The organism is Kitasatospora gansuensis (genome assembly GCF_014203705.1).
In the GTDB taxonomy this organism is placed as follows: Bacteria; Actinomycetota; Actinomycetes; order Streptomycetales; family Streptomycetaceae; genus Kitasatospora; species Kitasatospora gansuensis.
Map to the genome: position 1 here is coordinate 7,071,296 of NZ_JACHJR010000001.1, position 114,601 is coordinate 7,185,896.

Sequence of the window (114,601 nt, forward strand, 5' to 3'; positions counted from 1 at the left end):
CGGCAGGTCCGCTGGGCCGCCGATGTTGGCGAGCAGCGGCACCTTGTGCCCGTCCGAGGTCTGCCCCGGACCGGAGGAGGACGAGAGCGCGGCCCGCCGCTCGGCGGCGACCCGGCGCAGCTCGGCCTGCTTCTCCTCGGACGGATCGATCAGCACCTCGCCGGTGGAGCCGTCGACCGCGACCACGACACCCTCGGGCAGATCGGTGGCACCGGGCATGGCGACCACGGCGGGCACGCCCATCGCCCGGGCCAGGATGGCGCTGTGGCTGGTCGGCCCGCCCTCCTCGGTCACGAAGCCGAGCACCAGGGTCGGGTCCAGCAGCGCGGTGTCGGCGGGCGCCAGGTCCCGGGCGAACAGCACGTACGGCTCGTCGCTGTCCGGCACACCCGGCATCGGCACACCGAGCAGCCGCGCCACGATCCGGTTCCGCACGTCGTCCAGGTCGGCGACCCGGCCGGCCAGGTAGTCCCCGGCAGCGGCGAGCAGCGCCCGGTACGCGGCGAAGGCGTCGTACACGCCCCGCTCGGCGCTGCTGCCGACGGTGATCCGACGGTTCACGTCGGCGATCAGCTCCGGGTCCTGCGCCATCAGCGCCTGGGCCTCCAGCACGGCCTGCGCCTCGCCACCCGCCAGGTTGCCACGGGCGATCAGGTCCGCCGCGACGGCGTCCACGGCCGCTTGGGCCCGAGCCTGCTCACGAGGCGCGTCCGCAGTGGGGATCTGGGTGGCCGGCGGCTCCAGCACGGCCGTGCCCATGTGCCGGACCTGGCCGATCGCGACACCGTGGCTGACACCTACGCCTCGCAGCGCCTGTTCCATTGTGGGTTCCTTTCACCCGGGTACTGGCCGAGCCGTCCCACCCCGGATCGCGGGGCGGGACGGCGCGTTACGTCTTCTCGGTCCGTCAGTTCCAGATGAACAGGTCGCCGTCGACGGCGATGTCACCGGCCTCGACCACCCCGGACAGCGCGTCCGGCGAAGCCTCCAGCGCGACGATCGGGGAGATCGGCGACTTGCCGGCCTTCTCGACCTCGGCAGGGTTCCAGCGGATGACCGCCTGGCCACGGGTGACCGTGTCGCCCTTCGCCACCAGCAGCTCGAAGCCCTCGCCGTTGAGCTGAACGGTGTCGATGCCCAGGTGCGTCAGCACCCCGTGGCCATCGGCGTCCACCACCACGAAGGCGTGCGGGTGCATGGAGACGACGACGCCGTCCACCGGAGCGACCGCCTCGGTCGGCTCCCGCACCGGATCGATGGCGGTGCCGGGGCCCACCATCGCACCGGCGAAGACGGGGTCGGGCACCGCGGCGAGCCCGACGGCGCGACCAGCCAGCGGCGAGGTCACAGTGGTCATGGTGGAGCCTCCCAGGTACGGAGCACAGCGTGCCGCCGCGGACAGCGGCGGAGTGATCGTGCTGAAGCCTAAATCATGTCAACTACGGACATTTCGTAATCGGCCGCTGGGACGGGTCCCGACCGGCGGTCCGACGCCCGTGCTGCACGTTTGCCGCTGCGTACCGTCATCGTCCCTGCTGGCAGGGGCTTGTTGGGGTACGAGTGGTCTAGTCCTCTTGGTCAACGCGCCGCACTCTACGCCATGCGGGTGAGCCACGACGATCGCGCCGATCGGGCGGCATAGAGGGGTGTGAGCGCAGCGTGCTGGGCCGATCGGGTGAGGGGCAGGCGAGGTCCGGCGCGGCTCGATTAGGCACTCCGCTGCGGAAGGGCTATGGTTTGTCGAGTCGCCGCAAGACGGTGATGAACACCAGATGACGGACTCGCAAAACTTCGGCTAAAACGAAGCAAACGGATCTGCTAAGCTGGGAAACACGAACGAAGCGCCCGGAGGGTCCGCCTGATAAGCGACTCGAAGGAAGTGTCCGTTCCTTGAGAACTCAACAGCGTGCCAAAAGTCAACGCCAGATATGTTGACATCCCCGGCCTCACCGTTTGGTGGGGTTGGAGATTCCTTTATGAAGTAAAACACTAGCGAGGACGCAGTGCGCGGGGCCGCCTATTCCGGTGGTTGCCGTGCCGCTCTTCCGAAGTGGTTACCCGATTACGGGTAGACATTCACGGAGAGTTTGATCCTGGCTCAGGACGAACGCTGGCGGCGTGCTTAACACATGCAAGTCGAACGATGAAGCTCTTCGGAGTGGATTAGTGGCGAACGGGTGAGTAACACGTGGGAAATCTGCCCTGCACTCTGGGACAAGCCTTGGAAACGAGGTCTAATACCGGATATGACCTTCCTCTGCATGGGGGTTGGTGGAAAGCTCCGGCGGTGCAGGATGATCCCGCGGCCTATCAGCTTGTTGGTGGGGTAATGGCCTACCAAGGCGACGACGGGTAGCCGGCCTGAGAGGGCGACCGGCCACACTGGGACTGAGACACGGCCCAGACTCCTACGGGAGGCAGCAGTGGGGAATATTGCACAATGGGCGAAAGCCTGATGCAGCGACGCCGCGTGAGGGATGACGGCCTTCGGGTTGTAAACCTCTTTCAGCAGGGAAGAAGCGCAAGTGACGGTACCTGCAGAAGAAGCACCGGCTAACTACGTGCCAGCAGCCGCGGTAATACGTAGGGTGCGAGCGTTGTCCGGAATTATTGGGCGTAAAGAGCTCGTAGGCGGCTTGTCGCGTCGGTTGTGAAAGCCCGGGGCTTAACCCCGGGTCTGCATTCGATACGGGCAGGCTTGAGTGTGGTAGGGGAGATCGGAATTCCTGGTGTAGCGGTGAAATGCGCAGATATCAGGAGGAACACCGGTGGCGAAGGCGGATCTCTGGGCCATTACTGACGCTGAGGAGCGAAAGCGTGGGGAGCGAACAGGATTAGATACCCTGGTAGTCCACGCCGTAAACGTTGGGAACTAGGTGTTGGCGACATTCCACGTCGTCGGTGCCGCAGCTAACGCATTAAGTTCCCCGCCTGGGGAGTACGGCCGCAAGGCTAAAACTCAAAGGAATTGACGGGGGCCCGCACAAGCAGCGGAGCATGTGGCTTAATTCGACGCAACGCGAAGAACCTTACCAAGGCTTGACATATACCGGAAACGGCTAGAGATAGTCGCCCCCTTGTGGTCGGTATACAGGTGGTGCATGGTTGTCGTCAGCTCGTGTCGTGAGATGTTGGGTTAAGTCCCGCAACGAGCGCAACCCTTGTTCTGTGTTGCCAGCATGCCTTTCGGGGTGATGGGGACTCACAGGAGACTGCCGGGGTCAACTCGGAGGAAGGTGGGGACGACGTCAAATCATCATGCCCCTTATGTCTTGGGCTGCACACGTGCTACAATGGTCGGTACAAAGGGCTGCGATGCCGCGAGGCGGAGCGAATCCCAAAAAGCCGGCCTCAGTTCGGATTGGGGTCTGCAACTCGACCCCATGAAGTTGGAGTTGCTAGTAATCGCAGATCAGCATGCTGCGGTGAATACGTTCCCGGGCCTTGTACACACCGCCCGTCACGTCACGAAAGTCGGTAACACCCGAAGCCGGTGGCCTAACCCGTAAGGGGAGGAGCCGTCGAAGGTGGGACCAGCGATTGGGACGAAGTCGTAACAAGGTAGCCGTACCGGAAGGTGCGGCTGGATCACCTCCTTTCTAAGGAGCACATAGCCGGATGTGAGCGAATGTCTCACACGGTTGCTCATGGGTGGAACGTTGACTATTCGGCACACACGGTCTGTTGGCCTCACTAGTACTGCACTTCGGTGCGTGGAAAGTAAAGCTGACGAGGTTGGGTGTGTCGGGCACGTTGTTGGGTCCTGAGGGAACGGCCGGAAGGCTGTTGCTTCAGTGCCGGTCCTACTTGAGGACATTCCGATAAGGGGTGCCGAGGGTGGGTGTCTGGTCGTTGTTTGAGAACTGCACAGTGGACGCGAGCATCTGTGGCCAAGTTTTTAAGGGCGCACGGTGGATGCCTTGGCACTAGGAACCGATGAAGGACGTGGGAGGCCACGATAGTCCCCGGGGAGCCGTCAACCAGGCTTTGATCCGGGGGTTTCCGAATGGGGAAACCCGGCAGTCGTCATGGGCTGTCACCCGCACCTGAACACATAGGGTGTGTGGAGGGAACGAGGGGAAGTGAAACATCTCAGTACCCTCAGGAAGAGAAAACAACCGTGATTCCGGGAGTAGTGGCGAGCGAAACCGGATGAGGCTAAACCGTTTTGGTGTGAGACCCGGCAGGGGTTGCCAGAGCGGGGTCGTGGGAAAGTTCTTGATCGGTCTGCCGGCCGGTCGGTGAGTCAGAAACCGTATGGATAGTCGAAGGACATGCGAAAGGTCCGGCGTAGAGGGTAAGACCCCCGTAGACGAAATCTGTGCGGCTCACTTGAGCTTCTCCCAAGTAGCACGGAGCCCGAGAAATTCCGTGTGAATCTGGCGGGACCACCCGCTAAGCCTAAATATTCCCTAGTGACCGATAGCGGATAGTACCGTGAGGGAATGGTGAAAAGTACCGCGGGAGCGGAGTGAAATAGTACCTGAAACCGTGTGCCTACAAGCCGTGGGAGCGTCGGACATGCAGCTTGCTGTGTGTCTCGTGACTGCGTGCCTTTTGAAGAATGAGCCTGCGAGTTTGCGGTGTGTAGCGAGGTTAACCCGTGTGGGGTAGCCGTAGCGAAAGCGAGTCCGAATAGGGCGTCTGAGTTGCATGCCCAAGACCCGAAGCGGAGTGATCTAGCCATGGGCAGGTTGAAGCGGAGGTAAGACTTCGTGGAGGACCGAACCCACCAGGGTTGAAAACCTGGGGGATGACCTGTGGTTAGGGGTGAAAGGCCAATCAAACTCCGTGATAGCTGGTTCTCCCCGAAATGCATTTAGGTGCAGCGTCACGTGTTTCTTGCCGGAGGTAGAGCACTGGATAGGCGATGGGCCTCACCGGGTTACTGACCTTAGCCAAACTCCGAATGCCGGTAAGTGAGAGCGTGGCAGTGAGACTGTGGGGGATAAGCTCCATGGTCGAGAGGGAAACAGCCCAGAACACCGACTAAGGTCCCTAAGCGTGTGCTAAGTGGGAAAGGATGTGGAGTCGCAGAGACAACCAGGAGGTTGGCTTAGAAGCAGCCACCCTTGAAAGAGTGCGTAATAGCTCACTGGTCAAGTGATTCCGCGCCGACAATGTAGCGGGGCTCAAGTACACCACCGAAGTCGTGTCATTGCAGCTATAGGGCCAACGCCCGCTGTGATGGGTAGGGGAGCGTCGTGTGCCGGGTGAAGCAGCGGAGGAATCCAGTTGTGGACGGTTCACGAGTGAGAATGCAGGCATGAGTAGCGATACAAGAGTGGGAAACTCTTGCGCCGATTGACCAAGGGTTCCTGGGTCAAGCTGATCTGCCCAGGGTAAGTCGGGACCTAAGGCGAGGCCGACAGGCGTAGTCGATGGACAACGGGTTGATATTCCCGTACCCGCTTTGAAGCGCCAACGTCGAACCAGGTAATGCTAAAGCCGCGAAGCCGGCCCGGAGTCTTCGGACAAAGGGACGTGGTGGAGCCGCTGAACCAAGTCTGTAGTAGGTGAGCGATGGGGTGACGCAGGAAGGTAGTCCAGCCCGGGCGGTGGTTGTCCCGGGGTAAGGGTGTAGGCCGAGTGATAGGCAAATCCGTCACTCATTAAGGCTGAGACCTGATGCCGAGCCGATTGTGGTGAAGTGGATGATCCTATGCTGTCGAGAAAAGCCTCTAGCGAGTTTCATGGCGGCCCGTACCCCAAACCGACTCAGGTGGTCAGGTAGAGAATACCGAGGCGTTCGGGTGAACTATGGTTAAGGAACTCGGCAAAATGCCCCCGTAACTTCGGGAGAAGGGGGGCCGGAACTGGTGATGAGTCTTGCACTCTGAGCTGGGGCCGGCCGCAGAGACCAGCGAGAAGCGACTGTTTACTAAAAACACAGGTCCGTGCGAAGCCGTAAGGCGATGTATACGGACTGACGCCTGCCCGGTGCTGGAACGTTAAGGGGACCGGTTAGTCAATCTTCGGGTTGGCGAAGCTGAGAACTTAAGCGCCAGTAAACGGCGGTGGTAACTATAACCATCCTAAGGTAGCGAAATTCCTTGTCGGGTAAGTTCCGACCTGCACGAATGGCGTAACGACTTCTCGACTGTCTCAACCATAGGCCCGGTGAAATTGCATTACGAGTAAAGATGCTCGTTTCGCGCAGCAGGACGGAAAGACCCCGGGACCTTTACTATAGCTTGATATTGGTGTTCGGTTCGGCTTGTGTAGGATAGGTGGGAGACTTTGAAGCAGCAACGCCAGTTGTTGTGGAGTCGTCGTTGAAATACCACTCTGGTCGTGCTGGATGTCTAACCTGGGTCCGTGATCCGGATCAGGGACAGTGTCTGGTGGGTAGTTTAACTGGGGCGGTTGCCTCCTAAAGAGTAACGGAGGCGCCCAAAGGTTCCCTCAGCCTGGTTGGCAATCAGGTGTTGAGTGTAAGTGCACAAGGGAGCTTGACTGTGAGACCGACGGGTCGAGCAGGGACGAAAGTCGGGACTAGTGATCCGGCGGTGGCTTGTGGAAGCGCCGTCGCTCAACGGATAAAAGGTACCCCGGGGATAACAGGCTGATCTTCCCCAAGAGTCCATATCGACGGGATGGTTTGGCACCTCGATGTCGGCTCGTCGCATCCTGGGGCTGGAGTAGGTCCCAAGGGTTGGGCTGTTCGCCCATTAAAGCGGTACGCGAGCTGGGTTTAGAACGTCGTGAGACAGTTCGGTCCCTATCCGCTGTGCGCGTAGGAATATTGAGAAGGGCTGTCCCTAGTACGAGAGGACCGGGACGGACGAACCTCTGGTGTGCCAGTTGTTCTGCCAAGGGCATGGCTGGTTGGCTACGTTCGGGAGGGATAACCGCTGAAAGCATCTAAGCGGGAAGCCTGCTTCGAGATGAATATTCCCACCTCCTTGAGAGGGTAAGGCTCCCAGTAGACGACTGGGTTGATAGGCCGGATGTGGAAGCCCTGTAAGGGGTGGAGCTGACCGGTACTAATAGGCCGAGGGCTTGTCCTCAGTTGCTCGCGTCCACTGTGTTGTTCTGAAACAACGACCCCACACCGTTTGGTCACGGGTGTGGTGCGGTCATACAGTTTCATAGTGTTTCGGTGGTCATAGCGTGAGGGAAACGCCCGGTTACATTCCGAACCCGGAAGCTAAGCCTCATAGCGCCGATGGTACTGCAGGGGGGACCCTGTGGGAGAGTAGGACGCCGCCGAACAATCATTCAGAGAAGCCCCTCATCCTCACCGGATGGGGGGCTTTTCTGTTGTAGGGTCAGTGCCGCAACGTTTTACGTACCGTACAGGGAGGCCCCCGAGTGGAGGTCCAGGAGACGCGCGTCCAGACCGACCGCGTCCTCACCATCCCCAACCTGCTGAGCATGGGCCGGCTGGTGGGCGTTCCGATCTTCCTGTGGCTGATTCTCTGGCCGGTGTTCGACGGGCCCAACAACGACGGTTGGGCGATCGCCATCCTGATGCTGAGCGGGATCAGTGACTATCTGGACGGGAAGCTGGCCCGGCGGTGGGGGCAGATCAGCCGGCTCGGTCAGATCCTGGATCCGGCGGCGGACCGGCTGTTTGTGCTGTCGACGCTGGTCGGGCTGACCTGGCGGGGGATTCTGCCGTGGTGGGTCACCGCGTTGCTGCTGGCGCGGGAGGTTTTTATCGGTGCGTTGTTGCCGATTCTGAGCAAGCACCGGTACGGGCCGTTGCAGGTGAGTTTTCTCGGCAAGGCGGCGACCTTCAATCTGATGTACGGCTTTCCGCTTCTGCTGCTGGGTGACGGCTCGGGCTGGCTGGCCGACACGGCCGGCGTGGTGAGTTGGGCGTTCATCTGGTGGGGAACGGTGCTCTACTGGTGGGCGGGCATCCTCTACGCGGTGCAGGCCAGACAACTGGTGAAGGCGGACGCCGCGGCGGCCGCGGGCTGAGCCTGCCGGTACCCGTAGGGCACCCTTTGCGTGCCCTTAGCGCGCAGCACACACCCCCTGATGGGGCGTGGGACGAGACGAGTCCCACGCCCCATCGGTGCGTCGGGAGGGGGTTACCGGGTAGAGATGCCTTCGGAACGGTTTGATGGAACCCCGTGCAGGGGCATTCCAGAGCCGCGAAGGAGGACGCACCCGATATGAAAGCCGTTGTGATGGCAGGGGGCGAGGGAACTCGCCTTCGCCCGATGACCTCGAGCATGCCCAAACCACTGCTACCGGTGGCGAACCGCCCGATCATGGAGCATGTGCTGAGGCTGCTGAAGCGTCACGGCCTCACCGACACCGTGGTCACCGTCCAGTTCCTCGCCTCGCTGGTGAAGAACTACTTCGGTGACGGCGAAGAGCTGGGCATGCACCTCACCTATGCGAACGAGGAGACCCCGCTCGGTACGGCGGGCAGCGTCAAGAACGCGGAGGACGCGCTCCGGGACGACTCCTTTCTGGTGATCTCCGGTGACGCGCTGACCGACTTCGACCTCACCGACCTGATCGCGTTCCACCGGCGCAAGGGTGCGCTGGTGACGGTCTGTCTGACCCGGGTGCCCAATCCGCTGGAGTTCGGGATCACCATCACCGACGACGAGGGCCGGGTGGAGCGGTTCCTGGAGAAGCCGACCTGGGGTCAGGTCTTCTCGGACACCGTGAACACCGGTATCTACGTGATGGAGCCGGAGGTCTTCGACTACGTCGCCGCGGGCGAGTCGGTGGACTGGTCGAGCGATGTGTTCCCGCAGTTGCTCAAGGAGGGCAAGCCGGTCTTCGGGTACGTCGCCGAGGGCTACTGGGAGGACGTGGGCACCCACGAGAGCTACGGCAAGGCGCAGGCCGACGTCCTGGAGGGCAAGGTCGACGTCGAGCTGGACGGCTTCGAGATCTCCCCGGGGGTCTGGATCGCCGAGGGCGCGGAGGTGGACCCCGAGGCGATCCTGCGCGGGCCGCTGTACATCGGGGACTACGCCAAGGTCGAGGCCGGGGTGGAGCTGCGCGAGCACACCGTGCTGGGCAGCAACGTGGTCGTCAAGCGCGGTGCGTTCCTGCACAAGGCGGTGATCCACGACAACGTGTACATCGGGCCGCAGTGCAACCTGCGCGGCTGCGTGGTCGGCAAGAACACCGATGTGATGCGGGCCGCCCGGATCGAGGACGGGGCGGTGATCGGTGACGAGTGCCTGATCGGCGAGGAGTCGATCATCTCGGGCAACGTCCGGGTCTACCCGTTCAAGACGATCGAGGCCGGGGCCTTCGTCAACACCTCGGTGATCTGGGAGTCGCGGGGCCAGGAGCACCTGTTCGGGGTGCGCGGCGTCTCCGGCATCCTGAACGTCGAGATCACCCCTGAGCTCGCGGTCAAGCTGGCCGGTGCGTACGCCACCACGTTGAAGAAGGGGGCCACCGTCACCATCGCGCGTGACCACTCGCGTGGTGCGCGGGCGCTCAAGCGGGCGATGATCTCGGCGCTGCAGACCAGTGCGATCGACGTCCGCGACCTGGAGAACGTGCCGCTGCCGGTGGCGCGTCAGCACACCGCCAGGGGCAGTGCGGGCGGGATCTTCCTGCGCACCTCGCCGGGGGTGCCGGATTCGCTGGACATCCTGTTCTTCGATGAGCGCGGTGCCGACCTGTCGCAGGCCGGGCAGCGCAAGCTGGACCGGGTCTACGCCCGGCAGGAGTACCGGCGGGCGTTCCCCGGGGAGATCGGGGACCTGTCGCACCCGGGCAGCGTCTTCGACTCGTACGCGGGTAATCTGCTGCGGGCGGTCGACACCACGGGGGTCCGGGAGGCCGGGCTCAAGGTGGTGGTGGACGCCGCGCACGGCAGTGCCGGGCTGGTGCTGCCGAGCATCCTGGGCCGGCTCGGGGTCGAGGCGCTGACCGTCAGCGGCGGCCTGGACGAGGCGCGGCCGACCGAGGACGCCGAGTCGCGGCGGGCCGGGCTGGCCCGGCTGGGCGAGCTGGTGGCTTCCTCGCGGGCGGCGTTCGGGGTGCGGTTCGACCCGGTCGGGGAGCGGGTCTCCTTCGTGGACGAGCTGGGGCGGGTGATCGGGGACGACCGGGCGCTGCTGGTGCTGCTGGACCTGGTCGCGGCCGAGCGCCGGAGCGGGCAGGTGGCGCTGCCGGTGACGACGACGCGGATCGCCGAGCAGGTCGCGGCGTACCACGGCACCCAGGTCACCTGGACCAGCACCTCGCCGGACGACCTGGCCAAGGCGGCCTCGGCGGAGGGCACGGTGTTCGGCGGTGACGGGCGCGGCGGCTTCATCGTGCCGGAGTTCAGCGGGGTGCTGGACGGCGCGGCGGCCTTCGTCCGGCTGGTCGGCCTGGTGGCCAGGACGCAGCTGACGCTCAGCCAGATCGACGCCCGGATCCCGCAGGCGCACATCCAGCGCCGGGACATCGCGACGCCGTGGGCGGCCAAGGGCATGGTGATGCGTTCGGTGGTCGAGGCGGCGGGCAGCCGGCGGCTGGACACCACCGACGGCGTCCGGGTGGTCGAGCCGGACGGGCGGTGGACGCTGGTGCTCCCCGACCCGGCCGAGGCGGTCACCCACCTGTGGGCCGAGGGCCCGGACGACGAGGCCACCCAGCTGTTGCTGGACGAGTGGGCGGCCGTGGTGGACGGCGCCGGCCGGTAGCGGAAAGCTCGGGGCGGGTGGCTGCGGCCACCCGCCCCGTTCGCGTTCCCGGGACCGGACGATCACGATCGGGTGGTCATTCGGCGCGTGTACGGCGGGGGGAGTGCATGGCCGTCCCCCGCGACATGGGACGATGTTCCGCATGCCAGCATCGCCGACGCCGAGTGACCGGGACGGACGCTACTCCCGCCCGGACGCCTCGATGTCCCTGCTGACCAGCGTGATGGATCACGGACTGGACGAGGGCTACGCCGAGGCGGCCAAGGCCCGCGCGGGCGAGGGCCCGCGCCGGATGCCGACCGCGCTCAAGGGAAAGGCCGTGCTCGCGCTCGGCCTGGCGCTCGCCACCACGGTGGTGACGGTCGGTGCGGTCACCTCGCGCCAGGCGGCGCCGACCCTGGCCAAGGAGCGGGACGCCCTGGTGCAGCGGGTCAAGGACGCGAACGGCAACACCGACCACCTCCAGCAGCAGATCCAGGACCTGCGTGGCAAGGTCGACCGGGCGCAGAGCCAGGCGCTGCAGGCCGACGGCAACGACGCGCTGGCGCAGCTCGCTGGCCGGGCGGGCACCGCCGCGGTCAGCGGCCCGGGGGTGAAGCTGCTGCTGGAGGACGCGTCCGGTACGGGCGCGGGCGGCTCGGTCTCCAACCCCCGCGAGGCGGACGGCTTCTCGAACACCGGGCGGCTGAAGGACCGTGACATCCAACTGGTCGTCAACGGCCTGTGGCGGGCCGGGGCCGAGGCGGTCTCGGTGAACGGGCAGCGATTGACCGAGCTCTCCGCGATCCGGGCGGCCGGTGACGCGGTGCTGGTGGACAACCGGCCGCTGGTTCCGCCGTACACCGTGCTGGCGATCGGCAACGGCGCGAAGTTCGCCCAGACCTTCCAGGACGGCGAGGCGGGGCGCTATCTCAAGCTGATCCAGGACGGGTACGGCATCAAGTCGACCCTGACCGTCCAGAAGAAGCTGACCGTGCCGGGCGCGCTCGGCATCACGCTGCGGTACGCGCAGCCCGACACCTCAGGAGCAGCTACACCGTGATTGCCGTTCTGGGTCTCGTGATCGGCGTGGTCGTCGGTCTGATCGTCCAGCCCGAGGTGCCGGACGCCGTGGTGCCGTACCTGCCGATCGCGGTGGTGGCGGCGCTGGACGCGGTCTTCGGTGGTGTCCGGGCGATGCTGGACGGCATCTTCGACGACAAGGTGTTCGTGGTCTCGTTCCTCTCCAACGTGGTGGTGGCGGCGCTGATCGTCTACCTGGGCGACCAGCTGGGCGTCGGGTCGCAGCTGTCCACCGGCGTGGTGGTGGTGCTCGGCATCCGGATCTTCTCCAACGCGGCGGCCATTCGCCGGCACGTGTTCCGGGCCTGAGGAGGAACGATGGCGGCGGAAGAACAGCCGGAGCAGGAAGAACAGCCGGAGCAGGACGAAACAGCCAAGCCGGTGGAGCCCACCGGCAACCCGCGTCGTCGGCTGGCCGTGGCGCTCTGGCCGCCCCGGCTGTCCCGGGGGCAGGTCGTGGTGGCGACGCTGCTGATGGTGCTCGGCTTCGCGCTGGCGGTGCAGGTGCGGTCGACCAACGACCACAACCAGCTGCGCGGTGCGCGGCAGGAGGACTTGGTCCGGATCCTCGACGAACTGGACAGCCGTCAGCAGCGTCTCCTTCAGGAGAAGACGCAACTGGAACAGTCCCTGGCGCAGTTGGAGAACAGCTCCAACCAGGCCAAGGAGGCCCAGGAGCAGACCAGGAAGAAGGCGACGGAGCTCGGGGTGCTGGCCGGTACGGTCCGGGCCACCGGCCCGGGGATCGTACTGACGATCGACGATCCCCAACGGCAGGTGAAGGCGGATATGCTGCTGGACACCCTGCAGGAACTCCGAGCCGCGGGGGCGGAGGCGATTCAGATCAACGACGTGCGAGTGGTGGCGGGCACCTACTTCACCGACACGGACGCGGGCGTGCAGGTCGACGGCAAGAACGTGTCGGCGCCGTTCCGGTTCACGGTGGTGGGGAATCCGCAGGACCTGACACCCGCGCTGAACATCCCGGGCGGCGTGGTGCGCAGCCTGGAGAAGCAGCAGGCACGCGCCACCATCACCCAGGAGCAGAAGGTCGTCGTGGACGCCCTGGCCGCTCCGACGGTGCCTCAGTACGCCAAGCCGGCGGCGAAGTGACGGCCCGACCTCCGTACGGTCCGTCAGTTTCCGGCCGCCCCCGGTGCGATCGTTCGCTCCGGCGTCGGGGACACTGGGACGTACCGCTCGTCCGATCACGGCCGCCAGTCCGGCCGACCGCCTGTCCGAGCCTCACACCCTGCCCCGCGGGCGGGTCTGTCACACGCAAGGGGATTCGCCCGTGAGTCTGTTCTCGAAGCTGTTCGGCCGTTCCAACCGCCGCACCGCGGCGGTCGAGGAGCCGACCGCGCGACACCGCCGCGCGGACGAGTCCGCCGTGCCCGGCATGCGGCCCGCGCCCGACCAGGCGCAGTACGCCGAGCGTCCGCTGTACCGCGAGGGTGGCCAGGCGCCGGCGAATCCGGCGGGCTACGGCGCGTCGGCCGACGCTTCCGGCGCTCCGCGCATAGGTTTCCAGTCGGGACCCTCAACCTCTGGTGGAGGGTTCGCCCAGGAGAACCCCTATGCCGATCACACCCTGCCGGGTGTGCCGCACCAGGAGGCAGCGCAGATGGCCGGTGGTTTGACTCCGTGCCTCCGGTGCGGGAACCAGAACCCGGCCACGGCACGCTTCTGTTCGAACTGCGGCACGGCGCTGCGCGGCGGGCAGCTGCCCGAGGGCGCGGCCGAGACCACCTCGACCATCTCGATCTCCGGCCTGGAGTCGTACGACCCCAACACCACCACCGGCACGGGCACCACTCCGGCGCTGTCGGCCGAGGTGCTGTCGGCGATCGACGCGCTGCCGCCGGGCTCGGCCCTGCTGATCGTGCAGCGCGGCCCGAACTCGGGCAGCCGCTTCCTGCTGGACGCGGACGTGACCACGGCCGGGCGTCACCCCGAGGGTGACATCTTCCTGGACGACGTCACGGTCTCCCGTCGGCACGTGGAGTTCCGGCGCCGTCCGGGTGGCTTCTCGGTGGCCGATGTGGGCAGCCTGAACGGCACCTACGTCAACCGGGAGCGGATCGACGAGGTGCAGCTCAACAACGGCGACGAGGTGCAGATCGGCAAGTACCGGCTGGTCTTCTTCGCCAGCCACCAGCGGGGGTACTGAACCCAACGTCGGCAGGAGCCCGAGTGACCGCGCACACCCCCAGCACCGTCGAGCACTCGCCCGTCCCCGGCTCGCGCCGGGCGGGTGAGGTGCGGCGGCGTGGTGACGAACTGCTCAGCATCGGTGCGGTGCTGACGTTCCTCCGGGACGACTTCCCCGAGGTCACCATCTCGAAGATCCGCTTCCTGGAGGCGGAGGGCTTGGTGGAGCCGCAGCGGACCCCCTCGGGCTACCGCAAGTTCAGCTCCGCCGACCTGGACCGGCTGGCGTACGTGCTGCGGATGCAGCGGGACCACTACCTGCCGCTGCGGGTGATCCGGGAGCACCTGGACGCGATCGAGCGCGGTGAGGCGCCGCCGGCGCTGCCCGCGCCCGACAACCGGCCCGGGCCGCTGGAGGAGGCGGACCGCGAGCTGGTGGCCAATCCGGGCGGCGGGGTGCGGCTGGGCCGCTCCGAGCTGCTGGCGGCGGCCGAGGCCGGCGAGGCCGAGCTGGTCGAGTGGGAGTCGTACGGGCTGGTCTCGGCCGGTCCGGACGGCGGGTACGACGGCGAGGCGCTGCAGGTCGCCCGGTTGGTGGCGGAGCTGGGCCGGTTCGGCCTGGAGCCGCGGCACCTGCGGGCGATGAAGGCCGGGGCCGAGCGCGAGGTGGCCCTGATCGACCAGGTGGTGGCCCCGCTGCGGCGGCACCGCAACCCGCAGACCCGGGCCCACGCCGAGGCCACCGCGCGCGAGCTGGCGACCCTTTCGGTCCGCCTGCACGCGGCTATGGTGCAGGCTGGACTGCGTTCGCGGGCGTAGGGTCTGACCGGCTGCGCTTTCATATCCGAGGCAGGGGTCATAGGGTTGCGATGTGAATGAGCTCGACGTCGTGGGTGTCAGGGTGGAGATGCCTTCCAATCAGCCGATCGTGCTGCTTCGGGAGGTAGGGGGCGATCGGTACCTGCCGATCTGGATCGGTCCTGGTGAGGCGACGGCGATCGCCTTCGCCCAGCAGGGCATGACGCCGGTACGGCCGCTGACCCACGACCTGTTCAAGGACGTGCTGGAGGCGCTCGGCCAGCAGCTCACCGAGGTGCGGATCAGCGATCTGCGGGACGGGGTCTTCTACGCCGAGCTGGTCTTCTCCGGCGGGGTCGAGGTGAGTGCCCGGCCGTCCGATGCGATAGCGCTGGCGCTGCGCACCGGTACGCCGATCTTCGGGGCCGAGGAGGTGCTCGCCGAGGCGGGCATCGCGATCCCGGACGAGCAGGAGGACGAGGTGGAGAAGTTCCGCGAGTTCCTCGACCAGATCTCGCCGGAGGACTTCGGCGGCCAGCAGTAGTCGGGGGTGGCAGTAGTCCGCCACGCCGTCCGTTCGCAAATCCAGTTTTGCCAAAGGGCGTTCGCATACCCACACTAGGGGCACGAAAAACCACTCGGCCGGGTGACATTGTCACCGGAGCCCGGCGTGGCGATCGTTGACGGGTCCGGGGCGACTGCTTACCGTCAGGAGTGGCTCCGGTCGGTTACGCCTTCCGGGGGCCGAACGGGGCATCAGGACGAGCGGACGGAGGTAGGCATGAGCGGCATGGGCGACGAAGCAGCCGTCGGAGGCCAGTGCTCCGTGCACGTCCCGCGCTCCGCGCGCAGTGTGCTGGAGCGGACCCGCGAGGGTGTCGGGGCCGAGTCGGAGCTGCCGAGGGTCGGCCGCTTCCCGGCCGTGCAGGCGGGCCAGCCCGCGATCGAGCGGCTCCCGCCGACCTCGGCACTGGTCGGCTACCGGGGCCCGACGGCCTGTGCGGCGGCCGGCATCACCTACCGTCAGCTGGACTACTGGGCCCGGACGGGCCTGCTGGAGCCGAGCGTGCGGACGGCCTACCCGGCCAACTCGCAGCGGCTGTACAGCTTCCGCGACATCCTGCTGCTGAAGATCGTCAAGAAGCTGCTGGACACCGGGGTGTCGCTGCAGAACATCCGGGTGGCGGTCGGCCACCTGCGCGGCACCGAGGCCGAGGACCTGACCGGGCTGACCCTGATGTCCGATGGCGCCACCGTCTACGAGTGCACCTCGCCGCAGCAGGTGGTCGATCTGCTGAAGGGTGGTCAGGGTGTCTTCGGGATCGCGGTGGGCGCGGTCTGGCGGGAGCTGGAGACGGCGCTGAGCCGGCTGCACGCCGAGCGCACCGACACCGGTGAGACCCTGGTCGGCCAGGACCCGGCCGACGAGCTGGCCCAGCGGCGCAACCGCGCGGGCTGACCGCGCGTCGCTCTCCCCGGAAGAAGGATCAAGGGGAGGCACGATGCGTCGAGTGGTCCAGCGGCGGCTGTTCCAGGCCGCGGTGGCGGCGAGCGCGGTGGCACTGGCGCCGATGACCTGGCTGTGGCTCGGCGCGGGCGACCGGGTCGGCACGGTGGCACAGGCGCCCAGTGCCCCGGTGGCGGTGGTCTTCGGGGCCGGGCTGTTCGACGGCAAGCCCTCGCCCTACCTGGCGCACCGGCTGGACGCCGCGGTGACGCTCTATCAGGACCACCGGGTGCAGGCCGTCCTGGTGACCGGCGACAACAGCCGGACCGAGTACGACGAGACCGACGCGATGCACGACTACCTGGTCGAGCACGGGGTGCCCGCGGTGCGGGTGGTGGAGGACTACGCCGGCTTCGACACCTGGGACTCCTGCACCCGGGCGCAGAAGGTCTTCGGGGTGGAGCGGGCGGTGCTGATCAGTCAGACCTTCCACGTCCGCCGGGCGCTGGCGCTCTGTCAGGCGGCGGGCATCGACTCGTACGCGGTCGGGGTGGACGAACCCACGGACAGTACCTGGTACTACGGCGGCCTGCGGGAGATACCCGGTGCGGGCAAGGCGGCGCTGGACGCGCTGTTCGAGCCGGACCCGACCTTCCTCGGGGAGAAGGAGCACGGCCTCGGCCGGGCGCTGGCGGACGCCGCGCACTGAGGCGGCACCTGACACGCGGTACCTGACACAGCGGGACCGGATCACCCGGAAACTGTCGTACCCCTGCGGGATGATCGGCAGGTGCGGTCAGTGCCGAGCATCCTCCACCTCGACATGGACGCCTTCTTCGCGGCGGTGGAGCAGGCGGCCAAGCCGAGCCTGCGCGGGAAGCCGGTGATCGTCGGCGGGCTGGGCGGCCGGGGCGTGGTCTCCACCGCCTCGTACGAGGCCAGGAAGTTCGGCGTCCACTCGGCGATGCCGATGGCCCAGGCCCGGCGGCTCTGTCCGAACGCGGCCTTCCTGACCGGCCGGTTCGAGGCCTACCGGCAGGTCAGCGAGCTGGTGATGGGGCTGCTGCGGGAGCTCTCCCCGCTGGTCGAGCCGCTCAGCCTGGACGAGGCTTTCGTGGACTTGGAGGAGGGCCCGTACGGTCCGTCGCTGGCGGCGGCCGGGCCGGTGGCGGCGCCGGAGCTGATCGTGGCGATCGCGGCCGACCTGCGGGCGGACATCACCGAGCGGACGGGCCTGACCGCCTCGGTCGGTCTGGCCACCTCCAAGCTGATGGCGAAGATCGCCTCCGAGCAGGCCAAGCCGGACGGGCTGGTGCTGGTCGAGGCCGGGCAGGAGCGGGCGGTGCTGGCCACCATGCCGGTCCGGGCGCTGCCCGGGGTCGGCCCGGCCACCGAGCAGGTGCTGCGCCGGGTCGGCCTGGAGAAGGTGGCGGACCTGACGGCGGCGGGGGAGGCGGAGCTGGTCCAGCTGCTCGGGCGCTCGCACGGCCTCGGCGTGTTCCAGATGTCGACCGGTCAGGACGACCGCCCCGTGGTGCCGGACCGGGACGCCAAGTCGGTCTCGGTCGAGGACACCTTCGAGGTGGACCTGCTGGACCGGGGGCGGGTGCTGCAGGAGATCGACGTGCTGACGGCCCGTTGTGTCCGCCGCCTGCACGCCAGCGGCCGCTCGGGGCGGACGGTGGTGCTCAAGGTGCGGCGCTTCGACTTCTCCACCCTGACCCGCTCGGAGACGCTGCGGGCGCCCACCGACGACGAGACGGTGATCGCCGAGACGGCCCGGCGGCTGGCGCTGCAGGTGGACATCACCGGTGGCGTCCGACTGCTCGGGGTCGGGGTGTCGCAGCTGGCCGACTTCACCCAGGAGGACCTGTTCGCCCAGGCGGAGCAGGCCGAGCGGGCCGAACGGGCCGCCGCGCAGGAGGTGCTGGAGGAGGTCATGGCCGAGCCGGCGCCGGTGGTGGAGGAGATCCGGCACTGGCGCCCCGGCCAGGATGTGACGCACGCTCAGCTCGGCCCCGGGTGGGTGCAGGGCAGCGGGGTCGGCCGGGTCACGGTGCGGTTCGAGACCCCGCAGAGCGAGATCGGCCGGGTCCGCACCTTCGCGGTGGACGACCCGGAGCTGACGCCGTCCCGGCCGCAGCCGCTCCGGCCGGGGATGGTGCTCCCGGACGAGGAGGACGAGGACTGAGAAACGGGAGCGGCCCCCGCACCGTGTCCAGCGGTGCGGGGGCCGATCTTCCGGCCGGGCCCGGTGTGCGGTCGTGATGCCCTCACGTACCGCCGTGGGCCCGGCGGCCGCGCGACCCGTCCCTGAGCGCGCGGCCGGACGCCGTCAGGCGTCGGTCTTCACCAGCTCCGGGGCGGCGGCAGCAGCCTCGACCGGGGCGGGAGCGGTCTTGATCCGGCGGATCGCGAACGGCACCACGGCGGCCACCAGGCACATCACGCCGGCCACCCAGAAGGCGTGCTGGTAGGCGTCCAGGGTGGGCAGCGGGACCGGCAGGTTCGGGATCAGGTCACCGGTCAGGATGGCGCCCATCACGGCGGTGCCGATGGCGCCACCGACGGTGCGCAGCACGGCGTTCATGCCGTTGGCGATGCCGGACTGCTCGACCGGGACGGCGCCGTTGATGTAGGCCGGCATCGCGGCGTAGGCCAGGCCGACGCCGAGACCGAAGATGGCCGAGGAGAGGTAGATGTCACCCTCGGCGCCGTGCCGGAGCGCCAGGTAGACCATGCCGGTGGCGCCGAGCAGGCCGCCGAGCACCAGCGGCAGCCGGGGCCCGCGACGGGCGATCAGCAGCGCGCCGACCGGGGCGGCGACCATCGAGCCGATGGCGGAGGGCAGCAGCATCACACCGGCGTGCAGCACGCTGGCGGTGAAGCCGTAGTGCGCGATCTTCTCGGGGGTCTGGGCGAAGTTGCTGATCACCATGAACGAGCCGTACATGCCGAAGCCGATCAGCAGCCCGGAGAGGTTGGTGAAGGCGACGGCCGGACGGGCCATCATCTTCATGTCGACCAGCGGGTGGGCGACCTTGACCTCGATGATGCCCCAGATCAGCGCGACCACCGCGGCGACGGCGAACAGGCCGAGGGTGCGGGTGGAGGTCCAGCCCCAGGTGTTGCCCTGGCTGACCGCGACCAGCAGGGCGCAGAGCCAGCCGGCCAGGGTGAGCGCGCCGAGCGGGTCGGCGCCGCCGTTCTTGTCGGTCACCGGGTCGGTCGGGACCCGGAAGATCACCAGGACGACGGCCAGCAGGCCGAAGGCCAGGCCCATCCAGAAGATCGACTTGTAGTTCCAGTGCTCCAGCAGCAGGCCGGTGGCGACCAGGCCGAGGCCGCTGCCGACGCCCATCGAGGCGCTGATCAGCGCCACGCCGCCGGTGACCTTCTCCTTGGGGAGCTCGTCCCGGACGATGCTGATCGCCAGCGGGAGCACCCCGCCGCCCGCGCCCTGCAGGACGCGGGCGACCACCAGCCAGGTGAACGAGTGGGTGCCGACCGCCAGGGCGGACCCGGCGACCAGGCCGCCGAGCGAGACCAGCAGCATCGGCTTGCGGCCGCGCAGGTCGCCGAAGCGGCCGAGCAGCGGGGTCAGTACGGCGGCGGACAGCAGGTTCGCTGTCATCAGCCAGGTGATGTTCGAACCGGAGACGTCCAGTTCCTTGGCCAGGGAAGGCAGGATCGGGACGACCGCGGTCTGCACCACGCTGAACGCCAGCATCGCCAACACCAGGGCGGGGAGCACGCGCGCGCTGCTCGGCCTCACGGAATTTCCTCCAGTTCGGGCCACCCGTGCGAAGAGCTTCAGGTGGACGAAAGTAAACGAACTGAAGTAACGATGGCGGCAGATACTTCACTCTGTCAAATATTGCTTGGTGAAGCTTTGGCAAAGTGGCGGGGCGTCAGGACGGACGGAGCGGCTCCGGGCGCAGCTGGGTGCCGTTCGAGGACGCCGGAGCCGGTGTCGCGGCGGGTGCGGGGGCCGGGTTGGTGGTGTCGTCGTGGATCTCCACCTGCTCGCGGCGCAGCTCCTCGCGGATCACCGCCTCCTCGGTGAACCGCTCGACCACCAGGCGGACCCGCTCGACCGGTGCCAGGTACTTGCGCACCACCGGGCGCTCCTCCCGGAGCGTCACCTCCTCGACCGCCTCGGCGATCTCCTGCTCGCTGAGTGCGGCCCGCTCGGACTCGGTGACCGGCACCCGCTCCACCCGGACCCGCTCCTTCACCACCGGCACCTTCCGCTCGACCGCCTCGGAGGTGACGTACTTGCGCAGCTTCGCCGTCCCCAGCACGTGCCACTCGGTGGTGACGTCCAGCCGCTCCTCGCGGCAGGTGATCTCCACCGGCCCGGCCGGCGCGTTGCCGGGCACGGTCGGGTCGTCGGTGGCGGTGGTGGCCGGCGGCGCGACGGTGGTCGGCTGCGGCTTGGCGGCCGGGGCCGCGGGGGCGGCGGTGAAGGCCATCGGGGCGGCCGCCACGGTCGGGGCGGCGGGTGAAGCGTTCATGCTGGTTTCCTTGCTGAGGGTGCCGAAATCGAGGTCCTTGCCGGACCCCGAGCCATTGCCGACCGCGGCCGGGGGAACGGCACCGCCCGCGTCCAGGCCGTAGTAGCGGTAGAGCTGGAGCTCCTGGGCGGGGGAGAGGTGCTGGCCGACCCCGAAGTCGGGGGAGTCCTTGATCAGCGACTTGTCGTACGGCACCTTGAGCTCGTCCCCGGAGAACTCGCTGGTGGTGAGCGGGACGAAGGCGTCCCGGCCGAAGATCCCGGTGCGGACGGCGGCCCACTCGGGCTCGCCGGTCGCGTCGTCCAGGTAGACCTCGTCGACCGTGCCGATCTTGTCGCCGTTCCGGTCGACCGCCTTGTGGCCGATCAGGTCTCGCGGGTCGATGTCGGTCTGCACGCTGTCCTCCAGCAGGTACGAAAGCCCCGTTGACACACCGTCAGGGGACGGCCGAAGGAGCTGGACGGCCGCACTTCACACGAAAAGCCATCAAACGGGCGATCGCGAGCCGGACGCACCCGTCCGGGGCAGTGGGGTGACCCAGGGCACCCGTGATCAACCGGCGCTCCGCTGGTACCCTGGGCCCCGACTGCCGAGCCCGCTCGGGAGAGTCCCCGCACCGCTCACGTGGTGTCACGGGGACGCCGAAGGAGCAAACCCTCCCCGGAATCTCTCAGGCATCCGTACCGTGCGGGGTAGGTCACTCTGGAAAGCAGGGCAGGACCGACGGCGAGGGAGCCGACGGACCCCACCCTCACCGACGGTGCAAGCCGGCGTGCGACCCTCGGGCCGCCGCGTGCGGGCGAAGCTCTCAGGTATCGATGACAGAGGGGGAGGCCTGACGGGCTCGTTCGTCCCCGGCTCCGCTGTCCCACAGTGGTGTTGCCGTCCGGCGTGCGTGCCCCCGCCGGTCCGTGACCAGGAGGCCTCGACCCCATGAATGCCCAGCCGACCCTCACCGAGCTTGAGCAGTCAAGCCCCTTCGAGAACCGTCACATCGGCCCCGACGCCGCCGCCCAGGAGAAGATGCTGGCGCAGGTCGGGTACGGCTCGCTGGACGAGCTGTCCGACGCCGCCGTGCCGGACGCGATCAAGAGCCTGACCGCGCTCGGCCTCCCGGCCGGCCGCAGCGAGGCGCAGGTGCTCGCCGAGCTGCGCGAGCTGGCGGACCACAACCAGGTGCTCCAGCCGATGATCGGCCTGGGCTACTACGGCACCTTCACCCCGCCGGTGATCCTGCGCAACGTGCTGGAGAACCCGGCCTGGTACACCGCCTACACGCCGTACCAGCCGGAGATCTCGCAGGGCCGGCTGGAGGCCCTGATCAACTTCCAGACCGTGGTCGCCGACCTGACCGGCCTGGACACCTCCGGCTCCTCGCTGCTCGACGAGGGCACGGCCGCCGCCGAGGCGATGGCGCTGGCCCGCCGGGTCGGCAAGGTCAAGGGCGGGGTCTTCCTGGTCGACGCCGACACCCTGCCGCAGACCATCGCGGTGATCCAGACCCGGGCCGAGCCGACCGGGGTCGAGGTGGTCGTCGCCGACCTGTCCGAGGGCATCCCGGCCGAGGTGGCCGAGCGCGGCGTCTTCGGTGTGCTGCTCCAGTACCCCGGAGCCTCCGGCGCGGTCCGCGACCTGGCCCCGGTGATCGAGCAGGCGCACGGCCTGGGCGCGATCGTCGCGGTCGCCGCCGACCTGCTGGCGCTCACCCTGCTCAAGTCGCCGGGCTCGCTCGGCGCCGACATCGCCTGCGGCACCTCGCAGCGCTTCGGTGTCCCGATGGGCTTCGGCGGCCCGCACGCCGGCTACCTGGCGGTCCGCGCCGCGTACGCCCGCAGCCTGCCCGGCCGCCTGGTCGGTGTCTCGGTGGACGCCGACGGCAACCGCGCGTACCGGCTGGCGCTGCAGACCCGTGAGCAGCACATCCGCCGCGAGAAGGCCACCTCCAACATCTGCACCGCCCAGGTGCTGCTGGCCGTGATGGCCTCGATGTACGCGGTCTACCACGGCCCGGACGGCCTGGCCGACATCGCCCGCCGGACCCACCGCTACGCCGCCGCGCTGGCCGAGGGCCTGCGCGCGGGCGGCGTCGAGCTGACCACCGGTCAGTTCTTCGACACCGTCACCGCCAAGGTGCCGGGCCGGGCCGCCGCAGTGGTCGCCGCCGCCCGCGAGAACGGCGTGAACGTCTTCCAGGCGTCCGAGGACCTGGTCTCGATCTCCTGTGACGAGACCACCACCCGGGAGCACCTGGCCGCCGTCTGGGCCGCCTTCGGCGTCACCGCCGAGGTCGCCGAGGCCGCCGACGCGCTGCCCGCCGCCCTGCTGCGCGAGGACGAGTACCTGACCCACCCGGTCTTCCACAGCCACCGCTCGGAGACCGCGATGCTGCGCTACCTGCGCCGCCTCGCCGACCGGGACTACGCGCTGGACCGCGGCATGATCCCGCTGGGCTCCTGCACCATGAAGCTCAACGCGACCACCGAGATGGAGCCGGTGACCTGGCCCGAGTTCGGCCAGCTGCACCCGTTCGCCCCGGTGGACCAGGCCGCGGGCTTCCTGACCCTGATCCGGCAGCTGGAGCAGCAGCTGGTCGAGGTGACCGGCTACGACGCGGTCAGCATCCAGCCGAACGCCGGTTCGCAGGGCGAGCTGGCCGGTCTGCTGGCGGTCCGCGCCTACCACCGGGCCAACGGTGACACCCAGCGCGACGTCTGCCTGATCCCGGCCTCCGCGCACGGCACCAACGCGGCCTCCGCCGTGATGGCCGGCATGCGGGTGGTCGTGGTGAAGACCCTGACCGACGGTGACGTGGACGTCGAGGACCTCAAGGCCAAGATCGAGCAGCACCGCGACCAGCTCTCGGTGCTGATGGTCACCTACCCGTCCACCCACGGCGTGTTCGAGACCGAGATCACCACCATCTGCGCCCTCGTGCACGAGGCCGGCGGCCAGGTGTACGTGGACGGCGCCAACCTGAACGCCCTGGTCGGCCTGGCCAAGCCGGGCAAGTTCGGCGCGGACGTCTCGCACCTGAACCTGCACAAGACCTTCTGCATCCCGCACGGCGGCGGCGGCCCGGGCGTCGGCCCGGTCGCGGTGCGCTCGCACCTGGCGCCGTACCTGCCGAACCACCCGCTGCAGTCCGAGGCGGGCCCGGCCACCGGTGTCGGCCCGATCTCGGCCGCCCCGTGGGGCTCGGCCGCGATCCTGCCGATCTCCTGGGCGTACGTCCGGCTGATGGGCGGCGAGGGCCTCAAGCGCGCCACCCAGGTCGCGGTGCTGAACGCCAACTACATCGCCAAGCGGCTCGCCCCGCACTTCCCGGTGCTCTACACCGGCCCCGGCGGGCTGGTCGCGCACGAGTGCATCATCGACCTGCGTCCGCTCACCAAGGAGACGGGGGTGACCGTGGACGACATCGCCAAGCGCCTGATCGACTACGGCTTCCACGCCCCGACCATGTCCTTCCCGGTGGCCGGCACCCTGATGATCGAGCCGACCGAGTCCGAGGACCTGGGCGAGATCGACCGGTTCTGCGAGACCATGATCGAGATCCGCGCGGAGATCGAGAAGGTCGGCAACGGCGAGTGGGCGGCGGACGACAACCCGCTGCGCAACGCCCCGCACACCGCCGCCACGATGGCCGGTGAGTGGACCCACGGCTACTCGCGCCAGGAGGCCGTCTTCCCGGCCGGCGTGAACCCGGCGGACAAGTACTGGCCGCCGGTGAGCCGGATCGACGGCGCGTACGGCGACCGCAACCTGGTCTGCTCCTGCCCGCCGCTGGACGAGTACGGCTCCTGAGCCGTCGCCGGGGCCCCCGACAGCAGCCGCTGTCGGGGGCCTTGGTGTTTTGCTTTGTCAGGAGGCGATCGCCAGCGGGCGGCGCGGGGCCACCACCCGGCCGTCGGGCAGCAGCTCGCCGGTGTCGTCGAACAGCAGGACGCCGTTGCAGAGCAGGCTCCACCCCTGGTCGGGGTGGCAGGCGACGGTGACGGCCGCCTCGTGGTCGGTGGACTCCGCTGACGGACACTCAGGACGGTGCTGGCACATCTTCGTACCCTCGCTTCGCTGCTTACGACCCGGCCGACCTGGTCCGAGCAGCCCCTGGGTTGCCCCGCCCCGTCGATCCGATCCCCTGCCCGGCCCAGGTGTGAACCGGCGCTCCGACGGGTAGGACAGGTCGCCCCCCGCGTCGGTTCCCAGTGTCGTCATACCGAGGGCATCCCGCAGCGATTTCGTGACATGCGCCACAACTGGATCTCAGGGATCACCCGTTCAGATGGCACCGGGTGCCGGGCAGCACTGAACGGGCCATCGGCGACCGGCCCGTTCGGCACGGCGGCGATGGCCCGTTCGGGTGGTGCTCAGGCGCGGTCGAGGGCCAGTGGGCGGGCCAGCAGGGCGAGCAGCTCGCCGGCCGGGTAGACCCGGTGCGCGGTGATGCCGAGCGGTGCCGGGGCGAGCGGGATCAGCAGGTCGACCGAGGGGCCCGGCTCGGGATGGTGCAGCCAGAGCGCGGTGGCGTAGTGCCCCGGCATGGAGAGCAGCCGGGGCTGGTGCCTGGCCCGGGAGGCGAGGGCGAGCTGCCCGGCCTGGCGCAGCGCGCGCAGGGTGGAGTCCAGGTAGGGGCCGGCGGTGAAGTGCGAGAAGGTGTGGCCTTCCGCCGACTCCAGCACCTCGGCCGCGGCGGCGGTCTCGTTGCCGGATCGGATCAGGAACCGCCAGCCCGTTCGGCGGGCGGTGGCCAGCTCGGCACCGGGCTCGTCGAGCACGTGCACCGCGAGCGGGTGCGCGGGTAGCAGCCGCTCGGCGCCGCGCAGGGCGGCGGCCGAGGGCGGGCTGAGCGCGGCTTCGGAATCCAGTGCGCCGAGGACGGCGCGCAGGGCGCTCAACGGGGGCTGGGGCGTCTGCAAGGTCATGGCGGGTCGCCTCTCCGTGCTAGATCGGCGTGCGAATGCGGCATACCGGCGTGGCGCTGACGGAACCTGGCCGTGTCCGGTTGGGCATGATCGCGGCGTGGGTGCGGGCCCGTCGCGAGGGTTCGGGAGCGACGGGCGCCGGGCAGGAGCTGTGCGAATTCTACTCGAACAGGTGCACAGGGTGACCTTCTTATCACGTTCGGTGCGCGATGGCAAGCCGGGAATTCGCTGACGTGCCGTCAGCAACCTTGTTCGGCCGCTCTGTTCGGGCCTGCGGTAGGGATCTTCCGGCGGGGCATGATGCAGGGACGGTCGACCTAGGTGAAGGGGCACCCATGGGCGAGAAGGTCGTGGCGACGCGCGCGGAACTGTCCGATCGGCAGCTGTACCGCCGGAAGCTCCAGTCCTGCCTGGACGCGCTGGAGCGGATGCTGCGCGAGGGGCGTTTCGACCGGCCGAAGGCCATGGTCGGCCTGGAGATCGAGCTCAACCTGGCCGACGACCTCGGCCGCCCGGTGATGCGCAACGAGCAGGTGCTGGCCTCGATCGCCTCCGGTGACTTCCAGACCGAGCTGGGCCAGTTCAACATCGAGCTGAACATCGCCGCCCGCCGGCTCACCGGCCACGTGCTGGACGAGCTGCGCGAGGAGATCGACACCGGGCTGCGCTACGCCGACCGGAAGGCCGAGGAGGTGGGCGCCCGGATCGCGATGGTGGGCATCCTGCCGACCCTGGACCTGGACCACACCGGCCTGGACGCGATGTCCCACAACGACCGGTACACCCTGCTGAGCGACCAGATACTGGCCGCCCGCGGCGAGGACATCGCGCTGGACATCGAGGGTGTGGAGCGGCTCCAGGTGGAGTCGGTCACGATGGTCGCCGAGGCCGCCGCCACCTCGCTGCAGCTGCACCTGCAGGTCACCCCGGAGCGCTTCGCCCCGGTCTGGAACGCGGCGCAGGCGATCGCCTCGGTGCAGCTGGCCCTGGGCGCCAACTCGCCGTTCCTGTTCGGCCGCGAGCTCTGGCGGGAGACCAGGCCGGTGCTGTTCCAGCAGGCCTGCGACACCCGTTCGGCGGAGCTCAAGGCACAGGGCGTGCGCCCGATCACCTGGTTCGGCGAGCGCTGGGTGGACTCCGCGCTCGACCTCTTCGCGGAGAACCAGCGCTACTTCCCGCCGCTGCTGCCGATCTGCGACGACGAGGACCCGGCCAAGGTGCTGGCCTCCGGCGGCGTCCCGAAACTGGCCGAGATGCGCCTGCACAACGGCACCATCTACCGCTGGAACCGCCCGGTGTACGACGTCGCCGACGGCGTCCCGCACCTGCGGGTGGAGAACCGCTGCCTGCCCGCCGGGCCGACCGTGGTGGACACCCTGGCCAACGCCGCCTTCTACTACGGCCTGGTCCGGGTACTGGCCGAACAGCCCCGGCCGATCTGGACCAGGATGCCGTTCGCCCAGGCGGACGAGAACTTCCACACCGCCGCCCGGTACGGCATCGATGCGGTGCTGCAGTGGCCGAAGTCCGGCCGGGGTGCCCGGGGCTCCGTCCCGGTGGCGGCCACCGAACTGGTGCTGAACGAGCTGCTGCCGATGGCCAGGCAGGGTCTGGACGAGTGGGGCATCGAGCCGGGTGACCGGGACCGCTACCTCGGCATCATCGAGCAGCGCTGCCTGCGCCGCACCAACGGCGCCGCCTGGCAGGCGGCCACGGTGCACCTGCTGCGCGAGCGGTACGGGATGGACCGCTCCTCGGCGATCGCCGCGATGACCCGGCGCTACCTGGAGCACATGCGCGGCGGCGAGCCCGTGCACACCTGGCCGGTGGGGTGAACGGACCGTCAGGTTGTTCAGACAACTTGGCCATCGCCTCGTCATGTGATCACCGGGATGCGTACACCTCGGGCCCTTAGACATGGGTGGTCCGGGCCGAACCCCAGGCCCGGTGCCGTGAACGAGGAGCACCCCGATGAGTCCCGAAGTCTCGCGCCGCACCCTGCTCGGCGGAGTCGCCGCGGCCGCCGTGCTGTCCGCCCTGCCGCTCAGCGTCCGGGAGGCGCTGGCCGCCCCCGGGAAGCCGGGCCGGCTGACGGACATTCAGCACGTGGTGGTGCTGATGCAGGAGAACCGCGCGTTCGACCACTACTTCGGCACCCTGCCCGGTGTGCGCGGCTTCGGTGACCGCGCCGCCGTGCGCGGGGTGAACGGGCGCTCGGTGTTCCACCAGCCGGACCCGTCCCGCAAGGAGGGCCACCTGCTGCCGTTCCCGATGAACGCCGCGCACACCAGCGCGTACCGGCAGGGCGCCCCGGCCTTCGGCTTCGTCGACTCGATGAAGGTCTGGAACGACGGCCTGGCCGACGGCGCGGTCTCCCGCCGCTCCGGCGGCTGGCTCGGGCAGGGCTACTACGAGCCCGCCGACATGCCGTTCTACAACGCGATCGCCTCGGCCTTCACCACCTGCGACGCGTACCACGCCTCGGTGCAGTGCAACACCAACACCAACCGCGACCACTTCATGACCGGCACCAGCGGCGGCACCGTCCGGGACCTCCCGGTGACCGACAACAGCTACGTCCCCGGCGGGTACGAGTGGACCACCTACGCCGAGCGGCTGGAGCGGGCCGGGATCAGCTGGAAGACCTACCAGGCGCTGGACAACTACGACGACAACGCGCTCGCCTGGTTCGCCCCCTTCCAGCAGGCCAAGCCCGGTGAGCCGCTGTACGAGCGCGGCATGCGGATGGCCGGCGACCCGGCCAAGGAGAAGGACCCGTTCGCGATGGGCGACGCGCTGGTCGAGGCGTTCACCGCCGACGTGCGGGCCGACCGGCTGCCGCAGGTCTCCTGGCTGGTCGCCCCGGCCGCGCTCTCCGAGCACGCCGACTACGCGCCGCCGAACGGCGAGCACCTGACCGCCCGGCTGCTCTCCGCGCTGGCCGCCGAGCCCGAGGTGTGGGCCAAGACCGTCTTCATCCTGAACTACGACGAGCACGGCGGCTTCTTCGACCACCTGCTGCCCCCGGTGCCGCCGCTGGCCGTCGGGCGCGGCAAGTCCACCGTCCCGGTGGACGGCGAGGTGGTGGTCCGGGTGAGCAAGGGCAGCTCGACCTACCACCGGGTGGTCGGCCAGGACGGCCGGTACCGGGTGAAGGCCGCCGACGGCTCGCTCACCTGGTCCGACACCCTGCCCGCCGGGGAGAGCGTGGTCTCGGGCCCGTACCCGATGGGCCTGGGCGTGCGAGTGCCGATGGTGGTGGTCTCGCCGTGGACCCGGGGCGGCGTGGTGGACTCCACCGTCTACGACCACACCTCGGTGATCCGCTTCCTGGAGCAGCGCTTCGGGGTGGCCGAGCCCAACATCAGCCCCTGGCGGCGCGCCGTCACCGGTGACCTGACCTCGGTCTTCGACTTCTCCGGCCGCGACCCGGTCTGGCCGCAGCTGCCCGACACCAGCGGCAACCGCCAGAAGGTCACCGACACCGGCAAACTGCCCGCCCCGACCGTGCCCAGCCCGCAGGTGCTGCCCCGTCAGCAGACCGGGACCAGGACGGCCCGGCCGAACCCGTACAACCTGAAGCTGAAGCCGAGGGTGAGGGACGGTCAGCTGACGCTGGATCTGGCCAACCACGGCAAGCAGGGCGCGGTGTTCGCCGCCTACCCGGCGCCCGGCACGCCGCCCCGGCACTACACGCTGGCGGCCAAGGACCGGCTCTCCGACAGCTGGGCGATCGGCCCGGAGGGCTACGACCTGCGGGTGCACGGTCCGAACGGCGCGCTCTGGCACCTGCGCGGCGACGCGGCCGGGGCGTACGAGGCGGAGCTGTTCGAGGAGTCCGGCGCCGAGCGGGTGCTGGAGTTCCACCTGATCAACCGTTCGAGGAGCCCGCAGGTCTTCCTGATCGGCGACCTGGCCTACGGCGGCGGGGTGCAGGAGGTCCGGATCACCGGCCAGGACACCCGGCCGGTGCGGGTCAGGGTCAACCGCGAGGGCTGGTACGACCTGGCGGTCTCGGTGCAGGGCGACCTGACGTTCCGTCGGCGCTACGCCGGGCGGATGCCCGGGCAGGAGCAGGGCGTGACCGACCCGGCGATGGGGCTGGCCGACGCGCTCACCCTGGACGTGGCGCTCGGCGCCGCCTCCGCCACCATCGACGAGGCGATCCTGGTCCCGGGCCGGGCCGCCCGGGTGACCGCGCGGTTCACCGCCGGCGCCGCGCTGGCGGGCATCGAGACCCGGCCGGTGCTGCCGCCGGGCTGGACCGCCACCGTGGTCACCGCACCGCCGGCCGCCCTGGCCGCGGGCGCCACCGCGACCGCCGAGTGGGAGGTGCGGCCGCCCGCCGTGCTGCCGGTCGGTGCCACCCACCGCATCCTGGTCACCGCCCGGGCCCGGGCCGGGGAGCGTTTCGTGCTGGCCGACGGCGAACTGACCGCCCGGACCGCCCCGGTGATGGCCGGTCACCTGCTCGGCGAGGACTTCGAGTCGCTGGCCCCGCTGCTCCAGCCGGTCGGCACCGTCTCCGGCTGGACCGCCCAGGCGCCGCAGGGGTGGTCGGTGGTCAACGCGCCCGGCATGCCGCAGGGCACCGCCCGGCTGCAGGGCTGGACCTTCCACACCAAGCGCGCCTGGTCCACCCCGGCCGGGCAGGACCGGGGCGCCTTCACCCGGGGCCTGGGCGTTCTGGCGGTGGCCGACCCGGACGACTGGGACGACACCGGCGCGCCCTCGGCCAAGGGGAAGTTCGACTCCACCCTGGTCTCGCCCGCCGTGCCGATCCCGGCCGGGGTCGGCACGCTGTACCTGGGCTTCGACTCGCACTACCGGCAGGAGGCGCCGCAGAAGGCGGCCGTCACGGCGGTCTTCGACACCGGCCAGGAGGTCCGGCTGGTCTTCTGGAGCTCGGACGCGACGGGTAACGACAACGCGGGCAAGGACGTCCAGAACAGCTTCGTGACCCGGCAGTTCGCCGTCCCGGCGGGCGCGTCCGCGGTGACGCTGAAGTTCCGGATGTACGACGCGGGCAACAACTGGTTCTGGGCGGTCGACCACGTCCGGCTGGACAGCTCGCCGATCAAGGGCTGACCGGCTCTCAGAACGGTGTGCGAGGATGATCGGCCCGGCGGGCCGCCGGGCCGATCAGCCTTGTGGGAGACCAGGTGACCACCGTTTCGACCCCGCCCGGGACCGCCGGGATCTCACGGAAGCTGCTCGGGATCGAGCTGCTGGTGGTGCTCGGGCTCTCGTTCGGGATGAGCGGTCTCGGCGCGCTGATCAGCTTCCTGGGCTCGGTTACCGAGCCCGCGCAGCTGGCCAAGCAGGTGGCCACCCTGAACGGCTCGCGCGCCCCCGGCCGGCCCTGGCTGGACCTGGCCTGGCAGCTCTACTACATCGTGCGCGGCCTGATGCCGGTGGCCCTGGTCGGCTACCTGCTGGTGCGCGAGGGCGCCTCGCTGCGGATGCTCGGCTTCGACCTCCGGCAGAAGTGGCGCGACCTGGGCCGGGGCACCGCGGTGGCGGCCGCGATCGGCGGCACCGGCCTGCTGTTCTACCTGGCCTCGCAGGCGGCCGGCGTCAACCTGACCGTCGCCCCGTCCGGCCTCCCGGACGTCTGGTGGCGGGTGCCGGTGCTGATCTGCTCGGCCTGGGAGAACTCGATCGCCGAGGAGGTGATCGTGCTCGGCTTCCTGCTCCGCCGGCTCGGGCAGCTGGGCTGGAGCTGGCCCGCGATCGTGGTCACCAGCGCGGTGCTGCGCGGCTCGTACCACCTCTACCAGGGCATCGGCGGTCTGGTCGGCAACATGGTGATGGGCGTGGTGTTCTGCCTGCTGTACCGCCGCTGGGGCCGGGTGATGCCGCTGGTGGTGGCGCACGCCCTGATCGACACGGTGGCCTTCGTGGGGTACGCCCTGCTGGCGGGTCACGTCTCCTGGCTGCCGACCGGCTGACGGGCCCTCAGGCGCAGTGCTGACCCAGCCGCCCGGCGCCGGGCGGCCGTTGCAGCAGCCGGTCGACGTGGTGGCGCTGCAGGCCCTGGCCCGGGTCGACCGGCAGCAGCAGCCGGTCCCGGCGCAGCAGCGAGCGGCGCAGCAGGCTGCCCGGGATCACGTCGTCCACCCAGGCGAACGGGCGGCCGTCGGCGTACCGGAGCAGCGGGGCCCACTTGTGCGCGGCGATCAGGTCGAGCACCGGGATCTTCGGGTCGTCCGGCTGCGGCACGTACCCGGAGAACCGGACCACCGGCAGCCGGGGCAGGCCGAGCACCGGGGCGATGTGGATGTTGGCGTGGTCCTCCCAGGTGGTGGCCCAGCAGAGCTCGTACGTCTCCGCCAGCTCGCGCAGCCAGGCGGCGTGCCGGGCCGAGAGCAGCACGGCGTAGCCGAGCAGGGTGTGCGTGTCGAAGTCCGCGTCGGGGTGCGGACAGACCGGGTTGAGGACTCCGTCGACGTCCAGGAACAGCAGCGGCTTTGGCACTTGGCTCCCCTCCAAGATGACACCGTTGTCACATGGTCGGACGAACCAACCAGGAGGACGGTTGCCTGGTGTCACCCGGAAGTGACGGTTTCCCGTTCCGGTACAACGTCGGGAGCGGCCCGGCGGAGGCGGCGGACCTGGGGTTCGGCCAGTACCAGCAGCGCGAGTACGGCGATCAGCGCCGCACAGGTCCAGAGCGCGCCCTCCATGCCGAGGGCCAGGGCGACCGGGCCCGCGGCGGCGGTGCCGAGCGGCATCAGGCCGATCGAGCCGAAGTGGTCGTACGCGGCGACCCGGGAGAACAGCTCGGGCGGGATCTCCTGCTGGAGCGCGACCATCCAGTTCACGCCGAAGACGGTGATGCCCGCGCCGCTGAGGAACATCGCGGCCGAGAGCACCGGCAGCGAGGTCCCGGCGGCGAGCGCGACGGCCGGCAGGGCGAACAGGAAGACCCCGTAGTTGCCGACCAGCAGGATCCGCTGCGGCTGCCAACGGACCATCAGCGGTCCGGCCGCCAGCAGCCCGAGGCCGAAGGCGGCCAGCGCAAGACCCCAGGCGTCCGCGCCGCCGAGCCGTTCCTTGGCCACCACCGGCCCGTACACCGACTCGACGGCGCCGAGCGCCGCCATCAGCACGCTGAACTGGAGCACCACCACCCAGAGCCAGCGGCGGCCGGTGAACTCCCGCCAGCCCTCCCGGAGATCGGCCAGCAGCCCGCCGCCGTCGGTCTCGCGGACCGGGGCGTCCAGGTCGAGCAGCAGTCGCAGGGCGGCGGCGCCGAGGAAGGTGCCGGCGTCGATCGCCAGCACCCAGCCGGGGCCGACCGCCGCGACCAGTGCGCCGCCGAGCGCGGCGCCGCCGATCTGGGCGCCGTTCAGCGCCATCCGGAAGACCGCGAAGGCCCGGGCGGAGTGCTCCTTGGCCACCGACTCCATGATCATGCCCTCGGCGGCCGGGGCGTAGAACGCGAAGCCGACGCCACCGGCGGCGGAGAGCAGCAGCAGGTGCCAGAGCCGGGCCTCGCCGGTCAGCACCAGGACCGCAAGCACGGCCTGGGAGAGCGAGCTGAACAGATTGGCGGCGACCATCACGTGGTGCCGGGGGAGCCGGTCGGCCAGCGCGCCGCCGAGCAGGAGCAGCAGCACCATCGGGACGATCCGGGCGGCGGTGACGTAGCCGACCTCGGTGACCGTGCCGCCGAGCGCGAGCACGGCGAACGCGGTGGCGATCGGCGCACCCGAGGTGCCAATGCCGCTGATCACGGTGGCGGCGGTCTGGACCCGGTAGTTGCGGCCGGCCCAGGGAAAGCGGGTGCTGGTCATCCGGTGACTATCGCCGGGCCGGCGGACGGTGTCATCCGATTATCAGGACAGAGTCCGCTCTGCTGTCCTGATGACGTCCCGTCAGCCCATCGACTCCAGGCTGCGGCCCTTGGTCTCCTTGATGCAGTACGCCACGAAGGGGATGGAGAGCAGGGCGAAGGCCGTGTAGATGACGTAGGTGGCGGAGAGGTTCCAGTCCGAGAGGCTCGGGAAGCTGACGGTGATCGCCCAGTTGGCGATCCACTGGGCCGAGGCCGCCACCGAGAGAGCCAGCGCGCGGATCTTGTTGGGGAACATCTCGCCGAGCAGCACCCAGACCACCACGCCCCAGGAGAAGGCGAAGCAGAGTACGAACACGTGCGCCGCGACCAGCGCGACGGTGGCGTGGGTGTCGTCCAGGGTGGCGGTGTCACCGGTGCCGTGCCGGTAGGAGAACGCCCAGGCGGCGGTGGCCAGCGCGGCCGCCATGCCGACCGAGCCGGCCAGCGCCAGCGGCTTGCGGCCGATCCGGTCGACCAGGGCGATCGCGATCACGGTGCCGACCACGTTGACGATCGAGGTGGAGAGGCTGATCAGGAGCGAGTTCGACTCGTCGATGCCGACCGACTGCCAGAGGAAGGACGAGTAGTAGAAGATCACGTTGATGCCGACGAACTGCTGGAAGACCGAGGCGCCGATGCCGATCCAGACGATCGGCAGCAGGCCGAAGCGCCCGCCCAGCAGGTCCTTGAGCCGGGGCTTGTGATCGGTGTCCAGCACCGCGCGGATCTCGGCCACCCGGGCGTCCAGGTCGATGTGCTCGCCCTCCACCTCCAGCAGCACCGTACGGGCCTGCTCCTCCCGGCGGTTGGCGATCAGGAAGCGCGGCGACTCGGGGATGGCCAGGGCCATCACGCCGTACACGAGGGCCGGGACGGTCTCCACCCCGAGCATCCACTGCCAGGCCTGGATGCCGCCGAGGTGGCCGGTGGAGGTGCCGCCGGCCGCCTCGTTCAGCGCCCAGTTGGCGAGCTGGGAGACGGTGATGCCGAGCACGATGGCGAGCTGCTGGAAGGAGGCCAGCCGGCCGCGGTAGGCGGTCGGGGCGACCTCGGCGATGTAGGTCGGGGCGATCACCGAGGCGATGCCGATCGCGACGCCGCCGAGCACCCGCCACAGGCCCAGCATCTCGATGCTGGGCGGGAACATCGAGCCGACACCGCTGATCGCGAACAGGGTCGCGGCCAGCAGCATCGTCCTGACCCGGCCGAGGTGGTCGGCCAGCCGCCCGGCCAGCACCGCGCCGACCGCCGAGCCGAGCAGGGCGATCGCCACCACGAAGGCGGTCTCGCCGTTCCCGACGGCGAAGTGGCTCTGAATACCCGTCACCGCGCCGTTGATGACGGCGCTGTCGTAGCCGAACAGGAAGCCGCCCATGGCGGCGGCCGCCGAGATGAAGACCACGTGACCCAGATGGGTCTGGTCGGCGGGCTGGACCGGAGAGCCGGTGGACACGACACGCTCCTGGGGTTCGACGGCCCAGCAGCGCGGCCGATTGGACAGAGTATGTCCCTTATTCCACCAGTCGGCCGCGCAAAAAGCGTGTTCTGGCGTTGATCTGACGAAATGTCGTATCCAGCCGGCAGTACGGGGCGGGTCAGCCCAGCGGGCAGCCCGCCCGCTGGGCGTTGCGCCGCAGCAGCTGCTCCCGGGCCCCCGCGTCCCGCCCGGTGCCGCGCTCGGCCAGCCGCTCGGCGAAGCCCGCCTGCTGCTCGACCGGCTTCTTGTCGTCATACTTGAACTTGGCGTCCACCCGGTCGACGGTCAGCCGCAGGCCGCGGATGCCGGACAGCAGGCCCCCGTACGGCTCCTGACCCGCTGTCACCGGCGTGCTGCCGGGCCAGTCGGGCTCGAAGTGGGCCAGCTGCCGGTTCAGGATCGCGGCCTTGCCGGCCGCGTCCTCGACCACCTCGGCGGTGCAGGAGAAGTGCACCGAGGCGTAGTAGCTGGTCGGCACGTACGGCTCGGCACGCCAGGCGCCGGCGGCGAAGGCGTAGTCGTCGGTGACCGCCAGGGTGACCTTGGGGTCGGCCCGGACCGCGGCCCAGAACGGGTTGGGGGCGCCGAGGTGCAGCACGATCTCGTCGCCGTCCAGCAGGAAGTGGGTCGGCACCAGGACCGGGCCCCGGCCGTCGGTGCCGTTGGCGGCCAGCAGCCCGAAGTCGCGCCCGTCGGCGAGCCACGCGCGCCACTCGGCGTCGCTGCCGCGGTCCCAGGATCGGATCAGCACGACGGTCTCCTCAGCGCCGGAAGTTCTGCAGGTGGGCGGGCAGCTCCCCGGTGCTGCTCTCGTGCGGCTCGGGGGTGCCGTACACGGTGCTCACCGGGATCACGCCGGCCCAGTACGGCAGGTCGAGGTCCTCCTCGTCGTCGTCCGCGCCGTCCGCCCGGGTCTTGGCCGAGACCTCGTCCAGCACCAGCCGGACCACGGCGGTCTTGGCCAGCTCCTTGGCGTTCGGCCGGCGCACCTCGCCCGAGCGGCCCGGGATGGAGTGGTCGACCAGGGCGTCCAGCGCGACCGCCAGCTCCTCGGGATCGGTGACCTGCTGGGCGATGCCCTGGGCCACCACCGAACGGAAGTTGACGGAGTGGTTGAAGGCGGACTTGGTCAGCACCAGGCCGTCGACCAGGGTGACGGTGACACAGACCGGCATGCCCTCGTCCGCCGCGCCGCGCATCGGGCGGCTGCCGGTGGAGCCGTGCACGTAGAGGCGGTCGCCGACCCGGGCGAAGATGGTGGGGAGCACCACCGGGGTGCCGTTGGCGACGAAGCCGAGGTGGCACACGTAGGCCGCGTCCAGGATGGCGTGGATCGCGTCCCGCTCCCAGGTGGCCCGGTCGCGGTAGCGGGTCGGGGTGGTGCGCTCGTTCCGGGTGTAAGAAGCCGTGTCCGACATGACAACCTCTATGTACTAGTGCATACTCGTGTTTGTGCTAGGAGAGTATCTGATCAAGGGTCGCCGTGCCAGTGAGATCGCCGCCGATATCGAACAGGCCGTCAGTTCCGGCCTGTTGCAGCCGGGGGCGGCGCTGCCACCGCTGCGCGACCTCGCCGTCGAGCTCGGGGTGAACCCGAACACGGTGGCCGCCGCCTACCGGCTGCTGCGCGACCGGGGCGTGATCGAGACCGCCGGACGCAAGGGCAGCCGGGTGCTGCCCCGGCCGGTCACCAGCCCGCGCGACCAGATCCCGATCCCGGTCCCGGCCGGCGCCCGGAACCTCGCCGACGGCAACCCCGACCCGGCCCTGCTGCCCGCCCTCGCCCCCGCCCTGGCGCTCGCCGCCGCCGCGGGCGACGCGCACCCGGTGCTGTACGGGCACCCGGTCGCCGACCCCGCGCTGCTCGCCCTGGCCCGGGCCGGCTTCCTGGCCGACGGCGTTCCCGACGGCGCGCTCGCGGTCTGCTCCGGCGCCCTGGACAGCATCGGACGGGTACTCAACTCCGCGCTGCGGCCCGGCGACCAGGTGGCCGTGGAGGACCCGGGCTGGGGCAGCCTGCTGGACCAGCTGCCCGCGCTCGGGCTGCGCCCGGCCCCCGTCCGGCTGGACGACCAGGGCCCGCTGCCCGACGCGCTGGCCGCTGCCCTGACCGCCGGCGCCCGGGCCGTGGTGGTCACCGTCCGTGCGCAGAACCCGACCGGCGCCGCCCTCACCCCCGCCCGGGCGGCCGAGCTGCGCAAGGTGCTGGCCCGCCACCCCGGCACGCTGGTGATCGAGGACGACCACGGGCACGGCATCGTGGACCAGCCCTACCAGGCACTGGCCACCGCCGACACCCCGCACTGGGCGGTGATCCGCTCGGCCGCCAAGGCGTACGGGCCCGACCTGCGGGTCGCCGTGCTGACCGGCGACGAGACCACCATCGGCCGGGTGCTGGGCCGCCAGCGGCTGGACAGCGGCTGGGTGAGCCTGCTGCTCCAGCGCACCGTAGCGGAGCTCTGGCGCACCGACGCGGCCCCGGCAGGCTCGGTGGCCGCCGTCTACCGCGAGCGGCGGGAGGCGGTGCTGCGGGCCCTGGCCGGGCACGGCATCACCGCGTACGGCGCCAGCGGGCTGAACGTCTGGGTGCCCGTCCCCGAGGAGAGCGGCGTGATCGCCGGGCTGGCCCAGCGGGGCTGGGTGGCCGCCCCCGGCGCCCGGTTCCGGCTGCAGTCGCCGCCCGCCGTCCGGCTCACGGTGGCCGCGCTGCCGGCCGAGCTGGCCCCGGCGCTGGCGGCCGACCTGGCGGCGGTGCTGCTCCCGGCCCGGGCGGGCTCCCGGCTGGGGTGACGGTGTGAGCTGGGCATTCGAGCTGACATACCGGCTGTAGTCGGTCCATCACTTGACATAAGTCGTGGAAGAAACTCTGGTCGGATACCTAGCGGTAACAACGGTGGGCATGTCACATTCATCGCGCCACCGGCCGGCGGCTTACCCTCACCCGCGCCTCCCCACCCCACTCATCGGGAGGCCGTTCGCAGGAGTTTCGCCGTGCTCGAAAACTCTCGAAGCGTCACCCGCCGTATTACCGGAAGAGCCGCAACGGCACTGGCCGCAGCCGTCCTGACCGCACCGCTGCTGGCCCTCGCCACCCCCGCCCAGGCCGCCACCGGCCCCACCGCCAGCGTCACGCTGGGCGACAGCTACATCTCCGGCGAGGCCGGGCGCTGGAAGGGCAACAGCGTCGTCACCTCAGGGAGTCGGGCCGGGACCGACCGGGCCTGGAACGGAAGTTCGTACGACCCCAGCCGTGCCTACGGCACCAGCTACGCGAACGGGTGCGACCGTTCGGACTCGGCCGAGGTGCGCAGCGCCACCGGCATCGCCCAGACCCAGATCAACCTGGCCTGCTCGGGCGCCGTCTCGGCCAACGTCTTCCGGGCCGCCAACGGCGGCCAGTCCTACAAGGGCGAACTGCCGCAGGCCGACCAGCTCGCCGCCGTCGCGGCCGCCAACGACGTCAAGCTGATCACGCTGTCGATCGGCGGCAACGACCTCGGCTTCGCCGACGTGATCGAGACCTGCGTCAAGGACTACCTGATCTGGTACTCGTACTGCCACGACGACCAGCAGGAGGCGGTCGACTCCCGGATGCCCGCCGCGATGGCGGGCGTGGGCAAGTCGATCGACGAGATCCGCGCGGTGATGTCGACGGCCGGCTACTCCTCCTCCGCGTACCGGATCGTGCTGCAGTCCTACCCCTCGCCGATCCCGCGCGGTGCGGACATGCGCTACTCCGAGAGCGGCTGGAGCCGCGCCGACACCGGCGGCTGCCCGTTCTGGAACGGTGACGCCGACTGGGCCAGGAGCTCGCTGGTCCCGCAGATCTCCGACGAGCTGGCCAAGGTCGCCAAGGCCAAGGGCGTGCAGTTCCTCGACCTGCGCGACATGCTGGCGGGCCGCGAGGTCTGCTCCAAGGCCACCAAGCAGGCCACCTCCACCACCGCCCCGAGCGCCACCACCAGCGAGTGGGCCCGCTTCGTGGACGCCGGCCTGAGCGCCTCCCAGGGCGACACCCGCGAGTCCATGCACCCGAACTACTACGGCCAGCTCGCTCTCGGCCGCTGCCTCACCCTGCTCTGGGCCAAGCCCACCGGCGACCAGTCCTGCCGCAACACGGCCGGCCAGGACGCCACCGGGATGTACCTGACGGCCCGTTAGGCAGACACGCACCGGCGCTCCCGGCCGGAGGGGACGGGAGCGCCGGTGGCTCGGGGGACTAACCCTTGGCCAGCAGGGCCTGGGCGTGTTCGCGGACCTGGTCCTTGGTCAGGTAGGCGTCGGTGTACTCGAAGTCGCGCAGCCGGGCGGGCTGGCGGGCCAGGAAGCCGGTGCGGACGAAGTCGTCCCCGGCGGTGGCGTTCAGCACCCAGTTGGCCCCGACCCGGAACTTCGCGGCGTTCGAGCGCATCGCCATGATGTGGTAGCCGCGGGCCACCAACTGGGCAGGTACGCCCTTGAGTTCGATGCCGAGCGGCTTGGAGACCGCGTCCTTGCCGCCGAGGTCCACCACCAGGCCGAGGTCCTTGTGGTAGTACGGCTCCAGCGGTTGGTTGCGCAGCGTGGCCACCAGGTTGTCGGCCACCGCCTTGCCCTGCCGGGCCGAGTGCTGGGCGGTCGGCGGGCAGACCGCGCCGTCGCCCTTCGCGAGGTCCGGTACGGCCGCGGCGTCGCCGAGCGCGAAGATGCCCTCGAACTGCGGGATCCGCATCTCGGCCGTCACCGCGACCCGGCCCCGGACGGTCTCCGCGTCCAGGGTGCCGATCAGCGGGCTGGCCGCCACCCCGGCGGTCCAGATCAGGGTCCGGCTGGGCAGCACCCGGCCGTCGGTGAACTTGACCGTCTCGGCGCCGACTTCGGCCACCGACACCCCGAGCGAGACCTCCACGCCGCGGGCCCGGAGCACCTGCAGTGCGGTGGTGCCGAGCTTGTCGCCCAGCTCGGGCATCAGCTTCGGCGCGATGTCGATCAGGTGCCACTTGATCAGCCGCGGGTCCAGCCGGGGGTAGCGCTTGCTGGCGGCGGTGGTCAGCCGCTGCAGGCAGGCCGCCGTCTCGGTGCCCGCGTAGCCGCCGCCGACCACCACGAACTGCAGCCGGGACTCCCGCTCGTGCTGGTCCAAGGTGGCCGAGGCCAGGTCGAGTTGGGCGATCACGTGGTCGCGTACGTAGGTCGCCTCGGCCAGCGTCTTCATGCCGCGGGCGTAGTCGGTCAGCCCGGGGATGTCGAAGGTCCGGGTCACGCTGCCGGGGGCGAGCACCAGTTGGTCGTACCGCTCCGCGACCACCTCGTCGGTGATCTTGCGGACCACGCAGACCTTCGAGCGCGGGTCCACCCCGATCGCGCCGCCCGGCAGGATGTGGGTCCGGCGCAGCGTGCGGCGCAGCGAGATCGCCACCGACTGCGGGGTGAGCACGCCGGCCGCGACGTGCGGCAGCAGCGGCAGGTAGAGCTGGTAGTTGAACGGCGTGACCAGGGTGATCTCCGCCTCGGAGGGGGCGAGCTTGCGCTCCAGCCGGCGCGCGCACTCCAGACCGGCGAAACCGCCGCCGACGATCAGGATTCGAGGTCGTGCCATCGTCCATCCCTTACCTGTGCTGGGGTCGAGCCGTCCTTCGAACACGGGTGACAACTGTTCGTCACCCTCGCACGGGGTGTGACGGTCTGCCACCTGACGGCTGGAGCTAGGGTGAGCGGGTGCTCCCAGAGGTGACGGCGGTCCGGTATGTGACGCCACTCAGAGAAGGCGGCTCGATGCCGGGCCTGGTCGAGGCCGACGACCATCGGCTGTACGTGCTCAAGTGGTCGGGTGCGGCCCAGGGCCGGAAGGCGCTGGTCGCCGAGGTGCTGGCCGGGGAGCTGGGGCGGGGGCTCGGGCTGCCGGTGCCGGAGCTGGTCCGGCTGGAGCTGGATCCGGTGCTGGCGCGGAGTGAGCCCGAGGTGCAGATCCAGGAGCAGATCCGGGCCAGTGGCGGGGTGAACCTCGGGATGGCGTTCGTCAGCGGGGCGCTCAACTTCGACCCGCTGTGCTTCGAGGTGGACCCCGGGCTGGCCGGGCGGGTGCTCTGGTTCGACGCGCTGATCGGCAACGTCGACCGGTCCTGGCGCAACCCCAACCTGCTGGTCGCCACCGGCGGCCTGCGGCTGATCGACCATGGCGCCAGCCTGATCTTCCATCACCACTGGGCCGGTGCGGCGAACTGGGTGAGCCGGCCGTACGACGCCGCCGACCACGCGCTGCTGCGCGCCGAGCCCGACCTGAAGGCGGCCGACCAGGAGCTGGCCCCGCTGGCCGGTGCGGCGCTGGCGAAGGCGGTGGCCGCGATCCCCGAGGAGTGGCTGACCGACGAGCCGGGCTTCGACGGCCCGGAGGCCGTCCGGGCGGCGTACCTGGAGAAGCTGACGGCTCGGCTGGCCGGACGGCACGACTGGCTCCCGGAGGTGGCGGCGTGAGCGCCGGGCTGCACGACTACGAGTACGCGGTGATCCGGGCGGTGCCCCGGGTCGAGCGCGGCGAGTGCATCAACATCGGGGTGCTGCTGTACTGCCGGCAGAACGCCCATCTGGCGGCCCGGACCCACCTGGACCAGGCCAGGCTGCTGGCGCTGGACCCGGTGGCGGACGTGGCCGGGGTGCGCCGCGCGCTGTACGGGATCGAGGCGGTCTGCACCGGCGGCAGCCAGGCCGGTCCGGCGGCGGGGGACAGCCCCGGGCAGCGGTTCCGCTGGCTGACCGCGCCGCGCAGCGCGGTGGTCCAGCCGGGGCCGGTGCACACCGGGCTGACCGCTGATCCGGAGGCCGAGCTGCGGCGGCTGTTCGAGCAGCTGGTGCTCTGAAAGCTGTTGACCAGGTGAAAACTGGAGTAACTGAAGCAACTGTGCGTACCCTGGCCGCATGGGCACCACCACCCCTCCCTCCACCGCCGACCTGATGGAGGCCGTCGCCGCAGTCGGCGCCGCCTACTTCCAGGACTTCGCGGCCGCCGCCGCCCGGCACGGGCTGAGCTCCTCGCAGGCCAAGGCGCTGAAGGCCGTCCAGGAGCCGGTCCCGATGCGGGCGCTGGCCGGGCGGCTCGGCTGCGACGCCTCGAACGTCACCGGCATCGTCGACCGCCTCGAAGGACTCGGCCTGGCCCACCGCGAGGCCGCTCCCGGCGACCGGCGGGTGAAGATCGTGACCATCACCGATCCGGGCCGCCAGGTGCTCGAGCAGGTCCGGGACGACATGGCCAGGGCGCACCGCGCGTTCGGCTCGCTGAGCCCCGAACAGCGGGTCGCGCTGGAGGGCCTGTGCAAGCAGGTCCTGCCGTTGCTGACGACCGGTTAGCCGGGGCCGGGCGGCCGTCGGCGCCCAGGTTTACATCCCATTCGGGCGGTGCTTCGATGGAAGCGAGCCGTGCTCGGATCCTCGAGCGCCCGGACCAGTGATACGCGCATCCTCTTTCCGATGCCCCCAAACCCCGTTTCCGGATGTCTTGGGATATCGCCATGAACAACGCCACGCGGCAGCAGACGGGGAAGGCGAGGCCGCGTTCGGCCCCCCAGCTGGTCCGGTTACGGCGGCTGATCTTCGGCGGCGCCCGGCGGATCCGGCGGTTGTGGCGGATCGTCCAGCTGAACCGGGTGGCGCGGCGGAAGGTGGCCCGGCCCCGCAGATGGGGGTGGCGGCCCTCGGGGGTGGCCATGCTGCAGCGGCTGTCGATCCCGTTCGCGATCTTCTTCCTGGCCTGGGTGGGCTACGCGGTGGTGACCGTGGTGCAGGCGCGGAAGGGCCCGGTCTGGGAGCGCTGCGAAGCCTCCGGCAACGCCTGTGGTGTGATCCTCGGCTTCGCTTCCCCGTTCCTGGCGCTGGCGTTGGCGACCTCGGTGTTCCTGCTCTACCGGTACTTGCGGATCAGGCGCCCGATTGCCCGGACGGCCAGGCGCCGGCCGCACGACCTGGTGCCGAGCGCCGGCACCATGACCGACGAGGTGGTCGGCCGCCGTGAGCTCTGCCGGGTGATCGCGCAGTCGCTGCGGGACCGGGCGACCCGGCGCCCGTACCTGCTGGTCGGGGGCGTGGGAGCCGGCAAGACCGCGGTGCTCGTGCACCTCACCCAGCTGCTGGCGCAGCAAGGGGCGGTACCGGTGCCGCTCCGGCTGCGGGACGTCGGGGCGGACGGCGGGAAGCTGGACTTCGGCGAGCTGGCCAAGCGGCGGTTCTGCGCCGAGACCGACCCCGGACTGCTCTCCACCGAACAGAGCGTCAAGGTCTGGCGGCAGCTGTGCATCGACGGCCGGGCCGTCGTCCTCGCGGACGGGTTGGAGGAGGCGTTCACCGCCGCGGACCAGCAGGCGGACCGGGACAATCTGATCCGGCGCGCGATCCAGCTCGCGGACCGGCAGAAGCTGCCGCTGGTGATCGCCTCCCGGCCGCACGCCCCGTTGGAGGAGACCGAGGCCTCGATCATCGACCTCGAGCCGCTCTCGGAGGAGGCGGCGCTGGACTACCTCACGCGCAGCGACCCCGATCCGGACAGCACCCGGCTGGACTGGATCGTGGAGACGGCGATGGTCTCCGAGTCTCCGCTGTACATGCAGTTGGCTCGCCAGCTGAGGCAGCATCACCTGCTGGAACACCTCGAGAAGAGCAAGGACTGGGACCAGCTGGACACCCGCAGCCGGGACCGGTCGATGCTCAGGCTGCGGCTGCTCGAGACCTGGGAACGGGCCCTGGTCGACGGTCATCTCCGGGAGGAGGTCGCGCTGCCCAGCGAGGAGCGCGCCAAGACCGTGAAGATGATCTCCGCACTCGCCTGCATCGGGCTGTTGCAGGACCGGCTGGAAGTGAGCTTCAAGGAGCTGATCGAGCCGGCGGACTCCTGGCTCGCCGGGGCGGCCGGCAGTCTCCACCGGGAGATCACCGAACTGAACGGTATGGAGATCACCCGCTGCGAGAGCCTACTGTCGCTCTACACCTCGCGAGCGGAGGCACTCGGTCTGGTCGAGGCTTTCGGGGACCGGGTCCGCTTCCCGCACAGCATCCTGCAGGCCTATTTCGGTTCCAGCTGCCTGCACTCCGTGGGGAGCGCCCTGGAGGAGGCGATCGGCGGGCAGGGGCCCGGGCGGGAGCTGCTGATCGCGCTGGTGCTGCGCGGCTGCAAGAAGTCCCCGCGCGCCACGGACGGAGTGGCACAGTTGTTGGTGGACGCCGCGCGGGAGCGGTCGGACGCCAAGGCCCTCGACATGTACGCCACGGCACTGGAGTACGACGTCCATGTGCAGAAGCCGATCCACCGGAGCATCGCGAAGGAGCTGCTGGAGCGGTGGCCGAAGATCACCTCAGGGGACCGGAGAACGCTCGACGAGGCCAAGCACCGGCTGGTCGCCCGCTTCGGCGAGGCGCTCCGCGAGATCAGCCGACGGCGCGACGAGCTGCAGCGCTCGCCCGTGGAGGGTTTCGACTACGGCGAGCCGGCGTATGCGGAGTTCCTCCAGATCGCCAAGTGGGAGCGGTCCTACTCGCTGAGACTGGGGATCGCCCAGGAGATCGGGGCGGGTGGCGACGCGGCGTTCAACGCGATCCGCAAGCTGTACCGGCGCGGCGACCCCGGTGAGGAGGGCGACGACCCGGTGTGGCAGTACGAGCAGGCCGTGCAGGCGCGGCGGGCGGTCGAGCGCCGGCACCGCTACCCGGCGCTCGTCGACGGGCCCGGGGCCGAGGAGCGCCGGGAGCGCTACCGGCAGCTGGTCCGGGACGACGACGAGAAGCGCCGGCAGCTCTGGCGGGAGTTCGCCGCGCGGGCCTGGCTGGTCCCGATGATCGTGGGATCGGTCGGGGTCGAGCGCCGGGGGGAGGCGAAGGAGCGGCTCGACCTCTGGCTGAAGCACCTCGACCCGTTGGCGTCCGCCGGTGGCCGCGCCGACCTGCCGATCTCCTTCGAGATCGCCTTGGCGCAGGGCTTCAAGAGTGCGGCCAACCGCCGCAAGCGCCATCCGGACACCAGCAACGAGGCGCGGGAGTACCTGATCGAGCAGGCGGAGACAATGCTCTCCCGGGCCCGGTTCTGGTTCTCCCAGCTGACCCTGATCCACGCGCTGTGCCTCTGGGAACTGCCCGACCACACCGGGCGGACCCTGCCCGAGGAGCAGGACCGGAGCAGCGGATCGGTCCGCTGGCGGCGGCCCAGGGCCGACCCGAGTGACGCGGTGCAGCGGTGGCTCACCATGGCGGGCAGCGCGCGGGCCGCCGTCGACCGCCGTCCGGAGGACCAGGGACGGAGGGGCGAGCGGTTGCACCCCTTCGTGGCGCGGGCGGCCGACCTCGCCGTGCTGGCGCTGGAGACCGGCCGCCCCGAGCAGTACATCTGGATCGACGAGAAGGGGGCGATGGAGAACGTCGGGTCGAGCCCCGGCGACCCGCGGTTCTACCGGAAGCACAACCTCTGGATCCCGTCCTCGGTGGGCTGGAGCACGCTCGACCCGCGGGCCCAGCAACTGCTCGGCGACGTACTGCTGCTGGTCAACCTGACCGAGCGGAACGGGAAGCCGGACGAGCTGGAGAGCCGCCTGGAGCGGGCGAACCGGAACTCGCTGCCACCGTGCCTGGCCAAGGACCGCTCGCCGCTGCAGCCCGAGCGCACCATCGGCATGGCCGAGACCGCCGAACCGGGCAACACCTGCCTGCGGGACTGCCCCTTCGAACTGTGCCCGTACCCGTCCAAGGGCGAGTCGCTGCGGGCCGAACTGCGGGAGGTGTTCTGCCGGCAGCAGCAGGCCCTGCTGTACTGGCACCGGGGCCTGCTGCCCGTCCTCGGCCGCAAGCGCGCACCCTGGCAGGGCGTGACGTGCAAGGAGCTGAGCCGGTTCTGGGAGGCGATGGCGGCACGCACCCGCACACCCAGATCCTGAGCGGTGGTGCACTGCGGGAGAGCCGCTGTCGGGTGCGCTGACCTTGACTGTTAGGCTTGCGAAGCGTGAGCGCGAAGCCCCAGATCCCCAATGTCCTGGCCTCCCGGTACGCCTCGGCGACCCTGGCCCAGCTGTGGTCCCCCGAGCACAAGGTGGTCCTCGAGCGCCACCTGTGGCTCGCCGTCCTGAAGGCCCAGCAGGACCTCGGCATCGAGGTGCCGGCCGGTGCGGTGGCCGACTACGAGCGGGTGACCGACCAGGTCGACCTCGGCTCGATCGCCGCGCGTGAGCGGGTCACCCGGCACGACGTCAAGGCCCGGATCGAGGAGTTCAGCGAGCTCGCCGGGCACGAGCAGATCCACAAGGGCATGACCTCTCGGGACCTCACCGAGAACGTTGAGCAGCTGCAGATCCGGCAGTCCCTGGAGCACGTCCGGGACCGTACGGTGGCCGTGCTGGTCCGGCTCGGCAAGCTCTCGGCCCAGTACGGCGAGCTGGTGATGGCCGGCCGTTCGCACAACGTCGCCGCCCAGGCCACCACGCTCGGCAAGCGGTTCGCGACCGTCGCGGACGAGCTGCTGGTCGCGTTCGCGCGGCTGGAGGAGCTGATCGCCCGGTACCCGCTGCGCGGGATCAAGGGCCCGGTCGGCACCGCCCAGGACATGCTGGACCTGCTCGGTGGCGACGCCGCCAAGCTGGCCGAGCTGGAGCAGCGGGTGGCCGGTCACCTCGGCTTCGAGAACGTCTTCACCAGCGTCGGCCAGGTCTACCCGCGCTCGCTGGACTTCGAGGTCACCACCGCCCTGGTGCAGCTCTCCGCCGCGCCGTCCAGCCTGGCCAAGACGATCCGGCTGATGGCCGGTCACGAGCTGGTGACCGAGGGCTTCAAGGCCGGCCAGGTCGGCTCCTCGGCGATGCCGCACAAGATGAACACCCGCTCCTGCGAGCGCGTCAACGGGCTGGCCGTGATCCTGCGCGGCTACGCCTCGATGACCGCCGAGCTGGGCGGCGACCAGTGGAACGAGGGCGACGTCTCCTGCTCGGTGGTGCGCCGGGTCGCGCTGCCGGACGCGTTCTTCGCCTTCGACGGCCTGCTGGAGACCTTCCTGACCGTGCTCGACGAGTTCGGCGCCTTCCCGGCCGTGATCGAGACCGAGCTGGACCGCTACCTGCCGTTCCTGGCCACCACCAAGGTCCTGATGGGCGCGGTGCGGGCCGGGGTCGGCCGGGAGACCGCGCACGAGGTGATCAAGGAGCACGCGGTCGGCTCGGCGCTGGCCATGCGTGAGGGCGTCCGCGAGAACGAGCTGCTGGCCCGGCTCGCCGCCGACGAGCGGATCCCGCTCGACCGGGCCGCGCTGGACGCGCTGCTGGCCGACCGGCTCTCCTTCACCGGCGCGGCCGGTGCCCAGGTCGCCGAGGTGGTCCGCCGGATCGAGGCCGTGGCCGCCGCGTACCCGGCCGCCGCGAAGTACACCCCGGGCGACATTCTCTGACCTGAGGTCAGCAGCACGACCGCGCCGCGGCCCGTCTCCGGACGGGGCGCGGCGCTGTCGTTACCCGGGCGGGGCCTGGTCCAGCGGCGGGGCGGTGCCGTCGCAGTACCACTCGCAGGCGGGGGCCGCGGTCGGGTGGTCCGGTTCGAGGGCGGTGCGCGGGATGGTGAGCAGCGAGAGCAGCGCCCCCAGGGCGAGCAGCCCGGTGCAGGCCAGCATCGAGGTGTGGAAGGCGTGGTCGACCCGGACCGGGTCCAGGTAGGCGTCGCCGGTGAGGCCGGCCAGCGCGGGGAGGGCGGCCACCGCGAGCAGCCCGGCGGCCCGGGCGGCGGCGTTGTTGACGCCGCTGGCGATCCCGGCGTGCCGGACGTCGACGGCGGCCAGCACGGTGGCGGTGAGCGGGGCGACCAGCAGGGTCATGCCGCAGCCGAGCACGGTGACGGCGGGCAGCACGTCCGTCCAGTACGAGGCCCCGGGGCCGACCCGGAGCAGCAGCAGGACACCGGCCGCGCAGATCAACGGGCCCAGGCAGAGCGGGATCCGGGGCCCGACCCGGTGGCCGAACCGGCCCGCCCGGCCGGAGAAGGCGAGCATCAGCAGGGTGATCGGCAGCAGCGCGACCCCGGCGGTCAGCGGGGCGAAACCCGAGACGGTCTGCAGCTGCACCATCAGCAGCAGGAAGATCCCGCTGAACGCCCCGTACACGCAGAGCGTGACCAGGTTGACGGCGGAGAACAGCCGGGAGGAGAAGAGCGAGAGCGGCATCATCGGCTCGGCGCCGCGCCGCTCCACCAGGACGAAGGCCACGCCCAGCAGCAGGCCGGCCGCGCCGTAGAGCAGGGCCGTACCGTCCAGGCCGGCGGTCAGCGCGTAGGTGACCCCGGCCAGGGAGAGGGCGGCGAGGACGGCGCCGGCCAGGTCGAAGCGGCCGCTGGCGGTCTCGTCCCGGGTCTCCGGGACATGACGGACCGTCACCGCAGTGACCAGGGCGGCCAGCGGCAGATTGAGCAGGAAGACCCAGCGCCAGCCCGGCCCCTCGACCAGCCAGCCGCCGAGGAACGGACCCGCGGCCGCGCCGACGCCGCCGAGGCCGGACCAGACGCCGACCGCGCCGGAACGGTCGTCCGGGTGGAAGGAGGCCTGCAGCATCGCGAGCGAACCGGGCGTCAGGAGGGCGCCGCCGACGCCCTGGAGGGCCCGCGCGGCGACCAGCAGCTCGACGTTCGGGGCGAAGGCGCAGAGCGCGGAGGCCAGTGCGAACCAGCCGACGCCGATCAGGAAGATCCGGCGGCGGCCGTAGCGGTCGCCGAGCGAGCCGCCGAGCAGGATCAGCCCGGCCAGGGTGAGCAGGTAGGAGTTGACCGTCCACTGCAGCGCGGCCATCGAGGCGCCCAGGTCGGCGCCGATGGTGGGGAGCGCGACGTTGACCACCGTGCCGTCCAGCATCGCCATGCCCGAGCCGAGCGCGGTGGCGGCCAGTACCCAGCGGCCGCGGGCGGTGCCGAGCCTCAGCTCGACCGGGGTTTCGGTGTCCACGCCCCGATCCTCCGCTCTCGGCCGGGCTTCTGCCAGTTCCCGGTGGCAGGTTCCCACCCCTGCCGCTGACCGTGTCCTGCCAACGAAGCTGGGGCCCTCCCGACCCCCACTTCGGAGGAACCTGATGAAGCGTCAACTGGCACGGTGGACCACGCTCGCGGCGAGCGCCCTGCTCGCGACCGGCACCATGGTGCTGCCCGCCCAGGCCGGCGAGGTGACCCCGAGCGTGGTCGGCGGCACCCGGGCCGCGCAGGGCGAGTTCCCGTTCATGGTCCGGCTCTCGATGGGCTGTGGCGGCGCGCTGCTCACCAAGCAGATCGTGCTGACCGCCGCGCACTGCGTCGGCGCCAGCGGGAACACCACCAGCATCACCGCGACCCTGGGCGTGGTGGACCTGAACAGCGGCAGCGCGGTGAAGATCAAGTCCAGCAAGGTCTACCGGGCCCCCGGCTTCACCGGCGCCGAGAACGGCAACGACTGGGCCCTGATCAAGCTCGCCTCGCCGGTCACCAGCACCGCCGTCACCACCCTGCCGATCGCGGGCAGCACCGCCTACGACAGCGGCACCTTCACGGTCGCGGGCTGGGGTGCCGCCACCGAGGGCGGCGCCCAGCAGCGCTACCTGCGGAAGGCGTCGGTGCCGTTCGTCAGCGACGCGAGCTGCGCCGCGGCCTACCCCGGGCTGGTCACCGGCGCCTCGCTCTGCGCGGGCGACCTGGCCAACGGCGGGGTGGACACCTGCCAGGGCGACTCGGGCGGCCCGATGTTCCGCCGGGACTCCGCGAACAACTGGATCCAGGTGGGCATCACCAGCTGGGGCGAGGGCTGCGCGCGGCCTGGCCTGCCCGGCGTGTACACCCAGGTGAGCACGTACGCGGCGGCGATCACGGCGGCGGCCGCGACCCTCTAGCCCTTTCTGGTGCGGCCCCTCCGCGATCCGGCGGAGGGGCCGTCACCCGATGTGCCGGGACAGCCAGCGTTCGGACTGGCGGCGCTCCAGCGCGACCCGGCCCTCGGCGGCCGGCACCCGGGCCAGCACGGTGCCGGCCGCCTCCGGGCGTCCGGCCCAGACGTGCGCACCGGCCAGTCGAGCCGTCACCAGGGCGCGGTAGTGCTGCTGTTCGAGCGGCAGCCGGATCAGCGCCTCGTCCAGCCCGGCGGTGGCCACCCGGGCGTGCGCGCGACGGCCGGTCCGGACCGCCAGGTCGCGGTGACAGGTGCCGTGCACCAGCAGTAGCCGGGTCCTGGCCTCGGCGGTCGGCTCGGCCTCGGTCAGCCGGGCGGCCTCCTCCAGGGCCCGCTCGGTCTCCCGGCGGTCGGCGGCCAGCGCGTGCCCCCGGGCCCGGGCCAGCAGCGCGCGGGCCTGGGCGGCGGGCCGCCCGGCCCGGAGGGCCTGCTCGTACGAGGCACCGGCGGCGCCGATCGCGGCGGCCGAGTGCCCGCAGGCCCAGTGCACCGCGCTCTGCCTGGCCAGCAGCAGCGACACCCCCGCCGGGTCGCCCGCCACGGCGGCCCACTCCCGGCCGCAGTCGTACCAGGCGAGCGCGCGGCCGTACTCCAGCCGGTCGAACCGGGCCCAGCCCGCGAGTTCGGCGTAGCGGGCGGCCAGCGAACCGAACCGGGCCCGTTCGGCCGAGGGGGCGGTGCGCTGCTGACGGGCCGCCAGCCGGGCGTGCTGCTCCAGGACGTCCACCAGGGCCTGACCGCCGACCGCGTGGGCGGCAGTGCGGTAGGCGGTCAGCAGCTGCTCCAGGGCGTCCGGCCCCGGCGCGGCGGTGCCCGGCCGGCCGTACCGGGCCAGCCGGCGGCGCTCCCGCTCGACCTGGGGCCAGAGGCCCGCCAACTCACCTGCGGTGCCGAGGAGTTCGTCGAGCCGTTCGGCCATTCCGGCCGGTGGCCAGCGGCGGGTGTTCTCCACCCGGCTGATGTGCGAGTCGTCGTAGCCGAGCCGTCGGCCCAGCTCGGCCTGACTGAGCCCGCGGAGCAGGCGCCAGTGGCGTAACCGGGCGCCGAAGTCGGAGCGGGCCGAGAGGGTCGGCGGCAGATCGAGGGACACGGGACCTCCGGTGGGGGATGTCCACACCGGGGGAGGGGGTGTCCAGCGGGGTGGACGGACTGGTCGGAGCCTCGCAAGGGTTTGTCATGGACAGGTATCCCCGGGATGGCGAGAACGTCAAACCGACACGGCGGAGCCGACGGACCGTCAGAGCCCGTACACCGTACGCTGCCAGGGACGTGAGAGGACGGTGTGCACGGATGGGGGGTCTGTCGCAATCAGCGTGGAGCCGGCAAGGCGTGACCGCCTGCTTGCTACTCGTAGACGGTGGCCGCGCCGAGGGCCCGTGCGATGAAGGTCCAGTCTCCGTTCCCGCATCGACCTGGAGCGGATGCCACCTCGACCTGACCGGTGCCGAGTTCAGCAGTGGCGCCGTGAGCTTCGACCGCGCGGAGTTCTCGGGCGGCGAGGTGGACTTCGGCAAGGCCCGGTGGACGACAACGCCCCCGACCTTTGACCATGACGTGTGGGCGTCACCACTCACAGGTCCGGATGGTCACCACGCTTTCGAAGAGCCAACTCTCGTACAGTCCCTTCGTCGGTGTTCCGCACGAGTCCCTGCGATTTCACGAACGCACGCGACGCAGGGGTTCCACGCGGGCTACTCAGCTGGCTCGGTCGGGGCGAGCCGTTGTTCCTCGGCGTCTAGGCGGGCCTGGAAGCGTTGCAGGACGCTGTCGTCGATTCTCTGGGTGTCGCGCAGCCGGATGACGGTGGCGCGTTTGTGGGCGATGACGGCGAGGCGCAGGGTGGTGATGTCGGTGGCTTGGCGCAGGGCCGGGTGGTTGCCGGTGGGTTCGGCGGCCAGGAGGTCCAGGTGGAGCTGGAGTTCCTGGCGTAGCTGGTCGGTGGCCTGGGGGCCGGTGCCGAGGTCGGCGGCGAGGGTGTCCAGTGCGGCGAGCGCGTCCTTGGTGGCGGTGGTGCCGGCGAGGCGGAGCTCTTCCTCCGCACTGGTCTCGGCAGGAAGGTCGGCCCAGCGGACGACGGCAGGGAGGAGCGCGCCCTGGACGACGAGGGTCAGGACGATCACGCAGGCGGTGACGAAGACCAGGGTGTCGCGGTCGGGGAAGGGGGTGCCGTCGTCGAGGGTGGTGGGGACGGAGAGTACGACCGCCAAGGAGACTGCGCCGCGGAAGCCGGACAGTCCTCCGACGATGCGGTAGCGGTGACTCATCCGGCGCAGCCGCTGTTCGGGGCGCCGGTCCAGGGCCCGGATCGCATAGGCGGACAGGAAGAGGAAGGCGATCCGGACGGCGACCAGGACGGCGAAGACCGCCAAGGCGATGACGACCGCTGTGGTGAGGGCGGTGCTGGACAGGTCGCGTACCGCGGAGGGGATCTCCAGGCCGACGAGCAGGAACAGGGTCGCGTTCAGCAGGTAGGTGGCCATGCTGAAGAACGGGTAGCCGACGGTGCGGGACGCCGCGTCGCTGACCCGGGGTGCGACACGGGCGACGATCAGCCCGCAGACGACGACGGCGAGCACCCCGGACGCCTCGACGGACTCGGCCAGGAGGTAGGCGGTGAACGGGGTGAGCAGCGCCAGGACGATGCTGAGCACGGGGTCGGTGAGGCGGCGCAGGACGTACAGGGCGGGCCAGGCGACGAGTGCGCCGGCCGCCGCGCCGCCGACGTAGGCGAACAGGAAGAGCCAGCCGACATGGCCGCCGCCGAGGCGTTCGCCGCCGGTGGTCACGCCGACCGCGACACCGTAGACCACCAGCGCGGTGCCGTCGTTGACGAGGCTCTCCGCCTTGAGCATGTCCAGGCTGCGCTGTGGGAGGAGTCGTCCGAGGGCGGCTACGGCGGTGGCGTCGGTGGGGGCGACGGCGGCGCCGAGCACCCAGGCCGGGCCCCACGGCAGGCCGAAGGCGTGGGCGGTGGCGGCGGCCGCCGCGGCGGTCGCGATGACAAGAAGGGTGCTGACCAGGACGACTCCGCGCAGTCCACGGCGGATCGAGCGGAGTGAGGCGGTCAGGCTCTCCCAGTAGAGCAGGACGGGCAGGAACAGCAGCAGGACGACGTCCGGCTCCAGCCGGATCCCGCTCAGCGACGGGATGAGCCCCACGAGAATGCCGCAGGCCAACAGGAGGACGGGGCGGCTGATCCGCAGCTGCGGGGCGAGCACGCCGCACAGCAGGATGGCCGCGCACAGTACGACGACGAGTTCCAGGCCGATCATGCCGTTTCCTGTCTCCTCACGGTTTCCGCCTGCCCGGGATGTCCGGGCGAATACGGAACGATCATGATCGATAGGTGCGAAGCGGGCGAATCAGGACGCCCTTGACGTTGACGTCGATGGCCTGCCCACTCGTCGAAGCGTTCCATCTCCAGCGGGGACAGCGGCATGAGACCGGCGTTGTCGAGCATGACGTCGACGCGGCCGCGCAGGTCGACGGCCCGCTGGACCAGCGTCTTCGCCGGTGATGTCTTCTGTCATGGGGTCGTTCCGGAAGGATGAGTTGGGGTGGGGTGGTCACGTGCCCGGTGTCATGGCGTCGCGGACGAGGGCGGTGTCGACGAACTGCTCGAAGCGGACGATGAGTCCACCGCGTACGACGAAGTGGTGGGCGACGCGGACGGCGAGTGGCTTTCCGGTGGCCTTGTGGGTGGCGGTGTAGCGGGCCAGGACGACGACGTGTCCGCCGTCGACGACGTAGGTGTCGTCGTGGGCGGCCCAGCCCTCCCAGTCCTGGCCGAGTTTCTCCATCACGTTGGCGGTGACGCCCTCGGGGGTGCGGTACGTGCCCGCGAGCGGGAAGCCGGCCATCTCGGTCCACTCCACGTCGGGGGCGAGGGTGGCGCGCAGGGCGTCCAGATCGCCTGCGGCCGAGGCCAGGTACTGGCGGCGTACGACGTCGGCGGGTGCGGTGGAGGTGGCGAATTCGATGTGGCACATGGCAGTCAGCCCCACTTCATCTCGCCCTTGGCGACCTTCGCGCCAAGCTGGGCGGCGATCAGCATGCCGTTGTCGGGGTAGCGGGCGACGAGGGCCTCGGTCAGCGCGGCGCCGTCGGAGGCCTTGCCGAGCTCCTCCTCGAAGGTGACCAGGTACTCGCGGGTATTGGTGATCGCGGAGGCGTCGGTGGCGGTGTCGGGGAGACGGTGGCCGGGCACGACCAGCTGCGGGTCGAGCGCGGCCATCTCGTCCAGGAGCGTGACCCAGGCGGCGCGGGATTCGGGCGTGGCGGTGTCGGCGACCCAGACGTGTTCCCGCTGGAAGAGCAGGACGCCGCCGAGGAGGGCGCGGTGGTCGGCCTGCCAGAGGTAGTGGCGGTCGGGCAGGGCGGCCGGGCCGCCCTTGAGCTCGAAACGGTGGCCTTCGAGGGTGAGACCACCGGTCAGGGGCTTCAGGTCGACCAGGCGGCTGGGCAGGTTCGGGCCGAGGGCCTCCCACGCCTTGAGCTTGCCTTCGTACGACTCCTTGATGTGGTCGATGACCAGCGGCGTGGCGACGAAGGCGGCGTCCGGGAAGGCGTCAGCGAGCACCTCGGCGCCGAAGTAGAAGTCCGGGTCGGCATGGCTGACGAAGACTGTGGTCAGCGTCTTGCCGGAGTCCAGGACGGCGGCGGCCAGCCGATGCCCGTCGGCGCGGGTGAACGCGGCGTCGACGAGCAGCGCCTCGCGCTCGCCGGAGACCAGGGTGGCGGTCTTGTTCCTCGACCCGACGGGGAAGTCCAGGTCGTAGACGGTGAAGTCGAGTGTGCTCATGGTGGGGCCTTTCTGACGGGGCTGACGGGGTTGACGGGGGAGGTCGTCGGGCTCAGAGGTGCTTGCCGTAGAAGTCCGTGAGCTTGGCGATGGCCTGGTCCACGTACGCGTCGACCCAGTAGGTCTCGATGTGCCGTGCGCCCTCGATGAGGAACAGCTCCCTCTCATCGGCACCGGTGGCCTTGGGCAGGGCGTCCTCGCTCATGTACCGGGTGTCGGCCTCGCTCCCCGCGATCATCAGGAGCGGCTTGTCGATGAGGTCGAGCTGGTCGGTGGCGTCGAAGGTCATCAGGTCGAGCAGGCTGCTCACCGTGTACCTGAAGGTCGAGCGCGGGGACACGTGCGTCTTCCAGTAGTACTCGAAGCCCTGTCGGTACAGATCGAACGGCTGCGCCGCGATCTGCTCATCCGTCAGGCCGGCCGCCCCGGCGTACAGGACCTCGCCGCCGGCTGCTTCCTGGGCGCGCGCTTCGGAGGCCTGCCGCAGTCGCTCCTGGACGGTGTCCAGAGCCGAGTCCTGCAATCCGTTGCGACGGACCCGGCCCGAGTTGAACATGCTCACCGTGGCGACGCACGTGAACCGCTTGTCGGATTGTGCGGCCTTCAGCGTGTACCCGCCGCCGCCGCAGATACCCAGCGCTCCCAGCCGATCGACGTCCACGCCGGGGAAGCCGGCGATGAAGTCCGCCATGCCGTGCACGTCGTCGGTCCGGTGGTAGGGCTTGTCCACATTGCGGGGCTGCCCTTCGCTGGCGCCCTGGTAGGAGGCGTCCGCGGCGATCGTGATGTAGCCCAGTTCCGCAAGGCGCTGGGCGTACCGGCCGGCGACCTGCTCCTTGACGCCGCCGTTGGGGTGCGCCACCGTGATCGCGGGGTGCTTACCCGTTGGGTCGTAGTCCGCCGGGGTGTAGATGTTCGCGGCGATCTTCAGACCGTGGAGCGTGTACGTGACCGGGTGGATGTTCACCTTGCCCGGCTCATTCGACGTGATCGCGTACTCGTGGACGAGGCCGAAGGGGTTCTGCCGGTAGTCCAGCACCGGCCCCGCAGTCCCGGTGGTCTGGGTCGGGGCTGTTGCGTGCGCGTCGTTCATGCGGATCTCCTTTCGATGCGGTGCGCGCTCTGCGCGGTCCGCGGGTTTCTGACCGGCTGTTGGGTGATCAGCCCAGGCCCTTCTTGGCCAGGAACGCGGAGACCTGGTCGGCGATCTGCACGTTGTTGAGGTCGGAGAAGGCGAAGTGGGTGTTGCCGGTGATCCCGATCTCCGGGAGGTAGACGAGTTCGGCGTCGCCGCCGTGCCGGTTGATGGCGTCCACCCACAGCCGGGCCATGGCGAGGCGGACCCGCCAGTTGTCCCGGCCGCTGATGTCGGTGGGCTCGGTGGGAATGTTGTCGCCGTAGTACACGACGATCGGTACGCGGGTGAGCGCCAGGAACTTGTCCAGCGGGACGGGGACGCCCTCCAGGGTGCCGTTGGCGCTGGGCATGGGCGGCGGGACCTCGCCCTTGGGGAAGACGAACCCACTGCCCGGTTCGAAGCTGACCACGGCCCGTACGTTCGAGTCCTGCATGTCGGTCAGCCAGCCGAAGCCGCCCGCGTGCGAGTGCGTCACCAGGATTGACGGGCCGATCGCGGCCAAGGCCGCCGAGGCCCCCGCGACGAGCACGTCGGCGTCGATCGGCCCGGTGTCGGGGACCATCCCGCGGAAGAACTGCTCCAAGGCACCGGAGTCCTCGGAGAACTGCACGCCGGGGTAGAGGTCGGGCCACTCGCCGAGCCGGAACTGGTTGAAGAACCACTGCTCGTTCGGGGCGGTCGACACCGGCGCGGCCACCGTCGTCTTGCCCGCCGAACCGCGCCGCGGCTGATCGAGCGTGTAGACGGCGAACCCGCGGCGCAGGAACAGCGACGTGAAGCCCTCCCGCCCGTCCGGCGTGGTGCCCCAGCAGCTGCTGTCCTCCCACCAGCCGTGCCAGAGCAGCAGCGGCAGCGGGCGCGGATCGACGGGAATCTGGCACGAGACCCGGGGGTGGTCGCCGTGCAGCGTCTGGCCTGCGGGATCGGTGGGATTGCGAGGGTCGAACGCGCCGGGCTGGCTGGTCACGGTCCCGCCGACCGCGAAGCTGCCCTGGGACTGGATGGTCAGTGGGGTCTGGCCGGTGGTGGTCACAGCGACGTCGCCGCCGTCCGGTACTCGTCATCGGTTACGTGCTCGACCCAGTCGACATCTGCCACTGCCGGGTCGCCGCCGGACTCGGAGATGGCGATGTGGGCCATGAAGTGGTCGGGGGCCGCGCCGTGCCAGTGCCACTCGCCGGGCGGCGTGTGCACGGTGTCTCCCGGGCGCAGCACGATGACCGAGCCGTCGCGGGTCGCGACCAGGCCGCGGCCCGCGGTGACGTGCAGGGTCTGGCCGAGCGCGTGCCGGTGCCAGGCGGTGCGGGAGCAGGGCGCGAACCGCACCTCGGCGGCCACGAGCCGCGACGGGGGCACGCCCTGCGCGAGCATGTCGACCCAGACGTCGCCGCTGAAGCGCTCTGCCGGGGCCTTGGCGGTGGGGATCTTCGGTAGCAGTTCCATGACGCGTACTCCTCCTGTGGCCCGGATCAGCGGGCCGCGTCCTCGACGATGGCCTTGAGCTGGACGAGCCCGCCCATCCCGGCCGGCCAGCCCGCGTAGAACGCGACATGCGTCAGGGCCTCGACGAGCTCCTCCTGGGTCAGCCCGTTCTGCAGCCCCAGGCGCAGATGGCTGTTCAGCTGGTCGGGGCGGGAGGTCGCGGCGAGCACGGCGACCGTGATCAGACTGCGGTCGCGCGGGGAGAGCTCTTTGCGCGCCCACACGTCGCCGAAGAGCACGTCGTCGGTCAGCTGGACCATCTTCGGCGCGAGATCGCCGAGAAGCTGCTCGGCCCGCGACGGTGAGGTGGACATGGAACTCCTTGTGCGTGAATCGGTCCTGGACCATGGGCGGCCCAGGACCATGAGGGCTTCGCGGTCGTTCGCCGCGCTGTAGCTGTCGGCGAGGTTGTGCATCCGGGGACGGGGGGATTGCGTGGGGAACGGGCGGGAGTGCCTCTCAGCAGAAACTATTGCGGGTTTGTCTGATTTGTTCCATTTGATTGAGGGGTCCTGGTACTACCCCGCACGGGCCGCGTCGGCGGCGGGGCGCTGTTGGATCGGGGTACGCAGGGCGCCGTGGGCGCACTCGGACGCGACGCCGGGTTCCTTGGCCGCCGGACATGGTCGAACTCGCCGTCGCTCCGGAACGCCATGGGCGTTACTCCATGCCGATCCGGGAACTCAGGGCTACCTGTCCGCGGCCGTCGGCCGGAGCGCCAGCGCGCCTGCCGCAGCGGCCGCGACGAGCAGCGCCGCGCCGATCGCGAGGCTGATGCGCATGCCGCTCAGGAAGGCGTCCGGATCGGCGATCAAGGCGCCGAAGACGGCGACGGCCAGCGCGCCGCCGAACTGGCGGAAAGTGTTGATGACGCCGCTGGCCAGGCCCGCCTGCGCCGGTTCGACGCTCTGGAGGAGAAGTCCGGTCATCGCGGGGACGGCGAGGGCGCCGCCGAGGGAGACCGGCATCATCAGGACGGCGACCAGCCAGATCGGGGCGGTGCCGGGGAGGAAGAACAGGATCAGCAGGCCCGCAGCCATGATCCACATGCCGGTGATCATGACGCCCCGGGCGCCGAACCTCTTCACCAGACGGGCGCTCTGGAGAGCCATCACGCCGGTCAGTACCGTCATCGGCAGGAACGCGATGCCGGTGGCGAGCGCGGACAGGCCGCGCAGTTGCTGGAAGTACAGGCTGAGCAGGAACGTCAGACCGTAGAAGCCGACGTTGAGGGCGAAACCGGCCATCAGGGTGACGGACACCGGCCGGGAGCGGAAGAAGGAGAGCGGCAGCATCGGGTGGCGGCCGCGCGTCTGGGCGAGCAGGAACACCGCGAAGGCCACCATGGCCACGAAAAACGCGACGATGACCGGACCGGTGCTGAAGCCGTACTCGCCGCCCTCGATCAGCGCGTACGTCAGGCCACCCATGGCGAGGACCGCGCTGATCTGCCCGGTCCAGTCGAACGGGACCGGCCGCTTGGGGGAGCGGGCCGTACGGGCCAGCAGGAGCAGAGCGACGATGCCCACCGGCAGGTTGATGAAGAAGATCCACCGCCAGTCGACGGCGCTGAGCGCACCACCGAGCAGCGGACCGGCCGCCGATCCGACCGAGCCGCCCAGCGCCCAGAACCCGATCGCGCGGGTGCGCTGGCCCGCGTCCGGGTACGCCTCGCGGATCAGGGCGAGCGTGGCGGGCATCATGATCGCCGCGCCCGCGCCCTGCACCAGCCGGGCCGCGACCAGGGTCGGGAGGGCGGGTGCGAAGCCGCAGGCCGCTGAGGCGATCAGGAAGACCACCAGGCCTGCGCCGAACGCCTGACGGGCGCCGATCCGGTCGGAGATCGATCCGGCGGACAGCAGCAGCGCGGCGAGCACCAGGGTGTAGCCGTCGACGACCCACTGCAGGCCGGTCATGCCGCCGCCCAGGTCAGTGCCGATGGTGGGCAGGGCCACACTGACGATCAGCGCGTCCAGGGTGATCACGAAGAAGCCGAGCAGCGCGGCGCCGAGCGCGAAGGCGGGGCTGGCGATCCGGGGGCCGGGCGGGGTGGTGGCGTTGCCCGGAGCGGGCAGCTGCGTGCTGGTCATGGGTGATTCTCCTGAGTCTTCCTGGTGGCACCCCGGCGGAAACGGAAGCGGTCGGGTCCTGCGCCGGGTCGGAGGCGGCCAGGTCCGGTGCGGACGGGGAACAGGCCGCCAGGCCGGCGCCGGTCAGGAGCACCCCGCGCAGGAGCGTGCGCCGCCGGGGTGCGGCAGTCCGGTGCAGCAGCGGGTCGTGGGACATGACGAGGTCCTTTCCGCAGAGGTGCTGCAAGGTACGCCGAGGACGCGGATGCCTTTGCCCGCCCGCTCGGGGAGCATTCGCGTCCTCGCGATGGCACGTGCCCGGTTCAGCCGTTCAGGCGCCGCGCGCTCAGCCACTGGACCATCGCCGGGTCGTGGTGGTCGAAGAACAGCGACGCGCCGCCGTCAAGGGTGGCGATGGCGGCCATCTGGTCGCCGGTGAGCTCGAAGTCGAAGACGTCGATGTTCTCGGCCATCCGCTCGGGGCGTACCGACTTGGGGATGGAGACGACACCGCGCTGGACCGCCCAGCGCAGGACGACCTGGCCGACGGACTTGCCGTACGCCTGGGCGATCTCGCTCAGGACCGGGTTGGTGAACAGGCCGTTCTTGCCCTGGGCGAATCCGCCCCAGGCCTGGATCTGGACGCCGTGCTCGGCCATCAGCTCCTGGTCAGCGGTGCGCTGGAAGAACGGGTGGGCCTCGATCTGGTTGACCGCTGGGGTGATCTCGTTGTTGAGGATCAGGTCGAGGATGCGGTCGGGGTAGAAGTTGGCGACGCCGATCGCCCTGGCCCGTCCCTCGCGGTTCAGCTGCTCCATGGCGCGCCACTGCCCGTACACGTCACCGAAGGGCTGGTGCATCAGGTACAGGTCGACGTAGTCCATGCCCAGCTTGGCCAGCGAGGTCTCGAAGGCCTGCTTGGTGTTGGCCTCGGCGGGCGCGTCCTGGACCCACAGCTTGGTGGTGACGAACAGCTCCTCTCGCGGGATGCCGCTGCTGTTCAGCGCCAAGCCGACAGCCTCCTCGTTCTGGTACGCGGCGGCCGTGTCGAACTGCCGGTAGCCGGCCGCGAGGGCGTCGGTGACGGCCTTCTCGGTCTCCTCCGCCGGGATCTGGAAGACGCCGAAGCCGATGACCGGCATCTCGACGCCGTTGTTCAGGGTGACGTGTCGCATGAGGGGTTCCTTCCACGCGGGATAGGGGCGCGGAGCACGGACCACAGGCCGACCAGTGCTCGGACACAGGCGGGCTCCCCGCACTCGGGTGGTGCGGGACCCGCCATGACACCTTCGCCCGCTTTCGCCCCAGGTGGCAGGCCGAGCCGTGCCAGGGGGTGACGATCAGGGGGAGTGGCAGGGCCCCTCACACACCTTTCGTGCAGGTCAGCGTGGCGCAACACTGAAGAGCATGGCATCCGAGCAGAGCAGCGGCGGCGGAGCGGAACTGGGCCGGTTCTTGCGTGCCCGCCGCACCCAGACCACACCCGAGCAGGTCGGCCTCACCGTCGGCGCCGGCCTGCGCCGCACCCCGGGCCTGCGCCGCGAGGAACTGGCCACCCTCACCGGCATCAGCATCGACTACTACGTACGCCTGGAGCGCGGCAAGGAGACCCGCCCCAGCCCCTCCGTCCTCGACGCCCTCGCCCGCGCCCTGCACCTGGACGACGCCGAGCACCACCACCTGCGCGAGCTGGCCGCCCGCGCCGCGCGCTACGTCCCCGAGCCGCCGCCCGCACCCGGCCGCACCGTGCGCCCCCACCTGAAGCTCCTCCTGGAGACGATGCGCCCCAACCCGGCGTACATCGTCAGCCGCAGCATGGACCTGCTCGCTTCCAACCCCGGGGGTCTCGCCCTGTACGCAGGCCTCGACGGCTGGCCCGCCGCCCAGCGCAACCTGGCCCGCTACCTCTTCCTCCACCCCGTGGCCCGCGACCTGTTCCCGGACTGGGACATCCAGGTACGCGCCTGCGTCGCCCGCCTGCGCGCACTGGCGGGCACCGCGCCCGACGCCCCCGACCTGACCACCCTCGTCGGCGAGCTGGTGCTCAAGAGCCCCGACTTCGCGAGGCTCTGGGAGCGCTACGACGTCACCGGCCGCAAGGCCACCCACAAGACGTTCCACCACCCTCACGTCGGCACGCTCACCCTGACCGCCCAGTCCATGGCGCTGGACGGCACACCAGGCCAGCGCCTCGGGGTGTACGTCGCCGAACCCGGCACCCCCGACTACGACGCCCTGCTCCTGCTCGACATGACCGTGCCCGACCCCGGAAGGCGACCGGCCATGGACAGCGAGCCGCGGCCCCACGCACCGTCCTGACCCGCAACCGAGCCCCCGTACGCCCCACCGGGACGCTCTCCGAAAAGCGGGCAAAATATGTGCATGGAGCGTGCAGCGGAGAACGTGAAGGGCCACACCACGGACGCCACGAGCGACCTCGGCGCCTACCTGCGCGCCCGGCGCGCCCAGGTCACCCCCGAACAGGCCGGGCTGCCCACCACCCCCGGCCTGCGCCGCACCCCGGGCCTGCGCCGCGAGGAACTGGCCACCCTCACCGGCATCAGCATCGACTACTACGTACGGCTGGAACGCGGCAAGGAGACCCACCCCGGCCCCACGGTCATCGACGCACTCGCCCGCTCCCTGCTCCTCGACCCGTACGAGCATCAGCATCTGCGCGAGCTCGCGGCCCACGCTGCTCACGCCCCTGGACAGCCGCCCGCACCCGGCCATGTCGTACGACCGCAGCTAAGAGCGCTCCTGGAGTCCGTGCGCCCGAACGCCGCCTACATCGTCAGCCGCACCCTGGACCTGCTGGCCTTCAACCCCGGCGCACTCCGACTCTTCGCGGGCCTGGCCGACTGGCCCGAGCAGCAGCGCAACTTCGCCCGCTACGCCTTCCTCCACCCGGCCGCACGCGCCGTGCTCGCCGACTGGGACGAGCAGGCCCGTGCCTGCGTCGGCCGACTGCGCGCACTGGCCGGTACCGAACCGGGAGCCCCGGATCTGGCCGACCTGGTCAATGAACTCCGCACCAAGAGCCGGGACTTCGCCGATCTGTGGGACCGCTTCGACATCAAGCCTCATGCCCCAGACCCCAAGACCTTCCACCACCCCGACGTCGGCGACCTCCACCTCGGCTACGAGTCGATGACCCTGGAGCACAGCTACAAGCAGCGCTTCGTCGTCTTCTTCGCCGAACCGGGCAGCCCCGACTACGAGAAGTTGGCCCTGCTCGATGCGGAACACGGCGAGCCGGACTCCGGGCTCGCGCGTGTCCCTTTGGTGGGTTGAGCGGTTGATCGACATCGTCGCGCAGCTCAAGCAGCCCCCGACCTGAAGGACGTCAAGCACCAGGTCGCCACGACCGAGCCGCAGCCCGGCGCGAACAGCAACGTCGTGGCCCTCGTCGACCGGCCGCTGAACTTCACCCAGACGTTCGTCCTGGCGCCGATCCCCGACCGGCCCGGCAGCCTCATCCTCCGGTCCCGGGCCACCTTCCTGCCCCGCGCGGGGCAGTCACCCCACAGCGAGCGAGGGGGGTGCCTGGCGATGGTCGGGGTCACGTACGGGCTGGGGGCGGTGGCGGGGAGCTCGGTGCTCTGACGGTTCTTCAGGTGGTCTCAGCCGGTGAGGCGGTCGCGCAGGGCGGTCAAGGTGGTGGCGTCGAGGCCGAGCGCGGTCCGGGCGTACTTCTCCGGGTCGCCCCACCCGTCGGTGAGGGTCTCCAGGGCGGCGGCGAGGTAGCCGGGGCGGACGGTGAGCAGCGCCTCGGTGATCTCGGGGTCGCCGCCCGCGTCGGTGAAGGCGGTGATCACGGGGGCGAAGGCGGCTCGGACGGCCGGGTTCACCGCCAGGTAGTCGTCCTGGACGGTGGCCGGGTCGGCGCCGAGCAGGAGCAGCAGCAGGGCGGCGCCCCAGCCCGTCCGGTCCTTGCCCGCGGTGCAGTGGAAGAGCAGCGGGCCGGTGCCGCGGGCCAGTTCGGTGAAGAGCAGCCGGTAGGCGGCCCGGCCGGAGGCGCTGGTGACGAAGGCCCGGTAGTCGGAGATCAGCGCCTGCTCGGCGTGGCCGTCGCCGAGCAGGCGGTTGGCTGCGGCCGGGTCGGCCATCACGGTGGCGAGCTTGGAGGCGGCCCCGGCCCGCATCGCGTCGGCGAGCACGTCCGCCACGACCAGGTCGGCGGCGGGCGGGACCCGGTCGGGGCGGGCGGCGCGTTCGCGCTCGGTGCGCAGGTCGACCACGGTACGGATGCCGAGGGCGGCGAACACCAGGTCGGCGGCGGGGTCGAGCCGGTCGAGCTGCCCGGAGCGGAACACCAGGCCGGACCTGACGGTCCGTCCGCCCGGCAGCGGCACGCCGCCGAGATCGCGGAGGTTGGCGACCGTGCTGGCCTCGACGGGCAGTGAGTGGGGCATGACGCGCTCTCCTCGGGGCGGCCGGCTGGGCTCGGTGTCGAGACTAGGCGGTCGGTGCGCGGGGCGCGCGGGGGCGCACAAGGGCACTGGCGGGGCGTGAACGAGGACGTTCGTTGCCGACGGCCGAGCGTGGCGGCAGGGTGGGCGGCGACGGTTGTCGGGTCGAGGGAGGTTGCGGGATGGCGGCGAAGGTTCTGATCGTCACGGGAGACGCGGCGGAGTCACTGGAGGTGATCTACCCCTACCAGCGGCTGGTCGAGGAGGGGTACGAGGTGGTGGTGGCGGCCCCGACGAAGAAGACCCTGCAGTTCGTGGTGCACGACTTCGTAGCGGGCTTCGACACGTACACCGAGAAGGCGGGCTACTGCTGGCCGGCCGACGTGGCCTTCGCCGACGTCGACCCGGCCGAGTACGTGGCGCTGGTGCTGCCCGGTGGCCGGGCGCCCGAGTACCTGCGCAACGACCCCGAGGCGCGGCGGATCGTGGCGCACTTCTTCGAGCAGGACAAGCCGGTCGCGCAGATCTGCCACGGCCCGCTGCTCAGCCTGCCGGGCGGCGCCCTGACGGGCCGTCGGACGGCCGCCTACCCCGCGCTCGAACTGGACGTGGTGGCGGGCGGCGCCACGTACGAGGACGGCGACGCGGTGGTCGACGGCGTGCTGGTCTCGGCCCGGGCTTGGCCGGACCACCCCGGGTGGATGCGGGCGTTCGTGGAGATCCTGCGGAAGAAGGCTCCGGCCAACTGACGGGTTGGGTGCTTCGGCGGGCGGTGGTGCTCGGGTGCTGCCGCCCGCCGGCGTCGTGGTGCGGGGCTGGGGCGGTGGCGTTAGCGTCGGGGCATGCACGTGGTGATCGCTGGTGGGCATGGCAAGATCGCGCTTCGGCTGGAGCAGCTGCTCGCCGAGCGCGGTGACTCGGTGGAAGGACTGGTCCGGTCGGCCGGACAGCTCGACGACCTGGCCCGGGTCGGTGCCCGGGGGGTGGTGTGCGACCTGGAGACGGTCTCCCTGGAGGACCTGGCCGGCGGCCTCAGCGGTGCCGACGCGGTGGTCTTCGCGGCCGGGGCCGGCCCGGGCAGCGGCAGCGTCCGCAAGGACACGGTCGACCGGGGCGCGGCGGTGCTGTTCGCCGACGCGGCCGAACTGGCCGGGGTCCCCAGGTATCTGATGATCAGCACGATGGGCATCGAACGCGCGGGCGCGGACGGCATCGACCCGGAGTTCAGCGACTACCTGCGGGCCAAGGGCGCGGCCGAGGCCGACCTGCGGGCCCGGGAGATCGGCTGGACGATCCTGCGGCCGGGAGCGCTGATGGACGAGCCGGGCAGCGGCTTCGTCCGGCTGGCGGTGCCGTCGCTGCCGTTCGCCCCGGTGCCGCGGGACGACGTCGCGCTGGTGCTGCGGGAGCTGCTCGACACCCCGGCGGCGGTCGGCCGGACGCTGGAGCTGACCGCCGGTGCGGAGCCGGTGGCCGAGGCGGTCCGGGTGGCGCTGGCGGTGGGCTGACGGTCGTTCAGGGCCGGTCGGTGGTGGCTAAGTTGCTGAATTCCCGGCGGTGACCAGGGGCCTTGGAGTTCAGGATCGGCAGCATGGACCGGTGTCGGTGCGCTGCGTCACGATGAGCGTATGACGGACAGCGGATCGGACCGGCCGGACGGCGACGGGGCGTCCTCGGGCGGGACTTCCTCGGGCAGCACGAACTGGACGGCGGTGGCGGCCGTCGCGGGGGCGCTGGCCACGGCGGTGGCGGTGCTGGCGTACGTGCTGCCGCCGAGCCCTCCGGTTGCTGTGGCGCCTTCGCCCGTCGTTGTCTCGACCGTGTGGAGTCCGCCGCCTTCGCCCGCGCCCGCGCCCGCACCTTCGCCCTCGCCGACGCCTTCACCTTCGCCTTCGCCGAGCCCTGAGCCGGAACCCAGCCCTACGCCGTCGCCGTCGCCGTCGCCTTCACCGAAGCCGACCCGATCGGTGGCGGTGCCGCTGCCCACCGCGTCGCTGCCGAAGATCCGGCCGGGTGGCTGCGACCCGGCGTACGCCACCGTGAACCGGTACAACCAGGTCGTCGGGACGACGAAGGGCAGCCGGATCGCCGCTGCGCAGGAGGCGCGGGACGGCATGATGAGTGCGAGCCTGAGCGCCTCGGGCGGGGTCTATTCGATCATCACGCGGCTGGCCCAGGGGTTCCAGGAGATGGGCTTCATCCTGACCGGCATGGTCGGCGGCGACTACAACGCGGTGGCCACCTCGGTGGGGGAGGACGTCGAGACGCTCAAGAGCCTCTGTGAGACCCACTGACCTGACGGCCGGTCACGGCCGAGGGGTCGTCCTCCGAGCGCGGGGTGCTCCGGTTGGCCAGCAGGGCCAGGACCAGGGAGAGCGTCACCACGGCCAGGCAGGCGAGGGTGGCGTGGAAGAAGGCGTCGTTCGGGGTGGCGGCCGAGCTGTTCAGGTAGATGCCCGAGATCGCGGAGATGCCGACGGCGGCGGCTATCCGCTGCGACATCTGCAGGATGCCGCCCGCGACCCCGGCCGCCTCGGCCGGGGCGTACTTGAGCACCTGGGCCTGGTTGGGGGAGATGGTCAGTCCGGAGGCCGCGCCCGTACAGAGCTGGCCGAGGGCGAGCAGCGCCGGCAGCCAGCCGGACGGGGCGTACAGCGCGGCCAGGCCGCTGAGCAGCAGGGCGCCGAGCGCCAGGCAGAGGCCGAGCGGCACCACGTGCCGGCCGAACCGCTGCACCGCCCGCCAGGCGAACGAGGAGACCACCGCCATCGCCACGGCGGATGGGAGGGTGACGGCGGAGGCCGCGAGCGGGGACAGGCCGAGGCCGTCCTGAAGGAACATCACCAGCACCAGCGCGGAGGCCAGCGCCGCACCGAACTGGCACATCGCGGTGAGCGTGCCCAGGGTGTACGGCGCCGAGCGCGGCAGGGCCGGGTGGATCAGCGGCTGGCGGCCGGTCGCGGCGTAGTGCCGCTGCCAGAGCACGAGCACGGCGGTGAGCGCCACGGCGGCGACGCCCAGCGCGAGCTTGGTGCCCAGGGCGGCGGGCTGGACGAACGGGAGCATCACGGTGACGGTGATGGCGGCGGTGAGGAGCAGGCCGAGCGGGTCCAGCGTGGTGCGGGCGGCGGTGGTGCGGGGCACCGGCGTCGGCAGGTGACGGATCGCCAGGACGAGGGTGGCCAGGCCGGACGGCGCGCTGATCAGGAACGCGAGACGCCATCCCCACTCGGGGCCGGCCAGCGCGATCAGGGCCCCGCCGAGGGGTGGGCCGAGGGCGATCGCGACGGCGCAGGTCACCTGGTAGAGGCCGAGGGCGCGGGTACGGGCGGGGCCGGTGAAGACGTCCTGGAGGGTGCCGATCATCTGGGAGTTCACCAGCCCGGCGCCGGCGCCCTGGAGCAGCCGGACCGCGACCAGCAGCCAGGGGGTCTGCGCGGTGGCCGCCAGCAGGCCCGCCCCGACGAAGAGCGCGATCCCGGCGACGAAGAACGGCTTGCGTCCGCGCAGGTCACCGAGTCGGCCGCCCGGGATCAGGGCGAGGCCGAACGCGAGCGAGTAGCCCGCCACGATCCACTGGATCTGGGTGGGGTCGGCGTCGAGTGTGCTGCGGAGCGCCGGGATGGCGATGTTGAGGACGGAGTTGTCCAGCATGGTGGTGAAGCCACCGGCCAGGCAGACCGCCAGGATCTGCTTCTGCTTCGCTGTTTTGTGCACGGAGGGAGGTTAGCGGGCGGCCTCGGGGCGGTGGGGTGCCGGGGTCGGGCCGCAGGGTCTCTACCTCGGTCAGGCTGCGGCGGAGCTGTCCGTCGGCGGCTCCGGGAACGGTTCGGGGTCGGGGTGGGTCGGTCCGGGGCCGGGTGCCGGGGGCGGCGTCGGCTCCGGGAGGGGCTCGGGGAAGGGCGGGTGGGTGTCGGGGTTCGGCGGGATCGGGACGGTCAGCCCCGGGGCGGTCTGCGTGGGCATGGTGGTGGCCTCCTCGCTCGGTGCGCGCCTACCCGGCTCGGCGCGGTTGACACCGGGCGGGCGCGGCGGGAGCTGGTCAAAGTGCTCAGAGCGGGGGCGTGCTGAGGACGAACAGCGCCACCAGCAGCGGGGTCAGGAGCAGGTACAGCGCGGCCTGGCGAGCGCGTACCTGCTTGGCCGTCTCGGTGAGGAAGGTCAGGGTTCCGGCCGCCACCGGCAGGAGGATCAGGAAGACGATCAGTCCGCCGAGCCGGGCTGCCAAGGCGAAGTCGGGCCACAGGAGCTCCCCGGCGCGCTCCCCCTGTTCCTCCAGGAGCACCAGAAGCCCGGACAGGAGGATGGTGGCCGGGATGCTCCGGCGCCAGCGGCGGATTCGGTCCTCGACGGGGACCAGTGCGAAGCCGGCGATCGTCCCGAGTGCCGCAAGTGGGTCGAGCTCCGGGAGCAGCAGGCTCAGGAGCTCGACCGGGATGGCCACGATCAGTTCGATGACGAGCACGGCCAGGGCGATGTCGAGGAACGGTCCGGGCTGGATCTTCATTGCATGGCCCCCCATGGCGTCAGCTCCCCCAGCTGCCCTGCCAGCGTAGCCGTCCAGTTGTGCTGATTGGCAAGGGAGTTGACGGTTTCGGCTGGGTCACGGCTTCCAGGTGCGGTCCAGGAAGTCGGCGATCAGCGGGGCGATCTCCGGGAGGTGGTCCTCGAGGGCGAAGTGGCCGGTGTCGAAGAGGTGCAGCTCGGCGTCGGGGAGGTCGCGGAGGTAGGCGTGGGCGCCCGTGGCGGGGAAGAAGGCGTCGTTGGCGCCCCAGAGGACGAGGGCCGGCGGGGTGTGGGTGCGCAGCCACCGCTGCCAGGCCGGGTACTGCTCGACGTTGCTGTGGTAGTCGAAGGCCAGGTCCAACTGCGGCTGGGTGCGGCCGGGTTGGTCCAGGAAGTGCTGGTCGAGGGTCCAGCCCTCGGGGGCGATCAGCTCGGGGTCGACGGTGCCGCCCTCGTACTGGCCGCGGGTGGCGGGGAGGGTGAGCAGGCCGCGGACGGTGTCCTCGGCGCCCGGGGTCCCGGGGCGCAGGGCGATGAAGTCGCGGGCCATCGGGGAGAGGCCCTCGACGTACGCGTTGCCGTTCTGGACCACCAGTCCGGCGATCCGCTCGGGGTGGCGGGCGGCCAGTCGGAAGCCGACCGGGGCGCCGAAGTCGAAGGCGTACAGGGCGAACCGGTCCAGGCCGAGCTGGTCGACGAACTTCTCGGTGATGTCGGCCAGTTGGTCGAAGGTGTAGGAGAACGGGCCGCCGGTGGTGGCGGACTCCGGGACGTCGCTGTGGCCGAAGCCCGGGTAGTCCGGGGCGATCAGGCGGTACTGCGAGCCGAGGGCGTCGATCAGGCGGCGGTACTGGTGCGAGGCGGACGGGAAGCCGTGCAGCAGGAGCAGCACGGGTGCGTCGGGGTCGGTCGGGAGGCTCTCGCGGTAGAAGATCCGCAGACCGTCGACGGTGAGGTGGCGGTGGCGGACGCTGGCGATCATGGCTAATGCCTCCTGTGGTGGTTGTGGCATTAGTTTTGCGAGGAATGCCTAACGTGTCAAGTGGTTGTCGTAGCATTAGGTCATGGATGAGGCACTGACCGGCGAGCCACTGGCCCTGGACCTGCTCAACACCCGCCCCGCCGACGGCGACCTGCTGGCGGAGGTGGCCGGACTGCGGGCCTGGCTGCGGCTGCAGGCCGGGCGCGGACTGGTGGACGATCCGGCCGAGGCCGGCCCCGCCGAGCTGGCGGCGGTCCGGGAGGTACGGGCGCTCGCGGCGGAGGCGGTCGGCCGGGCCCGGGCCGGTGAGCCGGTGCCGGCGGCGGTGCTGGCCGGGCTGAACGCCGCGCTGGGTGCCGCGCCAGTGGTCGGGGAGCTGGTCCGGGACGGGTCGGAGCTGACGTACCGGCGGCGTCGGGCCGGTGCCACGGCCGACCGCTTGGCTGCCGAACTGGCCGGGGCGGTGGCGGAGTTGATTGCCGATCCGGCCGAGCTGGCGGCTGTACGGGAGTGCGCGGCGGAGGACTGCGTGCTGCTCTTCCGGCCCGTCAATCCCCGGCGGCAGTGGTGCTCGGCGGCCCGCTGCGGGAACCGCGCCCGGGTGGCCAGGCACTACCGGCGGCAGAAGGAGGCAGAAGGGGCGGAGGGCACGGAAGGGGCCTGAGGGCGGGCAGGTAGGCTCGGGCGGACCGCAGCGAGGGTGGAGGACCGGATGACGCCGCTGGCGATGATGGCGGACAGCGCGGAGGTACTGGCTCGGCCGGACCTCGGCGAGCACCTGCTGACGCCCCTGGAGCGCGAGCGGGCCGGACGGTTCCGGCTGGAGTCCTCGCGGGCCGACTTCGTCGCGGCGCACCTGCTGGTACGGGAGTGCGCGGCCCGGCTGCTGGGCCTGCCGGTGGCCGGGCTGACGCTGCTTCAGCGCTGCCCGGACTGCGCGCGGGACGACCACGGCAAGCCCTACCTGGCCGAGCATCCCGAGGCGCAGGTGAGTCTCTCGCACGGCCGGGGCGTGGTAGCCGCCGCGGCGGGCCTGCAGCCGGTCGGGGTGGACGTCGAGCAGCCGTCCAAGGGGACGGCGGCCGAGGTGATGGAACGGGTGCTCAGCGCGGGCGAGTTGCGGCGGGTCCGGGAGCACGCCGAGCCGGACCGGGCGTTCCTGCGGCTCTGGGTGCGCAAGGAGGCGATGGTCAAGCTCGGGCGGACCACACTCGACACGCTGACCGAGATCGACCTGTCCGGACTGGAGTTGGACGGTTCGCCGCTGCGCGGCCGGTACGGCGATCTGCACCTGCTGGACTGGGAGGACGAGCTGCGCGGCGCGGCGGTCGGGGTGGTCAGCACCGAGGCGCCCCGGGTCGAGCAGCTGTGAGGCCCGCCGTCACCGGGTGCGGGTGACGGCGGGGGTCGTGGTGCGGGTCAGCCGGTGAAGCCGGCCGTGATCGAGGTGAACTGCCAGTTGTTCTGGGCGATTCCGGAGCAGGTCTCGACCACGCCGCCGCCGGGGCAGGGGCGGTCGCGGTTGACCGACCAGAAGGCCAGCCGGGCGGTGTGGTGCGCGTTGGACCAGTCGCGGATCCTGGTCCAGATGTCGACGCCGGTCACCTCCTGCTGGTCGCTGAGACCGTTCATGCCGGAGATGCCGAGGTGGGCGTACGCGGTCGCGTCGTCCCAGCCGAAGACGGACTTGAGCTTGGTCTTGAGGCCCTCGGCCGCGCCGATGGTGCTGCCGTACATGTCGGCGCCGCCGCCGAAGTCGAACGGCATGACGGTGAATACGTCGATGTTGGCGTTCAGCGCCTTGGACTGCTCGATCAGCCGGTTGCCCCAGGAGGTCGGGCCGGTGGTCGAGGTGCCGAAGGTGAGGATGGTGCGCAGGCCCGGGTTGTTGGTCTTGACGATCTTCAGGGCGTTGATGATGCGGTCCTGGACGGTGGCGTTCTCGAACTCGTCGCTGTTCTCGATGTCCACGTCGATCGCCTTCAGCCCGTAGGCGTCGATCACCTTCTGGTAGGCACCGGCCAGCGCCTCGGGGGTCGAGCAGTTCGGGCCGAGCTTGTTGCCGCTCCAGCCGCCGATGGACGGGACGACGTCGCCGCCGGCCGCCCGGATCGCGGCGATGGTGGACTGGTCCACACCGCCGAGCAGCGGGCGCTGGCTGTCCCAGGCCGGGTTGCAGCCGTTCTGGGCCAGGATGAACGCCATGGTGAACCACTTGATGCCGGTCGCGCTCATCACCGTTGCGGGAGCCGGTGGTTCGCCCCAACCGAGGTAGAGGTACGGCGCGGCCTGCTTGAAGCCGGGCGGCGGCGGGGTCCCGTTGTCGGTGGTGACCGGGACCGGCGCGGAGGCGGCGGAGGTGTTGCCCGCCAGGTCCCGGGCCTTCACGGTGAAGGAGTAGGCGGTGGCCGGGTTGAGGCCGGTGACGGTGGCCGAGGTGCTGGTGCCGCCGACCGTGGTGGCCAAGTTGCCGCCCTGGTAGACGTCGTAGGCGGTGACGCCGACGTTGTCGGTGGAGGCCGTCCAGGAGAGCGAGACCGTGCTGGAGGTTTTGCCGGTGGAGGCCGGGTTGGCCGGAACGGTCGGCGCCACGGTGTCGCTGCTGCCGCCCGGGCCGTCCAGGCTGATGTCGTCCGCGTAGTAAGTCCCCTGCCCGTACCAGCCGTTCAGGTAGATCTGGGCGCTGGTCTGGCTCGCTCCGGTGGTGAACGAGACGGAGAGCTTGGTGTAGGCGGTGGCGGACGGCGTCCAGGTGGAGGTGCCGCCGGTGACGCCGAGGTAGACGTAGCTGCCCCGGACCCAACCGCTCAGCGTGTAGGCGGTGTTGGGCTGGACGGCGACGGTCTGCGTGCACTTGGCGTTGTCACTCGCGCTCGCGGCACCCGCCAGGGCCTTGGAGCCGCCGTGCACCGGGCTGCTCACCACCGAGCCGAGTCCGCCGGAGCAGGACCACCCGGAGAGCGTGCCGGTCTCGAAGCCGGGGTTGGTCAGCAGATTGGCGGCCTGCGCGGTGGTGGGGGCGGTCAGCGCCGCCGCGGCGGCGAGGACGGTCGCGCCCAGGCCGGAGAACAGCCGGGTTCGGGTTCGGGACCGGGGTCCGGGTCGAGTGCGCAAGGGGAGTACCTCCAGTGGGGGATGGGTGGTACATCGTTGACGGTGCGTCAGTCGATGGGAGTGCGGGCCCGGTTGCTGCCGGGACCGTCGGCTGGACGGCGCCGCGCCAAATGGTATGGACCTGTTGACTCGTTGGTCCAGTCCTCTTACATTGCGAAAACAAGCCGACCCCCGACCGGACGGCCCGCACGGTTCTGCGCACACCTGTCAGGCACCCCCACACCAACAGGAGAACCATGTCCGGATATCTCAGACGTCGGCTGCCCGCTCTGCTGGGCGCACTGCTGCTGCCCGTGGCCGCGTTCACCACCCTCGCCGCCCCGCCCGCCCATGCGGCCGGGAAGCTCACCGCCGCCTTCAGCTCGGCCGACAACGGCTCGTGGTGGAAGGGCACCCTGGTGGTCCGCAACGACAACGCCACCGCCGTGACCGGCTGGACCCTGGAGTTCGACCTCCCGACCGGTGTCACCATCAGCAGCAGCTACAACGGCGAGGCGACCGTGACCGGCCGTCACGTGGTCGCCAAGAACGCGTACTACAACGCGACCGTGGCCGCGAAGAGCACCACCGAGCCCTACAGCTTCTGGTTCGTCGCCACCGGCCCGATCGCCGCCCCCACCGGCTGTACGGTCAACGGCGACAAGTGCGACGGCACCCCCGACCTACCGCCCGGTGCCCCCGGGAAGCCGTCGGTGGTCGCCGTGACGACCCGTTCGGTGGCGCTGAGCTGGGCGGCCGCCGGTGCCGGGGACTACCCGGTCGCCTCGTACGAGATCCTCAACGGGGCGGTGGTGGTCGGCACTTCGACCGGCACCTCGGGCACCGCGACCGGGCTGAGCCCGGCCACGTCGTACAACCTGACCGTGCGGGCCAAGGACAGCCGCGGCAATCCCGGCCCGGCCGGCCCGCCGGTCGCGGTGACCACGACCGACCCGGCGAGCGATCCGGTGCCGCCCACGGCGCCGACCAACCTGCGGGCCACCACGGTCACTTCGTCCGCCGTCACGCTGGCCTGGAACCCCGCCACCGACGACGTCGGCGTGGTCTCGTACGACGTCTACCAGGGTGGCGTGCCGGTGCAGAGCGTGACCGGCACCTCGGTAACGGTCAACTCGCTGGCTCCGGCCACGAGTTACGTGTTCACCGTGCGAGCCAGGGACGCGGTGGACAACCTGTCGCCGCCGTCGGCGCCGCTGGCCATGACCACCGGGGACCTGGCCGGAGCCGGAAAGTACACCCGGGTCGGCTACTTCACCCAGTGGGGCATCTACGGACGCCAGTACTTCGTGAAGAACCTGGACACCTCGGGCACGGCCGCCAAACTGGACGTCATCAACTACGCCTTCGAGAACATCGACCCGGTCAACCTGACCTGCCTGGCCGGCGTCACCAAGGGCACCACCGCCAACCCGCAGGACCCCGACCAAGGGACCGGTGCCGGCGACGCGGACGCCGACTACGGGCGGGCGTTCAGCGCGGCCCAGTCGGTGGACGGCGTGGCCGACGACGGCTGGGGCAAACTCCGGGGCAACCTCAACCAGTTGAAGAAGCTCAAGGCCAAGTACCCACACCTGAAGGTGGTGGTCTCGCTCGGCGGCTGGACGTACTCCAAGTACTTCTCCGACGTGGCGGCCACCGACGCCTCCCGGCAGAAGTTCGTGAAGTCCTGCATCGACGTCTGGATCAAGGGCAACCTGCCCGCCTACAACGGCGCCGGCGGTGACGGCGTGGCCGCCGGGATCTTCGACGGCATCGACCTGGACTGGGAGTGGCCCGGCTCGCCCGACGGCCACGCCGGAAACCACTGGAGCGTCAACGACAAGGCCGACAACACCGCGCTGCTGGCCGAGTTCAGGAAGCAGCTCGACGCGCTGGGCGGCTCGCACCGGCTGCTCACCGCTTTCACGCCTGCGGACCCGGCCAAGATCAACCAGGGCTGGGACTTGTCGAGGATCTTCAGCTACCTGGACATCGCGAACGTGCAGGGGTACGACTTCCACGGCGCGGGCAGCGACAACTCCTGGGAGCCCAACCGGACCGGCCATCAGGCCAATCTGTACGCGGACACCCAGGATCCGTACGGCGTGAAGTTCAGTACGGACGCGGCGGTGCGGACCTACCTGGACGCCGGGGTGAACCCGCGCAAGCTCACCATCGGCCTGCCGTTCTACGGGCGGGGCTGGCAGGGCGTCACCGATGGGGGAGTGAAGGGCGAGTGGCAGGCCGCGACGGGTGCGGCGCCGGGTCAGTTCGCGGAGGAGGCGGGCACGCGAGGGTACAACAACCTGCTGACGACCTTCCCTGGGCTGACGGTGCTGCACGACGAGCAGTCGGTGTCGGCGTACGCCTACACCGGGGCGGGCGGCCAGTGGTGGACCTTCGACGACCCGTGGTCGATCGGGAAGAAGGCCGCCTACGTGAAGTCCAAGGGGCTGCTGGGCGCGATGATCTGGGAGATGTCCGGTGACACCGCGGGCGGAGCCCTGATCACGGCACTCGACAACGGCCTGAAGTGACGGAGGTCGTGCCGGTCCGGCCGACGGGTGTCGGGACGGACCGGCACGACCAACAGGGCGTCCGAAGCCGCCGGTTCAGCGGAGGTCGGGTCCGCCCGCCTCGGCTAGCTCGCCGAGCACGCTGATCGCCTCGTCGGCGTCGTCCGGAGCGTCCGGGCCGATGTCGGGGAACGATCCGGATCCTTCCTCGTCACCGAGCTGCGGGTACTTCTCGAGGAGGAACCGCCGCCGGTACGCCATGTCGGCGGCGTCGACGATCCCTTCCAGCGTGGTCCAGTTGAGGGTGCCTCCCACGATGATCCCGAACGCGGGCACGGCCTTGCCAAGTCCCTTCTTGGTCAGGCGAAAGCCGAACGCCTTCGCGAACCGCGCGGAGACCTGGGTGACAACCGACCCGTTCAGGACGTCCCACGTCTTGCCGCGGACGAGTGCCTGGGTGAGCCGCGAGATGTCCGCCATCGCAGCGCTCTTGGCGGTGGCCGACGTTGCCGTCCCCGCGTTGACGACCGACATCACGAAGAGCTTCTCGACCGGCTCTTCGGGGTCGTAGCCGTAGAGCAGGGAGATCTGGCCGACGGAGCGGGACGCGAGACCGAGGACGACTGCGGCGTCGGCGGCGAAGGCGCCGACGATCGCACCTCCCGAAGGCGCTGCCGCGGCCCCGGCGGAGGCGGCGGTGGCGAGCTGACCTCCGGAGATCACAAGCCCTGCGCCCGCTCCCGAAAGCGCTGCACCGGCCGGGTAGTACCAACTCGCTGCCCGCCCGCGGACAGCGTCGATCTGTTCGAGGTCGAGGCGGCGCAGGTCGAACAGCGAGGCAACGTCGTGCCCGCGCTTCGTGTGGAGCGCCACCACCCGCTTGGAGGAGAGTCCCGCTCGCGAGATCCGTCCCACCGTCTGCCGCACGGACTGAAAAGCCGTGCCGCTCCAGTCGGGGAGGGCGTCGGCGGCTCCGCGAGCCCCGGCGCCGACCTTGTCAGCGCCCTTGGCGACGATTCCCTGTCCACGCGAGACCGCCGACTGGGCCCGGGGATGGTTCGCCAGGTACTTGGTGGCACGCTTGCCGATCTCCGCAGTGCCGCTGGCCACTTGCTCGCCGGCGCTCCTCATTATTCGTGACAGTGCGCGGCCCTTGAACCGTTGGATGTCACGCCATGCCGAGAGCTCGTACTCCGAGGGGTCTGCCACGGCGCGATTGTAGTGGGCAGGGCTGCCGCGCAGCTCACGAACTGTCAGCTCCGCGCTCGGGGGACCGCAGCAAGCAGGTACCGGCGCGTCAACTTGTTGGGTCGGTGATCACCCCCGGGCCGGAGCCGCCGAGGGCGTGCGGCGCTTGCCGGGAGGCATACGAGTGCCTGGCGGGCGCTGTTCGTGGTGGGAGGATCGCGCCACGGTCGGCATGGTGCCGGCCGTGGAGGAGGAGCACAGTGCCTGAGCTGGACGAGTACGGGGACGACCAGACCGAACTGATCGTCAAGAAGGTGGGTGGCGCCACGGAGGAGGACTCAGCGGCTGACGGCCAGGAGGAAGCCGACCAGCAGGTCCAGACCCGGTCGAGCATGATGGAGCAGGGTCAGTCGTAGCGAGGTGGGCGAGGCGCGGTCGCTTCGGTGGAGTCACGGGAGTTGACGATTCGTCAGGTCTTGCCGAAGGCGGCGCGGGTCTCCGCGACGAGGGCGCCGGCCTCGGCGACGGTGGCCGTCAGGGATTCGGCCGTGGTGCCGGGGGCTCCCAGGAGGCGGTGGACCCGGGGGCCGAAGTCGGGTGGGGCGCTCGGGAGGGTTTCGGCGACGGGGAGGGCGCCCTTCTCGTTGAGGCACCAGCGTCGGGCGTGGGCGTGCATCGCTTGGACGAGCACGCCCACGGCGCGGGAGAGGCAGAGGGAGACGTACAAGGTGTCGGCGCGAGTGGCGCCCTTCGCTGCGGCGGCGAGCAGGAACTCGGCCTCCCAGGCGCCCGCTGTCAGGGCCTCGCGCAGGGGTTCGGGGTAGGTCATGGTGCGGTGCTGAAGGTCTGTCAGTTCGCCGGTCGGGTCGGCGAGGATCTGGCCGAGGGCGACCTCGCCCGGATAGCAGGGGGACCAGAAGCCGAGGGGGTGGCCGGCCTGGATGCCCACCTCGTAGCGGCCTTCGCGGCAGTCGGCCCAGACCTGGGAGACACGGTCGAGGTCGCGCAGGATCCAGTCGACCGCCGTGCCGTCGGCGGCGCGGAGCCAGGCGCCGCCGTTGACCCAGGGGCCCCAGCCGCCCGGGGCGGTCACCTCGACCGAAGGGCCGGCCAGGGTGCGCAGGGCGGCGAGGTCGAGTTCGCCACGGTAGTAGATGCCGAGGTCCCAGTCGGAGTCCGGGCGGTGTTCGCCACGGGCCCGGCTGCCGCCGAGCAGGACGCCGACCACGCCTGGTGCCAGGGCCAGGCGATCGGCCGTCTCCTGAATGATCACCGGGTGAGTCTGGCAGGACGGCGGTGGGCAGGGCCAGGCAATTCCGGTGCTCAGGCCCGGTGGATCGAGTAGCCCTGTTCGGCTGCCCAGGCGGCGAGGTCGGCGGCGGTGCCGTACGTGGCGGCGAGGGCTACGGCCTGCTGGAGGACTGCTGCCCAGGCCTCGTACTGCTCGGCGGGCGACAGGCGGTCGAGGGCGACCTGTCCGTCCAGGTCGAGCCTCAGGCGCTCGGTCGCGCCTGCGCCTTGGATGAACCCTCCGGCGAAGGTCCCACCGCTCACGGTGTTGTGGACGGTGACGACGGTGGGCGGGGTGGCCGGTTCCGGCTGGCCCGAATCCCGTCTCCACTTCATCGGACGTTCCTCTCCCAGGGGCGGTGCTCCAGTCGGCGAGGTGCCGGTGGAGATCGGTGCGTGGTGCTCGGCGGTGCTGACCGCCGGAAGGTCTCAGGCGACACGCTAGGGCCAACAGGCCGCTGCCGTCGAGCAGATGGACGGAGTGGCGGCCATGGGGAGTCGGTCAGGCGGTCCGGAACGGATGCCCACAGTTGTGAGATATGACCTGTGACATTGTTCTGATGGCCATTCGGTGGCAGGATGCACGCCACGTCCCCGCTTGTCCCGCCTGATGCTCCATGAGTGCCCCCCACAGGAAAAGGACTTGGCAGTGCGCCTGCGTACTTCGCTACCCACCCTCGCAGCCGGCGTCATAGCCGGCCTCGCCACGGTCGCCACTCTGCTCCCCACCTCCGCGATTGCCGCGCCCGGCCCGTCGGCCGGCAAGCCGGCGCCGGCCGCAGCTGCGGCCTCCGCCGCCCCGAAGCCGGCCGGGCTGACCGCCTTCGCGGCCGACTCCGACCGGTTCGCCGAGCCCGCCGCCCCGTTGTCGCCGGCTCAGCTCAGCCAGGCCGCGATGGGTGAGCCGACCAGTACGGCGGCCGTGCAGACCGCCCCCCGCCCGGCCGAGAAGAAGGCCGGACTGGCTGCAGCCGCTGCTGCGCAGAGCTGTACCGCGGCGGACTTCAGCTCCCGTACCGGCGCCGACCTGGTCGCCTTCATCGAGAGCTCGACCACGGACTGCGTCAGCACGCTGTTCGACATCACCGGCACCCCCGCGGGCGGTGTCTTCAAGCAGTCGCAGATGCTGCCCGTCGCGGCCGCCTTCAAGAACCGCGCCGCCGCCTACACCGGCGACAACGCGAACAGCATCCTGCAGCTGGTGCTGTTCCTGCGGGCCGGCTACTACGTGCAGTCCAACAACGCCGGTGCGGTGGGCAGTTACGACGCCACGCTCACCGCCGCCGCCAAGGCGGGCATGGACACCTTCTTCGCCGGCGCGCGCTCGAAGGACGTCACGGACGCCAACGGCAACATCCTCAAGCAGGTGCTGATCTTCACCGACAGCGCCAACCTGCAGGGCAGTTACCTGGGCGTCTACAAGCAGGTCCTGAACGCCTACGACAACTCGTACAACGCCATCCCCTCGATGGTCAGCGCGGTCAACGCCCCGCTGCGGTACGCCCTTTGGCGGGGTAGCTGGAACCCGGACTTCGTCCAGGCGGTCAGTGCGGACCCGAGCATCACCACCACGCTCGCCAACTTCGCGATCAACCACCAGGACCTGCTCGGTGGGCCGAACGCCGCGCTCGACGTCAACGCCGGCAACGACCTGTCCCGGATGGCGGGCACCGGTGCCGCCGTCGAGGCCGCGGCCAAGCCGCTGGTGAAGCAGGTGCTGGACGCCAGCCCGATCCTCGGTCGGACCGGGCCGCTGTACGTCGGCACCGCCTACCAGGCGAACCAGTACAACCCGGCCAACTGCTCGTACTACGGCACCTGCAACCTGCCCGCGAAGCTGACCGCGGCCGTGCTGCCGAACCAGCTGGTCTGCGACAACCGCACGCTCCAGACCCAGGCGCTCTCGGCCGCCGAGCTGGCCGCGGTCTGCACCAGCCTGCGCGGTGAGGACACGTTCTTCCACAACCTGGTCAAGGACAACGGGCCGATCCCGAACCAGTACAACAAGACCGTCATCTTCGGGATCTTCGCCAACAAGACCGACTACACCACGTACTCCTGGGCCATCTACGGCAACTCCACCGACAACGGTGGCCAGACCGTGATGAACCCGACCGACCCGAACAACCAGGCCGTGACGGTGATGTACCAGAAGTCCTGGAACCTCAACGACACCGCCCGGGTGTGGAACCTGAACCACGAGTACACGCACTACCTCGACGGCATCTACGACATGAAGGGCAGCTTCAGCACCCAGACCTCCGTCCCGGACATCTGGTGGGTCGAGGGCGTCGCCGAGTACGTGTCGTTCACCTACCGCGGTGCGACCGACAACGACGCGATGGTCGAGGCGGGCAAGCACACCTACAAGCTGAGCACCATCTTCCAGAACACGTACGGCAATTCGGACTCGACCCGGGTCTACCCGTGGGGCTACCTCGCGGTGCGCTACATGTTCGAGAAGCACCCGAGCGACGTCCAGACTATGCTGGCCCGCTTCCGCGCCGGTGACTACGCCGGTGGCTACGCGGTCTACAACAACGTCGGCACCGGCTACGACGCCGACTTCGACGCCTGGCTGACCAACTGCGCGGCCGGCGCCTGCTACGCGCCCGGCCCGACGGCGCTGTTCGGCCAGTCGGTGAACGGCGGCACGGTCAGCCTGACGGACAAGTCCGTGCAGACCGGCGCCGGCCAGATCACCGCCTGGAACTGGACCTTCGGCGACGGGACCTCCTCGAACCTGCGGAACCCGAGCCACACCTACGCGGCCGCCGGCACCTACACGGTCGCCCTGACCGTCACGGACAACACCGGCCGGAGCGCCACCTCCCCGACCTCGGTCACCGTGCTCACCGGTGGCGGTCCCGTCACCCTGCCGGCCTGCACCGCGGCGCGTGCCGACGAGATGGGCCAGAACTGCTCGCGGGCCAACCGCGCGGCGACGGCGGGCAACAGCGACTACCTGTACGTCTACCTGCCGGCCGGCACCACCACGCTGAAGGTCACCACCTCCGGCGGCACCGGCACCGCGTTCCTCTACTACAACGCCAACACCTGGGCCTCGCCGAACGCGTTCACCGCGTCCTCGACCAGCCCGGGCACCACCCAGAGCATCACTGTCACCAACCCGACCGCCGGCTACCGGTACATCAGCCTGTACGCCAGCACCGACTTCAGCGGGGTCACGCTCAGCACGCAGTTCTGAGTCTCCGACACTGTCCGTTCCCTGCCCGGCAGTTGATCCCGACGGATCACTGCCGGGCAGGGCTGTTCAGCAGCCGTCGCAGGGACAGCAGCAGTCGCAGCCGTCACAGCCGTCGCAGTTGGAACAGACCTGGCAGCAGTCGCAGTCACAGCAGTCACCGCAGTCGCAGCCGTGCCGCTCGCAGAAGCCCTCGCGGCGCTCCCGGGACCACGGGTCGTTGTGGTCGCAGCAGAGCAGTTGGCAGCTGCACGCGAGCAGCGCCCACATCGCGCACCCGGCCAGCAGACCGCGTGATGTGGGCGGCTTCTCGGGGGCGGGGGCTCCCGGGGTCTCATGGTCGATCTGGTTGAAGACCCGGTCGACCGCGCGCCGGGTCTCGTGCACCAGTAGCCGGTGCGGCAGTGCCGAATCGGTGAACGCCACCTCGGCCAGGGCGAGTTGGATGCCGTGGGTGGCGTCCCGGCAGAGCCGTTCGGCCTCGGCGCGGGTGGTGCCGGTGGCGGTCAGGGGGTTCCAGGCGCCGTTCGCGTCGTCCTCGGCCTGGTCCTCGGCGGCGTCCAGCAGGTGGGCCAGTCGGCCGAACAGCCGGCCCGCCTCGTGCAGGGCGGCCGCGTTGCCCGGGCGGCCGGCGAGGACGGCGGTGTGGGCGGTGGCCGCGGCGGTGGCGGTCTCGGTCGGTTCGGTGAGGGTCAGCAGCGGACTGCCCGCCGTCGCCGTCCGTTCCAACTCGCCCTGCCGGTCCGCCGCTTCGAGCAGGACGGCGGTGTCGAAGCCGATGCGGTCACCGGCCCGGCCGCTCTGCCGGTCCCAACGCCGGGTCACCGCACGGGCGGTGCTCGCCACCGGTCGGCGGGCGAACACCCCGTCACCGTCCAGGACATGGTCACGCACCTTGGCCGAGGCGAGCGCGAGCGAGACGGTCGCCGCCAGCCGGGCGCCCTCGCCGTCGGCGACCTGGGCGCCGCGCATCCCGCGCAGCGGGCAGGGGCCGGCCTGGCGGCGGCTGGGCGCGGACTGCGCCTCGACCAGCACCGAGATGACCAGGCCGTCGTAGTTCGTGGCGGTCCGGGCCAGCTGGCCGTGGCCGTCCCGCAGGGCCAGGCAGAGCCCGCAGAGGTGGGCGAGCCAGGCGGCCCGCAGTGGTTCGGGCAGGCTGTGCCGACACGGTCTGATGATCCCGAACATCCAGTCCCCCTGTGTTGTGGTCCGGGAGCATGGTACGGGTGGGGTCAGCCGGTCAGGTAGCCGCCGGGCTCGGCGGTGAAGAGCGGGCCGTCGGGGCCGAGGATCTGCCAGGGGTGTTCGGCGGTGTCCGGGGGGACGACGAGCCGGCGGCCGCTGTCGAAGGCGAGTTCCAGGCCGCCGGCCGGGCTGACCACGGCTCCGGTCAGGTGGCTTCCGGTCAGCACGGCGAGGCCGCCGCTCACGCCGGTGCCGAGCTGCGGGTAGAAGTGCTCCACGCCGCCGGCGGCCAGCAGCCGGAAGTCGCTGTCGATCAGGACGGAGACCGCCCCGGACAGCTCCAGCCAGAGGCCGGTGCCTGCCCGGACCCGCTGGACCTGACGGCCCGCCAGTAGCTCGGCGATCGACTCGGTCATCGGGTGTGCCTCCTGGAGCTCGGTGCGCCCCTCCATTCTGGTCCGCTGACCTGCCCGCGTCACGTACCTCGGCCGGTGGTGCGACCGGGCCGGGGTCAGCGGCCCGAGATCCGGTCGGCCAGGCGGGCGATCGGGGAGGTGGTGGCGCGACCGGCGGCCTCCTGGCGGTCGGCCGCGTGGTAGGCGGCGTACAGGCCGTGCACGCCGAGCCAGCGCAGTGGTTCCACCTCCCAGCGGCGGACGGTGTGGCCCACCCAGGGGAGCTCGGTGAGGTCGGTTCGGTCGCCGAGGACCAGGTCGCGGAGGGTGCGGCCGGCCAGGTTGGTGGTGGTCACGCCGCTGCCGACGTAGCCGCCGGCCCAGCCCAGGCCGGTGGTGCGGTCGAGTTCGACGGTGGCGCACCAGTCCCGGGGGACGCCCAGGACGCCGGCCCAGGCCTGGTCGATCCGGGCCTCGGCGGTGCCGGGGAAGAACCGGTGCAGGATGTCCCGGAGCTGATCCACCGTCCGCTGCTGGGTGGAGCCGTCGGTGTCGGTCCGGGAGCCGTAGCGGTACGGGACGCCGCGTCCGCCGAGCGCGATCCGGTCGTCGGCGGTGCGCTGCGCGTACATGTAGGCGTGCGCGAAGTCGCCCAGCACCTCGTGGCCCTGCCAGCCGGTCTCCGCCCAGAACGAGGCCGGCAGCGGTTCGGTGACGATCATCGCGGAGTTCATCGGCAGCCAGGTCCGCCGCTCGCCGCGCAGCCCGGCGGTGAAGCCCTCGGTGGCGCGCAGCACGTAGTCGGCCGTGACCGTCCCGGTGGCCGTCTCGGCCCGGGCCCGGCGGCCCGGCGTGGCCGGGTGGATCGCCGTCACCTCGGTGCCCTCGTGGATCACCACGCCGAGTTCCTGCACCACCCGGGCCAGGCCCTGGGCCAGCTTCGCGGGCTGGATCCGGGCGCCGTGCGGCGTCCAGGTGCCGCCGAGCGCGCCGTCCACCCGGATCCGGGCGTTTGCCTCGGCTGCCGAGAGGACGGCCAACTCGTGTTCCCCGAAGGTGTGTTCCTCGGCCGCGAAGGCCCGGAGCCGGGTCAGCTGGGCGGGTGTCCTGGCCACCTCCAGTACGCCGCCCCGGGCGATGTCGGCGTCGATGCCCTCGGCGGCGGCGGTGTCCACCACCTCGCGGACCGAGTCGTCCATCGCCCGCTGCATCGCCCGGGCCCGGTCGGTGCCGTACCGGCGGGCGAACGCGCCGCGCCCGGCGAAGCCGTTGTACAGCCAGCCGCCGTTGCGGCCGGAGGCCCCGTAGCCGCAGACCCGCTGCTCCAGCACCGTCACCCGCAGGCCGGGGTCGGCTTTCTTGAGGTAGTACGCGGTCCACAGCCCGGTGTAGCCGCCGCCGACGATGCAGACGTCGACGTCCGTCCCGCCGGTGAGGCCGGGGCGCGGGGCGGGCAGTCCGATCGACGAATACCAGAACGACACACCGCCGTTGACGACGGGACTGCTGTCGTTGGAGCCCACGGGGACCTGCCTTCGTTTCGGTGACGTGCCCGGGAGGCTATCGTCCGGCGGAAGGCGGGGGCCACGGACAGAGTGCCACGCACCCCGGGCCCGATCCGGCACTCTGTCAGGCGGGCGGATCAGGGGTTGGGGGCCCAGCCCTGGAGGGTCGGGAAGACCTGGCCGGCGATCCGGAACAGCGCGGCGTCGTCCGGGGAGCCGAGGTCCTGCCGCCAGATGGTGATCTCGAAGGACCCGCCGTTGGCGTCGGCGCCCTTCGCGACCACCAGGTGCCGGGCGATGCCGCCGGGCTTGGCGGTGGTGTCCTTGCCGCTCAGGTTGAAGTCGAATGCGAGGGTGTGGTCGGAGTAGGTGGCGGCGGGGTGGCCGAGCAGCGACGTCGGCCGGGTCTGCGAGCCCCCGAAGGCGGTGGCGGTCTTGACCGAGAGGTCGTGGTTGTCGCTGATGCGTACGTGGGTCGAGCCGAGCTGCACCTCCGCCGAGGCGTCGTACACCACCGTGCCGCTCGCGAGGGTGATCGGGCCGCCGCCGGACTGGGCGATCACCACGGGGGTGTCCGGGGTGCCGAGCAGGGTCGGCAGGTCGGGGCGGTTGAGCGCGGCGCACAGGGCGGGGTACTCGGGTGCGTCGGTGGCCTTGGGCGGGCTGCACGCGGCGGGCTTGCCGTCGGCGGTCGTCGACCGGAACAGGCCCGCTGCCCACATGCCCCCGAGGACGGCGGCGGCCAGCGCCACGGCGGCCGCGGTCTGGAGGACGGCGCTCCGGGCGCCCTTGCCGGGCGCGTTGTCCGGCGGTCCGGCCACGACCGGAGCCGGGACTGCGTCAGTTTCCATACCGATCCCCCTGTGTCGGTCCACCGCGTCGGTGCGGTGACGTCGAGCGAAGGTACCAGGGGGCGTTACCGGTCGGTAAGTAGTGGAGCGGCCGCCGGTTCAGGTGCACCAGAACAGGAAGCGGTTGCAGGTGGGGGAGGCCGAGGGGCGGGGTGTCGCCGGTGGGGCGGAGGTCGGCGCGGCGGAGGACGGGGCCGGGGCCGGCGGTGCGCTGGCCGGGCCGGAGGCGGCGGGGGAGGCGGGGCCGGTGGACGGGCCGGCGCTGGGCCGGGTACTGCTCGGCTTGGCGGTGGCCGAGGGGGAGGGTCTGGTGCTGGACGCCGCCGCGGAGGGGGCGTGGGTCGGCGTGGCGGAGCCGGTGGGTGCGGCGGTCGGCCGGTCCTGACGGGGCGTGGGCTCGGCCGAGTTCGGGCTGGGCAGCAGGGCGAGCACCCCGGCGCCGCCGACGGCCAGCGCCAGGGCGGTGGCCGCGATCACGGGGCCGCGGCTACGGCGCCGACGGCGGGAGACGGCGCGGGGTACGGCGGCGGGCGCGGTGTCCGTACGGGGCGCGGCGACGGGTGCGGTGGCCGAGGCCGGTGCTCCGCAGCCGGGACAGGACAGGGCGCCGTTGAGGTGTCGGTGGCAGGGGGCGCAGTAGTCCATTGCTGGACCCTAGGCACGGCACTCGAACGGCCGACAGGTGTCACGTGTGAGGCTTTCGGAGAGATCCGGTGTTCACGGGCAAGTTGCTTGAAGGGCAGGGGAGTTGACGAATGGATTGGCAGAGGCGTTCCGGTTGACGTGCACATGGGGCGGACGGATGGTGGTGCTCAGCAGCAAGTCCCGAGCCCCCACGAGGGAGACACCGCTATGAGGAACCGCCGTCCCGCCGTCCTGCTCGCCGCCGCCGCGATGCTGGTCACCGGCTCCGCACTCGCTCTGCCGTCCGCCGCCGTCGCCCGCGCCACCCCGGCCGGCGAGCAGGCCGCCGCCGTGGCCACCGCGCTCCAGCAGTCGCTGGGCGAGGAGCGCAGCGCCGGTTCCTATCTGGACGGGAGCGGCCGACTGGTCGTCACCGTCACGGACCAGTCCGCCGCGCAGCAGGTCCGGGCGACCGGGGCGGTGGCGCAGCTGGTGACCCGCAGCGGCGCGCAGCTGGCCGCCGCGACCGCCGAACTGGACCGCTCCGCCGCCGTCCCCGGCACCGCCTGGTCGGTCGACCCGGTCACCAACCAGGTGCTGCTCTCGGTGGACGAGAGCGTCAACGGCGCCAAGCTGTCCCAGGTCACCGAGGCCGCGCAGCGGCTGGGCGCGGCCGTCCGGGTGGAGCAGGTGGCCGGACGGTTCAGCACCAAGCTGGCCGGCGGTGACGCGATCTACGGCGGCGGCTACCGCTGCTCGCTGGGCTTCAACGTGCGCAGCGGCAGCACGTACTCGTTCCTGACGGCCGGTCACTGCGGAAACGCGGTGAGCTCCTGGTACACCAGCCAGAGCCAGACCACCAAGCTCGGCAACACCACCAACTCCCGCTTCCCGGGCGACGACTTCGCCATCGTCCGGTACACCGACGGCTCGACCCCGCCGTCCTCGGTCGACCTGTACAACGGCAGCACCCGCCGGATCACCGCCGCGAGCACCCCCGCCGTCGGCGCGACCGTCTACCGCAGCGGCAGCACCACCAAGGTGCACAGCGGCCAGGTCACCGCGCTGAACGCCACGGTCAACTACGCCGAGGGCAGCGTCCGCGGCCTGATCCGCACCACGGTCTGCGCCGAGCCGGGCGACAGCGGCGGCGCGCTGTACTCCGGCAACACCGCGCACGGCCTGACCTCGGGCGGCAGCGGCAACTGCTCCAGCGGTGGGACCACGTTCTTCCAGCCGGTGGTGGAGGCGCTCAGCGCGTACGGGGTCAGCGTCTACTGACGCCTCGTTTGCACAGCTCGGAGGGCCGACCCCGCCTCGCGTGGGGTCGGCCCTCCGGCGGTCAGGGGGCTCAGGCCGGAGCCGGTGCGGACTCCTGCACCTGCGCGTAGGGCGCGAGTTTCCTGATCGAATCGATGCTCTTCATGCACTGTTCCTTGGTCTCGTGCGGGTCGCTGGTGATCACCACCACGCCGTTCGCCGCCTTGAGCCGGAACCGGTGCACACCGGACGTGTCGGTGTAGAGCTCGAACTTCCCTGCCATCGGAAATACACCTCTCGCTTGGGTAGGCCCCCTCCTGACGCACCGTAGGACGGCCGTCGGCGGGCTGCATGCCGAGCCGCGCGTTCGGGTGGACGCACCGTGGCCCCGGCGCTACGCCTCCTCCGAGGGTGGGAACGGGTGGAGCAGGCCGAGCTCGTCGAGGAGTTCCCGGCCGATCGGGGTGGGCTGGGCCAGCGGGCCGGACGCCTTCGGGGGGCGGCCCCGGAGGCCGGCGCCGCGGGCCAGGCCGGCCGGGTTGCTGACCGGGGGGAGCTGGAAGTGCCGCCAGCCGGGGGTGCGGCCGTGCTGGGTGACCTCGAACAGGTCGGGCTTCCGCCAGGCGACGAAGGTCCAGGCGCCGGTCTCGTCGTCGATCGCCCAGGCGCCGATCGGGCCGTTGAGGCCGGTCCGGCCCACCGCGTCGAGGGCGGCCCGGGTCAGGTCGCTCCAGTGGCCGTGGACGGACAGCAGGCGTGGGGAGTGCTTCCGCGCGGTCGAGTCGGGCTCGGCGTCGAGCTCGTGGACGGCCCGGGTGACGGGATCCCGCAGGATGCCGTTGGCGAGTTCCAGCACGTGGTCCACGTCCACCATGACCCCGAACGCTCCGGCCAGTTCCGGCGAGACGTAGCCGGTGATCCGGTCGGGCTCGGCGGCCGGCAGCAGTGGCCCGAGCGACTCGGCCAGCTGCTCGTAGCGGGTCCGGTCGGCCCCGTCGGTGGCCTGGAAGTCGAGTACGGCCAGCACCACGGCGGCCAGGCTCGCGGCGGCCTCCGCCTCGTCGTCCGCCAGCCGGTCCGGATCCAGGGCGCCCAGCGGCTGGACGGCCCCCGTGAGCAGGCCGTACCAGGACCGGTCGCCGGCCGGCCAGGAACCCCGGGCCTTGAACTCGAGGAGCAGGCGGATCGTCAGGAGACGCGGGACCAGCGGCAGAGCGGCCGAGGTCCGGCCGAACCGGACCGCGAGGCGGCGGCGAAGGTCGTGGACCTTCTCCTCGTCGGCGCCGTCGGCAGCCTCCTCCGGCCCGAGCACGTCGGACGAGGTCCGCCCCGCGAGTGGGCCGAGCTCGATCCCCGCCGCGGACTCGTCTGCCGTTCCGGTCTCCGCTTGCCGGCCGAGCGCGAAGCGCGTCAGCGGCAACCCGATCGACCCGTGGGCCGCTGTGGCGTCCGCTCCCGCGGCCGCCTCGTCGATCGCCTGCACCTGGCGGACCAGGTCCTCCAGCAGCTGATGGTGAACGAACAACTCGGCCGGTCGGACCGGCCGTTCCGCAGTTTTTCCCGCCGCTGCCGCGCCGCCGGCCGACCGATTCCCGGCCTGCCCGCCGCCGGTCACCGGAACGGTCTCCGAAGCCTCCCAGACACCCACTCGACTCCCCCTCGTCCGCGTCCTGCCCGAACCTCGTGTGGATCGTAACGCGGGTGGTGGCGACGCAGGCGGGGTGTCCGGTGTCGGACGCGGCGGGCAAAGGTGACGGCCGAGCAGCACCCGTTGGCTCAGGGCCGCTGCCGGCGTCGACCCCGAGAGGCTTTCGGATTGCTGGGATTCCGTCAGTTCGGCGCTCTGGAAGAAGAATTGGTGACGTCGGAATATCGGCCGGGTGCGACCGGGGCGCGATCCGGTGCGGCGCTCGTATGATCGTGGCCGCTCTCGGCGCGGCCGGGTGACGGGGCGGAGTCGAGTGGCTGAGGGGGCGTCACCATGTGGTTCGCCGGAGTGGGTCTGACCAGGGACGGTTACCGGATCGCCGTGGTGGACGGCGAGGGGCGCCCGGTCGGCGCGGCCGAGCGGTACGAACGGTGCGCCCAGCAGCGGCCGGTGGCGCGGCTGGCGGAGCTGGCCGGGCGGGCGCCGGACGGCCTGACGGTGGTGGTCGACAGCGCCGGCGGACTGCTGGACGGTCTGCTCGCGACGGCCGGCCTGGACGTCCGGCGGGCCGATCCGCACCTGCTGGTGGACGGCCGGAACACGGCGGAGGAACTGGCCGGGGTGGGGCAGGCCCGGTTCGGTGCGCTGGTCCCGCTGCCGCCCGGCAGTTGGATCATGACGGGCCGGGAGCAGGAGGTGAGTGCGGCCGAGGCCGCCGCCGGGCCGGTGGAGCGGCGGCTCGCCGCCGAGGGACGGTGCCTGCTGGGCGGCGGCGAGGACAGCGAGCCGACGGTGGCGCTCACCTTTGACGACGGCCCGCACCCCGAAAACACCCAGCGGGTACTGGAGTTGCTGCGCCGCCACGACGTCCGGGCCACGTTCTTCTGCATCGGGCTGAACGCCCTGGCGCACCCCGCGCTGGTCCGCCGGATCGTCGAGGAGGGCCATCTGCTCGGCAACCACACCTGGTCGCACGCCTACCTGCCGGACCTCGGCCGGGAGGGGCTGCGGCAGCAGCTCGACTTCACCGCTGAGGTACTGGCGGAGGCGTCCGGTGTGGGGCAGCCGGTTCTGATGCGGCCTCCGTACGGCGGACGGAGCCCGCAACTGATGGAGCGGGTGGCCGACTTGGGGCTGACCACGGTGCTCTGGGACGTGGACACCGAGGACTGGGCGGAGCCCGGCGCGGAGGTGATCGCCGAACGGGTGCTGCGGCAGGTCCGGCCGGGTTCGGTGGTGCTGATGCACGACGGCGGCGGGGACCGCTCGCAGACCGTGGCGGCGCTGCCCCGGATCATCGACGGGCTGCGGCGGCGGGGCTACCGGTTCGTCACCCCCGCCGAACTGCTCACCGGGCGGCCGCGGACCGCCACCCGGTGAGCAGGTTTCCGACGCTCCGTCAGCCGCCGATCACCGGGTAGTGGTCGGAGAGGTCGCTGTAGGTGTAGCTCTTGCCCCAACTGCTGACCGTCCACGGCTTGCTGTGGAAGCGCAGCACCTCGTTGGTGTAGCTCTGCGGGCGGGCGTGGTCGGCCCGGTAGAGCACGTAGTCGAGGTCCTCCTTCGGCTCGCCCGGGTAGCGGTAGGCGGCGATCGAGTTGTCGACGGTGTCGAAGGAGTTCACCCAGCCGGTCCGGTTGGTGGCCGGGGTCAGGTTGCCGTTGCTGAGCATCGCCGGGTACTCGGAGTCGTGCGAGTTCACGTTGAGGTCGCCGGTGACGATCACCGGCTCGCTCGCCGGGATGCCCTTGTTGTCGACGAAGGTCTTCATCGCGTTCAGCTGGGCGGCCCGGACCGTGGCGGGCTCGCCGCTGGAGCAGCCGGTGTCGGTGGACTGCAGGTGGGTGCCGAGCACGTGGGTGCGCTGGCCGTTGACGTTCAGCACCGCGTAGACGAAGCCCTTGTTCGACCACCAGTCGGCGCCGCAGGCGTCCTTGAAGACGTACTGCTCCTTGCGCAGGATCGGCCACTTGCTCATCAGTGTCACCCCGCCGTCCTCGGGGGTGGTGGAGCTGTAGTTGCCACCGGTCGCGTCCCAGCCGCTGGTGGAGCGGCCGACCACCGGGGTCTGGTACGGGTACGCCGCCTTGGCGAGCGAGAGCAGCTTGTCCGAGGCGGCGTTGTCGAACGCCTCCTGGAGCACCACCACGTCGTTGCCCTGGAAGAACGGCGCGGCCGCGATCTCCTTGGCCCGGTAGTCCTGGCCCCAGTTGGGGTAGAGGCTGGTGCTCATCAGGAAGGTGTTGTACGTGAGCACCTTGAGCGGCGCGACGGTGACGGGCGCCTGCTCGGCCTGCGCGGCGGGGGCGGCGGCGAGCGTTCCGAGCAGGGCGGCCGCGGTGAGGGCGACCGCGCGGCGGACGGACGTGTGGGGCATCGAGGCTCCGTGATGAGGGTGACGGGGGCTCGTCAAGCGACGAGGTGTTGTGTAGTCAACTCGGGCTTGTTCACGCGCTTCAAGACGTCGGGAGAGCATTCGATGAACTCGGCTTGAACTAGACCTACTGTCAGGTACGTACCTTGGGGGTCCCGGCCGGGTAGGCCGTCGGTTCGGGGAGGCGGCCGAAGTTCTCGGCGACCAGGCGGTCGGCCCAGCGGCGGAGGGTCTCCGCGACGGGCGGGTGGCGGAGCCCCGCCTCGGCGGCGAGCCGGTCGGCGGAGGTGGTGTCGTAGCGGTCCTCGGAGAGGAAGGACAGGGTCTCCGGGTCGGCGCCGGTGAGAGCGCGGGGCAGGCGTCGGACCAGGCCGACCGGCAGTCGCAGTCGGGGTGTGCGGACGTCCAGGTGCTCGGCCAACAGGTCGATCAGGGCCGGGAGTTCGGGAGTGTCCGGGTCGAGCACGGTGTGCTGGTGCAGCGGGCCGTGGTCGTGCTGCGGGACGGCGGCCAGGAACCGGGCCAGGTGGTCGATGGCCACCACGGGGACGAAGGTGCGACGGCTGCCGGCCAGGGCGGGGAGGCGGCCCCGGTACAGCTGCTCGACCAGCGTGGCCAGGCCGATGTACTGGCCCGCCTCGCCGGTGACGGAGTGTCCGATCACGGTGCTGGGGCTCACCACGCTGAGCGGCACGCCGAGTTCGGGGGCGAGGGCGCGGACGGCGCTGTCGCCCTCGATCTTCGACGCCTCGTACGCGCCGAGCCGGCGGTACAGGCGGTCGGCGTCGGCCGGTGGCAGCGGGGACGGGTGGCCGGCGACCCGGTAGCCGGAGAGGTGCACCAGGCGGCGGGTGGTGGGTCGGGCGGCGGCCCAGCGCAGTACGTGGACGGCGCCGTCGCGGTTGGCGGCGGCGGCCTCGGCGCGGGGGAGGCCGAAGCGGAAGAGGGCGGCGAGGTTGTGGATGTCGCGGACCTCGGCCAGGCGTTCGTGGTCGGCGGGGGAGAGGCCGAGGCCGGGGCGGGTGATGTCGGCGGTGACGGTGGTCAGGGCGTCGGTCGGGGTGCCGTGCTCGTGCAGCCAGTGGCGGAGTTCGGTGTCCCGGCCGGCGGCCCGGATGCCGATGGCCACCGGGTGTCCCTGGTCGAGGAGTTCGCGGACCAGCCAGCGGCCGATGAAGCCGTTGGCGCCGAGGACGAGGGTGGTGGCGGGCATGGGCTCTCCTGTAAATGGACCGGTCTACATAATTTGCGATGAGCGGGGAGATGCGGTGATGGGCCGGGCCGGGCTCGGGTGGGCTCAGGCGAGCAGCAACTCGGCGGAGCGGGCGGCCTGGTCGAGCGGGAGGCGGCTGTGCTGAACCCGGGCCAGCAGCAGAGCGCCTTCGAGCAGCGACAGCACGGCCCCGGCGATGACGTCCGCCCGGTCGGCGGTGTAACCCTCCGTCACCAGCAGCTCCGCGAAGGACTGTTGCCAGCTCGCGTAGGTGTCGGCGCACAGGCGGCGGAGTGGTTCGTTCGAGGCCGAGACCTCCAGGGCGACGGTGGCCAGCGGGCAGCCCTTGCGGTAGTCGGACTGCTCCATCCGGTCGGCGAGCAGACCGATCAACCGGCTGATCACCTGCGCCGATCCCGCCGTCCGGGTGTCCCGGAGCAGCTCGATCAGGTCGCTCATCTCGCGCCCGGCCTCGGTGAGTGCCTGGGCCACCAACTGGTCCTTGCCGTCGGGGAAGTGGAAGTACAGCGAACCGCGTGGCGTGCCGCTCTCGGTCAGCACCAGATTCAGCCCGGTGGCGGCGTACCCCTGAGCCTCCAGCAGATCCCGGGTGGCCCGCACCAGTCGGGCCCGCGTCTCCTCGCCCTTGGCTCCCATGGCGGCGAGAATAGACCGGTCTGCATATTCTGGTCAACCGTCCTGAGGCGACGGGAGGTTCGGTATTTCCGAACCCCGGAGTCGGGTGGCTGTCCCAGTGCGTCGTTGACCTGCGGTTCCGTAACTTCGGAGCATCGTCGGCGACCGCCGGCCACCGAAGGAGACAACGATGCCCGACCGCGAACCGCCCGCCCTGCCGCCAACCCCGCCGGACGCCCTGCAGCTGCATGGCGTGACCCGGCACTACGGCCGCGGCCGCAACGCCGTGCACGCACTGCGCGGCATCGACCTCCGGTTGCCCCGAGGCAGCTTTACGGCCGTGATGGGGCCGTCCGGCTCGGGGAAGAGCACCTTCCTGCAGTGCGCCGCCGGGCTGGACCGCCCCTCCAGCGGCTCGGTCCGGCTGGGCGGGCAGGAGCTGACCGGCCTGCGGGAGCGGCGGCTGACCCGGCTGCGGCGGGCCCGGATCGGCTTCGTCTTCCAGCAGTTCAACCTGCTCCCGGCTCTGACGGTCGAACAGAACGTCCTGCTGCCGCTGCGCCTGGACGGTCGCCGGGCCGACCACCGGCGGGCCGCCCGCGCGCTGGCCGAGGTCGGCCTGGCCGGCCGGGCCAGGCACCGGCCCGGCCAGCTCTCCGGCGGGCAGCAGCAGCGGGTCGCCATCGCCCGCGCCCTGATCACCGAACCCGAGGTGGTGTTCGCCGACGAGCCCACCGGCGCACTGGACTCCGGCACCGCCGCGGAGGTGCTCGGCCTGCTGCGGCGCTCGGTCGACACCCACGGCGCCACCGTCGTGATGGTCACCCACGACCCGGCCGCAGCGGCCTGGGCCGACCGGGTGCTCGTCCTCGACCACGGCCGGATCGTGGCCGACCTGCCCGGCGCCCACGGCAGGGAGGACCAACGCGAGGAGGCGGCCCGCCGGATCGCCACTCAGATGCGCACCCTGACGGACCGCCCGGACCTGACGCCCCGACAGGAGGCCGCAGCGTGACCACCGGCCTGGCCCGCGCCTCGCTGCGCTCCCGTCCCGCCGCCGCCGTCGGGGTGTTCGCCGCGCTGGTGCTGGCCGCGACGGTGATCACCGCGTCGGTGGCGATCCTGCGCACCGCGTCTGCCGCGCCGCCGTCCCCGCAACGCGAGGACCTGACCACCATCGGGATCGGCTTCACCCTGGTCACCGTCTACCTGTCGATCTTCGCCACCGCCCAGGTGGCCGCGCTGGCGGTGGCGCAGCGGCAGCGCGAGACGGCGGTGCTGCGCGCGGTCGGCGCGAGCCCCTGGCAGGTCCGGCGCGCGGTCGCCGCCGAGACGCTGCTCACCGCCGTTCCGGCGCTGCCCGCCGGCTACGGTCTGGGCGTGCTGCTGGCCCGGTGGTGGTTCGGCGCGATGGCCGACCGAGGGCTGGTGCCGCCCGGCCTCCGGCTGACCGTCAGCTGGCCACCCGCCGTGGCCGCGGCGGTCGTCCTCACCGTCACCTCCCTGCTCGGCGGCCTGCTGGCTGCGCAGCGGGCGGCCCGGTCCCGGCCGGCCGCCGCGCTCGGTGAAGCGGCCGGACCCGGCGGTGGACCGGTGGTGCTGCGGACCGTGCTCGCGCTGGCGGCGCTGGCGGGGGCGGTCGTACTGCAGTCCGCCGTCTCCGCCGAACCGGCCGAGGAGGCGGCCGAACACGTCCCGTTGCTGCTGCTCGCGTACCTGGTCGCGATCGCGCTGGCGGGTCCGGTGCTCGGACGGCTGGCGGCCACGGCGGCCGCCGGGCCGCTGCGGCTGTTCGGGGCGCCCGGGGAGCTGGCGGTGGCCAACAGCCGGGCCCGCTCCCGGCGGCTGTCGGCGGCGATCACGCCGGTCACGCTGGTGGTGGCGTTCACGCTGGCCAGGCTCGGCAGCCTGGTGGGTGGTCAGGAACCGTCCTGGATCGACCTGTTCGCCACCGTGCTCTACGCCGGGTTCGCCGCGCTGGTCGCCGCCGACACCCTGGTGATGCTGATGCTGGAACGCCGCCGCGAACTCGCCCTGCTCCGCCTGATCGGCGCCGGGCCCGGCCAGCTGGTGCGGATGGTGCTGCTGGAGTCGGTCATCGTCACCGCCACCGCGCTCGGGCTGGGCACGGCGGTGGCGAGCGCCGCCGTGGCGCCGCTCGGCAGTGGGGGACCGCTCGACCTCCCGGGTCAGGTCGGGGGCGGGGTGGCCGCCGCCGTGGCGGTGCTCGTTATAGGGTCCTCGTTCGGCCCGCTGGCCCGGCTGCTGACGATCCGTCCGGCGGCCGAGGTGTCCCGGTGAGGGCAGCGATGTACGGCGGAGGTGGTGACGTGATGGAGCGGATGCGGATCGGCAGGGCCCTGCACGCCCTCGGCGTACCGGCGGGCCGGGAACTGCTCTACGCCCTGGCCGCCCCGGTCCTCGGCGTGCTCGGGGCGCTGCTGGTCTACCCGCTGCTGGCCGTCGGCCTGGTGCTGTCGGTGACCCACCTCGGGCTGCCACTGCTGGCCGGGGTGCTGACCGTGGCGCGCTGGATCGGCGGCCTGCACCGTCGCCTGCTGGCCGGGCTGCTCGGCGAGTCCGTCCCGCCCCCGCGCCGCCCCGAGGCCGACCGGGCCCGGCTGGTCCGGGCCACCCTCACCGACGGCGCGAACTGGCGGACGGTGGCGTACGTGCTGCTGGCCGCGCCGCTCGGCGTCCTGGTGCTGCTGGTGACGGTCGGGCTGCGGCTGTACGGGCTGGCCGCCGTGCTGTACCCGTTCTGGTGGCGGCTGGTCAGCGCCGACGGGCACCGGGGCCTGAGCCTCGGGAGCCGGGCGCTGGACAGCGGGCCGAAGGCGCTGGCGGTGGCCGTCGCCGGACTGGCCGTCACCGCGCTGGCCGGCTGGGCGGGCCGTCGCCTGCTGGCGCTGGTCAGGTATCTGGGCCGGACCCTGCTCGGGCCAGGCAGGCTGTCCGAGCGGGTCCGGGACCTGGAGGAGAGCCGGGCGCTGGCCGTGCACAACTCGGCCATGACGCTGCGTCGGATCGAGCGCGACCTGCACGACGGCGCCCAGGCCCAGCTGGTCGCGGTCACCCTGGCCCTGGCCTCGGCCCGGTCCCGGCTGGACCGGCGCGGTCCGGACGGCACCCTCCCGCCGGCGGACCTGGAGCGTGGCCGGGAGCTGGTCGAGCAGGCGATCGGCAACGCCAGGACCGCCATCACCGACCTGCGCGACCTGGTACGCGGCATCCATCCGCCGGTCCTGGACACCGGTCTGGACGCCGCGCTGGAGACTCTGGCGGCCCGTACGGGCGTGCCGGTCCGGCTGCGCACCGAACTGCCCGGGCGGCTGCCCGAGGCGGTCGAGACCATCGCGTACTTCTGCGCCTCCGAGCTGCTCAACAACGCCGCCCGCCACTCGGGCGCGCCGCTGATCGAGCTGACGGCGGAGCACCGGGACGGCGCCCTGCTGCTCCGGGTCCGGGACGAGGGGCGGGGCGGGGCGGTGCTGGTACCGGGTACGGCGGGCGGCGGCAGCGGACTGTCCGGGCTGGCCGAACGGGTCCGGGAGGTGGACGGGACGCTGCGGATCAGCAGTCCGGCCGGCGGGCCGACCACCGCTACGGTGGAGCTGCCGGTCTGACCCGGCGTCACCCCGGCGCCGAGCGGCCGTCGGCGACACCGGGAAACGGCAGGCCCCAGATGCGCATCGTGATAGCCGAGGACGCCGCCGTCCTGCGGCACGGCATGGTCCAACTGCTCGACGAGCGCGGCTTCGACGTGGCGGCGGCGGTCGGTGACGCCCGGGCGCTGCACAGCGCGGTCGCGGAGCACCGGCCGGACGTGGTGGTGGCCGACATCCGGATGCCGCCAGGACACACCGACGAGGGGCTCCGGGCGGCCATCGAACTCCGGCTGGAGTTCCCGGAGTTGGGCGTGCTGCTGTTCTCCCAGTACATCGAGACCCGCTACACCGCGCGGCTGCTGGCCACCGGCGCGTCCGGGATCGGCTACCTGCTCAAGGACCGGGTCGCCGACGTGGACGACTTCGTGGACGCGATCCACCGGGTGGCCGCGGGCGGCACCGCGCTCGACCCGGAGGTGGTCTCCCAGCTGATGGCGACCCGGCAGCACAGCAGCGGCGTCGACGCGCTGAGCCCGCGCGAGCGGGAGGTGCTGGTGCTGATGGCCCAGGGGCTGACCAACGCCGCCGTCGCCGACGCGCTGACGGTCACTCAGCGGGCGGTGGAGAAGCACGTGGCGGGCATCTTCGCCAAGCTGGACCTGCCCCGGACCGACACCGAGCACCGGCGGGTGCTGGCCGTGCTGCGCTACCTCGGCGCGGCACCGAGGTGACCTGACCCGACGGGGGCGCGGGTGGTGGCCGCGCCGCGTTCACGCGGTCCGGGCCGGTCGTTTGCTGAACAGGGGTTGATCTGGCGTCAGGGAGGCCCTTCACTTGTCATGGCGCCGACCTTCCGGCGCCGTTCCTTGTGCTCCACCGCACCGTGCTCCGATGCTCCGACACCTCACCCGACGAGTCTGGAGATCCCGCATGCCCCACTTCCGTCTGCGGCGCGCCGTCGTCGCACTCGTGACCCTGCCCCTGCTCGCGCTCGGCACGGGCCTGGCCACGGCCGCACCCGCTCCCCACTCCACGGTCGGTCAGGCCCCGGCCGCCACCCGGGTGTCGGTGATCGAGGACGAGGTCGCCCGTACCCTGGCGACCGCCCTCACCGACCCCGCCCTGCGCGAGCGCCTGCGGGCCGTCGCTGACCCCGTCGCACTCGCCCCGCTGGCCGCCGCCGTCCCCGGCCCCGCTGCCCGGGGGCTCGCCGAGGCCACCGCGCGGGCCGACCGTGGCATCGCCACCGCCAAGGGCCTCGGCGCGGACCTGGGCCCGCTGCTGCGAGTGCAGCTGGCCGACCCCTCGATGCGGACGGCCCTGGCGGCCGGCGCCGCACCGCTGGTGGCGACCGCCGCCACCGACGAGCACGCCCGCACCGTACGCGCCTACGACACCGCGGGCCGGTCGCACGCCCTCGACACCGGCACCCTGCCCACCCGGCCGGTCTACCTGGTCGACCTCGACACGGCCAAGACCCTCGAGGCCGGAGTCGCGGTGCTCCAGCGGGAGTTCGGCGCCCGCGGGCTCGCCGCAGCGCAGGCCGCCGGCGGCTGGTGGGTCACTAAGATCACCTCGGTCCGGGTGAACGACGACGAGGAGCCCTGGTTCAAGGGCGCCGCCGAGATGTTCGCCCTGGTGACCGGCTTCGGCCAGGACGGCAAGGTCCGGGTCGACTCGGTCGCCATGCCGTACCTCCAGTACGACGGCACCACCTACTACCCGAACCAGATCCTGGTGAACTGGTCGAGCTACAAGTACAACCTGGCGGACGTCGTCCTGATGGAGGACGACGGCGACACCAACTACCTGGCCCTCGCCCAGGCCGTCGCCGCCGTCCTGCTCACCATCGCCGACCAGGGCGCCTACATCCCGCTGGTGAACGCCGTCCTGGCCGCACTGCCCGAGTCGTGGTGGACCGACGACCCGGACTACGTGGAGTCCTGGTACACCCTCGCCCGCAGCAGCTCGGGCCGCCTCAACGGGGCCCGCGGCAACGGCTGGATGACCGTCGAGCCGTACTACGTCCAGCAGTTCTGACCCTGGCTGAGGCCCTGTTGCGGTGGATCCGGTATCCACCGCGACCGGGCCTTCGTCATGACCGATCAGCCGCCGGAAACGCTGTCGACCACGCGCACGCCTAACGCTAAGGTGCGGCGTCCGATTGACCGATGATCATGTCGCCGGCAGCCGGTCGGCCCATTCGTACTTCTCTCTGACGGGGTAACACCATCATGGCCCTCAAGATTCGGATAGCCGCTGCCCTGCTGGGCGCCGGTCTCGCAGTGGGCGCGGGCGTGCCCTCGGCCGCCGCCGCGTCTCCGTACAACCCTTATGGCGTGCCGAGCGTGGTCGTGCTTGGGAACGGCAACAGCCCGCACTGTCTGGAGACCGCCGACTGGCGCACCGACAATGGCGCCCCGGCCCGTCAGTGGGACTGCCACTACGGTGCCAGCCAGCAGTGGAGTCTGACGGTCGGCCCGACAGGCTCGCTGGTCAACGTTCACAGCGGCAAGTGCCTGGAGGTCGCCGACTGGCGCACCGACAACGGTGCCCCCGCCCGCCAGTGGGGCTGCACCGGCGGAGCCAGCCAGCAGTGGGCCTGGGTGCACGTCCCCGGTGCTGGTTACGTCCTGCGCAACGTCCACAGCGGCAAGTGCCTGGAGATCGACGGCCGGCGCACCACCAACGGAGCTCCTGGTCAGCAGTGGGACTGCTGGAACGGGAACAACCAGCAGTGGTTCCCGTACTCGCCGAACCGCTGATATCGCGAGGGGCCCGCCGCCGGGAGATTCCCGGGGCGGGCCGCTGTGGTTTCGACGGGGCGTCAGCCCGCGTGGTGGGCGGACCAGAAGTCGGCGCGGGCGAGGACGCTGGTGTCGGCCTGGTCGGTGAAGAAGCCGTCGACGCCCTGCTCCATCAGGAAGCGGGCCCAGGCGATGGAGTCGCCGTAGGCGTTCGGGTCGGTGCCGCGGCGGAAGTCGGCGGGGAGGAAGGCGTTCTCGTTGCGGAGCGTGTACGGGTGGAGCAGGAGGCCCTTGGCGTGGGCGTCGGCGACCAGGGTGGTGGTGGGGAGGAGCTTGCCGGTGGCCGGGTCGATCGGGGCGATCAGGTTGGTGGTGGGGCCGAGGCCGTGGGCGTAGCCGGCCATCCAGCGCAGGCCGTCCGGGGTGACCAGGTCGGCGACGGTGCGCTTGTCGCCCGCGAGGACGAAGTCGTAGGGCTGGGTGCCGCGGTCGCTGAGCAGCTGGATCCGGGGGTTGTCGACCAGCTTGGCCAGGCGCTGGAGGCTGCTCGGCTCGAAGGACTGCAGGATGGCCCGGCCGTTGCGGCCGGCCAGCCCGGCCCGGCGGAGCTCGGTGGCCAGGCGCTCCTCGAGCGGCAGGCCGATGGAGCGGAAGTAGCTGGGGTGCTTGGTCTCGACGTAGAGCCAGACCTCGCGGCCGGTGGCGCGGGCGCGCTGCTGGGCGAACTCGACGACCTCGCGGAAGGTCGGCACCGCCCAGCGGCCGTCGTACAGCGTGTTGTGCTGACGCTGCAGCGGCAGCCGCTCCTTGGCGCGCAGGGTGCGCAGCTCGGCGAGGGTGAAGTCCTCGGTGAACCAGCCGGTGACGGACTTGCCGTCGATGGTCTTGGTGGTCTTGCGGCCGGCGAACTCGGTGTGGTCGGCGACGTCGGTGGTGCCGCCGATCTCGTTCTCGTGCCGGACCACCAGGTGGCCGTCCTTGGTCGGCACCAGGTCCTGCTCGATCACGTCGGCGCCCAGGTTCAGCGCGTGCTCGTAGGAGCCGAGGGTGTGCTCCGGGCGGTAGCCGCTGGCGCCGCGGTGGCCGACCACCAGCGGGTGCGGCAGGCGGTCCAGGCCGGTGCCGGTGCGCACCGGCGGACGGGTGCCGCTCGGGCGGCGCGAGGCGTCGGCACTCTCGGAAGACTCGGAGCCGGAGCCGGAGTCGGAGCCGGCCGCCAGGGCCTCGCCGACGCCGGCGGTGCTCAGCGCGGCCGCCCCGAGGCCGAGCGCGCCGCTGGTCCGCAGGAACCAGCGGCGCGAGGCGTCGGTGCTCGTGGGGCTGTGAAGGTCCGTCATGTCGTCTCCCGGATCGGCGCGGTGTGCCTGCCGTCCGTACGGTAGGAGCCGGGGGACGCCCTGCGGTGGCCGTCCGCCGAACCTTGCGGAAAGCTCCGGCGGACAGTGCCGAAACAGGCCATTCCGGGACGGCTTCGCCCGGGTGGTCGGTATCACCCGTTTCGGGATGATCCGAAACCCTGCGGAAACCACCCGGAAAACAGTCCTCAAAGAACGCCCGTAAGGCTGCGGACCGGCACCCGCTTCGTGCCCGCTCGGTCCGCTACGGTGGGCCGGTCGGAGCGCGATCGCGTGCCGAAAACCCCACCCGTGGCACAGTGTTGTGCCCGCACCACCCGAACTCCCCCGAGGTGCGCGCCATGAGGCTCACCCCCCATGAGCAGGAACGCCTGCTCATCCACGTCGCCGCCGACGTGGCCCGCTCCCGGCAGGCCCGCGGCCTGCTGCTGAACTACCCCGAGGCGGTCGCGCTGATCACCTCGCACGTGCTGGAGGGCGCCCGGGACGGCCGCACCGTCGCCGAGTTGATGGCCTCCGGGCGGGAGGTGCTCGGCCGCAAGGACGTGATGGAGGGGATCGCCGAGATGGTCCCCGACGTCCAGGTGGAGGCGACCTTCCCGGACGGCACCAAGCTGGTCACTGTGCACGGGCCGATCCAGTGACCCCCGAAGGCTTGACGCCCGGTGAAGTCATTTACGGCGAAGGCGAGATCGGCCTGAACGCCGGCCTGCCGGTCACCGAGCTGACGGTCGTGAACGGCGCGGACCGCCCGGTTCAGGTCGGCTCGCACTACCACTTCGCCGAGGCCAATCCCGGCCTGGAGTTCGACCGCCCGGCGGCGTACGGGCTGCGCCTGAACATCCCGGCCGGGACGGCCGTGCGGTTCGAGCCGGGCATCCCGGTCGAGGTGGGGCTGGTGCCGATCGGCGGCCGGCGCGAGGTGCACGGGCTGCGTGGAGAGACCGGGGGTGGGCTGGATGCCTGAGTACGCACTGCGGTTGAGCAGGCAGCGGTACGCCGCGCTGTACGGCCCGACGGCCGGGGACCGGATCAGGCTGGCCGACACCAACCTGCTGATCGAGGTCGAGGAGGACCGGAGCGCCGGCGGGGACGAGGCGGTGTTCGGCGGCGGCAAGGTGATCCGCGAGTCGATGGGCCAGGCCAGGACCAGCCGGGCCGAGGGCGCGCCGGACACGGTGATCACCGGCGTGGTGGTGCTGGACCACTGGGGTGTGGTCAAGGCCGACGTCGGCATCCGGGACGGCCGGATCACCGCACTCGGCAAGGCGGGCAACCCGGAGACCATGAACGGGGTGCACCCGCAGCTGGTGATCGGTCCGGAGACCGAGGTGATCGCGGGCAACGGGAAGATCCTCACGGCGGGCGCGATCGACGCGCACGTGCACCTGATCTGCCCCCAACTCGCCGACGAGGCCCTCTCCTCGGGCGTCACCACGGTGGTCGGCGGCGGCACCGGGCCGGCCGAGGGCACCAAGGCGACCACCATCACCCCGGGCGCCTGGCACCTGGCCCGGATGTTCGAGGCGATGGACGGCGTGCCGCTCAACCTCGGGCTGCTCGGCAAGGGCAACACCGTCAACACCGCCTCGATGCACGACCAGTTGCGGGCCGGGGCACTCGGCTTCAAGATCCACGAGGACTGGGGTGCCACCCCCGCCTCGATCGACGCCTGCCTGCGGGTCTGCGAGGAGTCGGGGGCCCAACTGGCCATCCACACCGACACCTTGAACGAGGCCGGGTTCGTCGCCGACACGCTGGCCGCGATCGCCGGGCGGGGCATCCACGCCTACCACACCGAGGGTGCGGGCGGCGGGCACGCGCCCGACATCATCACGGTGGTCTCCGAGCTCAACGTGCTGCCCAGCTCCACCAATCCGACCAGGCCGCACACCGTGAACACGGTGGACGAGCACCTCGACATGCTGATGGTCTGTCACCACCTCAGCCCGCACGTGCCCGAGGACCTGGCCTTCGCCGAGTCCCGGATCCGCCCCTCCACCATTGCGGCGGAGGACGTCCTGCACGACCTCGGCGCGATCTCCATCATCAGCTCCGACGCCCAGGCGATGGGCCGGATCGGCGAGGTGGTGATGCGCACCTGGCAGACCGCGCACGTGATGAAGGCCCGCCGGGGCGCGCTGCCCGGCGACGGCCGGGCCGACAACCAGCGGGCCCGGCGGTACGTGGCCAAGTACACCATCAACCCCGCGATCGCCCAGGGCATGGACCACGAGATCGGCTCGGTCGAACCCGGCAAGCTGGCCGACCTGGTGCTCTGGACGCCGGCCTTCTTCGGGGTCAAGCCCGACCTGGTGGTGAAGGGCGGTCAGATCGCCTGGGCCCAGATGGGCGACGCCAACGCCTCCATCCCGACCCCGCAACCCGTGCTGCCCCGGCCGATGTTCGGCGCCCAGGGGCGGGCCCCCGCCGCCAACTCGATCAACTTCACCGCCCCGGCGGCGATCGAGCACGGCCTGCCCGAACGGCTCGGCCTGGCCAAGCCGTTCACCGCGATCGGCAACACCCGGGGCGTCACCAAGGACCACCTGGTGAACAACACCGCCCGGCCGGACGTCCGGGTCGACCCCGACACCTTCACCGTCACCATCGACGGCGAGACCGTCACCCCCGCTCCGGCCGCCGAACTGCCGCTGGCCCAGCGGTACTTCCTGTTCTGATGGTCGCCGCCCTGCTCCTGCTGGCCGACGGCCGGTTCCCCGCCGGAGGGCACGCGCACTCCGGCGGGGCCGAGGCGGCGGTCAGGTCCGGCCGGGTGCACGACCACGTGTCGATGGCGGCCTTCCTGACCGGTCGGCTGCACACCACCGGCCTGACCACCGCCGCCCTCGCGGCGGCGGCCGCCCTGCACCCCGAAGCGCTGGACGCCGTGGACGAGGCCGCCGAGGCCCGTACCCCGTCCCCGGCCCAGCGCGCCGCCAGCCGCCGGCTCGGCCGCCAACTGCTCCGGGCCGCCCGGGCCACCTGGCCGCACCCCCTGCTGGACGGGCTGAAGACCCGTCACCCGGGCGGCGCGCACCAGCCGGTGGTGCTCGGCGCCACCGCCCACGCCGCCGGGCTCACCCCGGCCGACGCGGCGGCCGTCGCCGCGTACGAGAGCGTCAACGGCCCGGCCACCGCCTGCGTCCGGCTGCTCGGCCTGGATCCGTACCAGGTCACCGCCCAACTGGCCCGGCTCGCCCCGGCGTTGGACGCCGTCACCGCGCGAGCGGTGGAGGCCGCCAGGTCCGGCGACCTGCCCGCCGCGTCCGCACCCCTGCTCGACGTCTACGCCGAGCAGCACAGCTCCTGGAAGGTACGACTCTTTGCATCGTGACCACGTCGACCCCTACGACGCCACCGTCCAGCACTCCTACACCGACACCGGAACCGCTACCCATGAGCACCCGCGCGCGCTGCGGATCGGCCTCGGTGGGCCGGTCGGCTCCGGCAAGACCGCCACCGTCGCCGCGCTCTGCCGGGTGCTCCGCGCGGAGCTCTCGCTCGCGGTGGTCACCAACGACATCTACACCACCGAGGACGCCGAGTTCCTGCTCCGCAACGCCGTCCTGCCGCCCGAGCGGATCACCGCCGTGGAGACCGGCTGCTGCCCGCACACCGCGATCCGGGACGACATCTCCGCCAACCTGGAGGCCGTCGAGGAGCTGGAGGCCGCCGTCGGCCCGCTCGACCTGATCCTGGTGGAGTCCGGCGGCGACAACCTGACCGCCACCTTCAGCCGGGGTCTGGTGGACCATCAGATCTTCGTCATCGACGTCTCCGGCGGCGACAAGATCCCGCGCAAGGGTGGCCCCGGGGTCTCGACCTCCGACCTGCTGGTGATCAACAAGACCGACCTGGCCGCACTGGTCGGTGCCGACCTGGACGTGATGGCCCGGGACGCCAAGGCCCAGCGCGGTGAGCTGCCCACCGTCTTCACCGCGCTCTCCACCGCCGACGGCATCGCCCCCGTGGTGGCCTGGGTCCGCGAGCGGCTGGCGGACTGGCAGGCGCGTTGACCGCCACCCTGGTCGCGGCCGCCCGGGTCACCGCCGAACCGGACGGGCGGGGCGGCACCGCCCTGCCCGACCTGGCCGGCGCCGGACCCTTCGCGCTGCGCCGCACCCTGGGCCCGGGGCCCGGCGCGCACGTGGTGCTGATCGGCTCGATGGCCGCCCCGCTCGGCGGCGACCGCCTCGCCGTCCACGCCGAGGTCCGCCCCGGCGCCGAGCTGCGGCTGACCAGCGCGGCGGCCACCATCAGCCTGCCGGGGCCCGAAGCCGCCCATCTCGAGCAGCAGTTGACGGTCGGCGCGGGCGCCCTGCTGGACTGGTGCCCCGAGCCGGTGATCGCCGCCGCCGGGAGCCACCTGATCCTCACCACCCGGATCGAGCTGGCCGCCGGTGCCCGGCTGCGCTACCGGGAGGAGCAGGTGCTCGGCCGGCTGCACGACTGGACCAGGGGCACCGGCCCGGGGCGCCTGACCTCCCGGCTGACCGTACGTCAGGCGGGCCGGGTGATCCTCGACCAGCAGACCGACCTCGGCCCCGGCGCCCCCGGCTGGGACGGTCCGGCCTGCCTCGGCGGCCACCGTACGGTCGGCCAGCTGCTGACCGTCGGACTGCCCGCCCCGGCGGCACCGGACACGGGGGACGCCGCGCTCATGGTGCTGCCGGGGGAGGGGGCCACGCTGCTCACCGCGCTGGCGCCCGACGCGCTGCTGCTGCGCAGGCTGCTGGAGCGCCGGGCGCCCTGAGCCTCCGGGGCTCGACCGCCACCCGCGCCGGGTCAGGACCGGGCGGCGAGGGCCTCGACCTCGAACAGCACGTCGGGCGTGGCCAGGCTCGCGACGCCGATGAGGGTCTGGGTGGGCGGCTGCCGGCCCCAGCCCTTCTGCACGGCCTCGGCGATCGGCCCGAGCTTGGTGACGTCGTGGTTCACCACGTACGTCCTGAGCTGGACGACGTGGCTGAGGTCGAGGCCGTGGGCGGCAAGAGCGACACCGATGTTGTGGAACGTCCGCTCCACCTGCTCGGTGAAGTCGCCCGAGACGACCGCGCCGTCCGGGCCCGATCCGTACTGACCCGCGATCAGGACCAGTTCCGTACCGGCGGGGACGGCGGCGGTGTGGCTGTAGCCGAACGGGACCGGGTCGTGCAGGCCGTTCGGGTTGAGGATGGTGTGTGCCATGGGGGTCACCTCTTCTGTGCGACGGGGTTTGGTTGTTGGCAAGCCTCGCAACGAATCACGACACCCTGTGTCAGGTATTCCCGTAGAGTTTTTCGGGTGCGCGCCGATCGGTTGGTCTCCCTGGTGCTGTTGCTGCGGCAGCACGGCCGACTGTCCGCGACGGCGCTGGCCGGCGAGCTGGAAGTGTCCACCCGCACGGTGCTGCGCGACATCGAGGCGCTGTCCGCCGCCGGTGTCCCGGTCTACGCCGAACGTGGCCGGCACGGCGGTTTCGCGCTGCTGCCCGGCTTCCAGACCGAGCTCACCGGACTGAACCACGACGAGACCCTCGCCCTGCTGGTCGCCGGATCGCGGCGCGGCGCGCATGCGTTCGGCCTCGGCCCGGCCCTCGCCTCGGCCATGCGCAAGGTGGTCGACGCACTGCCCGAAAGCTCCCGGGCGGGCGCGGCGGGCGCGGTCCGGCGCTTGCTCATCGACCCGGAGACCGACCTGCTCGCCCGTTGGCTGGTCGCCGAGGAGCTGCCCGACACCGTGGTGGCCGAGATCCGGCGGGCGGTGTTCGCCGGACACCGGCTGCGGATCCGGTACGCGGCGGTCGACCGGACCCCGAAGTGGCGCACGGTGGACCCGATCGGCCTGGTCACCGTCCGCGAGCAGGGCTACCTGCTGGCCACGCACTCCGGGGAGGACCGCACCTACCGGCTGTCCCGGGTGCTGGCTGCCGAGGAGCTCGCCGAACCGGCCGAGCGGCCGGAGCGGGTCGATCTGGGCCGGGTCTGGCAGGAGCGCAGCACCCGGTTCCGCACCGGCGGCGACCAGGTCGCCGTGCTGCTACGGATGGACCCGGCGCGGCGGGCGGAGCTGGTGGGCACGGCGCTGGCCGTCCTCGGCGAGGAAGCCGGTGAAGACGGTCGGCTGCGGCTGGAGGTGACCTTCCAGGATGCGCGGCATGCCGAGTGGGCGCTGTGGCAGCTCGCCCCGAGCGCGGAGGTGCTGGCCCCGCCGTGGCTGCGCGAATCCCTGCGCCGCCGCGCCGCCGCGATCGCGGCCTGCTACGGCGAGCCGTCCCTGAGCGCGGTGGTCGCCGTTCCGGGTCCTGAGCAGGGCTGATGGTGCGTCAGGGGTAGTGGTGTGTACGGAACTTGCATCAGGGTGGTAACGGCTCCGGATCTTTCGGGGCGCTCTGGCAGACTGTGCCCGCCGGTGGCCCGTTGGGGCCGGGCATGACAGGGGGCCTGGGGCATGTGGGGTCGGGGGACCGTTCTGGGTGGGCGCTACACGCTGACCGAGCGGATCGGTGGCGGCGGGATGGGCGATGTCTGGCGCGCCGACGACGGGGTGCTGGAGCGTCAGGTCGCCGTGAAGGTGCTGCATCCGGCGCTGCTGGAGGACGAGCAGTTCGTCGAGCGGTTCCGGCGGGAGGCCCGGCTGCTCGCGGCGATCAAGCACCCCGGGGTCGTCGACGTGTACGACTACGGCGAGGGCGATCCGGGTTCCGACGGCCAACACGCCTACATCGTCATGGAGTTGATCGATGGCCGGCCGCTGCACGAGATCCTGGCGGAGGACGGCGCGATGCCGCCCTCGCGGGCGCTCACGCTGGTGGCCCGGACGCTGGACGCGCTGCAGGCCGCGCACCAGCAGGGCATCGTGCACCGAGACCTCAAGCCCTCCAACCTGATGCTGCGGAGCGGCGACCGGGTGACGGTGACCGACTTCGGCATCGCGCGCTCGACCGCGAGCACGAAGATCACCGCTTCGCATTCGGTGCTGGGGACGGCGCTGTACATGGCCCCCGAGCAGGCCGAGCGCGGCCCGACCACGCCGCTGTCCGACCTGTACTCGGTCGGGGTGGTCTGCTACGAACTGCTCACCGGCCAAGTGCCGTTCGGCGGTGAGACGGTGTTCGAGATCGTGTTCAAGCACATCCAGGAGCCGGCGCCCCCGCTGCCCGGGCTCTTCCCGCAGGTGGTCCGCGACTTCGTCGGCACCGCTCTGGCCAAGCGGCCCGAGGACCGGTACCCGGACGCCGCCGCGATGGCCGCCGCCGCGCGGGTCGCGCTCAAGGGCGGGCCGGCGACCCTGCCCGCCACCGCCCCGGAGGTCGTGCCGGTGGCGAAGCCGGTCGTGCCGCCCGGCACGGAGGTGCCGGAGGTCATCGAGCGTGAACCGCGCCGGAGTTGGCGCCGGATCCTGGTGCCGGTCATCGTCCCCATCATCATCACGACGGGGGCCGGTACGGCGCTGCTGATCGACCGGAGCCCTGGGCGGTCGGATGTCACGGCCGGTGGTCCCGGGTCCTCCGTCCTGCAGTCCGGGACGCCGAACTCCGCTGCTTCGCTGCCGAGTTCACCTGGCACCACCCCCTCGGGTCCGCAGACTCCGGCGGCCGGCGCCAGTACGCCGGCGGTGCCCGATCCGAACACCGGGAGCCAGCCGGGTGGCACGGCCCCCACCTCCGGCGGACAGGTCGTCGTGGGCGGGGGCGCCACCACCGTCACCGCGCCGACGCCCAACCCTCCGGCGCCGAGCCGTACCTCGGCGCCGCCCGTGCCCGCCAGCTCGGCGCCGGTGGACACCGTCCCGGCAGGCTGTGGCGGGCCCGGCTGGGGCCAGATCGGCTCCGTGGGCAGCGGCCGCAAGCTCGGTCTGCCGAGCAGTGACGCGACGGAGGGCAGTGCGGTGGTGTCGGGCGGGTACGCCGGCCTCGGGTGGTTTCGGGTTACGGGGCAGAGCACGAGCGAGTTCCACCCCTGCAACGCGTCGAACCCGGGGATGGCGCTGGCGTGGAGTCAGAGTGCGGCTCAACTATCCAATGCCGTCAACGCGATTCGGGACTGGAGCGTGGAGTCGGCCGGTACCGCCGGCGCCGTCTACCTCCACAACTTCCTGGGCCAGGGCTGCCTGACCGACAACGGCGCGGGCCGTCAGGTCACGCTGGAGGAGTGCGCTCCTGGCAACAAGTTGCAGCAGTGGCGCATCCCCTGAGTCCGGCCGACGGCGCGTCAAGGCTTCCGGTACGTACGGAGCTTGCACCAGGGCGGTAACGACCTGGCCCGGGGTCTGGACCTCTCGGGGGGCTCTGGCAGACTGTGCCCGGCTGACGGCCCGTTGGGGCCGGGCATGACAAGGGAGTCGCGGTATGTGGGGTCGGGGGACCGTTCTCGGTGGTCGTTACACGCTGACCGAACGGGTCGGTGGTGGCGGGATGGGCGACGTCTGGCGCGCCGACGACCAGGTGCTGGAGCGTCAGGTCGCCGTCAAGGTGCTGCACGCCGCGCTGATGGAGGACGAGCAGTTCGCCGAGCGGTTCCGCCGGGAGGCCCGACTGCTGGCCGCGCTCAGCCACCCCGGCATCGTCGACGTGCACGACTACGGCGAGAGCGCGGACGGCCCCGACGGCCAGGTGGCGTACATCGTCATGGAGTTGATCGACGGCCGTCCGCTGCACGTGGTGCTGGAGCAGGACGGTCCGCTCTCCGCCGAGCGTGCGCTCGGGCTGCTCGCCGAGGCGCTCGATGCTCTGCACGCCGCGCACCTGCAGGACATCGTGCACCGGGACATCAAGCCGTCCAACCTGATGATCCGGGCGGACGACCGGGTGGCGGTGACCGACTTCGGCATCGCCAGAGCCGCTGCCAGTACCAAGATCACGGCTTCGCACGCGGTGCTCGGGACGGCGCTGTACATGGCTCCGGAGCAGGCCGAGGGTGGCGCCATCAACGCGCTGTCCGACCTGTACTCGATCGGCGTGGTCTGCTACGAACTGCTCACCGGCCAGGTGCCGTTCGGCGGTGAGTCGATGTTCGAGATCGTGCTCAAGCACGTCCGGGAGCCCGCGCCGGGGCTGCCGCCGTCGTTCTCCCCGGCGGTCCGTCAGTTCGTCGCCACCGCGCTCGCCAAGCAGCCCGAGCACCGCTACCCGGACGCGGCGACGATGGCGGCTGCCGCCCGGGCCGCGATCGCCGGGACGAGGGGACCGGCGACCGTGCCCGCCACCGCCGCCGGTCTGCCGCCGGCGCTGCTGGCCACCCCCGTCACGGTGCTGGCCTCGGTCAAGGATCAACCCCGTACCCAGGGGGAGAGCAAGCAGAAACGTTCCCGCATCCTGATACCGCTGATCGTCCCGATCGTCATCACGGCCGGGGCCGGTGGTGCCCTGCTGATCGACCGGAGCCCGCTGGGCAGCCAGGCGAAGGGGGCCACCTCGAGCCAGTCCGCGCCGGTCACCGGCGGTACGAACTCCGCTGGGGCCACCCCCGGTTCGGCTGCCGCCTCCTCGCCGGGAGCGGAGACCCCGCCGGCCGCGGCCGGCACCCCGGCGGCCGACCCGAACGCCGGGCAGGGCGCCGCGAACCAGCCGGGCGGCGGCACCGTCCCCAACAGCGGCGGCGGCAACGCGGGCGGGGCGGGTACCGGTTCGGGCACCGGTACCGGCAGCAACGCCGGTGGTGCGGCGGCCGGCGGCGCGGCAGCGGGCGGCGGCACGCCCGGCGGCGGCGGGGGTGGCGCCACCCCGGCGCCGACCCGGACCACCCCGGCGCCCGCGCCCGCGACCACGCCGGCCGCGCCCGCCGTCCCGGCGGGGTGCGGCGGTGCGGGCTGGGGCTACATCACCGGCGTGGGCAGCGGAATGAAGCTCGGGTTGGCCGGCGATCCGGTCGGGGGTACGGCCGCCGTGATGGGCGGGCGGACCGAGTTCGGCTGGATACGGTCGGACCCCGACCCGGGCGGCTGGTACACCTGGCACCCCTGCAACATGAGCAAGCCGAACCTGATTCAGAACATGGACACCAAGGTGGCCGAACTGAATCCGGGGTTCAGTGTCCTGATCAGCTGGACCGTGGTCGACACCGGCTCGGGCAGCGTCTACCTGAAGGACTACAGCAGCACCAACTGTCTGACCGACAACGGCGCGGGCAAGAAGGTCACCATGACCACCTGCACGCGCGACAACAAGGCCCAGCAGTGGCGGATCCCCGGGTAGCGGGTGAACATCGGGCGATTTCGCTGCACCCGCCCCGGTCCGTACGGCATAACGGTGGAGACCACCGCAGCCGGAAGGACCTCACCGATGCCCCTGAAGAACTACGGCGTGCTCGCCGCCACCGCCGTGGACCGGCGCCGGGAAGGCGCCACCGACACCCCGCACTACCAGATCCACCTGCGTGACGCGCACGGCACCGACTACCGCGCCGCGGTCAACGTGCTGTCGCAGCAGGCGCCTTCGGAGCTGCTGTACGTGGTGGTGGACGACTTCCGGCACCCGCTGACCGGCCTGCTCCCGGCGGCCGGCAGCGGGTGGACCGCGTTGTCCTCCAAGCCCGGCACGGGCGCCCTCGACTTCGTCCGGGGCAACCTGTTCGACCCCGCCGCGCTGCGGACCCTGCCGCCGGACCTGCCGGGGGTCGACAACGACCTGGCCGACCTGCTGGACCACTTCGTCCAGCGGGCGATCGCCGACCCGGCGGCGGCGGTCTACCTGTTCGGCCAGCGCTTCGGGCCCGAGGCGAACATCCCCGACAAGGTGTTCGGCTTCCGGCCCGGCAACGGCGTCCACGACATCCACCTGAACCAGGGCAACAGCGGCCGGTTCCGCAACGACGACGGGGTCTACCAGGACGGCGGGCTGCTGATCCACCTGCCCGCCGAGAACCGCTGGGTGGCGGTCTTCCTGGCCTTCCAGTCGCAGAGCTGGCACACCGACGACGCCACCGGCCACGCCCTGCCGAGCACGCCCGGCCGCCCGACCGATCCGCACGACGTCGCGGTCCGGATCGTCGCGGCCATGGTCAACCCGGCCGGCCCCGAGCCCGAGCGGGAGAGCGTCACCCTGCTCAACGCCTCCGCCACCCCGGTCGACCTGACCGGCTGGCACCTCGCCGACCAGGCCAAGCACCGGCTGCCGATCCCGGCCGCCCGGCTGGCCCCCGGCGCCCTGCTCACCGTGAACGGCGCCCGGGGCTTCGAACTCGGCAACCACGGCGGCGTGATCACCCTGCTCGACCCGGCCGGGCTGAAGGTGCACGGCGTCTCGTACACCGCCCGCCAGGCCGCCGCCGAAGGCCGGACGATCAGCTTCTGAGACCGGCGGCTCACCCGGTCGGCCGTACGCCACGCCGACCGGGTGGGACGACCCTCCTAGGCTGGCGAGATGACCGACCGTCAGCCGTCGAACCGTCAGTCTCCGAGTCATCAGCCGCAGAGCCGTCAGGCGCCGGGGCCGAAGCGTCTGCGTCACCGGCCGCTCTCGCCGCTGCGCGAGCACCTGCGGGACTCGTTCTGGTTCGCCCCGCTGCTCACCTGCCTGGCGGCGGTGCTGGTGGCCGGGGCCACCACCTGGCTGGACGAGCAGCTGGTGGAGGGAGCGATCGCCGACACCGGCAGCGCGGCCGACCTGATGGCGTTCACCAGCGGCGCGAAGGCCGTGGTCTCCACGGTCAGCTCGGCGATGCTGACCTTCATCGGCGTGGTCTTCTCGATCTCGCTGGTGGCCCTGCAGATGGCGGCCAGTCAGATGAGCCCCCGGGTCTTGCGCCTGTACGTGCGGAGCCGGATCACCAAGGCCACCTTCTCGGTCTGCCTGGCCACCTTCCTGTTCACCCTGCTGGTGCAGCTCGGCTACGACGACACCACCGACCCGACCAAGATCACCTCCGTCCCGGTGGTCTCCACCGTGGTGGCGGTGCTGCTGGTAATGCTCAGCCTCACGCTGTTCGTGCTGTACGTGCAGTCCACCCAGCGGCTGCTGCGGGTGCCGCACGTGATCGACCGGGTGACCCGGGAGTCGGTGGGCGTGCTCACCACGTACCGCTGGATGGCGCCCGAGGCCGGCCCCCGCCTCGACCCGCCGCCGGACAGCGTGACGCTGCTGCACGCCGGGAACTCGGGCGTGCTGCGGGACGTCAACCTGGCCCGGCTGGTCCGGGCCGCCCGGCGGCACGACGCGGTGTTCCACCTGGTGCCCCGGATCGGCGACTTCATCGCCCCGGGCACCCCGACCGTGGTGGTGGTCGGCGGCACCCCGCCCCGGCCGCACCGGATCACCTCGGCGCTGAACATCGGGGTGGACCGCACCATGCACCAGGACCTGAGCTTCGGGTTCCGGCAGCTGGTGGACATCGCGATCCGCGCCCTCTCCCCGGCGGTGAACGACCCGACCACGGCGGTGCAGGCGATCGACCGGATCCACCAGCTGCTCGCGATGCTGGCCGGCTACCCGTTCGGCGAGCTCCGCTACCGGGACCGGACGGGCACGATCCGGCTGGTCCAGCCGATCCCGGACTGGCAGTGCACCATCGACCTCGCCTTCACCGAGATCCGGATCTGCGGCGGCGGCCAGCCCCAGGTCTCCCGCCGCCTGGCGGCCGCCCTGGACGACCTGCTCCGGATCACCCCCGAGGACCGCCGCCCGCCCCTGCTGGCCCAACGGACCCTGCTGGAACGGGCGGTGGCCGAACACGTACCGGACCCGGAGAACCGCGCCTTCGCCCTGGCCCCGGACCGCCAGGGCATCGGCTGACGCCCGGCGCGGCGGCTGACGGAGAGTCAGGCTGCGGGAAGCTCGGTGACGGTGAAGGCCGGCACGGGGCGCTTGAGGGAAGCTGACAGGTCGTGAGTCAGCCGGTGCCCCTGACACCGTCAGAGCGCGCGCAGCAGCCAGGCCAGCCCGAGTTCACGGGCCGTCAGGCCGGCCGCCTCGCGGAGCTGGTCGGCTTCGGTCCCGGGCGGCAGTTCGCCGGCGAGGGTGAGGGCCGCCGTGGCCGTCTGGGGACGGGCGCCGAGGGTGGCCCGCAGGTGGTAGGACCTGCGCAGGTGGGCGATGCCCTGCTCGCGGTCCCGCGCCAGGAGGTGGCTGCCGATGTGGCGTACGGCGTAGGACTCCAGCAGTGCGTCGCCCCGCTCCCGGGCGTGCTCCAACGCCTCCCGGTAGGCCGGTCCGGCCGTACGAGGGTCCTCGTCGATGTTCTCGGCGAGCACGCCGAGCCAGAAGACGGCCCAGCCCGCAAGGCGTGCGTCGGCCCGGGCCGCGGCGAAGCCCTGGCGGGCCCGCCGGAGGTCGTCGGGGCGCGGGCTCAGGCCGAACAGCAGCCGGGTGTAGCTGATTTGGGCAGCGAGGTACCCCGCGAGGACCGGCTCGGACGGGAGCAGCGCGCCGACGGCCTGCTCGGCCGCCGTGGAGCCGTTCAGCCGCCACCAGAAGCTGTCCACCAGGATCTCGGCCCGCTCCGCCACGGCGTCCGCCGGCAGGGCGGCGAGTGCTTCGTCCCAGCGGCCCGTGTGGTGGAGCATTCGCGCGACGGCCGTTCCGCCGTCCATCATGTAGGTGGCATCTGTAGTCATGATGCCTACTCTTCAGATCAACAGGTAGGTGGTCAAGTGCGTTACGTCGACTACATCGGGAACCTCACCCGAGTCGCGGTCGAGATCACCAACGGCGACGGCCCGAGCGAGCTGCGCCGGGAGATGTTCCGGCAGCACCGGATCGCCGAGCCGGACGCCGAGCGGCTCGCCGCGTTCCTGCCCGGACTGCGTGCCGCGGTGGCGGCCGCCTCGCAGGCCGGGCCGATCGGTCCCGTCAACGCCCTGCTGGAGCAGCACCCCCCGCTGATCCGGGTCTCCGACCACGACGGCGAGGGGGCACCCCACCTGCACTTCGCGCCGAACGGCGAGGACGCCGTGAGCTGGCTCGGGCGCAGCTGCGCCGCGGCGCTCGCGCATGTCGTGTGCGGCGACCCGGCGGTCACCATCGGCCGCTGCCGCGCCGTCGACTGCGAACGTTTCTACGTCGACGACTCCCGCAACCGCACCCGGCGGTTCTGTTCCAACGCCTGCGCCAGCCGGACCACCGTCGCCGCCTACCGCGCCCGCCGCAAGGAAGCGGGCTGACGCCCACTCCGGTCCGTCCGACGGAGTGGGCGTCGGACGCGGCGTCAGGCGAGCACGACGACCTTGTGCATGCCGAGGAAGGCGTGCGGCAGACCGCTCTCGTGGTCCGGTACGAAGCAGATCAGCGCGTACGTGCCGGGCGGCAGGTGCTCGGCGTGGTAGAGCGCGGTGCGGCCGGGGGAGATCCCCCCGAGGCCGACGGAGAGGGGTGCGGGGCCGCCCTGCGGCGGCGGGTTGCCGGCCAGGATGGCATCGTAGATCGCCTGGAGCTGGGCGTCGGTGGTGCCGTCGGGGACCTGCTGGAGCGTCATCTCGTGGATCTCGTCCGAGGCGTTGTGGACCAGGAACCGGCCGTCCGCCAGTGTGACGTTCTCGGTCCGGAAGCGCGGGCCGCCGGCGGTCTCCTCGGTGATCACGATGCCGTCCGGGAACTCGGCCAGGTCCGCCGACGGACCGGCGCAGAGTTCCAGGGACCGGAGCACCGGGGCGCTCTGGTCCTGGAGGAAGGCCGTGAAGTCCAAAAGGTAGACGGTGCCGGGGCTGATCTCGGTGGTGGCGCTGCCCGCGACCGCCGGGACGACGGTGACGCCGCCGAGCGCCTCGGCCTCGTGCTCGACGGCGGAGATCCCGTTCGCGGTGTCGGCCGGGTCGGTGGAGGCGACCGCCTTGGTGAAGTCGGCGAGGACCTGGTCCAGGGTGATCCCGGCCTTCGGGCG

At 71.4% G+C, this 114,601-nt stretch carries 102 protein-coding genes, 3 rRNA genes and 2 riboswitches (2 of these 107 cut by a window edge); of the genes, 57 read left to right on the forward strand and 48 right to left on the reverse strand.

What is annotated here, in order from left to right; genetic code table 11:
* Positions 1-822, reverse strand: the 5' end (the start) of a protein-coding gene (gene ptsP / locus F4556_RS31880) for a phosphoenolpyruvate--protein phosphotransferase (protein ID WP_184922362.1). It extends 849 nt beyond the left edge of the window; the window shows 822 of its 1,671 coding nt (coding positions 1-822); the start codon lies at positions 820-822; the stop codon falls past the left edge of the window.
* 85 nt (positions 823-907) lie between these two features.
* Positions 908-1,357 carry a PTS sugar transporter subunit IIA gene (locus tag F4556_RS31885; protein ID WP_184922364.1) on the reverse strand — a complete coding sequence of 150 codons (450 nt, stop codon included), beginning with the start codon at positions 1,355-1,357 and terminating at the stop codon, positions 908-910.
* 718 nt (positions 1,358-2,075) lie between these two features.
* Between F4556_RS31885 and F4556_RS31890 the strand changes: the two genes are divergently transcribed.
* The 14 genes from F4556_RS31890 (at position 2,076) to F4556_RS31955 (ending at position 18,271) form a co-directional block, all read left to right on the forward strand.
* Positions 2,076-3,599: ribosomal RNA gene (locus tag F4556_RS31890) — 16S ribosomal RNA — on the forward strand.
* Positions 3,600-3,888: 289 nt separating this feature from the next.
* Positions 3,889-7,010 (forward strand): 23S ribosomal RNA (locus tag F4556_RS31895).
* A gap of 88 nt (positions 7,011-7,098) precedes the next feature.
* Positions 7,099-7,215, forward strand: a 5S ribosomal RNA gene (gene rrf / locus F4556_RS31900).
* The 16S, 23S and 5S rRNA genes sit together here, the layout of an rRNA operon.
* A gap of 99 nt (positions 7,216-7,314) precedes the next feature.
* The gene (clsA, locus tag F4556_RS31905; RefSeq protein ID WP_184922366.1) at positions 7,315-7,929 is read left to right on the forward strand and encodes a cardiolipin synthase ClsA; all 615 of its coding nucleotides are present in this window, start codon (positions 7,315-7,317) and stop codon (positions 7,927-7,929) included.
* A gap of 197 nt (positions 7,930-8,126) precedes the next feature.
* Positions 8,127-10,622, forward strand: a complete 2,496-nt coding sequence (locus tag F4556_RS31910) for a mannose-1-phosphate guanyltransferase (RefSeq protein WP_184922368.1) — start codon at positions 8,127-8,129, stop codon at positions 10,620-10,622.
* Positions 10,623-10,764: 142 nt separating this feature from the next.
* Entirely contained in the window at positions 10,765-11,664 is a 900-nt protein-coding gene (locus F4556_RS31915; RefSeq protein ID WP_246511147.1) for a DUF881 domain-containing protein, read from the forward strand.
* Entirely contained in the window at positions 11,661-11,993 is a 333-nt protein-coding gene (locus F4556_RS31920; RefSeq protein WP_057236160.1) for a small basic family protein, read from the forward strand. The genes F4556_RS31915 and F4556_RS31920 overlap by 4 nt, the downstream gene beginning before the upstream one ends.
* Before the next feature lie 9 nt (positions 11,994-12,002).
* Entirely contained in the window at positions 12,003-12,797 is a 795-nt protein-coding gene (locus tag F4556_RS31925) for a DUF881 domain-containing protein (protein ID WP_184922372.1), read from the forward strand.
* A 181-nt stretch (positions 12,798-12,978) separates the two neighbouring features.
* Positions 12,979-13,854 carry a zinc-ribbon and FHA domain-containing protein gene (locus F4556_RS31930; protein ID WP_376775760.1) on the forward strand — a complete coding sequence of 292 codons (876 nt, stop codon included), beginning with the start codon at positions 12,979-12,981 and terminating at the stop codon, positions 13,852-13,854.
* A gap of 89 nt (positions 13,855-13,943) precedes the next feature.
* Complete coding sequence (gene ftsR, locus F4556_RS31935; RefSeq protein ID WP_184925518.1) at positions 13,944-14,654, forward strand: transcriptional regulator FtsR; 711 nt, start codon at positions 13,944-13,946, stop codon at positions 14,652-14,654.
* Between the two features lie 52 nt (positions 14,655-14,706).
* Entirely contained in the window at positions 14,707-15,177 is a 471-nt protein-coding gene (locus F4556_RS31940; RefSeq protein WP_184922375.1) for a bifunctional nuclease family protein, read from the forward strand.
* A 237-nt stretch (positions 15,178-15,414) separates the two neighbouring features.
* The gene (locus F4556_RS31945; RefSeq protein ID WP_184922377.1) at positions 15,415-16,092 is read left to right on the forward strand and encodes a MerR family transcriptional regulator; all 678 of its coding nucleotides are present in this window, start codon (positions 15,415-15,417) and stop codon (positions 16,090-16,092) included.
* A gap of 43 nt (positions 16,093-16,135) precedes the next feature.
* Positions 16,136-16,789, forward strand: a complete 654-nt coding sequence (locus F4556_RS31950) for a SanA/YdcF family protein (protein WP_184922378.1) — start codon at positions 16,136-16,138, stop codon at positions 16,787-16,789.
* Positions 16,790-16,870: 81 nt separating this feature from the next.
* Positions 16,871-18,271, forward strand: a complete 1,401-nt coding sequence (locus tag F4556_RS31955; RefSeq protein WP_184922380.1) for a DNA polymerase IV — start codon at positions 16,871-16,873, stop codon at positions 18,269-18,271.
* A gap of 144 nt (positions 18,272-18,415) precedes the next feature.
* On the opposite strand, the gene F4556_RS31960 is transcribed toward F4556_RS31955, so the two are convergent.
* Both F4556_RS31960 and F4556_RS31965 read right to left on the reverse strand, forming a co-directional pair.
* On the reverse strand, positions 18,416-19,855 hold the full coding sequence (locus tag F4556_RS31960; RefSeq protein ID WP_313068928.1) for an MFS transporter: 1,440 nt from the start codon (positions 19,853-19,855) through the stop codon (positions 18,416-18,418).
* A gap of 136 nt (positions 19,856-19,991) precedes the next feature.
* The gene (locus tag F4556_RS31965) at positions 19,992-21,029 is read right to left on the reverse strand and encodes a DUF2382 domain-containing protein (protein WP_184922382.1); all 1,038 of its coding nucleotides are present in this window, start codon (positions 21,027-21,029) and stop codon (positions 19,992-19,994) included.
* 158 nt (positions 21,030-21,187) lie between these two features.
* A riboswitch (glycine riboswitch) is annotated at positions 21,188-21,293 on the forward strand.
* Position 21,294: 1 nt separating this feature from the next.
* A riboswitch (glycine riboswitch) is annotated at positions 21,295-21,429 on the forward strand.
* A 101-nt stretch (positions 21,430-21,530) separates the two neighbouring features.
* Between F4556_RS31965 and gcvP the strand changes: the two genes are divergently transcribed.
* Positions 21,531-24,401, forward strand: a complete 2,871-nt coding sequence (gcvP, locus tag F4556_RS31970; RefSeq protein WP_184922384.1) for an aminomethyl-transferring glycine dehydrogenase — start codon at positions 21,531-21,533, stop codon at positions 24,399-24,401.
* A gap of 57 nt (positions 24,402-24,458) precedes the next feature.
* On the opposite strand, the gene F4556_RS31975 is transcribed toward gcvP, so the two are convergent.
* Entirely contained in the window at positions 24,459-24,650 is a 192-nt protein-coding gene (locus tag F4556_RS31975; RefSeq protein WP_184922386.1) for a DUF5999 family protein, read from the reverse strand.
* A gap of 314 nt (positions 24,651-24,964) precedes the next feature.
* Positions 24,965-25,519 carry a hypothetical protein gene (locus tag F4556_RS31980; RefSeq protein WP_184922388.1) on the reverse strand — a complete coding sequence of 185 codons (555 nt, stop codon included), beginning with the start codon at positions 25,517-25,519 and terminating at the stop codon, positions 24,965-24,967.
* Positions 25,520-25,854: 335 nt separating this feature from the next.
* Between F4556_RS31980 and F4556_RS31985 the strand changes: the two genes are divergently transcribed.
* From F4556_RS31985 to F4556_RS31995, 3 genes are all read left to right on the forward strand, one after another.
* Complete coding sequence (locus F4556_RS31985; RefSeq protein WP_184922390.1) at positions 25,855-27,354, forward strand: glutamate-cysteine ligase family protein; 1,500 nt, start codon at positions 25,855-25,857, stop codon at positions 27,352-27,354.
* Positions 27,355-27,490: 136 nt separating this feature from the next.
* On the forward strand, positions 27,491-30,607 hold the full coding sequence (locus F4556_RS31990; RefSeq protein ID WP_184922392.1) for a phosphocholine-specific phospholipase C: 3,117 nt from the start codon (positions 27,491-27,493) through the stop codon (positions 30,605-30,607).
* A gap of 74 nt (positions 30,608-30,681) precedes the next feature.
* On the forward strand, positions 30,682-31,470 hold the full coding sequence (locus F4556_RS31995) for a CPBP family intramembrane glutamic endopeptidase (RefSeq protein WP_313068929.1): 789 nt from the start codon (positions 30,682-30,684) through the stop codon (positions 31,468-31,470).
* Between the two features lie 7 nt (positions 31,471-31,477).
* Here the strand turns inward: F4556_RS31995 and F4556_RS32000 are convergent, their stop codons facing one another.
* The 5 genes from F4556_RS32000 to F4556_RS32020 form a co-directional block, all read right to left on the reverse strand.
* Positions 31,478-31,996 carry an HAD domain-containing protein gene (locus F4556_RS32000; protein ID WP_184922394.1) on the reverse strand — a complete coding sequence of 173 codons (519 nt, stop codon included), beginning with the start codon at positions 31,994-31,996 and terminating at the stop codon, positions 31,478-31,480.
* 71 nt (positions 31,997-32,067) lie between these two features.
* A complete protein-coding gene (locus F4556_RS32005; protein ID WP_184922396.1) occupies positions 32,068-33,318 on the reverse strand; it encodes an MFS transporter in 1,251 nt (416 codons plus the stop codon).
* Positions 33,319-33,399: 81 nt separating this feature from the next.
* Entirely contained in the window at positions 33,400-34,761 is a 1,362-nt protein-coding gene (locus tag F4556_RS32010; protein ID WP_376775809.1) for a sugar porter family MFS transporter, read from the reverse strand.
* A 193-nt stretch (positions 34,762-34,954) separates the two neighbouring features.
* Positions 34,955-35,587: an FMN-binding negative transcriptional regulator gene (locus F4556_RS32015; RefSeq protein ID WP_184922398.1), complete on the reverse strand. Its 633-nt coding sequence runs from the start codon at positions 35,585-35,587 to the stop codon at positions 34,955-34,957.
* A gap of 10 nt (positions 35,588-35,597) precedes the next feature.
* Positions 35,598-36,254 (reverse strand): pyridoxamine 5'-phosphate oxidase family protein, encoded by a 657-nt coding sequence (locus F4556_RS32020; protein ID WP_184922400.1) that lies wholly within the window; start codon positions 36,252-36,254, stop codon positions 35,598-35,600.
* 34 nt (positions 36,255-36,288) lie between these two features.
* Between F4556_RS32020 and F4556_RS32025 the strand changes: the two genes are divergently transcribed.
* Both F4556_RS32025 and F4556_RS32030 read left to right on the forward strand, forming a co-directional pair.
* Positions 36,289-37,626 (forward strand): aminotransferase class I/II-fold pyridoxal phosphate-dependent enzyme, encoded by a 1,338-nt coding sequence (locus F4556_RS32025; RefSeq protein ID WP_184922402.1) that lies wholly within the window; start codon positions 36,289-36,291, stop codon positions 37,624-37,626.
* Positions 37,627-37,827: 201 nt separating this feature from the next.
* A complete protein-coding gene (locus F4556_RS32030; protein ID WP_313068932.1) occupies positions 37,828-38,997 on the forward strand; it encodes a GDSL-type esterase/lipase family protein in 1,170 nt (389 codons plus the stop codon).
* Positions 38,998-39,055: 58 nt separating this feature from the next.
* Here the strand turns inward: F4556_RS32030 and F4556_RS32035 are convergent, their stop codons facing one another.
* Positions 39,056-40,414 carry an NAD(P)/FAD-dependent oxidoreductase gene (locus F4556_RS32035; RefSeq protein WP_184922404.1) on the reverse strand — a complete coding sequence of 453 codons (1,359 nt, stop codon included), beginning with the start codon at positions 40,412-40,414 and terminating at the stop codon, positions 39,056-39,058.
* A gap of 119 nt (positions 40,415-40,533) precedes the next feature.
* Between F4556_RS32035 and F4556_RS32040 the strand changes: the two genes are divergently transcribed.
* The 5 genes from F4556_RS32040 (at position 40,534) to purB (ending at position 47,221) form a co-directional block, all read left to right on the forward strand.
* Positions 40,534-41,289, forward strand: coding sequence for a HipA family kinase (locus F4556_RS32040; RefSeq protein ID WP_184922406.1), 756 nt, complete (start codon positions 40,534-40,536; stop codon positions 41,287-41,289).
* Positions 41,286-41,672, forward strand: coding sequence for a DUF3037 domain-containing protein (locus tag F4556_RS32045; protein WP_184922408.1), 387 nt, complete (start codon positions 41,286-41,288; stop codon positions 41,670-41,672). Before F4556_RS32040 ends, F4556_RS32045 begins: the two co-directional genes overlap by 4 nt.
* Before the next feature lie 58 nt (positions 41,673-41,730).
* Positions 41,731-42,162, forward strand: a complete 432-nt coding sequence (locus F4556_RS32050) for a MarR family winged helix-turn-helix transcriptional regulator (RefSeq protein ID WP_184922410.1) — start codon at positions 41,731-41,733, stop codon at positions 42,160-42,162.
* 161 nt (positions 42,163-42,323) lie between these two features.
* Positions 42,324-45,725 (forward strand): NACHT domain-containing protein, encoded by a 3,402-nt coding sequence (locus F4556_RS32055; protein ID WP_184922412.1) that lies wholly within the window; start codon positions 42,324-42,326, stop codon positions 45,723-45,725.
* A 56-nt stretch (positions 45,726-45,781) separates the two neighbouring features.
* The gene (gene purB, locus F4556_RS32060; RefSeq protein ID WP_184922414.1) at positions 45,782-47,221 is read left to right on the forward strand and encodes an adenylosuccinate lyase; all 1,440 of its coding nucleotides are present in this window, start codon (positions 45,782-45,784) and stop codon (positions 47,219-47,221) included.
* A gap of 60 nt (positions 47,222-47,281) precedes the next feature.
* Here purB and F4556_RS32065 read toward each other — a convergent pair whose 3' ends face one another.
* A complete protein-coding gene (locus tag F4556_RS32065) occupies positions 47,282-48,757 on the reverse strand; it encodes an MFS transporter (protein ID WP_313068934.1) in 1,476 nt (491 codons plus the stop codon).
* A 124-nt stretch (positions 48,758-48,881) separates the two neighbouring features.
* On the opposite strand from F4556_RS32065, the gene F4556_RS32070 reads away from it, so the two are divergent.
* Positions 48,882-49,667 (forward strand): serine protease, encoded by a 786-nt coding sequence (locus tag F4556_RS32070; RefSeq protein ID WP_184922416.1) that lies wholly within the window; start codon positions 48,882-48,884, stop codon positions 49,665-49,667.
* A 42-nt stretch (positions 49,668-49,709) separates the two neighbouring features.
* Here F4556_RS32070 and F4556_RS32075 read toward each other — a convergent pair whose 3' ends face one another.
* The 11 genes from F4556_RS32075 to F4556_RS32125 all read right to left on the reverse strand — a co-directional run bounded on the left by F4556_RS32075 (position 49,710) and on the right by F4556_RS32125 (position 60,388).
* Complete coding sequence (locus F4556_RS32075) at positions 49,710-50,813, reverse strand: helix-turn-helix domain-containing protein (protein ID WP_184922418.1); 1,104 nt, start codon at positions 50,811-50,813, stop codon at positions 49,710-49,712.
* Positions 50,814-51,414: 601 nt separating this feature from the next.
* Positions 51,415-52,995, reverse strand: a complete 1,581-nt coding sequence (locus tag F4556_RS32080) for a Na+/H+ antiporter (RefSeq protein ID WP_184922420.1) — start codon at positions 52,993-52,995, stop codon at positions 51,415-51,417.
* A complete protein-coding gene (locus F4556_RS39805; protein WP_221503751.1) occupies positions 52,992-53,183 on the reverse strand; it encodes a hypothetical protein in 192 nt (63 codons plus the stop codon). Before F4556_RS39805 ends, F4556_RS32080 begins: the two co-directional genes overlap by 4 nt.
* 106 nt (positions 53,184-53,289) lie before the next feature.
* Positions 53,290-53,712 carry a nuclear transport factor 2 family protein gene (locus F4556_RS32090; RefSeq protein WP_184922422.1) on the reverse strand — a complete coding sequence of 141 codons (423 nt, stop codon included), beginning with the start codon at positions 53,710-53,712 and terminating at the stop codon, positions 53,290-53,292.
* A gap of 5 nt (positions 53,713-53,717) precedes the next feature.
* Positions 53,718-54,524 carry an MBL fold metallo-hydrolase gene (locus tag F4556_RS32095; RefSeq protein ID WP_184922424.1) on the reverse strand — a complete coding sequence of 269 codons (807 nt, stop codon included), beginning with the start codon at positions 54,522-54,524 and terminating at the stop codon, positions 53,718-53,720.
* Positions 54,525-54,576: 52 nt separating this feature from the next.
* Complete coding sequence (locus tag F4556_RS32100) at positions 54,577-55,617, reverse strand: alpha/beta hydrolase (protein WP_184922426.1); 1,041 nt, start codon at positions 55,615-55,617, stop codon at positions 54,577-54,579.
* 67 nt (positions 55,618-55,684) lie between these two features.
* Complete coding sequence (locus F4556_RS32105; RefSeq protein ID WP_184922428.1) at positions 55,685-56,695, reverse strand: alpha/beta hydrolase; 1,011 nt, start codon at positions 56,693-56,695, stop codon at positions 55,685-55,687.
* Complete coding sequence (locus tag F4556_RS32110) at positions 56,692-57,105, reverse strand: (R)-mandelonitrile lyase (RefSeq protein ID WP_184922430.1); 414 nt, start codon at positions 57,103-57,105, stop codon at positions 56,692-56,694. Before F4556_RS32110 ends, F4556_RS32105 begins: the two co-directional genes overlap by 4 nt.
* A 26-nt stretch (positions 57,106-57,131) precedes the next feature.
* The gene (locus F4556_RS32115; protein WP_184922431.1) at positions 57,132-57,458 is read right to left on the reverse strand and encodes a carboxymuconolactone decarboxylase family protein; all 327 of its coding nucleotides are present in this window, start codon (positions 57,456-57,458) and stop codon (positions 57,132-57,134) included.
* A gap of 375 nt (positions 57,459-57,833) precedes the next feature.
* Positions 57,834-59,234: an MFS transporter gene (locus tag F4556_RS32120; RefSeq protein WP_184922434.1), complete on the reverse strand. Its 1,401-nt coding sequence runs from the start codon at positions 59,232-59,234 to the stop codon at positions 57,834-57,836.
* 302 nt (positions 59,235-59,536) lie between these two features.
* Positions 59,537-60,388: an aldo/keto reductase gene (locus F4556_RS32125; RefSeq protein WP_184922436.1), complete on the reverse strand. Its 852-nt coding sequence runs from the start codon at positions 60,386-60,388 to the stop codon at positions 59,537-59,539.
* Between the two features lie 232 nt (positions 60,389-60,620).
* On the opposite strand from F4556_RS32125, the gene F4556_RS32130 reads away from it, so the two are divergent.
* The 3 genes from F4556_RS32130 (at position 60,621) to F4556_RS32140 (ending at position 62,819) form a co-directional block, all read left to right on the forward strand.
* Positions 60,621-61,532: a helix-turn-helix transcriptional regulator gene (locus F4556_RS32130; RefSeq protein WP_184922439.1), complete on the forward strand. Its 912-nt coding sequence runs from the start codon at positions 60,621-60,623 to the stop codon at positions 61,530-61,532.
* A 63-nt stretch (positions 61,533-61,595) separates the two neighbouring features.
* Positions 61,596-62,507 carry a helix-turn-helix transcriptional regulator gene (locus F4556_RS32135; protein WP_184922441.1) on the forward strand — a complete coding sequence of 304 codons (912 nt, stop codon included), beginning with the start codon at positions 61,596-61,598 and terminating at the stop codon, positions 62,505-62,507.
* Positions 62,508-62,612: 105 nt separating this feature from the next.
* Positions 62,613-62,819, forward strand: coding sequence for a hypothetical protein (locus tag F4556_RS32140; protein ID WP_184922443.1), 207 nt, complete (start codon positions 62,613-62,615; stop codon positions 62,817-62,819).
* A gap of 17 nt (positions 62,820-62,836) precedes the next feature.
* Here the strand turns inward: F4556_RS32140 and F4556_RS32145 are convergent, their stop codons facing one another.
* Positions 62,837-63,628 carry a tyrosine-protein phosphatase gene (locus tag F4556_RS32145; RefSeq protein ID WP_184922445.1) on the reverse strand — a complete coding sequence of 264 codons (792 nt, stop codon included), beginning with the start codon at positions 63,626-63,628 and terminating at the stop codon, positions 62,837-62,839.
* A gap of 179 nt (positions 63,629-63,807) precedes the next feature.
* On the opposite strand from F4556_RS32145, the gene F4556_RS32150 reads away from it, so the two are divergent.
* Together F4556_RS32150 and F4556_RS32155 are read left to right on the forward strand one after the other, a co-directional pair.
* On the forward strand, positions 63,808-64,374 hold the full coding sequence (locus F4556_RS32150) for a DJ-1/PfpI family protein (protein ID WP_184922447.1): 567 nt from the start codon (positions 63,808-63,810) through the stop codon (positions 64,372-64,374).
* A 93-nt stretch (positions 64,375-64,467) separates the two neighbouring features.
* On the forward strand, positions 64,468-65,133 hold the full coding sequence (locus F4556_RS32155) for an SDR family oxidoreductase (RefSeq protein WP_184922449.1): 666 nt from the start codon (positions 64,468-64,470) through the stop codon (positions 65,131-65,133).
* 107 nt (positions 65,134-65,240) lie between these two features.
* On the opposite strand, the gene F4556_RS32160 is transcribed toward F4556_RS32155, so the two are convergent.
* Entirely contained in the window at positions 65,241-65,612 is a 372-nt protein-coding gene (locus tag F4556_RS32160; RefSeq protein ID WP_184922451.1) for a hypothetical protein, read from the reverse strand.
* Here F4556_RS32160 and F4556_RS32165 point away from each other — a divergent pair.
* Entirely contained in the window at positions 65,599-65,919 is a 321-nt protein-coding gene (locus tag F4556_RS32165) for a hypothetical protein (protein ID WP_184922453.1), read from the forward strand. The genes F4556_RS32160 and F4556_RS32165 overlap by 14 nt on opposite strands.
* On the opposite strand, the gene F4556_RS32170 is transcribed toward F4556_RS32165, so the two are convergent.
* From F4556_RS32170 to F4556_RS32185, 4 genes are all read right to left on the reverse strand, one after another.
* A complete protein-coding gene (locus F4556_RS32170) occupies positions 65,894-67,342 on the reverse strand; it encodes an MFS transporter (protein WP_184922455.1) in 1,449 nt (482 codons plus the stop codon). The genes F4556_RS32165 and F4556_RS32170 overlap by 26 nt on opposite strands.
* A 69-nt stretch (positions 67,343-67,411) precedes the next feature.
* Positions 67,412-67,591, reverse strand: a complete 180-nt coding sequence (locus F4556_RS32175; protein ID WP_184922456.1) for a hypothetical protein — start codon at positions 67,589-67,591, stop codon at positions 67,412-67,414.
* Between the two features lie 85 nt (positions 67,592-67,676).
* A complete protein-coding gene (locus F4556_RS32180) occupies positions 67,677-68,147 on the reverse strand; it encodes a hypothetical protein (protein WP_184922457.1) in 471 nt (156 codons plus the stop codon).
* A gap of 81 nt (positions 68,148-68,228) precedes the next feature.
* A complete protein-coding gene (locus F4556_RS32185; protein WP_221503752.1) occupies positions 68,229-69,113 on the reverse strand; it encodes an alpha/beta fold hydrolase in 885 nt (294 codons plus the stop codon).
* A gap of 82 nt (positions 69,114-69,195) precedes the next feature.
* Here F4556_RS32185 and F4556_RS32190 point away from each other — a divergent pair, with 82 nt between their 5' ends.
* Together F4556_RS32190 and F4556_RS32195 are read left to right on the forward strand one after the other, a co-directional pair.
* Positions 69,196-69,777, forward strand: coding sequence for a CGNR zinc finger domain-containing protein (locus F4556_RS32190; RefSeq protein ID WP_184922459.1), 582 nt, complete (start codon positions 69,196-69,198; stop codon positions 69,775-69,777).
* Positions 69,778-69,825: 48 nt separating this feature from the next.
* On the forward strand, positions 69,826-70,485 hold the full coding sequence (locus F4556_RS32195) for a 4'-phosphopantetheinyl transferase family protein (protein WP_184922460.1): 660 nt from the start codon (positions 69,826-69,828) through the stop codon (positions 70,483-70,485).
* A 47-nt stretch (positions 70,486-70,532) separates the two neighbouring features.
* On the opposite strand, the gene F4556_RS32200 is transcribed toward F4556_RS32195, so the two are convergent.
* Positions 70,533-72,227, reverse strand: coding sequence for a carbohydrate binding domain-containing protein (locus F4556_RS32200; protein ID WP_184922461.1), 1,695 nt, complete (start codon positions 72,225-72,227; stop codon positions 70,533-70,535).
* A 236-nt stretch (positions 72,228-72,463) separates the two neighbouring features.
* On the opposite strand from F4556_RS32200, the gene F4556_RS32205 reads away from it, so the two are divergent.
* Complete coding sequence (locus F4556_RS32205; RefSeq protein ID WP_184922462.1) at positions 72,464-74,743, forward strand: glycosyl hydrolase family 18 protein; 2,280 nt, start codon at positions 72,464-72,466, stop codon at positions 74,741-74,743.
* A gap of 75 nt (positions 74,744-74,818) precedes the next feature.
* Here F4556_RS32205 and F4556_RS32210 read toward each other — a convergent pair whose 3' ends face one another.
* Positions 74,819-75,931, reverse strand: a complete 1,113-nt coding sequence (locus F4556_RS32210) for an EcsC family protein (protein WP_313068939.1) — start codon at positions 75,929-75,931, stop codon at positions 74,819-74,821.
* A gap of 239 nt (positions 75,932-76,170) precedes the next feature.
* On the opposite strand from F4556_RS32210, the gene F4556_RS32215 reads away from it, so the two are divergent.
* Positions 76,171-76,326, forward strand: coding sequence for a hypothetical protein (locus F4556_RS32215; RefSeq protein ID WP_184922463.1), 156 nt, complete (start codon positions 76,171-76,173; stop codon positions 76,324-76,326).
* Positions 76,327-76,379: 53 nt separating this feature from the next.
* On the opposite strand, the gene F4556_RS32220 is transcribed toward F4556_RS32215, so the two are convergent.
* Together F4556_RS32220 and F4556_RS32225 are read right to left on the reverse strand one after the other, a co-directional pair.
* Entirely contained in the window at positions 76,380-77,177 is a 798-nt protein-coding gene (locus tag F4556_RS32220) for a nucleotidyltransferase domain-containing protein (RefSeq protein WP_184925537.1), read from the reverse strand.
* A gap of 56 nt (positions 77,178-77,233) precedes the next feature.
* A complete protein-coding gene (locus F4556_RS32225; RefSeq protein ID WP_184922464.1) occupies positions 77,234-77,536 on the reverse strand; it encodes a hypothetical protein in 303 nt (100 codons plus the stop codon).
* Between the two features lie 313 nt (positions 77,537-77,849).
* Here F4556_RS32225 and F4556_RS32230 point away from each other — a divergent pair, with 313 nt between their 5' ends.
* Complete coding sequence (locus tag F4556_RS32230; RefSeq protein ID WP_184922465.1) at positions 77,850-80,408, forward strand: collagenase; 2,559 nt, start codon at positions 77,850-77,852, stop codon at positions 80,406-80,408.
* A 66-nt stretch (positions 80,409-80,474) separates the two neighbouring features.
* On the opposite strand, the gene F4556_RS32235 is transcribed toward F4556_RS32230, so the two are convergent.
* From F4556_RS32235 to F4556_RS32255, 5 genes are all read right to left on the reverse strand, one after another.
* The gene (locus tag F4556_RS32235) at positions 80,475-81,593 is read right to left on the reverse strand and encodes a DUF5685 family protein (RefSeq protein ID WP_184922466.1); all 1,119 of its coding nucleotides are present in this window, start codon (positions 81,591-81,593) and stop codon (positions 80,475-80,477) included.
* 44 nt (positions 81,594-81,637) lie between these two features.
* The gene (locus tag F4556_RS32240) at positions 81,638-82,006 is read right to left on the reverse strand and encodes a DUF6188 family protein (RefSeq protein WP_184922467.1); all 369 of its coding nucleotides are present in this window, start codon (positions 82,004-82,006) and stop codon (positions 81,638-81,640) included.
* Between the two features lie 95 nt (positions 82,007-82,101).
* Positions 82,102-83,508 (reverse strand): NAD(P)/FAD-dependent oxidoreductase, encoded by a 1,407-nt coding sequence (locus F4556_RS32245; RefSeq protein WP_184922468.1) that lies wholly within the window; start codon positions 83,506-83,508, stop codon positions 82,102-82,104.
* A gap of 119 nt (positions 83,509-83,627) precedes the next feature.
* Entirely contained in the window at positions 83,628-84,341 is a 714-nt protein-coding gene (locus F4556_RS32250) for a DUF6215 domain-containing protein (RefSeq protein WP_184922470.1), read from the reverse strand.
* 99 nt (positions 84,342-84,440) lie between these two features.
* On the reverse strand, positions 84,441-84,986 hold the full coding sequence (locus F4556_RS32255; RefSeq protein WP_184922472.1) for an SCO2400 family protein: 546 nt from the start codon (positions 84,984-84,986) through the stop codon (positions 84,441-84,443).
* 207 nt (positions 84,987-85,193) lie between these two features.
* On the opposite strand from F4556_RS32255, the gene F4556_RS32260 reads away from it, so the two are divergent.
* Positions 85,194-86,246 carry a S1 family peptidase gene (locus F4556_RS32260; protein ID WP_184922474.1) on the forward strand — a complete coding sequence of 351 codons (1,053 nt, stop codon included), beginning with the start codon at positions 85,194-85,196 and terminating at the stop codon, positions 86,244-86,246.
* A gap of 70 nt (positions 86,247-86,316) precedes the next feature.
* Here F4556_RS32260 and F4556_RS32265 read toward each other — a convergent pair whose 3' ends face one another.
* Positions 86,317-86,508, reverse strand: coding sequence for a YegP family protein (locus F4556_RS32265; protein ID WP_184922476.1), 192 nt, complete (start codon positions 86,506-86,508; stop codon positions 86,317-86,319).
* 111 nt (positions 86,509-86,619) lie between these two features.
* Positions 86,620-87,750 carry a hypothetical protein gene (locus tag F4556_RS32270; protein WP_184922478.1) on the reverse strand — a complete coding sequence of 377 codons (1,131 nt, stop codon included), beginning with the start codon at positions 87,748-87,750 and terminating at the stop codon, positions 86,620-86,622.
* A 456-nt stretch (positions 87,751-88,206) separates the two neighbouring features.
* Between F4556_RS32270 and F4556_RS32275 the strand changes: the two genes are divergently transcribed.
* Positions 88,207-89,253, forward strand: a complete 1,047-nt coding sequence (locus tag F4556_RS32275; protein WP_184922480.1) for a polysaccharide deacetylase family protein — start codon at positions 88,207-88,209, stop codon at positions 89,251-89,253.
* 19 nt (positions 89,254-89,272) lie between these two features.
* Here F4556_RS32275 and sph read toward each other — a convergent pair whose 3' ends face one another.
* The 3 genes from sph to F4556_RS32290 all read right to left on the reverse strand — a co-directional run bounded on the left by sph (position 89,273) and on the right by F4556_RS32290 (position 92,117).
* Positions 89,273-90,250: a sphingomyelin phosphodiesterase gene (sph, locus tag F4556_RS32280; protein WP_184922482.1), complete on the reverse strand. Its 978-nt coding sequence runs from the start codon at positions 90,248-90,250 to the stop codon at positions 89,273-89,275.
* A 130-nt stretch (positions 90,251-90,380) separates the two neighbouring features.
* Complete coding sequence (locus tag F4556_RS32285; RefSeq protein WP_184922485.1) at positions 90,381-91,460, reverse strand: SDR family oxidoreductase; 1,080 nt, start codon at positions 91,458-91,460, stop codon at positions 90,381-90,383.
* An 84-nt stretch (positions 91,461-91,544) separates the two neighbouring features.
* Positions 91,545-92,117, reverse strand: coding sequence for a TetR/AcrR family transcriptional regulator (locus tag F4556_RS32290; RefSeq protein WP_184922487.1), 573 nt, complete (start codon positions 92,115-92,117; stop codon positions 91,545-91,547).
* Positions 92,118-92,286: 169 nt separating this feature from the next.
* Here F4556_RS32290 and F4556_RS32295 point away from each other — a divergent pair, with 169 nt between their 5' ends.
* The 6 genes from F4556_RS32295 to F4556_RS32320 all read left to right on the forward strand — a co-directional run bounded on the left by F4556_RS32295 (position 92,287) and on the right by F4556_RS32320 (position 98,469).
* Entirely contained in the window at positions 92,287-93,111 is an 825-nt protein-coding gene (locus F4556_RS32295; RefSeq protein WP_184922489.1) for an ABC transporter ATP-binding protein, read from the forward strand.
* Positions 93,108-94,397 carry an FtsX-like permease family protein gene (locus F4556_RS32300; RefSeq protein WP_184922491.1) on the forward strand — a complete coding sequence of 430 codons (1,290 nt, stop codon included), beginning with the start codon at positions 93,108-93,110 and terminating at the stop codon, positions 94,395-94,397. The genes F4556_RS32295 and F4556_RS32300 overlap by 4 nt, the downstream gene beginning before the upstream one ends.
* The gene (locus tag F4556_RS32305; protein ID WP_184922493.1) at positions 94,394-95,722 is read left to right on the forward strand and encodes a sensor histidine kinase; all 1,329 of its coding nucleotides are present in this window, start codon (positions 94,394-94,396) and stop codon (positions 95,720-95,722) included. Before F4556_RS32300 ends, F4556_RS32305 begins: the two co-directional genes overlap by 4 nt.
* A 59-nt stretch (positions 95,723-95,781) precedes the next feature.
* Complete coding sequence (locus F4556_RS32310) at positions 95,782-96,435, forward strand: response regulator (RefSeq protein WP_184922495.1); 654 nt, start codon at positions 95,782-95,784, stop codon at positions 96,433-96,435.
* A gap of 199 nt (positions 96,436-96,634) precedes the next feature.
* On the forward strand, positions 96,635-97,744 hold the full coding sequence (locus F4556_RS32315; RefSeq protein ID WP_184922497.1) for a DUF3103 family protein: 1,110 nt from the start codon (positions 96,635-96,637) through the stop codon (positions 97,742-97,744).
* A 194-nt stretch (positions 97,745-97,938) separates the two neighbouring features.
* A complete protein-coding gene (locus tag F4556_RS32320; RefSeq protein ID WP_184922499.1) occupies positions 97,939-98,469 on the forward strand; it encodes an RICIN domain-containing protein in 531 nt (176 codons plus the stop codon).
* Positions 98,470-98,531: 62 nt separating this feature from the next.
* Here the strand turns inward: F4556_RS32320 and F4556_RS32325 are convergent, their stop codons facing one another.
* On the reverse strand, positions 98,532-99,788 hold the full coding sequence (locus F4556_RS32325; RefSeq protein ID WP_184922501.1) for a glycerophosphodiester phosphodiesterase: 1,257 nt from the start codon (positions 99,786-99,788) through the stop codon (positions 98,532-98,534).
* A gap of 359 nt (positions 99,789-100,147) precedes the next feature.
* On the opposite strand from F4556_RS32325, the gene F4556_RS32330 reads away from it, so the two are divergent.
* The 6 genes from F4556_RS32330 to F4556_RS32355 are packed head-to-tail and all read left to right on the forward strand — an operon-like array spanning position 100,148 to position 104,562.
* Positions 100,148-100,450, forward strand: coding sequence for an urease subunit gamma (locus F4556_RS32330; protein WP_184922503.1), 303 nt, complete (start codon positions 100,148-100,150; stop codon positions 100,448-100,450).
* A gap of 11 nt (positions 100,451-100,461) precedes the next feature.
* A complete protein-coding gene (locus F4556_RS32335) occupies positions 100,462-100,773 on the forward strand; it encodes an urease subunit beta (RefSeq protein WP_184922505.1) in 312 nt (103 codons plus the stop codon).
* Positions 100,766-102,487 (forward strand): urease subunit alpha, encoded by a 1,722-nt coding sequence (locus F4556_RS32340; RefSeq protein ID WP_184922507.1) that lies wholly within the window; start codon positions 100,766-100,768, stop codon positions 102,485-102,487. The genes F4556_RS32335 and F4556_RS32340 overlap by 8 nt, the downstream gene beginning before the upstream one ends.
* On the forward strand, positions 102,484-103,143 hold the full coding sequence (locus F4556_RS32345; protein WP_184925540.1) for an urease accessory protein UreF: 660 nt from the start codon (positions 102,484-102,486) through the stop codon (positions 103,141-103,143). The genes F4556_RS32340 and F4556_RS32345 overlap by 4 nt, the downstream gene beginning before the upstream one ends.
* Positions 103,133-103,825, forward strand: a complete 693-nt coding sequence (gene ureG, locus F4556_RS32350) for an urease accessory protein UreG (protein WP_184922509.1) — start codon at positions 103,133-103,135, stop codon at positions 103,823-103,825. Before F4556_RS32345 ends, ureG begins: the two co-directional genes overlap by 11 nt.
* Entirely contained in the window at positions 103,822-104,562 is a 741-nt protein-coding gene (locus tag F4556_RS32355; protein WP_313068947.1) for an urease accessory protein UreD, read from the forward strand. Before ureG ends, F4556_RS32355 begins: the two co-directional genes overlap by 4 nt.
* 32 nt (positions 104,563-104,594) lie before the next feature.
* On the opposite strand, the gene F4556_RS32360 is transcribed toward F4556_RS32355, so the two are convergent.
* Positions 104,595-104,996, reverse strand: a complete 402-nt coding sequence (locus tag F4556_RS32360; RefSeq protein ID WP_184922511.1) for a RidA family protein — start codon at positions 104,994-104,996, stop codon at positions 104,595-104,597.
* 96 nt (positions 104,997-105,092) lie between these two features.
* Between F4556_RS32360 and F4556_RS32365 the strand changes: the two genes are divergently transcribed.
* From F4556_RS32365 to F4556_RS32385, 5 genes are all read left to right on the forward strand, one after another.
* Positions 105,093-106,106 (forward strand): helix-turn-helix transcriptional regulator, encoded by a 1,014-nt coding sequence (locus F4556_RS32365; protein WP_184922513.1) that lies wholly within the window; start codon positions 105,093-105,095, stop codon positions 106,104-106,106.
* 132 nt (positions 106,107-106,238) lie between these two features.
* The gene (locus F4556_RS32370; protein ID WP_184922514.1) at positions 106,239-107,984 is read left to right on the forward strand and encodes a serine/threonine-protein kinase; all 1,746 of its coding nucleotides are present in this window, start codon (positions 106,239-106,241) and stop codon (positions 107,982-107,984) included.
* A gap of 154 nt (positions 107,985-108,138) precedes the next feature.
* Positions 108,139-109,983 carry a protein kinase domain-containing protein gene (locus F4556_RS32375; protein ID WP_184922516.1) on the forward strand — a complete coding sequence of 615 codons (1,845 nt, stop codon included), beginning with the start codon at positions 108,139-108,141 and terminating at the stop codon, positions 109,981-109,983.
* Between the two features lie 87 nt (positions 109,984-110,070).
* On the forward strand, positions 110,071-111,081 hold the full coding sequence (locus F4556_RS32380) for a DUF2278 family protein (RefSeq protein ID WP_184922518.1): 1,011 nt from the start codon (positions 110,071-110,073) through the stop codon (positions 111,079-111,081).
* A 69-nt stretch (positions 111,082-111,150) separates the two neighbouring features.
* Positions 111,151-112,518 (forward strand): DUF2254 domain-containing protein, encoded by a 1,368-nt coding sequence (locus tag F4556_RS32385; protein ID WP_184922520.1) that lies wholly within the window; start codon positions 111,151-111,153, stop codon positions 112,516-112,518.
* Between the two features lie 119 nt (positions 112,519-112,637).
* Here the strand turns inward: F4556_RS32385 and F4556_RS32390 are convergent, their stop codons facing one another.
* On the reverse strand, positions 112,638-113,339 hold the full coding sequence (locus F4556_RS32390; protein WP_184922522.1) for a hypothetical protein: 702 nt from the start codon (positions 113,337-113,339) through the stop codon (positions 112,638-112,640).
* Between the two features lie 36 nt (positions 113,340-113,375).
* Between F4556_RS32390 and F4556_RS32395 the strand changes: the two genes are divergently transcribed.
* Positions 113,376-113,885, forward strand: coding sequence for a CGNR zinc finger domain-containing protein (locus tag F4556_RS32395; RefSeq protein ID WP_184922524.1), 510 nt, complete (start codon positions 113,376-113,378; stop codon positions 113,883-113,885).
* A gap of 44 nt (positions 113,886-113,929) precedes the next feature.
* Here the strand turns inward: F4556_RS32395 and F4556_RS32400 are convergent, their stop codons facing one another.
* Positions 113,930-114,601, reverse strand: partial view of a hypothetical protein gene (locus F4556_RS32400; RefSeq protein WP_184922526.1) — the 3' portion only. The gene runs 240 nt beyond the window's last position; the window shows 672 of its 912 coding nt (coding positions 241-912); the start codon falls outside the window, past its right edge; its stop codon occupies positions 113,930-113,932.

What these genes read in the sequence shown, in the direction of transcription:
- F4556_RS32380 (WP_184922518.1), top strand. Translation starts at nt 110,071, where the DNA reads ATGCCCCTGAAGAACTACGGCGTGCTCGCCGCCACCGCCGTGGACCGG.
- F4556_RS32235 (WP_184922466.1), bottom strand. Translation starts at nt 81,593, where the DNA reads ATGTTCGGGATCATCAGACCGTGTCGGCACAGCCTGCCCGAACCACTG.
- gcvP (WP_184922384.1), top strand. Translation starts at nt 21,531, where the DNA reads ATGAATGCCCAGCCGACCCTCACCGAGCTTGAGCAGTCAAGCCCCTTC.
- F4556_RS32260 (WP_184922474.1), top strand. Translation starts at nt 85,194, where the DNA reads ATGAGGAACCGCCGTCCCGCCGTCCTGCTCGCCGCCGCCGCGATGCTG.
- F4556_RS32120 (WP_184922434.1), bottom strand. Translation starts at nt 59,234, where the DNA reads ATGACCAGCACGCAGCTGCCCGCTCCGGGCAACGCCACCACCCCGCCC.
- F4556_RS31885 (WP_184922364.1), bottom strand. Translation starts at nt 1,357, where the DNA reads ATGACCACTGTGACCTCGCCGCTGGCTGGTCGCGCCGTCGGGCTCGCC.
- F4556_RS32055 (WP_184922412.1), top strand. Translation starts at nt 42,324, where the DNA reads ATGAACAACGCCACGCGGCAGCAGACGGGGAAGGCGAGGCCGCGTTCG.
- F4556_RS31910 (WP_184922368.1), top strand. Translation starts at nt 8,127, where the DNA reads ATGAAAGCCGTTGTGATGGCAGGGGGCGAGGGAACTCGCCTTCGCCCG.
- F4556_RS32205 (WP_184922462.1), top strand. Translation starts at nt 72,464, where the DNA reads ATGTCCGGATATCTCAGACGTCGGCTGCCCGCTCTGCTGGGCGCACTG.
- F4556_RS32285 (WP_184922485.1), bottom strand. Translation starts at nt 91,460, where the DNA reads ATGCCCGCCACCACCCTCGTCCTCGGCGCCAACGGCTTCATCGGCCGC.
- F4556_RS32250 (WP_184922470.1), bottom strand. Translation starts at nt 84,341, where the DNA reads ATGGAAACTGACGCAGTCCCGGCTCCGGTCGTGGCCGGACCGCCGGAC.
- F4556_RS32310 (WP_184922495.1), top strand. Translation starts at nt 95,782, where the DNA reads ATGCGCATCGTGATAGCCGAGGACGCCGCCGTCCTGCGGCACGGCATG.
- F4556_RS32175 (WP_184922456.1), bottom strand. Translation starts at nt 67,591, where the DNA reads ATGCCCACGCAGACCGCCCCGGGGCTGACCGTCCCGATCCCGCCGAAC.
- F4556_RS32005 (WP_184922396.1), bottom strand. Translation starts at nt 33,318, where the DNA reads ATGACCAGCACCCGCTTTCCCTGGGCCGGCCGCAACTACCGGGTCCAG.
- F4556_RS32330 (WP_184922503.1), top strand. Translation starts at nt 100,148, where the DNA reads ATGAGGCTCACCCCCCATGAGCAGGAACGCCTGCTCATCCACGTCGCC.
- F4556_RS32275 (WP_184922480.1), top strand. Translation starts at nt 88,207, where the DNA reads ATGTGGTTCGCCGGAGTGGGTCTGACCAGGGACGGTTACCGGATCGCC.
- F4556_RS32315 (WP_184922497.1), top strand. Translation starts at nt 96,635, where the DNA reads ATGCCCCACTTCCGTCTGCGGCGCGCCGTCGTCGCACTCGTGACCCTG.
- F4556_RS32130 (WP_184922439.1), top strand. Translation starts at nt 60,621, where the DNA reads ATGGCATCCGAGCAGAGCAGCGGCGGCGGAGCGGAACTGGGCCGGTTC.
- F4556_RS32150 (WP_184922447.1), top strand. Translation starts at nt 63,808, where the DNA reads ATGGCGGCGAAGGTTCTGATCGTCACGGGAGACGCGGCGGAGTCACTG.
- F4556_RS32095 (WP_184922424.1), bottom strand. Translation starts at nt 54,524, where the DNA reads ATGAGCACACTCGACTTCACCGTCTACGACCTGGACTTCCCCGTCGGG.
- F4556_RS32135 (WP_184922441.1), top strand. Translation starts at nt 61,596, where the DNA reads ATGGAGCGTGCAGCGGAGAACGTGAAGGGCCACACCACGGACGCCACG.
- F4556_RS32360 (WP_184922511.1), bottom strand. Translation starts at nt 104,996, where the DNA reads ATGGCACACACCATCCTCAACCCGAACGGCCTGCACGACCCGGTCCCG.
- F4556_RS32195 (WP_184922460.1), top strand. Translation starts at nt 69,826, where the DNA reads ATGACGCCGCTGGCGATGATGGCGGACAGCGCGGAGGTACTGGCTCGG.
- F4556_RS31980 (WP_184922388.1), bottom strand. Translation starts at nt 25,519, where the DNA reads ATGACCTTGCAGACGCCCCAGCCCCCGTTGAGCGCCCTGCGCGCCGTC.
- F4556_RS32035 (WP_184922404.1), bottom strand. Translation starts at nt 40,414, where the DNA reads ATGGCACGACCTCGAATCCTGATCGTCGGCGGCGGTTTCGCCGGTCTG.
- F4556_RS32145 (WP_184922445.1), bottom strand. Translation starts at nt 63,628, where the DNA reads ATGCCCCACTCACTGCCCGTCGAGGCCAGCACGGTCGCCAACCTCCGC.
- F4556_RS32050 (WP_184922410.1), top strand. Translation starts at nt 41,731, where the DNA reads ATGGGCACCACCACCCCTCCCTCCACCGCCGACCTGATGGAGGCCGTC.
- F4556_RS32325 (WP_184922501.1), bottom strand. Translation starts at nt 99,788, where the DNA reads ATGACGGACCTTCACAGCCCCACGAGCACCGACGCCTCGCGCCGCTGG.
- F4556_RS32385 (WP_184922520.1), top strand. Translation starts at nt 111,151, where the DNA reads ATGACCGACCGTCAGCCGTCGAACCGTCAGTCTCCGAGTCATCAGCCG.
- F4556_RS32155 (WP_184922449.1), top strand. Translation starts at nt 64,468, where the DNA reads ATGCACGTGGTGATCGCTGGTGGGCATGGCAAGATCGCGCTTCGGCTG.
- F4556_RS32255 (WP_184922472.1), bottom strand. Translation starts at nt 84,986, where the DNA reads ATGGACTACTGCGCCCCCTGCCACCGACACCTCAACGGCGCCCTGTCC.
- F4556_RS32080 (WP_184922420.1), bottom strand. Translation starts at nt 52,995, where the DNA reads ATGATCGGCCTGGAACTCGTCGTCGTACTGTGCGCGGCCATCCTGCTG.
- F4556_RS32390 (WP_184922522.1), bottom strand. Translation starts at nt 113,339, where the DNA reads ATGACTACAGATGCCACCTACATGATGGACGGCGGAACGGCCGTCGCG.
- F4556_RS32020 (WP_184922400.1), bottom strand. Translation starts at nt 36,254, where the DNA reads ATGTCGGACACGGCTTCTTACACCCGGAACGAGCGCACCACCCCGACC.
- F4556_RS32290 (WP_184922487.1), bottom strand. Translation starts at nt 92,117, where the DNA reads ATGGGAGCCAAGGGCGAGGAGACGCGGGCCCGACTGGTGCGGGCCACC.
- F4556_RS32190 (WP_184922459.1), top strand. Translation starts at nt 69,196, where the DNA reads ATGGATGAGGCACTGACCGGCGAGCCACTGGCCCTGGACCTGCTCAAC.
- F4556_RS32180 (WP_184922457.1), bottom strand. Translation starts at nt 68,147, where the DNA reads ATGGGGGGCCATGCAATGAAGATCCAGCCCGGACCGTTCCTCGACATC.
- F4556_RS31990 (WP_184922392.1), top strand. Translation starts at nt 27,491, where the DNA reads ATGAGTCCCGAAGTCTCGCGCCGCACCCTGCTCGGCGGAGTCGCCGCG.
- sph (WP_184922482.1), bottom strand. Translation starts at nt 90,250, where the DNA reads ATGCCCCACACGTCCGTCCGCCGCGCGGTCGCCCTCACCGCGGCCGCC.
- F4556_RS32370 (WP_184922514.1), top strand. Translation starts at nt 106,239, where the DNA reads ATGTGGGGTCGGGGGACCGTTCTGGGTGGGCGCTACACGCTGACCGAG.
- F4556_RS32225 (WP_184922464.1), bottom strand. Translation starts at nt 77,536, where the DNA reads ATGAAGTGGAGACGGGATTCGGGCCAGCCGGAACCGGCCACCCCGCCC.
- F4556_RS32125 (WP_184922436.1), bottom strand. Translation starts at nt 60,388, where the DNA reads ATGCGACACGTCACCCTGAACAACGGCGTCGAGATGCCGGTCATCGGC.
- F4556_RS31985 (WP_184922390.1), top strand. Translation starts at nt 25,855, where the DNA reads ATGGGCGAGAAGGTCGTGGCGACGCGCGCGGAACTGTCCGATCGGCAG.
- F4556_RS32340 (WP_184922507.1), top strand. Translation starts at nt 100,766, where the DNA reads ATGCCTGAGTACGCACTGCGGTTGAGCAGGCAGCGGTACGCCGCGCTG.
- F4556_RS32375 (WP_184922516.1), top strand. Translation starts at nt 108,139, where the DNA reads ATGTGGGGTCGGGGGACCGTTCTCGGTGGTCGTTACACGCTGACCGAA.
- F4556_RS32295 (WP_184922489.1), top strand. Translation starts at nt 92,287, where the DNA reads ATGCCCGACCGCGAACCGCCCGCCCTGCCGCCAACCCCGCCGGACGCC.
- F4556_RS32070 (WP_184922416.1), top strand. Translation starts at nt 48,882, where the DNA reads ATGAAGCGTCAACTGGCACGGTGGACCACGCTCGCGGCGAGCGCCCTG.
- F4556_RS39805 (WP_221503751.1), bottom strand. Translation starts at nt 53,183, where the DNA reads ATGCTCGACAACGCCGGTCTCATGCCGCTGTCCCCGCTGGAGATGGAA.
- F4556_RS31945 (WP_184922377.1), top strand. Translation starts at nt 15,415, where the DNA reads ATGAGCGGCATGGGCGACGAAGCAGCCGTCGGAGGCCAGTGCTCCGTG.
- F4556_RS32320 (WP_184922499.1), top strand. Translation starts at nt 97,939, where the DNA reads ATGGCCCTCAAGATTCGGATAGCCGCTGCCCTGCTGGGCGCCGGTCTC.
- F4556_RS31950 (WP_184922378.1), top strand. Translation starts at nt 16,136, where the DNA reads ATGCGTCGAGTGGTCCAGCGGCGGCTGTTCCAGGCCGCGGTGGCGGCG.
- F4556_RS32090 (WP_184922422.1), bottom strand. Translation starts at nt 53,712, where the DNA reads ATGTGCCACATCGAATTCGCCACCTCCACCGCACCCGCCGACGTCGTA.
- F4556_RS31975 (WP_184922386.1), bottom strand. Translation starts at nt 24,650, where the DNA reads ATGTGCCAGCACCGTCCTGAGTGTCCGTCAGCGGAGTCCACCGACCAC.
- F4556_RS32265 (WP_184922476.1), bottom strand. Translation starts at nt 86,508, where the DNA reads ATGGCAGGGAAGTTCGAGCTCTACACCGACACGTCCGGTGTGCACCGG.
- F4556_RS32110 (WP_184922430.1), bottom strand. Translation starts at nt 57,105, where the DNA reads ATGGAACTGCTACCGAAGATCCCCACCGCCAAGGCCCCGGCAGAGCGC.
- F4556_RS31915 (WP_246511147.1), top strand. Translation starts at nt 10,765, where the DNA reads ATGCCAGCATCGCCGACGCCGAGTGACCGGGACGGACGCTACTCCCGC.
- F4556_RS32100 (WP_184922426.1), bottom strand. Translation starts at nt 55,617, where the DNA reads ATGAACGACGCGCACGCAACAGCCCCGACCCAGACCACCGGGACTGCG.
- F4556_RS31925 (WP_184922372.1), top strand. Translation starts at nt 12,003, where the DNA reads ATGGCGGCGGAAGAACAGCCGGAGCAGGAAGAACAGCCGGAGCAGGAC.
- F4556_RS32185 (WP_221503752.1), bottom strand. Translation starts at nt 69,113, where the DNA reads ATGATCGCCAGCGTCCGCCACCGCCACCTCACCGTCGACGGTCTGCGG.
- F4556_RS32115 (WP_184922431.1), bottom strand. Translation starts at nt 57,458, where the DNA reads ATGTCCACCTCACCGTCGCGGGCCGAGCAGCTTCTCGGCGATCTCGCG.
- F4556_RS32240 (WP_184922467.1), bottom strand. Translation starts at nt 82,006, where the DNA reads ATGACCGAGTCGATCGCCGAGCTACTGGCGGGCCGTCAGGTCCAGCGG.